This is a genomic window from Streptomyces sp. NPDC058985, from assembly GCF_042740985.1.
GTDB lineage: Bacteria > Actinomycetota > Actinomycetes > Streptomycetales > Streptomycetaceae > Streptomyces.
In genome coordinates this window covers 1-113711 of record NZ_JBHYJX010000006.1, presented here as the reverse complement: position 1 = coordinate 113711, position 113711 = coordinate 1, and the positions used below count along the sequence as shown (strand labels likewise).

General features: G+C 71.9%; 99 protein-coding genes and 5 tRNA genes. 27 read left to right on the top strand and 77 right to left on the bottom strand.

Features of this window, described 5'->3' with window-relative positions:
* Positions 1-277: 277 nt before the first annotated feature.
* Positions 278-1486: a signal recognition particle-docking protein FtsY gene (ftsY, locus tag ACFW01_RS07405; RefSeq protein ID WP_234960195.1), complete on the bottom strand. Its 1209-nt coding sequence runs from the start codon at positions 1484-1486 to the stop codon at positions 278-280.
* A 176-nt stretch (positions 1487-1662) separates the two neighbouring features.
* Here ftsY and ACFW01_RS07400 point away from each other — a divergent pair, with 176 nt between their 5' ends.
* Positions 1663-3114, top strand: a complete 1452-nt coding sequence (locus ACFW01_RS07400; protein WP_234960196.1) for a cytosine permease — start codon at positions 1663-1665, stop codon at positions 3112-3114.
* 784 nt (positions 3115-3898) lie between these two features.
* Here ACFW01_RS07400 and ACFW01_RS07395 read toward each other — a convergent pair.
* The 4 genes from ACFW01_RS07395 to ACFW01_RS07380 all read right to left on the bottom strand — a co-directional run bounded on the left by ACFW01_RS07395 (position 3899) and on the right by ACFW01_RS07380 (position 10189).
* Positions 3899-5317 (bottom strand): sugar porter family MFS transporter, encoded by a 1419-nt coding sequence (locus tag ACFW01_RS07395; RefSeq protein ID WP_234960197.1) that lies wholly within the window; start codon positions 5315-5317, stop codon positions 3899-3901.
* Between the two features lie 184 nt (positions 5318-5501).
* On the bottom strand, positions 5502-9062 hold the full coding sequence (gene smc, locus ACFW01_RS07390) for a chromosome segregation protein SMC (RefSeq protein WP_234960198.1): 3561 nt from the start codon (positions 9060-9062) through the stop codon (positions 5502-5504).
* A 261-nt stretch (positions 9063-9323) separates the two neighbouring features.
* Positions 9324-9527 carry a hypothetical protein gene (locus tag ACFW01_RS07385; protein WP_125491684.1) on the bottom strand — a complete coding sequence of 68 codons (204 nt, stop codon included), beginning with the start codon at positions 9525-9527 and terminating at the stop codon, positions 9324-9326.
* 380 nt (positions 9528-9907) lie between these two features.
* On the bottom strand, positions 9908-10189 hold the full coding sequence (locus ACFW01_RS07380) for an acylphosphatase (RefSeq protein ID WP_125491686.1): 282 nt from the start codon (positions 10187-10189) through the stop codon (positions 9908-9910).
* A gap of 167 nt (positions 10190-10356) precedes the next feature.
* Between ACFW01_RS07380 and ACFW01_RS07375 the strand changes: the two genes are divergently transcribed.
* A complete protein-coding gene (locus ACFW01_RS07375; RefSeq protein ID WP_234960199.1) occupies positions 10357-11520 on the top strand; it encodes a CAP domain-containing protein in 1164 nt (387 codons plus the stop codon).
* On the opposite strand, the gene ACFW01_RS07370 is transcribed toward ACFW01_RS07375, so the two are convergent.
* On the bottom strand, positions 11514-11732 hold the full coding sequence (locus ACFW01_RS07370; RefSeq protein WP_234960200.1) for a hypothetical protein: 219 nt from the start codon (positions 11730-11732) through the stop codon (positions 11514-11516). The two genes, ACFW01_RS07375 and ACFW01_RS07370, sit on opposite strands and share 7 nt — an antisense overlap.
* A gap of 107 nt (positions 11733-11839) precedes the next feature.
* On the opposite strand from ACFW01_RS07370, the gene ACFW01_RS07365 reads away from it, so the two are divergent.
* Positions 11840-12244 carry a helix-turn-helix domain-containing protein gene (locus ACFW01_RS07365; protein ID WP_234960201.1) on the top strand — a complete coding sequence of 135 codons (405 nt, stop codon included), beginning with the start codon at positions 11840-11842 and terminating at the stop codon, positions 12242-12244.
* Here the strand turns inward: ACFW01_RS07365 and mutM are convergent.
* The 9 genes from mutM to ACFW01_RS07320 all read right to left on the bottom strand — a co-directional run bounded on the left by mutM (position 12234) and on the right by ACFW01_RS07320 (position 22480).
* Complete coding sequence (gene mutM / locus ACFW01_RS07360; protein ID WP_234960202.1) at positions 12234-13094, bottom strand: bifunctional DNA-formamidopyrimidine glycosylase/DNA-(apurinic or apyrimidinic site) lyase; 861 nt, start codon at positions 13092-13094, stop codon at positions 12234-12236. The two genes, ACFW01_RS07365 and mutM, sit on opposite strands and share 11 nt — an antisense overlap.
* 102 nt (positions 13095-13196) lie before the next feature.
* Positions 13197-14027, bottom strand: coding sequence for a ribonuclease III (gene rnc / locus ACFW01_RS07355; protein ID WP_051783480.1), 831 nt, complete (start codon positions 14025-14027; stop codon positions 13197-13199).
* Positions 14028-14034: 7 nt separating this feature from the next.
* Positions 14035-14208: a 50S ribosomal protein L32 gene (gene rpmF, locus ACFW01_RS07350; protein WP_003951102.1), complete on the bottom strand. Its 174-nt coding sequence runs from the start codon at positions 14206-14208 to the stop codon at positions 14035-14037.
* A 2-nt stretch (positions 14209-14210) separates the two neighbouring features.
* Positions 14211-14864 (bottom strand): YceD family protein, encoded by a 654-nt coding sequence (locus ACFW01_RS07345; RefSeq protein ID WP_234960203.1) that lies wholly within the window; start codon positions 14862-14864, stop codon positions 14211-14213.
* 149 nt (positions 14865-15013) lie between these two features.
* Positions 15014-16135 carry an ATP synthase F0 subunit B gene (locus ACFW01_RS07340; protein WP_234960204.1) on the bottom strand — a complete coding sequence of 374 codons (1122 nt, stop codon included), beginning with the start codon at positions 16133-16135 and terminating at the stop codon, positions 15014-15016.
* Between the two features lie 121 nt (positions 16136-16256).
* Positions 16257-16736, bottom strand: coding sequence for a pantetheine-phosphate adenylyltransferase (gene coaD, locus ACFW01_RS07335; protein WP_125491692.1), 480 nt, complete (start codon positions 16734-16736; stop codon positions 16257-16259).
* A 26-nt stretch (positions 16737-16762) separates the two neighbouring features.
* Positions 16763-17350 carry a 16S rRNA (guanine(966)-N(2))-methyltransferase RsmD gene (rsmD, locus tag ACFW01_RS07330; protein WP_234960205.1) on the bottom strand — a complete coding sequence of 196 codons (588 nt, stop codon included), beginning with the start codon at positions 17348-17350 and terminating at the stop codon, positions 16763-16765.
* A 112-nt stretch (positions 17351-17462) separates the two neighbouring features.
* Positions 17463-20699, bottom strand: a complete 3237-nt coding sequence (locus ACFW01_RS07325; protein ID WP_234960206.1) for a helicase-related protein — start codon at positions 20697-20699, stop codon at positions 17463-17465.
* A 41-nt stretch (positions 20700-20740) separates the two neighbouring features.
* Positions 20741-22480: a DAK2 domain-containing protein gene (locus ACFW01_RS07320; RefSeq protein WP_384502596.1), complete on the bottom strand. Its 1740-nt coding sequence runs from the start codon at positions 22478-22480 to the stop codon at positions 20741-20743.
* A 263-nt stretch (positions 22481-22743) separates the two neighbouring features.
* On the opposite strand from ACFW01_RS07320, the gene rpmB reads away from it, so the two are divergent.
* Positions 22744-22929 carry a 50S ribosomal protein L28 gene (rpmB, locus tag ACFW01_RS07315; RefSeq protein WP_003993230.1) on the top strand — a complete coding sequence of 62 codons (186 nt, stop codon included), beginning with the start codon at positions 22744-22746 and terminating at the stop codon, positions 22927-22929.
* 148 nt (positions 22930-23077) lie between these two features.
* Here rpmB and thiD read toward each other — a convergent pair whose 3' ends face one another.
* On the bottom strand, positions 23078-23875 hold the full coding sequence (gene thiD, locus ACFW01_RS07310; protein ID WP_234960208.1) for a bifunctional hydroxymethylpyrimidine kinase/phosphomethylpyrimidine kinase: 798 nt from the start codon (positions 23873-23875) through the stop codon (positions 23078-23080).
* A complete protein-coding gene (locus ACFW01_RS07305) occupies positions 23872-24840 on the bottom strand; it encodes a thiamine-phosphate kinase (RefSeq protein ID WP_064730013.1) in 969 nt (322 codons plus the stop codon). Before ACFW01_RS07305 ends, thiD begins: the two co-directional genes overlap by 4 nt.
* Before the next feature lie 227 nt (positions 24841-25067).
* Between ACFW01_RS07305 and ACFW01_RS07300 the strand changes: the two genes are divergently transcribed.
* On the top strand, positions 25068-25301 hold the full coding sequence (locus tag ACFW01_RS07300; protein ID WP_122617661.1) for an Lrp/AsnC ligand binding domain-containing protein: 234 nt from the start codon (positions 25068-25070) through the stop codon (positions 25299-25301).
* Between the two features lie 226 nt (positions 25302-25527).
* Here ACFW01_RS07300 and ACFW01_RS07295 read toward each other — a convergent pair whose 3' ends face one another.
* From ACFW01_RS07295 to ACFW01_RS07285, 3 genes are all read right to left on the bottom strand, one after another.
* Positions 25528-26685 carry a D-alanine--D-alanine ligase family protein gene (locus ACFW01_RS07295; protein WP_234960209.1) on the bottom strand — a complete coding sequence of 386 codons (1158 nt, stop codon included), beginning with the start codon at positions 26683-26685 and terminating at the stop codon, positions 25528-25530.
* Between the two features lie 92 nt (positions 26686-26777).
* Positions 26778-27788 carry an NAD(P)H-dependent glycerol-3-phosphate dehydrogenase gene (locus ACFW01_RS07290; protein WP_234960210.1) on the bottom strand — a complete coding sequence of 337 codons (1011 nt, stop codon included), beginning with the start codon at positions 27786-27788 and terminating at the stop codon, positions 26778-26780.
* Positions 27785-28588, bottom strand: a complete 804-nt coding sequence (locus ACFW01_RS07285) for a lysophospholipid acyltransferase family protein (protein ID WP_234960211.1) — start codon at positions 28586-28588, stop codon at positions 27785-27787. Before ACFW01_RS07285 ends, ACFW01_RS07290 begins: the two co-directional genes overlap by 4 nt.
* A 143-nt stretch (positions 28589-28731) precedes the next feature.
* Between ACFW01_RS07285 and cofC the strand changes: the two genes are divergently transcribed.
* On the top strand, positions 28732-29370 hold the full coding sequence (cofC, locus tag ACFW01_RS07280; RefSeq protein WP_234960212.1) for a 2-phospho-L-lactate guanylyltransferase: 639 nt from the start codon (positions 28732-28734) through the stop codon (positions 29368-29370).
* A 9-nt stretch (positions 29371-29379) separates the two neighbouring features.
* Positions 29380-29583: a hypothetical protein gene (locus ACFW01_RS07275; RefSeq protein ID WP_122617656.1), complete on the top strand. Its 204-nt coding sequence runs from the start codon at positions 29380-29382 to the stop codon at positions 29581-29583.
* A 96-nt stretch (positions 29584-29679) separates the two neighbouring features.
* Here the strand turns inward: ACFW01_RS07275 and ACFW01_RS07270 are convergent, their stop codons facing one another.
* The 4 genes from ACFW01_RS07270 to leuC all read right to left on the bottom strand — a co-directional run bounded on the left by ACFW01_RS07270 (position 29680) and on the right by leuC (position 32998).
* Positions 29680-30327: an HU family DNA-binding protein gene (locus ACFW01_RS07270; protein ID WP_234960213.1), complete on the bottom strand. Its 648-nt coding sequence runs from the start codon at positions 30325-30327 to the stop codon at positions 29680-29682.
* 137 nt (positions 30328-30464) lie between these two features.
* On the bottom strand, positions 30465-30695 hold the full coding sequence (locus tag ACFW01_RS07265) for a hypothetical protein (RefSeq protein WP_122617654.1): 231 nt from the start codon (positions 30693-30695) through the stop codon (positions 30465-30467).
* Between the two features lie 273 nt (positions 30696-30968).
* Positions 30969-31562 (bottom strand): 3-isopropylmalate dehydratase small subunit, encoded by a 594-nt coding sequence (gene leuD / locus ACFW01_RS07260; RefSeq protein ID WP_234960214.1) that lies wholly within the window; start codon positions 31560-31562, stop codon positions 30969-30971.
* A 5-nt stretch (positions 31563-31567) separates the two neighbouring features.
* Complete coding sequence (leuC, locus tag ACFW01_RS07255) at positions 31568-32998, bottom strand: 3-isopropylmalate dehydratase large subunit (protein WP_234960215.1); 1431 nt, start codon at positions 32996-32998, stop codon at positions 31568-31570.
* 198 nt (positions 32999-33196) lie between these two features.
* Here leuC and ndgR point away from each other — a divergent pair, with 198 nt between their 5' ends.
* Positions 33197-33913, top strand: coding sequence for an IclR family transcriptional regulator NdgR (ndgR, locus tag ACFW01_RS07250; protein ID WP_234960216.1), 717 nt, complete (start codon positions 33197-33199; stop codon positions 33911-33913).
* A gap of 167 nt (positions 33914-34080) precedes the next feature.
* Here ndgR and ACFW01_RS07245 read toward each other — a convergent pair.
* The 9 genes from ACFW01_RS07245 to ACFW01_RS07205 form a co-directional block, all read right to left on the bottom strand.
* Positions 34081-34153: transfer RNA gene (locus ACFW01_RS07245), tRNA-Glu, on the bottom strand.
* 44 nt (positions 34154-34197) lie between these two features.
* Positions 34198-34269, bottom strand: a tRNA-Gln gene (locus ACFW01_RS07240).
* A 20-nt stretch (positions 34270-34289) separates the two neighbouring features.
* Positions 34290-34362, bottom strand: a tRNA-Glu gene (locus ACFW01_RS07235).
* Between the two features lie 29 nt (positions 34363-34391).
* A tRNA-Glu gene (locus tag ACFW01_RS07230) sits at positions 34392-34464 on the bottom strand.
* Positions 34465-34486: 22 nt separating this feature from the next.
* Positions 34487-34558 (bottom strand) — tRNA-Gln (locus ACFW01_RS07225).
* Positions 34559-34651: 93 nt separating this feature from the next.
* Positions 34652-35386, bottom strand: a complete 735-nt coding sequence (locus ACFW01_RS07220) for an HAD family hydrolase (RefSeq protein ID WP_234960217.1) — start codon at positions 35384-35386, stop codon at positions 34652-34654.
* A gap of 106 nt (positions 35387-35492) precedes the next feature.
* On the bottom strand, positions 35493-36977 hold the full coding sequence (gltX, locus tag ACFW01_RS07215) for a glutamate--tRNA ligase (RefSeq protein WP_234960218.1): 1485 nt from the start codon (positions 36975-36977) through the stop codon (positions 35493-35495).
* Positions 36970-37755 (bottom strand): fumarylacetoacetate hydrolase family protein, encoded by a 786-nt coding sequence (locus tag ACFW01_RS07210; protein ID WP_234960219.1) that lies wholly within the window; start codon positions 37753-37755, stop codon positions 36970-36972. Before ACFW01_RS07210 ends, gltX begins: the two co-directional genes overlap by 8 nt.
* A gap of 137 nt (positions 37756-37892) precedes the next feature.
* A complete protein-coding gene (locus ACFW01_RS07205) occupies positions 37893-38081 on the bottom strand; it encodes a hypothetical protein (RefSeq protein WP_064730001.1) in 189 nt (62 codons plus the stop codon).
* A 602-nt stretch (positions 38082-38683) separates the two neighbouring features.
* Here ACFW01_RS07205 and ACFW01_RS07200 point away from each other — a divergent pair.
* The 8 genes from ACFW01_RS07200 (at position 38684) to ACFW01_RS07165 (ending at position 49443) form a co-directional block, all read left to right on the top strand.
* Positions 38684-42604, top strand: a complete 3921-nt coding sequence (locus ACFW01_RS07200; RefSeq protein WP_384502595.1) for a nitrate- and nitrite sensing domain-containing protein — start codon at positions 38684-38686, stop codon at positions 42602-42604.
* A 9-nt stretch (positions 42605-42613) separates the two neighbouring features.
* Complete coding sequence (locus tag ACFW01_RS07195; protein ID WP_005479910.1) at positions 42614-43027, top strand: roadblock/LC7 domain-containing protein; 414 nt, start codon at positions 42614-42616, stop codon at positions 43025-43027.
* Between the two features lie 111 nt (positions 43028-43138).
* A complete protein-coding gene (locus tag ACFW01_RS07190; RefSeq protein WP_003973454.1) occupies positions 43139-43537 on the top strand; it encodes a DUF742 domain-containing protein in 399 nt (132 codons plus the stop codon).
* On the top strand, positions 43518-44093 hold the full coding sequence (locus ACFW01_RS07185) for an ATP/GTP-binding protein (RefSeq protein ID WP_003973455.1): 576 nt from the start codon (positions 43518-43520) through the stop codon (positions 44091-44093). The genes ACFW01_RS07190 and ACFW01_RS07185 overlap by 20 nt, the downstream gene beginning before the upstream one ends.
* Before the next feature lie 421 nt (positions 44094-44514).
* On the top strand, positions 44515-47790 hold the full coding sequence (locus tag ACFW01_RS07180; RefSeq protein ID WP_384502594.1) for a nitrate- and nitrite sensing domain-containing protein: 3276 nt from the start codon (positions 44515-44517) through the stop codon (positions 47788-47790).
* Positions 47791-47800: 10 nt separating this feature from the next.
* Positions 47801-48214: a roadblock/LC7 domain-containing protein gene (locus ACFW01_RS07175; RefSeq protein ID WP_004983065.1), complete on the top strand. Its 414-nt coding sequence runs from the start codon at positions 47801-47803 to the stop codon at positions 48212-48214.
* A gap of 94 nt (positions 48215-48308) precedes the next feature.
* Positions 48309-48881, top strand: a complete 573-nt coding sequence (locus ACFW01_RS07170) for a DUF742 domain-containing protein (RefSeq protein ID WP_125491978.1) — start codon at positions 48309-48311, stop codon at positions 48879-48881.
* A complete protein-coding gene (locus tag ACFW01_RS07165) occupies positions 48862-49443 on the top strand; it encodes an ATP/GTP-binding protein (protein WP_009314218.1) in 582 nt (193 codons plus the stop codon). Before ACFW01_RS07170 ends, ACFW01_RS07165 begins: the two co-directional genes overlap by 20 nt.
* Before the next feature lie 298 nt (positions 49444-49741).
* Here the strand turns inward: ACFW01_RS07165 and ACFW01_RS07160 are convergent, their stop codons facing one another.
* From ACFW01_RS07160 to ACFW01_RS07150, 3 genes are all read right to left on the bottom strand, one after another.
* Entirely contained in the window at positions 49742-49939 is a 198-nt protein-coding gene (locus tag ACFW01_RS07160) for an acyl-CoA carboxylase epsilon subunit (RefSeq protein WP_064729996.1), read from the bottom strand.
* Positions 49940-49956: 17 nt separating this feature from the next.
* Positions 49957-51540, bottom strand: coding sequence for an acyl-CoA carboxylase subunit beta (locus ACFW01_RS07155; RefSeq protein ID WP_234960222.1), 1584 nt, complete (start codon positions 51538-51540; stop codon positions 49957-49959).
* 154 nt (positions 51541-51694) lie between these two features.
* The gene (locus tag ACFW01_RS07150) at positions 51695-54049 is read right to left on the bottom strand and encodes a polysaccharide lyase 8 family protein (RefSeq protein WP_384502640.1); all 2355 of its coding nucleotides are present in this window, start codon (positions 54047-54049) and stop codon (positions 51695-51697) included.
* Between the two features lie 174 nt (positions 54050-54223).
* Here ACFW01_RS07150 and ACFW01_RS07145 point away from each other — a divergent pair, with 174 nt between their 5' ends.
* Complete coding sequence (locus ACFW01_RS07145) at positions 54224-54781, top strand: YceI family protein (protein WP_125491980.1); 558 nt, start codon at positions 54224-54226, stop codon at positions 54779-54781.
* Here the strand turns inward: ACFW01_RS07145 and ACFW01_RS07140 are convergent.
* The gene (locus tag ACFW01_RS07140) at positions 54768-55319 is read right to left on the bottom strand and encodes a cysteine hydrolase family protein (RefSeq protein ID WP_234960223.1); all 552 of its coding nucleotides are present in this window, start codon (positions 55317-55319) and stop codon (positions 54768-54770) included. The genes ACFW01_RS07145 and ACFW01_RS07140 overlap by 14 nt on opposite strands.
* 4 nt (positions 55320-55323) lie before the next feature.
* On the bottom strand, positions 55324-55944 hold the full coding sequence (locus ACFW01_RS07135; protein ID WP_234960224.1) for a TetR/AcrR family transcriptional regulator: 621 nt from the start codon (positions 55942-55944) through the stop codon (positions 55324-55326).
* An 88-nt stretch (positions 55945-56032) separates the two neighbouring features.
* Between ACFW01_RS07135 and ACFW01_RS07130 the strand changes: the two genes are divergently transcribed.
* Positions 56033-56989 (top strand): DMT family transporter, encoded by a 957-nt coding sequence (locus tag ACFW01_RS07130; protein ID WP_384502593.1) that lies wholly within the window; start codon positions 56033-56035, stop codon positions 56987-56989.
* A gap of 14 nt (positions 56990-57003) precedes the next feature.
* On the opposite strand, the gene ACFW01_RS07125 is transcribed toward ACFW01_RS07130, so the two are convergent.
* The 6 genes from ACFW01_RS07125 to ureA all read right to left on the bottom strand — a co-directional run bounded on the left by ACFW01_RS07125 (position 57004) and on the right by ureA (position 64422).
* Entirely contained in the window at positions 57004-58347 is a 1344-nt protein-coding gene (locus ACFW01_RS07125) for a hypothetical protein (protein WP_234960226.1), read from the bottom strand.
* Positions 58348-58419: 72 nt separating this feature from the next.
* Complete coding sequence (gene cimA / locus ACFW01_RS07120; RefSeq protein WP_234960227.1) at positions 58420-60024, bottom strand: citramalate synthase; 1605 nt, start codon at positions 60022-60024, stop codon at positions 58420-58422.
* A 305-nt stretch (positions 60025-60329) separates the two neighbouring features.
* Entirely contained in the window at positions 60330-60938 is a 609-nt protein-coding gene (locus ACFW01_RS07115) for a TetR/AcrR family transcriptional regulator (RefSeq protein WP_234960228.1), read from the bottom strand.
* 9 nt (positions 60939-60947) lie between these two features.
* On the bottom strand, positions 60948-61982 hold the full coding sequence (locus ACFW01_RS07110; protein WP_234960229.1) for an agmatine deiminase family protein: 1035 nt from the start codon (positions 61980-61982) through the stop codon (positions 60948-60950).
* Between the two features lie 11 nt (positions 61983-61993).
* Complete coding sequence (locus ACFW01_RS07105) at positions 61994-63709, bottom strand: urease subunit alpha (protein WP_384502592.1); 1716 nt, start codon at positions 63707-63709, stop codon at positions 61994-61996.
* Positions 63706-64422, bottom strand: a complete 717-nt coding sequence (gene ureA / locus ACFW01_RS07100) for an urease subunit gamma (RefSeq protein ID WP_384502591.1) — start codon at positions 64420-64422, stop codon at positions 63706-63708. Before ureA ends, ACFW01_RS07105 begins: the two co-directional genes overlap by 4 nt.
* A gap of 145 nt (positions 64423-64567) precedes the next feature.
* On the opposite strand from ureA, the gene ACFW01_RS07095 reads away from it, so the two are divergent.
* Positions 64568-66022: a cytosine permease gene (locus tag ACFW01_RS07095; RefSeq protein WP_384502590.1), complete on the top strand. Its 1455-nt coding sequence runs from the start codon at positions 64568-64570 to the stop codon at positions 66020-66022.
* A 57-nt stretch (positions 66023-66079) separates the two neighbouring features.
* On the opposite strand, the gene ACFW01_RS07090 is transcribed toward ACFW01_RS07095, so the two are convergent.
* From ACFW01_RS07090 to ACFW01_RS07070, 5 genes are all read right to left on the bottom strand, one after another.
* A complete protein-coding gene (locus tag ACFW01_RS07090) occupies positions 66080-67168 on the bottom strand; it encodes a branched-chain amino acid aminotransferase (protein ID WP_384502589.1) in 1089 nt (362 codons plus the stop codon).
* A gap of 260 nt (positions 67169-67428) precedes the next feature.
* Positions 67429-68481, bottom strand: coding sequence for a 3-isopropylmalate dehydrogenase (locus ACFW01_RS07085; protein WP_234960234.1), 1053 nt, complete (start codon positions 68479-68481; stop codon positions 67429-67431).
* A 73-nt stretch (positions 68482-68554) separates the two neighbouring features.
* Positions 68555-68686 carry a hypothetical protein gene (locus ACFW01_RS07080; protein WP_376359099.1) on the bottom strand — a complete coding sequence of 44 codons (132 nt, stop codon included), beginning with the start codon at positions 68684-68686 and terminating at the stop codon, positions 68555-68557.
* A gap of 304 nt (positions 68687-68990) precedes the next feature.
* Entirely contained in the window at positions 68991-70631 is a 1641-nt protein-coding gene (gene pruA / locus ACFW01_RS07075; RefSeq protein ID WP_234960235.1) for an L-glutamate gamma-semialdehyde dehydrogenase, read from the bottom strand.
* A 180-nt stretch (positions 70632-70811) separates the two neighbouring features.
* Positions 70812-71738, bottom strand: coding sequence for a proline dehydrogenase family protein (locus tag ACFW01_RS07070; RefSeq protein WP_234960236.1), 927 nt, complete (start codon positions 71736-71738; stop codon positions 70812-70814).
* Between the two features lie 164 nt (positions 71739-71902).
* On the opposite strand from ACFW01_RS07070, the gene ACFW01_RS07065 reads away from it, so the two are divergent.
* Positions 71903-73093 (top strand): helix-turn-helix domain-containing protein, encoded by a 1191-nt coding sequence (locus tag ACFW01_RS07065; RefSeq protein WP_234960237.1) that lies wholly within the window; start codon positions 71903-71905, stop codon positions 73091-73093.
* Positions 73094-73245: 152 nt separating this feature from the next.
* On the opposite strand, the gene serA is transcribed toward ACFW01_RS07065, so the two are convergent.
* From serA to ACFW01_RS07035, 6 genes are all read right to left on the bottom strand, one after another.
* Positions 73246-74835 (bottom strand): phosphoglycerate dehydrogenase, encoded by a 1590-nt coding sequence (serA, locus tag ACFW01_RS07060; RefSeq protein ID WP_384502588.1) that lies wholly within the window; start codon positions 74833-74835, stop codon positions 73246-73248.
* 261 nt (positions 74836-75096) lie between these two features.
* Positions 75097-76095, bottom strand: coding sequence for a ketol-acid reductoisomerase (gene ilvC / locus ACFW01_RS07055; RefSeq protein WP_384502587.1), 999 nt, complete (start codon positions 76093-76095; stop codon positions 75097-75099).
* Between the two features lie 118 nt (positions 76096-76213).
* Positions 76214-76738: an acetolactate synthase small subunit gene (gene ilvN, locus ACFW01_RS07050; protein ID WP_122617626.1), complete on the bottom strand. Its 525-nt coding sequence runs from the start codon at positions 76736-76738 to the stop codon at positions 76214-76216.
* Positions 76739-76772: 34 nt separating this feature from the next.
* The gene (locus ACFW01_RS07045; protein WP_234961189.1) at positions 76773-78620 is read right to left on the bottom strand and encodes an acetolactate synthase large subunit; all 1848 of its coding nucleotides are present in this window, start codon (positions 78618-78620) and stop codon (positions 76773-76775) included.
* Positions 78621-78863: 243 nt separating this feature from the next.
* Positions 78864-81926 (bottom strand): EAL domain-containing protein, encoded by a 3063-nt coding sequence (locus tag ACFW01_RS07040; RefSeq protein WP_234961247.1) that lies wholly within the window; start codon positions 81924-81926, stop codon positions 78864-78866.
* A gap of 338 nt (positions 81927-82264) precedes the next feature.
* Positions 82265-83206 carry a 2-hydroxyacid dehydrogenase gene (locus ACFW01_RS07035; protein WP_234961190.1) on the bottom strand — a complete coding sequence of 314 codons (942 nt, stop codon included), beginning with the start codon at positions 83204-83206 and terminating at the stop codon, positions 82265-82267.
* Positions 83207-83282: 76 nt separating this feature from the next.
* On the opposite strand from ACFW01_RS07035, the gene ACFW01_RS07030 reads away from it, so the two are divergent.
* Positions 83283-84281 (top strand): aldo/keto reductase, encoded by a 999-nt coding sequence (locus ACFW01_RS07030; protein ID WP_384502586.1) that lies wholly within the window; start codon positions 83283-83285, stop codon positions 84279-84281.
* 241 nt (positions 84282-84522) lie between these two features.
* Positions 84523-85692 (top strand): PQQ-dependent sugar dehydrogenase, encoded by a 1170-nt coding sequence (locus ACFW01_RS07025; RefSeq protein WP_234961192.1) that lies wholly within the window; start codon positions 84523-84525, stop codon positions 85690-85692.
* 9 nt (positions 85693-85701) lie between these two features.
* Here the strand turns inward: ACFW01_RS07025 and ACFW01_RS07020 are convergent, their stop codons facing one another.
* The 15 genes from ACFW01_RS07020 to ACFW01_RS06950 form a co-directional block, all read right to left on the bottom strand.
* Positions 85702-85902 (bottom strand): DUF6191 domain-containing protein, encoded by a 201-nt coding sequence (locus tag ACFW01_RS07020; protein ID WP_234961193.1) that lies wholly within the window; start codon positions 85900-85902, stop codon positions 85702-85704.
* Between the two features lie 39 nt (positions 85903-85941).
* On the bottom strand, positions 85942-89034 hold the full coding sequence (locus ACFW01_RS07015; RefSeq protein WP_384502585.1) for an AAA family ATPase: 3093 nt from the start codon (positions 89032-89034) through the stop codon (positions 85942-85944).
* A 104-nt stretch (positions 89035-89138) separates the two neighbouring features.
* Complete coding sequence (locus tag ACFW01_RS07010) at positions 89139-89324, bottom strand: hypothetical protein (protein WP_384502584.1); 186 nt, start codon at positions 89322-89324, stop codon at positions 89139-89141.
* A 199-nt stretch (positions 89325-89523) separates the two neighbouring features.
* Positions 89524-90093 (bottom strand): hypothetical protein, encoded by a 570-nt coding sequence (locus ACFW01_RS07005; RefSeq protein ID WP_384502583.1) that lies wholly within the window; start codon positions 90091-90093, stop codon positions 89524-89526.
* A 35-nt stretch (positions 90094-90128) separates the two neighbouring features.
* A complete protein-coding gene (locus tag ACFW01_RS07000) occupies positions 90129-90704 on the bottom strand; it encodes a GNAT family N-acetyltransferase (RefSeq protein ID WP_234961197.1) in 576 nt (191 codons plus the stop codon).
* A complete protein-coding gene (locus tag ACFW01_RS06995; protein ID WP_384502582.1) occupies positions 90682-92928 on the bottom strand; it encodes an MMPL family transporter in 2247 nt (748 codons plus the stop codon). The genes ACFW01_RS07000 and ACFW01_RS06995 overlap by 23 nt, the downstream gene beginning before the upstream one ends.
* A 216-nt stretch (positions 92929-93144) precedes the next feature.
* On the bottom strand, positions 93145-94659 hold the full coding sequence (gatB, locus tag ACFW01_RS06990) for an Asp-tRNA(Asn)/Glu-tRNA(Gln) amidotransferase subunit GatB (RefSeq protein WP_234961199.1): 1515 nt from the start codon (positions 94657-94659) through the stop codon (positions 93145-93147).
* Between the two features lie 15 nt (positions 94660-94674).
* Positions 94675-94914 (bottom strand): hypothetical protein, encoded by a 240-nt coding sequence (locus ACFW01_RS06985; RefSeq protein WP_055421828.1) that lies wholly within the window; start codon positions 94912-94914, stop codon positions 94675-94677.
* Positions 94911-96404: an Asp-tRNA(Asn)/Glu-tRNA(Gln) amidotransferase subunit GatA gene (gatA, locus tag ACFW01_RS06980; RefSeq protein WP_234961200.1), complete on the bottom strand. Its 1494-nt coding sequence runs from the start codon at positions 96402-96404 to the stop codon at positions 94911-94913. The genes ACFW01_RS06985 and gatA overlap by 4 nt, the downstream gene beginning before the upstream one ends.
* A 4-nt stretch (positions 96405-96408) precedes the next feature.
* Positions 96409-96705 (bottom strand): Asp-tRNA(Asn)/Glu-tRNA(Gln) amidotransferase subunit GatC, encoded by a 297-nt coding sequence (gene gatC, locus ACFW01_RS06975; protein ID WP_003973500.1) that lies wholly within the window; start codon positions 96703-96705, stop codon positions 96409-96411.
* A 194-nt stretch (positions 96706-96899) separates the two neighbouring features.
* Positions 96900-99137, bottom strand: a complete 2238-nt coding sequence (locus tag ACFW01_RS06970) for a bifunctional diguanylate cyclase/phosphodiesterase (protein WP_234961201.1) — start codon at positions 99135-99137, stop codon at positions 96900-96902.
* Between the two features lie 257 nt (positions 99138-99394).
* Positions 99395-101599 carry an NAD-dependent DNA ligase LigA gene (gene ligA, locus ACFW01_RS06965; RefSeq protein ID WP_384502581.1) on the bottom strand — a complete coding sequence of 735 codons (2205 nt, stop codon included), beginning with the start codon at positions 101597-101599 and terminating at the stop codon, positions 99395-99397.
* Between the two features lie 9 nt (positions 101600-101608).
* Positions 101609-102616, bottom strand: coding sequence for a methionine synthase (locus ACFW01_RS06960; protein ID WP_384502580.1), 1008 nt, complete (start codon positions 102614-102616; stop codon positions 101609-101611).
* A gap of 30 nt (positions 102617-102646) precedes the next feature.
* Positions 102647-103345: an SDR family oxidoreductase gene (locus ACFW01_RS06955; RefSeq protein WP_384502579.1), complete on the bottom strand. Its 699-nt coding sequence runs from the start codon at positions 103343-103345 to the stop codon at positions 102647-102649.
* Positions 103346-103362: 17 nt separating this feature from the next.
* Entirely contained in the window at positions 103363-103902 is a 540-nt protein-coding gene (locus tag ACFW01_RS06950; protein ID WP_384502578.1) for a TIGR00730 family Rossman fold protein, read from the bottom strand.
* Between the two features lie 90 nt (positions 103903-103992).
* Here ACFW01_RS06950 and ACFW01_RS06945 point away from each other — a divergent pair, with 90 nt between their 5' ends.
* Positions 103993-104316 carry a DUF427 domain-containing protein gene (locus tag ACFW01_RS06945; protein WP_234961206.1) on the top strand — a complete coding sequence of 108 codons (324 nt, stop codon included), beginning with the start codon at positions 103993-103995 and terminating at the stop codon, positions 104314-104316.
* 53 nt (positions 104317-104369) lie between these two features.
* Positions 104370-105149, top strand: coding sequence for an alpha/beta fold hydrolase (locus ACFW01_RS06940; RefSeq protein ID WP_234961207.1), 780 nt, complete (start codon positions 104370-104372; stop codon positions 105147-105149).
* 315 nt (positions 105150-105464) lie between these two features.
* Here ACFW01_RS06940 and mnmA read toward each other — a convergent pair whose 3' ends face one another.
* Complete coding sequence (mnmA, locus tag ACFW01_RS06935; RefSeq protein WP_234961208.1) at positions 105465-106595, bottom strand: tRNA 2-thiouridine(34) synthase MnmA; 1131 nt, start codon at positions 106593-106595, stop codon at positions 105465-105467.
* Positions 106596-106656: 61 nt separating this feature from the next.
* On the opposite strand from mnmA, the gene ACFW01_RS06930 reads away from it, so the two are divergent.
* Positions 106657-107373, top strand: a complete 717-nt coding sequence (locus ACFW01_RS06930; protein ID WP_234961209.1) for an N-acetylmuramoyl-L-alanine amidase — start codon at positions 106657-106659, stop codon at positions 107371-107373.
* An 18-nt stretch (positions 107374-107391) separates the two neighbouring features.
* Here ACFW01_RS06930 and ACFW01_RS06925 read toward each other — a convergent pair whose 3' ends face one another.
* From ACFW01_RS06925 to ACFW01_RS06915, 3 genes are read right to left on the bottom strand one after another with little or no spacing between them, the layout of a single operon-like run.
* Positions 107392-108561 carry a cysteine desulfurase family protein gene (locus tag ACFW01_RS06925; protein ID WP_234961210.1) on the bottom strand — a complete coding sequence of 390 codons (1170 nt, stop codon included), beginning with the start codon at positions 108559-108561 and terminating at the stop codon, positions 107392-107394.
* Between the two features lie 56 nt (positions 108562-108617).
* Positions 108618-108893 (bottom strand): DUF4190 domain-containing protein, encoded by a 276-nt coding sequence (locus ACFW01_RS06920; protein ID WP_122617603.1) that lies wholly within the window; start codon positions 108891-108893, stop codon positions 108618-108620.
* A gap of 20 nt (positions 108894-108913) precedes the next feature.
* Positions 108914-109081, bottom strand: a complete 168-nt coding sequence (locus ACFW01_RS06915; RefSeq protein ID WP_122617602.1) for a hypothetical protein — start codon at positions 109079-109081, stop codon at positions 108914-108916.
* Positions 109082-109196: 115 nt separating this feature from the next.
* Here ACFW01_RS06915 and ACFW01_RS06910 point away from each other — a divergent pair, with 115 nt between their 5' ends.
* Positions 109197-109823, top strand: coding sequence for a TetR family transcriptional regulator (locus tag ACFW01_RS06910; protein WP_234961211.1), 627 nt, complete (start codon positions 109197-109199; stop codon positions 109821-109823).
* Positions 109824-109868: 45 nt separating this feature from the next.
* Here ACFW01_RS06910 and ACFW01_RS06905 read toward each other — a convergent pair whose 3' ends face one another.
* Both ACFW01_RS06905 and ACFW01_RS06900 read right to left on the bottom strand, forming a co-directional pair.
* Positions 109869-110729: a thioesterase family protein gene (locus ACFW01_RS06905; protein WP_234961212.1), complete on the bottom strand. Its 861-nt coding sequence runs from the start codon at positions 110727-110729 to the stop codon at positions 109869-109871.
* Positions 110730-110833: 104 nt separating this feature from the next.
* A complete protein-coding gene (locus ACFW01_RS06900) occupies positions 110834-111607 on the bottom strand; it encodes a TioE family transcriptional regulator (protein WP_234961213.1) in 774 nt (257 codons plus the stop codon).
* Positions 111608-111677: 70 nt separating this feature from the next.
* On the opposite strand from ACFW01_RS06900, the gene ACFW01_RS06895 reads away from it, so the two are divergent.
* A complete protein-coding gene (locus ACFW01_RS06895; RefSeq protein ID WP_384502639.1) occupies positions 111678-112928 on the top strand; it encodes an erythromycin esterase family protein in 1251 nt (416 codons plus the stop codon).
* Between the two features lie 4 nt (positions 112929-112932).
* Here the strand turns inward: ACFW01_RS06895 and ACFW01_RS06890 are convergent, their stop codons facing one another.
* Complete coding sequence (locus tag ACFW01_RS06890) at positions 112933-113592, bottom strand: trimeric intracellular cation channel family protein (protein ID WP_234961215.1); 660 nt, start codon at positions 113590-113592, stop codon at positions 112933-112935.
* Positions 113593-113711 lie beyond the last annotated feature (119 nt).

Genomic DNA, 113711 nt, shown 5'->3' with positions numbered 1-113711 from the left:
GGCCGTGCGGTCACCCTGTGCGAAGGCCTGTGCGGCCGCATCGCGCGAAGGCCCGTACCGCACCCCTGCGTGAAGGCCCGTACGGCGACGCGTACGGCGACGCGACCGGCCGGCCGCCCGCCACGACGCGCCCGGCCCGCCTACGACGGCGCGAGCGCGCGTCCTGCCGCGACGAGCCCCAGCCCGATACGCCGAAGCGCCCGCTCCCGGAATGATCCCGGGGGCGGGCGCTCACGTGCGTCCGAGTCCGCTCTGGTTCGTCGCGTCGCGCGGGAGGTCACTCTCCGATGAGGGCGTCCACGAAGGCCGCGGGCTCGAACGGCGCCAGGTCGTCCGCGCCCTCGCCGAGCCCGATCAGCTTGACCGGCACGCCCAGCTCGCGCTGCACGGCGACCACGATGCCGCCCTTGGCCGTGCCGTCCAGCTTGGTGAGCACGATGCCGGTGATGTCGACGACCTCGGCGAAGACCCGGGCCTGGATCAGACCGTTCTGCCCGGTGGTGGCGTCGAGCACGAGCAGCACCTCGTCCAGCGGGGCGTGCTTCTCCACGACGCGCTTGACCTTGCCCAGCTCGTCCATGAGGCCGGTCTTGGTGTGCAGGCGGCCGGCGGTGTCGATGAGCACGACGTCCGAGCCCATCTCCTTGCCCTCCTTGACCGCGTCGAAGGCGACGGAGGCCGGGTCGCCGGCCTCCGGGCCGCGCACGGTGTGCGCGCCGACCCGCTCGCCCCAGGTCTGGAGCTGGTCCGCGGCGGCGGCACGGAAGGTGTCGGCGGCGCCGAGGACGACGGTGCGCCCGTCGGCGACCAGGACGCGGGCGAGCTTGCCGGTGGTGGTGGTCTTGCCGGTGCCGTTGACGCCGACGACCATCACGATGCCGGGCTTGCTGTTCGGCGGCTCGGTCTTGACCTCGCGGTCCATGTCGGGGCCGACGAGGTTGATCAGCTCCTCGCGCAGCAGGGCGCGCAGCTCGTCGGGGGTGCGGGTGCCGAGCACCCGCACCCGCTCGCGCAGCCGCTCGACCAGCTCCTGGGTGGGCTGCACGCCCACGTCGGCGGTGAGCAGGGTGTCCTCGATCTCCTCCCAGGTGTCGTCGTCGAGGTGCTCCCGCGAGAGCAGGGTGAGCAGGCCCTTGCCGAGGGCGTTCTGCGAGCGGGAGAGGCGGGCACGGAGCCGGACCAGTCGGCCGGCGGTGGGCTCGGGGACCTCGATCTGCGGGATCTCGAGCTCTTCGACGGCGGGCGGCTCCTCGACGGTGGCGGTGCCGCCGTCCGGGAGGTCGACCTCCTCTATCGTCCGGCGCGTTTCGTCGCGCGGCGTCTCGGCCTCGTCGCCGACGTGCGGCTCGGCCGGAGGGGCGGTGATGTCGGGGGTGGTGGGCGGCGCCGGAGGCAGCTGCTTCTTGCGGCGCGAGCCCACGAGCAGCCCGCCGAGCGCGCCGATCACGACCACGGCGATGACTACAGCAAGGATGACGATTTCCATAACGCGTCCAGTATCAGTCATGGACCCCGGGGACACCCCACTCGTCGCTTCCTCCAAAGGACAAAGGCCCCTGGAGGGCAGGAGTCGGATCAAAGTACGATGGAGGAGGCTGCGTCAACGCGCGTAGAGTCCCGACCGCCCCCTCTTCTCCCACGATCGAGGCACGGACCCCCCACATGAGCAAGACCGCCGAGAACGAAGGCGCCCTGGAAACCCGTGGCATCGAGCAGGTGCCCGACCACGAGCGCACCGCCCGGACCCGTGAGCTGTTCCCGACCTGGGTCGGCGCCAACATCAGCGTGCTGCTGCTCACGATGGGCGCGAGCCTCGTCGTGGCGTACCGGCTCAACTTCTGGCAGGCCCTGGTCGTCGCGGCCGCCGCGCCGGTCGTGTCGTACGGCCTGGTCGGGCTGATCGGCATCGCCGGGAAGCGCGGCGGAGCTCCGGGGATGGCGCTGTCGCGGGCCGTGTTCGGCCAGCGGGGCAATCTGCTGCCGGGTTCGCTGATCTGGGTCGCCCGCTGGGGCTGGGAGACGATCAACGCGGTGACCGGGGCGTACGCGGTGCTCACCGTGCTGGACATCGTGTTCGGCGTGCGGGCCAACAGCGTGCTGGACATGGTGACGCTGCTCGCCTTCGTCGTGGCGACGTTCGCGATCTCGGGGCTGGGAATCAACGCGGTCCAGAAGTGCAACAAGTACGCGACGTACCTCTTCGGCGCCTTCTCGGTGCTGGTCCTCGGCTACCTGGTCGTCGACACCGACTGGTCCGCGGTCTTCGACCGGTCCGCCGGTTCGGTGGCCGCGATGATCACCGGCGTCGGTCTGATCGCGGCCGGCGGCGTCAGCTGGATCCCGTCCGCCCCGGACTTCACGCGCTACCTGCCGCGCACGGCGTCCTCGAAGGGGATCGTGGGCGTGACCATCGGCGGTGCCGGCATCGTCGTCCTGCCCATGGTGCTGATGGGCATGATCATGGCCGTCTCCACGCCGGACCTGGCATCGGCCGCCGACCCGGTCTCCTTCCTCGGCGAGATCCTGCCGACCTGGATCGCGGTGCCGTACCTGATCATCGCGCTGATCGGCATGCTGCTGATCAACTCGATGTCCATGTACTCGGCCGGCTTCACGGCCCAGACCCTGGGCTTCACCGTCCCGCGTCATTGGGCGGTCTCCGTCAACGCGGTGATCTCGCTGATCTTCGGCGGTGTGCTGATGCTGGTGGCGACCAGCTTCATGGGCTCCTTCATCGCCTTCCTGTCGCTGCTCGCGGTCGCCTTCTCCGCGTGGGTCGGCGTCTTCGGCGCGGACATGCTGCGCCGCAAGGAGTACGACGGCGAGGCCCTGGCCGACACCGGCCGGACCAGCGCCTACTGGTACCGCGGCGGCTTCTCCCCCGCGGCCGTCGCCGCGTGGGCGGTGGGCCTGGCCGCGGGCCTGATGTTCACCACCTCCGACTGGTTCACCGGCCCCCTCGCCGCGAACAACGTCATCGGCGAGTACGGCCTGGGCTGGGTCGCCACGGTCGTCATCTCCGGCCTGCTGTACGTCGTGCTGCCGAAGCCGGCGGTGGTCGTCCCGGGGAAGGCGGCGGCCCGGACCGAGCAGCCGGAGTCCGTGACCGTCTGACACCCCGTCCCACCCGTGGACGAGCCCGCGCCCCCTGCACCCCGTGGTGGAGGGGGCGCTGCCGTCCCCGTGGCGGAGGGGGCGCTGCCGTCCCCGCCGCGCATGCCGATGGCCGCCCCGCCCAGGCCGGGCCGCCACGCCGCCCGGGCCGGAGGGTGCAGGGACCGCCGGCGCCTGCGCCGCCGGTAAGGCAGCCGCCCGACCAGGAGAACCCGCGCTAGGCAGCCGCACCCGTACCGCACGGACGGGACCGCCGCACACACCGCCGACACCCGGCCACCGCTTCACCCACAGACCTCGTGGGCCCGGTGCCACTCGACGCGGACCGCACACCACAGACCCGGCCACCCGCCCCCGCGCCCAGGCTGCCGGCAGACCCGGCCCCCGACCGGCCACGGACACGACAGACCGCCGCCCCGGAACACCGGCGCCTGCGCTGCCGGTAGGGCAGCCGCCCGACCAGGGGAACCCGCGGTAGGCAGCCGCACCCGTACGGCACGGAGGGGACCGCCGCACACCACCGCCGCTGCCCAGCCACCGCTTCACCCACAGACCCTCGTGCGCCCGGTCGCCACTCCACACGAACCGCACACCACAGACCCGGCCACCCGCCCCCGCCCCCAGGCCGCCGGCGGACCCGCTCCCCCCCCCGACCGGCCACGGACACGGCAGACCGCCGCCCCCGGTCCGGGCGGGATGCGCGGGCCGGGGGCGGCGGACAGTACGGGGAGAGGGGCAGCGGGGACTTGGCCCTTCTCCCCGGGTTCGGGGCGGGGCGGGGCGGTCAGCCCATCTCCTCCAGGGCCTTGCCCTTCGTCTCCTTCACGAACTTCAGGACGAACGGGATGGAGAGCGCGGCGAAGATCGTGTAGATCACGTACGTGCCGGACAGGTTCCAGTCGGCCAGCGACGGGAAGCTCGCCGTGATGGCCCAGTTGGCGATCCACTGCGCGGAGGCGGCCACGCCCAGCGCGGCGGCGCGGATGCGGTTGGGGAACATCTCGCCGAGGAAGACCCAGACGACCACACCCCAGGACAGGGCGAAGAAGAGCACGAACAGGTGGGCGGCGATCAGGGCGATCCAGCCCTGGGTGGCCGGGAGCGTGCCGTCGACGAGGTCGGAGGAGAAGGCCCAGGCCTCCAGCGCCAGCGCGATCACCATGCCGACCGAGCCGATGAGGGCGAGCGGCTTGCGGCCGACGCGGTCCACGAAGATCATCGCGATCACGGTGCCGACGATGTTGATGATCGAGGTCGTGAACGAGTAGAAGAACGACTGCGTCGGGTCGACGCCGACCGACTGCCACAGCGTCGACGAGTAGTAGAAGGCGACGTTGATGCCGACGAACTGCTGGAAGACCGACAGGCCGATACCGATCCAGACGATCGGCTTGAAGAAGAAGCTCCCGCCGAGCAGGTCCTTGAAGGAGGACTTCTCCTCACGGTGCATCGCGTGCTCGATCTCGGCGACGCGGGCATCGAAGTCCACGTCCTTGCCCTCGACCTCCCGGAGGATCTCCTTGGCGCGCTCGTGCTTGCCGACGGAGACCAGGAACCGCGGGGACTCCGGGATGGCAAAGGAGAGCAGGCCGTAGACGATCGCCGGGACGACCATGATGCCGAGCATGACCTGCCAGGCCTCCAGGCCCATCAGCTCACCGCGCTGGTCGCCGCCTGCGGCGTTCAGCAGACCCCAGTTGACCAGCTGCGAGACCGCGATGCCGAAGACGATGGCGGCCTGCTGGAAGGAGGCGAGCCGGCCGCGGTAGGCGGGCGGGGAGACCTCGGCGATGTAGGCGGGGCCGATCACGGAGGCCATGCCGATGGCGAAGCCGCCGATGACGCGCCACATGGCGAGGTCCCACAGCGCGAAGGGCAGCGCGGAGCCGACGGCACTGACGGTGAAGAGGACCGCCGCGATCTGCATGCAGCGGATACGGCCGATCCGGTCCGCGATCCGGCCGGCCGTGGCGGCGCCGATGGCACAGCCGATCAGCGCGACGGCGATGACCTGGGCCAGTACCGCGGATCCGACGTCGTAACGGTCGCGGATGGCCTCGACGGCACCGTTGATCACGGAACTGTCGTAGCCGAAGAGGAAACCGCCCATCGCGGCCGCCGCCGTGATGAAGACGACCCGCCCGAGATGCTCGGGATGAGCCCTCCTGGCTTCTGAACTGGCTGCCTGCGCTGTGCGGGACACGTGTACTCCTCGGGCTACCGGCAACGCCGCCGGGGTGGATCGCCTTCGGCACCCTGAAAGGAACCTGAAGGTAAAAGCAACGTTGCAGAGACTATGCCTTCAAGTATCGAAGTCAATAGGTCGAGTGCTGTGAGTTTCTAGATGCCTCAAGGACCTATGTGTTCAAGAGTTGAAGCAATTGAGGTCAGGACTGGCGCAGTCGCTGGCTGATGACCTTCGACACACCATCGCCTTGCATGGACACGCCATACAGCGCGTCGGCGACCTCCATCGTCCGCTTCTGGTGCGTGATGACGATCAGCTGCGAGGCCTCCTGCAGCTCCTGCATGATCCGGATCAGCCGCTGGAGGTTGGTGTCGTCGAGCGCCGCCTCGACCTCGTCCATGACGTAGAACGGGCTGGGCCGCGCCTTGAAGATCGACACCAGCATCGCCACCGCCGTCAGCGAACGCTCCCCGCCGGAGAGCAGCGAGAGCCGCTTGACCTTCTTCCCCGGCGGCCGGGCCTCGACGTCCACTCCCGTGGTCAGCATGTTGTCGGGGTCGGTGAGGATCAACCGCCCGTCACCGCCCGGGAAGAGCCTGCTGAAGACGCCCTCGAACTCCCGGGCCGTGTCCCGGAACGCCTCGGTGAAGACCTGTTCGACGCGTTCGTCGACCTCCTTGACGACCTGGAGCAGGTCGGCGCGGGTCTTCTTCAGGTCTTCCAGTTGCTCGCTGAGGAACTGGTGCCGCTCCTCCAGCGCCGCGAACTCCTCCAGGGCCAGCGGGTTGACCTTGCCCAGCTGCTGGTAGGCGCGCTCGGCGGCCCGCAGGCGCTTCTCCTGCTCGGAACGGACGAAGGGGCGCGGGCGGTTGCGCGGATGCCCGGGGTCCTCCGGCAGTTCCTCGCCCTCGGCGGGGGGCGAGGGCGGCACCTGCTGATGGGGGCCGTACTCGGCCGCCAGCCCCGCCGGTTCCACACCGAGTTCCTCCAGCGCCTTGGTCTCCAGCTGCTCGATGCGCAGCCGCTTCTCGGCGCCGAGTACCTCCCCGCGGTGCACCGAATCCGTCAACTTGTCCAGCTCCGCCTTGAGGTCGCGTCCCGCGGTGCGCTCGGCGGTCAGTTCCTGCTCGCGCCGGGCCTTGGCCGCCTCGGCGGCGGTGCGCTCCTCGCCGGCGCGGGTCAGCGAGACCTCGACGTGGGCGAGGAGTTGCCGGGCGCCGGCGGCGACCGCCTCGGCGACCGCCGCCTCGTGCCGCAGCCGGGCCCGGCGCTGTTCGGCACGGGCGCGTGCCTCGCGTTCGGCGCGGGCCGCCCGGTCCAGGGAGTCGGCCCGTCCGGCGAGGCCCTTGACCCGCTCCTCGTGGGTGCGGACCTGGAGGCGGGCCTCCATCTCGGTCTGACGGGCGTTGGCGCCGTCGGCGGCGAGCCGGTCGCGCGCGGAGGTGTCGGGCTCCTCCTCGGCCGGCATCTCCTCGGCCACCGCAAGCCTCTCGGCCAGCTCCTCAGCCTCCATCAGCGCCTTGTCCAGCGCCTCCTGCGCCCGCGCCGCCGCCGCGGTGGACCGTTCCGCCTCACCGGCGGCGCCGCGCGCCTGGCCCGCGAGCCGGCCCAACTGCTGCGCGACGGACGACTTCTCCCGGTCGGCCGCCCGGCGCCGCTCCCCCAGCTCCTCGACGAGCCCCGCGCACTCCCGGCGCCGGGCGACGGCCGCCTCCTGGGCCCCGGCCAGCTCCTCGCACCGCACGGCCAGCTCCTCCAGCTCGGCGGCGGCCCGGTCGACGGACGCCTGCACCTCCAGGAGGCTGGGCGCCCCGGCCGACCCGCCCTGCGCGAAGTGCGCGCCGAGCAGGTCGCCGTCGGCCGTCACGGCGGTCAGCCCGGGGCGGGCGTAGACGAGGTCCTCGGCGTCCTCCAGGGTGGCGACGACGACGATCCCCCGCAGCAGCCGCCGCACCGCGGGCATCAGGTCCGACGGGCCCCGGACGAGGTCGGCGGCGTACGGTGCCCCGTCGGCGCGCGGTTCGTCCGGTACGTCGTCGGGGCCGCCGGCGAGCAGCAGGGCGGCCCGGCCGGCGTCCTGCTTGCGCAGCAGGCGGATGGCATCGGCGGCGGCCGCCGGGGAGGTGACCGCGAGGGCGTCGGCGGCGACGCCGAAGGCGGCGGCCAGGGCCACCTCGTGACCGGGCGTCACGGTGAGCAGCTCGGCGGCCGGGCCCAGCAGGCCGGTGAGCCGGTCCTTGGCGGCGAGCACCGCACCGGTGCCGTCCTTGCGGCGCAGCCCGAGGGCCAGGGCCTCGTGGCGGGCCCGCGTGGCCGCGCGCTCGCGCTCCGCCACGGTGGCCGCCTCACGGGCGGCACCGAGCGCGGCCTCCGCCTCGGCCAGCCCGCGCCCCGCGGCATCGTGCCGCTCGGCGAGTTCCTGGTCGTCGGCGTCGAGGCCGTCGACCTCGGCCTGGAGCGTCTCGTACTCCTCCTGGGCGGCGGCGGCGCGTTCCCGGGACTCGTCCCTGGCCTCGGCCAGCCGCTCGATCTCGGCCTGCGCCGAGGCGGCGCGCGAACGTGCGGCGCCGACCTGACCGCTGAGCCGGGCCAGCCCCTCACGGCGGTCGGCGATCGCCCGCGCGGCGTCCTTGAGGCGGCGCTCCTCCTGGGCCAGCTCGCGTTCGAGGTCCGCGCGGTGGGCGACGGTGTCCTCCAGGGCGTGCTCGGCCGCCTCCAGGGCCGCCTCGAGTTCCGCCTCCTGCTCGCGGACGCGGGCGGCCTCGCGCTCCAGTTCCTCGGGGTCGCGGCCGCGGCGCTCCTCGGGAGGTGCGGAGGTGGCGCTCTTCACCCGCGCCTCGGCCAGCGAGACGGTGCCGCGCACCCGCTCGGCGAGCTGCGACAGCTCGTACCAGGTCTGCTGGGCGCGCTGGAGGCGCGGGGTCAGCCGGCGGACCTCGTCCTCCAGGTCGGCCTCGCGGCGCAGCGCCTTGCCCAGTTCCCGTTCGGCGGCCTCCTTGCGCTCCTTGAGCGCGGCCTCGTCGGCGATCTCGGCCTGGAGCGCCTCGCGCAGGCGTACCAGGTCGTCGGCGAGCAGCCTGAGGCGCGCGTCCCGCAGGTCGGCCTGGATGACGGCGGCCCGCCGTGCCACCGCGGCCTGCCGGCCCAGCGGCTTGAGCTGGCGCCGCAGCTCGTCGGTGAGGTCCTGCACGCGCGCGAGGTTGGCCTGCATCGCGTCCAGTTTCCTGAGCGCCTTCTCCTTGCGCTTGCGGTGCTTGAGGACGCCCGCGGCCTCCTCGATGAACGCGCGGCGGCCCATGGGGTCGGCGTGCAGGACGGAGTCGAGCTGGCCCTGACCGACGATGACGTGCATCTCCCGGCCGATGCCGGAGTCGGACAGGAGTTCCTGGATGTCCAGGAGGCGGCAGGTGTCGCCGTTGATCTGGTACTCGCTGCCGCCGTTGCGGAACATGATCCGCGTGATGGTGACCTCGGCGTACTCGATGGGCAGCGCACCGTCGGAGTTGTCGATGGTCAGCGACACCTCGGCCCGGCCGAGCGGCGGGCGGCCGGTGGTGCCGGCGAAGATGACGTCCTCCATCTTGCCGCCGCGCAGCGACTTGGCGCCCTGTTCGCCCATGACCCAGCTGAGCGCGTCCACGACGTTGGACTTGCCCGAGCCGTTCGGTCCGACGACGCAGGTGATGCCGGGCTCGAACCGGAGCGTGGTCGCCGAGGCGAACGATTTGAACCCGCGCAGGGTCAGGGCCTTCAGGTGCACGCCGCCGGACTCTACCTTTCGGGGGTGTCTCACTCCATGAACCGGTGAACCCCCGCGGTTTCGCCCGTGAACGTGCAGGGCACATCAGACGTTGAAGAGGGTGAAAGGATGCGCGGGGCAGGGAAGTCCGGTCGGACGCGGCGCTGGGACGGGGGCAGGAAAGAAAGAAGGGACGCCGAAGCGTCCCTTGCAGACTCTGACACCTAGCGGTTGTACGGGCGGGCCCGACCACTGCGTGCCGTGCGTGGAGCGATGCAGTGATCAGGTGAGCGCAGGCTCCGCCTGGTGTGCGTCAACGCTCTCCATGATCCTGTCGTGAGAAGCGGCAGCCGCCAGCATGTCGTTCTCCGCCTGGATTCGTCCGAGCTCGGATTCCAGGTCCTGGACGCGCTGCTGGAGCCGTCGCATCTCAGCGAGGAGTCGAGGGTCGGAGCCGCCGACGTAACCGAGAAGCGCCTTTGCCATGATGGATGGTCCTCCACAATGAGTGACCGACCGAAGCGGTGTGGGTCGTGAGGGATTCGCACCCGCGGTGCTTGGCACTTTGGAGTTTTTACTGCCGTTCAACCATGCCAAACAGCTAAGGTGCGCGGGGCTTTCAGCGTCTCACCAAAAAGTTTGACGGTCAACACGATCACGCCCCGTATCGACGGGCGTCCGGGGGCATGCGGCCGGGAAGCGGCGACGCTGCGACTCCTGCGGACCCCTCGGGGCGTGGCGATCTTTCTGGTTGCGGAGCCTCCCACGACGGGCCGTCCCTTGGCAACCACCTGCCCGTTTTCGCTCCGGCCACCCCTGCGGGGAGGGCCGGAGCGGGCATCGGGGAGATCTCGGACGGCGCGGTGTCAGCGGATGGCGAAGCCGTCGTAGCCGCCGCGAGGTGTGTCCCAGATCTCGGTGACGCCGTCCACGCGTCCGGGCGTGTCGTCGCCGTGCAGCCAGTCGAGGAGCCCTTCGCAGCGCTCCCGCGGGCCCTCGGCGACGACCTGGACGCGCCCGTCGGCCAGATTGAGAGCAAAACCACTCATGCCGCCGAGTTCCAGCGCCCGGGCCCGCGTGAACCAGCGGAAACCGACGCCCTGGACCTGTCCGCGCACCCACGCGACCAGTCGTACATCCTCGCTCATGACTGCAACCTAACCAGTCAATGTCCCGCCGGACACTTCACCCCCTCGCGCCATGCGGTACCGTCCCGGTCCAATGAATCTCATCTGAAACTCACCCGAAGGTGTGAGTTCGGTGTTGATCGTGAGGACGCGTCGCCCGGGACGACGGGGACGAGGAAGGCCAGGACATGGGACGCCACCGACGCTCCGCCGCCGGCCGCGCCGCCACGGGCCGCGCCACGGGGGACCATCAGCCGGACGGTACGGCGGGACGCGACGCGCGGACGCCGGACGCGGGCGACCGCCCGACCATGGGGATCGCGCCCTACCTGAACCCCGAGGCGTACGCCGAGGTCCGCGCCAGGAGCGACGCCTACCTGTACGCGGACGACCCCGACGGCGAGGGCCCGCGGGCCGCCCGCACGGTCGCCTTCCCCAGTGACGGATACGCCCCCGAGGACGGCCCGCAGCCCGCGGGAGGCCACCGCAGACGCCGGAAGAAGGCCGCCACCCCGGTCCGCACCGGGCTGCTCGGTGTCTCCGCCGCGGTCGCCATCGGCACCGTGGCGGTGGCCACGGGCGCGGTGCCGGGCCTCGACAACTACCGGATCGGCGGGGGCAGCGGCGGGGGCGACCGGGTGCAGGCCCGGGACACCCCGACGAACGGCCCGAGCGAGCAGGGCGGCACCTCCGGCAGCGCCGACACCGGCCGCGGCGGCGACGGCTCCACGAGCCGCGGCGCCGACCGGTCCTCGTCGCCGTCGTCGCCGTCCGGCTCCGCGTCGTCCAAGGACACCCCGTCCCCCGCGCCGTCCACGGCCTCCCCCTCGGCCTCGAAGCCGGCGGCCCCGGCCGAGACCCCGTCGAAGACGAAGAAGCCGGAGACGACCCCGAGCGCCGAGCCGAAGCCCACGCCCTCGCGCCCGGCCGCCGAGGAGCCCGCGCCGCCCAGCGCGCCGGCCGCCGTGTCGGAGGAGACCCTCGCCCAGGCCCAGGTGCTCAAGCTGGTCAACGACGAGCGGGCCAAGGCCGGCTGCAGCCCGGTGGCCGCGAACAGCGCCCTGCGCGAACTGGCCGAGGGTTTCAGCAAGGCCATGGCCACGGAGGGCTTCTTCGACCACACCGACCCCGGCGGCGCGACCCCGTGGGACCGGGCGGCGGCGGCGGGCATCAGCAACCTCGGCGGCGAGAACATAGCCCGCGGCCAGACCGACCCACAGGCCGTGATGGACGCCTGGATGGACAGCCCCGGCCACCGCGCCAACATACTGAACTGCGACTTCCAGACCCTCGGCGTCGGAGTCCACTTCGGCTCCGGCGGACCGTGGTGGACGCAGAACTTCGGCTACTGATCGCCGACGTTCCGTTTCGCCCGGAGACGTTGGACCCCCAGGGCGGTCCACACCGGCGCGGAGGCGCCGGCGCAGACCGCGAGTACCAGCGAGCCACCTGAGTCCGGGCGGTTGACCAGCCACAGGACGGCTGTCGCAGCCCACAGCGCAGCGATCACGAATGCCGCCGTCGGACTGCGGTGCGGCCAGGCCAGGAGTCTGCGCCGGTCCATGATGCCTCCTCCGTGTCGAAGGGCTTCTACCCCGCTGTGCACGATCCTCGCTGTGCACGACGCAGCGCACTCTGCGGGACAGCGCTGTGCTCACGTACGCTTGGTGCATGTCGACCACGCAGGAGCGCACGGCTGAGCAGGAGCCGGCGTACGACGTGTTCGCCCGGGGCTGTCCCTCGCGCGGCACGCTGGAGCACGTCACCGGGCGCTGGGGGGCGCTGACGCTCGGCGCGCTGTACGAGGGTTCCTTCCGGTTCAACGAGCTGCGCCGCCGTGTCGACGGCGTGAGCGAGAAGATGCTGGCCCAGACCCTGCACGCGCTGGAGCGCGACGGTCTGGTGCACCGCGAGGCGCAGCACACCAACCCGCCCCGCGTGGACTACGACCTCACGGCCTCGGGCCGCGAGGTGGCGCAGCGGCTGATCGCGCTCATCCAGTGCCTGGAGGGACGGATGGACGAGGTGCTGGCGTCGCGCCAGCGCTACGACACGCAGCGGATGCCTACGGCGTGACCCGGGGCGGGCGCTGGCACTTCGGGCAGAAGTAGCTGGAGCGGTTCATCCAGGGACGGCGGCGCATGGGTGTGGCGCAGCGGCGGCAGGGCAGGCCCTCGCGGCCGTACGCGTCGAGCGAGCGGTCGAAGTAGCCGGACTCGCCGTTGACGTTGACGTACAGGCTGTCGAAGCTGGTGCCGCCCACGGCGAGGGCCGCGTTCATCACGTCCCGGACGTGACCGAGGAGTTCCGTGGTGCGGGGGCGGGTGAAGGTGGCCGTGGGGCGTTCGTAGTGCAGGCGGGAGCGCCACAGCGCCTCGTCGGCGTAGATGTTGCCGACGCCGCTGATCAGGGACTGGTCGAGCAGGGCCCGCTTGACCGTGGTGCGCTTGCGGCGCAGGGCGAGGTGGAAGGCCTCGTCGTCGAAGAGGGGGTCCAGCGGGTCGCGGGCGATGTGCGCGATGACGTCGGGCAGGCCGTCGGGGGACGTGTCGTGCAGCGACAGGCCGCCGAAGGTGCGCTGGTCGACGAAGCGGAGTTCGGTGGAGAGGTCGTCGGCGAAGCGGACGCGGATGCGCAGGTGCTTCTCGGCCGGTGCCTCGTGCGGCTGGACCAGCAGCTGGCCGCTCATGCCGAGGTGGGCCAGGACCGCCTGGCCGGTGTCCGCCAGCGGCAGCCACAGGTACTTGCCGCGCCGGGCGGCGGTGCCGAAGCGGTGCCCCTTCAGCCGGTCGGCGAAGTCGTCGGGCCCGGCGATGTGCCGGCGTACGGCGCGCGGGTGCAGTACCTCGGCGTCGGCGACGGTGCGGTGGGCGACCCAGCGCTCCAGGCCGCGCCGGACGACCTCCACCTCGGGCAACTCGGGCATGGCATCCCCTCGGGCGGGCCGGCGGGCCGGGCCGGTGGTCGGACGACGAGCCGAACGCCCGCCCCGGAGGCGGGGCGGGCGTTCGGGCCGTGCGGTGGTTGGTCAGGCGGAGGCGGACGCCTCGTCGGGGTCCACGTCGACGGCGTTCGCCGTCGCCTTGGCACGCTCGTCCGCCGCGGCCCGGATGGACCGCCACGCGGATTCCGCGGCCTGCTGCTCCGCCTCCTTCTTGCTGCGGCCGGTGCCGGTGCCGTACGAGACGCCTCCGACGCGGGCGGCAGCAGTGAAGGTCTTCTCGTGGTCCGGGCCGGTCTCCGTGACCAGGTACTCGGGGACACCGAGTCCTTCGGTCGCGGTGAGTTCCTGGAGGCTGGTCTTCCAGTCCAGGCCGGCACCGAGGTTGGAGGACTTCTCGATCAGCGGGTCGAACAGGCGGTGCACCAGTTCGGAGGCCGCGTCGAGGCCCTGGTCGAGATAGACCGCGCCGATCACCGCTTCGAGGGTGTCGGCGAGGATGGACGCCTTGTCCCGGCCGCCCGTGCCCTCTTCACCGCGGCCGAGCCGGATGAAGGAGCCCAGTTCGAGCCCGCGGCCCACCTCCGCCAGCGCACGCGAGTTGACCACCGCGGCCCGCAACTTGGCCAGCTGGCCTTCGGGCAGGTCGGGGTGGGTGCGGTACAGCGTGTCCGTGACGACGAGGCCGAGGACGGAGTCACCGAGGAACTCCAGCCGCTCGTTCGTCGGCAGACCGCCGTTCTCGTACGCGTAGGAACGGTGGGTCAGTGCACGCACCAGAAGGGCGGACTCGAGCTGGTAGCCGAGCCGCCCTTCCAGAAGCGTGTGGGACGAGGCCTGGGTGTCCGCCTTCTTCTTGGCGGGTGGGTCCGCCTTGGCGTCTTCCGCCTTCTTGGGGACTGACACAGTGCCTCTCACCAGCCGCTCAGACCTCGAGGACCTGGCGCTTGTTGTAAGTGCCGCAAGACGGGCACGCGATGTGCTGCTGCTTGGGCTCGTGGCAGCGCTCGCACGCAACCAGGGTGGGGACCGCAGCCTTCCACTGCGACCGGCGGTGGCGCGTGTTGCTGCGCGACATCTTCCGCTTCGGAACAGCCACGGCTACTTCTCCTGCTTCTCGGCGGCGTCCGCGGAATCTGGCCCGTCGCCGCTCATCTCGTCCTTCTCGCCGTCTCCGAGTGAACCGGCGAGTCCCTGCAAAGCCGCCCAACGAATGTCGACGGCGTCGTGGTGGTGGTCCGGGTCGTCCGCCAGGCGTGCTCCGCACTCGGAGCACAGACCCGGGCAGTCCTCCCGGCACACCGGCTGCATCGGCAGTGCGAGCACCACCGCGTCGCGCAGCACGGGTTCGAGGCCGATCAGACCGTCCTCGACGAAGAGCCTGTCCTCGTCGTCCTCGGCGTCGTCGCCCGGTTCCGCCGCAGGGCGGCCCCGGTCGTCGGCGTCAGGGTACGAGAACAACTCCTGGAAGTCCGCTGCGAGCTGCTGCTCAAGCGGCTCCAGACACCTTACGCACTCCCCCTCGGCCGTGGCACGGGCGGTGCCTGTGACGAGCACCCCTTCCATGACCGACTCGAGTCGGAGATCGAGTTCCACCGGAGCGCCTTCCGGCACTCCGATGACTCCCTGGACACCGAAGTCCTTGGGAGCGTCGACCGTGCGGGTCAGGCGCTGGAGCGCACCGGGCCGCCGTCCCAGCTCGTGTGTGTCGAACACGAGAGGGTCGCGGTGGTCGAGGCGCGCGTTCAGAACCATTCCTGCTTTCGGTCTTCGTAGCTCGGGGATGCCGCCCTCCGGTGTTTCCAGGGCAGCAGCGATCGCGGACGTACGCGCGACCGAAGAGCCAGGATACTGGACCATTCGCTCACGGCCCAATCCGGACCTGTGGGGCCCGTGGGACGGCCCTAGACTCCGCGGCCCTGCTCGTAGGCCCGCAGCTGTTCGGCGCTGATCATGCTGGTGTCGAAGAGGCTGGTCTCGTCGAGCGCCTGCGGCTGGACCTGCGGGGGCTGCTGGGGCTGCTGCGGTTGCTGGGGCTGGGCGTAGCCGTGCTGAGGGTCGTAGGCCTGCTGCTGGGCGTCGTAGCCCTGGTAGGCGTACGGGTCGCCGGGCTGCTGCTGGTAGCCGTACGCGTCCTGACCGGCGCCGTAGGCCTGCTGGTAGGCGGCGTACGGATCGGGCTGCTGCTGCGCGTAGCCGTAGGCCGGCTCCTGCGTGGGCATGTCCGGCACGGCCTGGTCCGGGACCTGGGCCGCAGCAGGCCGCGGCTCGCCGTACCCGGGCTGCCGGGGCTGCTCGGCGGGGGCGTCCGAGAGGGCCGCGAGGCCGGCCAGGTAGTCGGCGTCGCTGGAGTGCTGGACGGTGGTGGAGTCGTCGGCGAGGGCACCGAGGTCGTCGGTGGCGATCCGGCCGTGCAGCTTCTGGCGGCCCCGGCCGACCGCGTCCAGGGTCTTGGCCAGCACCGCCTCGAAGGCGCCGAGCTTGGTGTCGACGTAGGCGTCGGCGTCGCGGCGCAGGGTCTCCGGGTCGTGGCTGCGCTCGGGGGCGTCCTCGTCCTCGTAGCCGTTCTCGTCGAGGCCGGGTCCGGTGCCGAGCAACTTCTCGCGGCCGCGGCCCACCGAGCCGAGGGTCTTGGTGAGGACGACCTCGAAGTTGGCGAGCTTGGAGTCGACGTAGTCGTCGGCCTCCGCGCGGACCTCCTCGGCCTCCTGGCGGGCCTCGGTGAGGATCCGGTCGGCCTCGGCCTGGGAGCGGCGGGCGACCTCGGTGTCGGCGATCAGGGAGCCCCGCTCGGCGTGCGCGGTCTCGATGATCCGGTCGGCCTCCTGGCGGGCCTGCGCGACCATCTGCTCCCGGCCGCCGAGCAGTTCCTGGGCCTGGGCGAGCGAGCCGGGCAGCTCGGCGCGCAGCTCCTCCAGCGTGGCGAGCAGTTCCGCGCGGTTGACCACGCACGAGGCCGACATGGGCATGGCGCGGGCCCCGGAGACCATCGCGGTGATCTCGTCGAGCTTCTTCTGGACGTCCACCGTGTGCTCGCCACTCTCTACAGCTGTGTTGGAGACGGACGGGACGACTGTACGACCCTGGGGTGTCCGGGGGACACCGGGTGACGGATTGTCAGTCTCCGGAGGCGGTACGGCCGGCGGTTCAGTGCTTCTTCAGGCGCTCGGAAAGGACGTCGAGGACCAGTGGCGGCACCAGGTGGGACACGTCGCCGCCCCAGGTCGCGACCTCCTTGACCAGGGAGGACGACAGGAAGCTGTAGGTGGGGTTGGTGGGGATGAAGAGGGTCTCCACGCCCGAGAGGCCGTTGTTCATCTGGGCCATCTGCAGTTCGTAGTCGAAGTCGCTGACCGCGCGCAGGCCCTTGACGATGGCCGGGATGTCGCGCTGCTTGCAGAAGTCGACGAGGAGGCCGTGGAAGGACTCCACGCGCACGTTGCCGTACTCGGCGGTGACCTGGCGGATGAGGTCGATGCGCTCCTCGATCTCGAACAGGCCCTTCTTCGCCTGGTTGATCATCACGGCGACGTAGACCTCGTCGTAGAGGCTGGAGGCCCGGCCGATGATGTCGAGGTGCCCGTTGGTGATCGGGTCGAACGACCCGGGACAGACGGCACGGCGCACTTGAATTCCCTCGCTCTCCGGTCCGGTCATCGTGCGTCTTCGCACGTAGAGGCGGCGCGACCGTACCAAAACGTTCCCTCGCCGTAGCGGCGGGCACGGATCGCCTCGAAGCCGTCCGGCCAGCCGAATTCCCCGCCTCTGGTGCTGCGCTCCACGGTGACGAGCGCTTCCCCGGCGAGCCAGCCTTCCGAACGGAGTGTGAGCAGGATCTCCCGAAGATCGTCGTCGGAGACGGCGTACGGCGGGTCCAGGAAGACGATGTCGTACGGCTCCCCGGGGGCGGGGGTGCGGATGGTCTGCTCCGCCTTGCCCGCCCGGACCTCGGCGCCGGGCAGGCCGAGCGTCTTGACGTTCTCCCGGACGGTGCGGGCGGCGCGGGCGTCGGCCTCGACGAGCAGGACGTGTCCCGCGCCCCGGGACAGCGCCTCCAGGCCGACGGCGCCGGAACCGGCGTACAGGTCGAGGACGCGCTCGCCGTCCAGCGGGCCGCCGAGCAGGGACTGCCACGTGGAGAAGAGTCCCTCGCGCGCGCGGTCGGAGGTGGGGCGGGTGCCGGTTCCCCGCGGGACGGCCAGGCGGCGTCCGCCGGCTTTGCCGGCGATCACTCGGGTCATCTGAGGTCCTCTGTCGTAGACGGCTTCCCCTTCAGTGTGGCTGGTCGCGCCCACGCGGCGGAGCCGCGCATCGGCACGGCCCCGCGTCCCTGGGTGGGTGGTGCCGTGGTGCTCAGCCCTTTTCCAGGTACTGCTCCCTCTGCTCGTCCAAGAGTGCCTCCAAGGCCGTCTTCAGTCCGGGCAGGCCGGTCAGCTCCGGGTCGGTGGCCACCAGGGCCGCGGCCTCCTGCCGTGCCTCCGCGATGATCTCCTCGTCCTCGATGACGGCGAGGACCCGCAGGGAGGTGCGGGCACCGGACTGGGCCTGGCCGAGGACGTCTCCCTCGCGGCGCTGTTCGAGGTCGATGTGGGAGAGCTCGAAGCCGTCGAGGGTGCCCGCGACCGCGTTCAGCCGCTGGCGGGCCGCGCTCGCCTCGGGCATCTCGGTGACCAGCAGGCACAGACCGGCGGCGGAGCCGCGGCCGACCCGGCCGCGCAGCTGGTGCAGCTGGGAGACGCCGAAGCGGTCCGCGTCCATGATCACCATGGCGGTGGCGTTGGGGACGTTGACGCCGACCTCGATGACGGTCGTGGCGACCAGGACGTCGGTCTCCCCGGCGGCGAAGCGGCGCATGACCGCGTCCTTGTCGTCGGGCTGCATACGGCCGTGCAGGATCTCGACCCTGAGGCCCTGCAGGGCGCCCTTCGCCAGCTGCTCGGCGATGTCGAGGACGGCGAGCGGGGGCCGCTTCTCGGCGTCGCCCTCCGGCGGCTTCCGAGGGGCGCCCTTCTTGCCGGGGTCGTCCTCCTCGTCGCCGATGCGCGGGCAGACGACGTACGCCTGGTGGCCGTTGGACACCTCCTCCCGGACCCTTTCCCAGGCCCGGGAGAGGAAGTGGGGCTTGTCGGCGGCCGGGACGACGTGGCTGGCGATCGGGGACCGGCCGGCCGGGAGCTGGTCCAGGACCGAGGTCTCCAGGTCGCCGAAGACGGTCATGGCGACCGTGCGCGGGATCGGGGTGGCGGTCATGACGAGCAGGTGCGGGGGCTGTTTTCCCTTGCCGCGCAGGGCGTCGCGCTGCTCGACGCCGAAGCGGTGCTGTTCGTCGACGACGACCAGGCCGAGGTCGTGGAAGCGCACCTTGTCCTCGATCAGCGCGTGCGTGCCGATGACGATGCCGGCCTCGCCGGTGGCCAGGTCGAGCAGGGCGTGCCGCCGGGCGGCGGCGCCCATGGACCCGGTGAGCAGCACCACCTTGGTGGCATGCTCGGCACCGCCCAGCATGCCCCCCTCGGCCAGCTCCCCCATCATCTCGACGACCGACCGGTGATGCTGCTGCGCGAGCACCTCGGTGGGCGCGAGCATCACGGCCTGCCCGCCCGCGTCGACGACGGCGAGCATGGCGCGCAGGGCCACCATGGTGTTGTGGGTGACCGTGAAATGGTCGGTCACGTACGCGTGACTCGGGTGGGCCACGCTGATGCACTGGACGGGCTTGCGCCCCACGTACTCGACTGCGCGGATCCCCCGCCGGAAGGTGTTGTACTTCGGCCGGGTACGCACACGCTCCGCCTTGCGGGTCAGCCTGAACGGGACGTACTCCTCGGGCAACGCCACCGACACGTTGAAGGCGTCCTTCTTCGGCAGTACTCGCGCGCGACCGCCCAGAGAACGCACGAGCCAGGCGACATCGTCCGCCAGTCGCCGGGAAGCGGAGCAGAGCGACATGCTCATGCCGTCCGCGTGGATGGTGCCGTCCGTGTCCAGGAGCCCTTGCAGCAGAGCGAGGCGGTTCTTGACCGACGTGTTCTTGAACATGTCGGGAACGAACTTCCCGTGCGACGTCTCGCCCCACAGACCCAAGTCCCGCAGGGCCTGGATCACAGGATTCCGGACGCCTCCCGCACGCTGGGCGAGCTGGATCGTGTAGTCGCAGCGGGATCCCTTCACCGGCGTCAGCAGGCATCCGGGCGCCACGGAAAGCGCAACGGCGTCCCGGATTTCGTCGTCGATGGTGGACAGGCGCAGGTTGTGCCGGAAGGAGCCGTCTCCCAGGAGGAGGCCGAAGAGGTACGGGTCCAGGGGCAGCGAATGGTCGCCGCCGAGGTCCACCGGGGTCGCGGCAGGGAGGTACCACTTCGAGGATCCGTCGGCCTTGTAGGTGTCCAGACGAATCTCCCGGGTCGTCATGACCTTGGGTGCCTGACCGCGGTGCCAGCCGCAACTCGTGCCGACGATCCACAGGTGCTCGTCGTCACACTCGACGGAGCTTCCGTCCGACAGCACGAGGCGCCAGACATCGCGCTCTCCCTGGGGGAAGACGCCGTCGATCAAAGCGATCTCCCCGTCCGGTACCACCACCTCGTCACCGGTCCGCAGGTCCCCCATCCGGCGAAATCCCGACGGTGTCAGGACCAGGGAGTCCAGAGGCTGAGCCTTCCCCGACCCCACCTCCCCCTGGAGCAGTCGGTGCATCGGGTGGTCGGTGGCGAGGTCGTCGAAGATCTCGCGGGAGACCTTCTGCTGGCCGTCGGTGAGCGTGAAGGGGAGGCGGTCGTCGAAGGCGGTGAGCAGGCCGTCCGGGACGGGTTTGCGGGGAACGGCGGGGAGTTGGTTCTCGGCGTGCCGACGGCGGGCCAGGGCGACCTGGAGGACGAAGGCCTCGTCCCACTTCAGGCGGGCGCGGGCGTCCTCGATGTCGGCCTTGGTGTGCGGGCGGTGGATCTTGAGGAGGGCCTCGGGCAGGGAGACCAGGCCCCGGCCCTCGCGCAGGGAGCCGGGGAGGGGGTCGACGGCCTCCTGGGCGCTCGGCAGCACCGTCTGGATCGCCTTGCCGATCTTCCAGGACTCCAGTTTGGCGGTGGCCGGGTAGAGGGGGATGAGGGCGCCGGCCCAGGACTCGACGCTCTCGCCCGCTTCGTCGTCACCGTCGGCGCGCAGCAACTCGTACGCCGGATGGGCCAGTTGCAGGCGGCGGTTGAAGACGGAGACCTTGCCCGCGAACATCGCGCGGGTGCCCGGCAGGAGTTCCTTGTGGGGCTTGTGGACGCCGTTGCCGAAGAAGACCAGTTGGAGGCGGCCGCTGCCGTCCGTGATGGTCACCTCCAGGCGCTGTCCCTTGCCGCGCGGGGCCCTGGACGAGGCGAAGGTGTGCAGCCGGGCGTCGGCGACCTGGGCCACCACCGTGACGTGCTCGTCCATGGGCAGGTCGGCGAGGTGGGTGAGCTGGCCGCGCTCCTCGTATCTGCGGGGGTAGTGGTGGAGGAGGTCGCCGACGGTGTGCAGGCCGAGGTGCTCGGCCATCACCTTCGCGGTGGCGGGGCCGAGGACCTTCTTCAGGGGTTCTCGCAGTGCGGGCACGAGATCCATTGCACACCACGCCACTGACAACGGTCGCGGGGAGCGCCGTACTACTCCACGCCGACCAGCAGCAGCGCCCCCTGCCGGCCGCCCCGGTGGACCACGGTGTCGACCGCGAGGTACGCCTCGCGGACCCGGGCCTCCAGGTGTTCGGCGACGGTCCCGGGCGCCTCGTCGCCGAGGACGAGGGTGACCAGCTCGCCGCCGGCCGAGAGCATCCGGTCCAGGACGGTCGCCGCGACCTCCGTGACGTCCGCGCCGATGACCGCCACGTCGCCGTCGATGAGGCCGAGCACGTCACCGGCCTGGCAGATGCCCGCCGTGGTCCAGGACCGGTGTTCGGCGACGGTGACCTCGGCGTAGCGGGTGGCTCCGGCCGCCGAGGTCATCGCCACCACGTCCTCGTCGAAGCGCCGCTCGGGCTCGTGCACGGCGAGCGCGGCGATGCCCTGGACCGCGGAGCGGGTGGGGATGAGGGCGACCCTGACGCCTTCGGCACGGGCCTGCTCGGCCGCCGCGGCGGCGGTGTGGCGCAGCTCGGCGTCGTTGGGCAGCAGGACGACCTCGTGCGCGTGCGCCCGCCGTACGGCCTGGACCAGCTCCCCGCTGGCGGGCGGCTCCCCGGGGCGGGCGAGCAGGGTGGTCGCGCCGGCCTCGGCGTACAGCCCGGCCAGCCCCTCCCCCGGTACGACGGCCACCACGGCGCGGCGGCTCCGCTCCCGGGGCGGGCGGCCGGTCCCGCCGGTGTGCGCGTCGCCGTGCTCGAAGTGGGTGATGCGGATCCGGTGGGGCCGCCCGGCCTCGACGCCCGCCTCGACGGCGGCGCCCGCGTCGTCGACGTGCACGTGGACGTTCCACAGTCCGTCGCCGCCGACCACGACGAGCGAGTCCCCGAGCGCGTCGAGCCGCTGCCGCAGCCGCGTGACGGCCGCGTCCTCGGCATCCAGGAGGTAGATCACCTCGAAGGCGGGGCCGGCGCCGGGGTCGGCCTCCGCGGCCGCGCACCCGCCCGCGAGGGCCGCGTCGCCCGGCGCCGGGGGCGCCCCCGGCGCGACGCCCTCGTGCGGCTCCACGCGCGCGTGGAGGACGGTGGCCGCTCCCGGGCCGGGCGCCCGCCCGGTGAACGTCTCCACCAGGGCCCCGAGGACCGTCACGAGCCCGTGTCCGCCGGCGTCGACCACTCCGGCGCGCTCCAGGACCGGCAGCTGGGCCGGGGTGGCGGCGAGCGCCGCGCGGGCGCCCTCGTAGGCCGCGCGGGCCACCACCGCGCAGTCGCCCTCCGCGTCGTCGGCGGCGGAGGCCGCGTCGGCGGCGGCTGCGGCGACGGTCAGGACGGTGCCCTCGACCGGGTGGGCCACGGCCTGGCGGGCGGACTCGGCCGCGTTCCGCAGGGCCAGCCGCAGACCGGGGCCCCCGGTGTGCGCGGACTCACTCCGCGCGGTGAGCACCTGGGCCATGCCGCGCAGCAGCTGCGCGAGGATCGTCCCGGAGTTGCCCCGCGCGCCGATCAGCGCTCCGTGCGCCATGGCGCCGACGGCCTCCGCCAGCGTGGGGCCGTCGGCGGCCCCCGGCGCCCCGTCGTCCAGCTCGTGCGCCGCGAACACGGCCTCCACGGCGGCGACGGCCGATTCGACGGTCAGATAGAGGTTCGTGCCGGTGTCCCCGTCCGCGACGGGATAGACGTTGATCGCGTCGATCTCCTCGCGCGCCCGTCCCAGCGCGCGCAGCGACAGACCGCACCAGGTACGCACCGCCAGAGCGTCGAAGAACCTCTGCGGCACCTGCGCCACCTGTGCCTCCCTGAGCTGCCGGCCGTGGCTGGCAGCGTAGACCTTGGGCGGGTGCCCGGCCGAAGAGGGCCGGGGCGGACCCCTGAGCTGCCGTGGTAGTTTCGTTGTACGGGAGCAGCCGTTGTATGCTGCTCCGGTTGCCCGATCCCGATCGGGCCATCCCCCTGGCACCGCCACTCAGATCCCGGACCGTCGAGTCCGGGAACTTGATCCCGGCATGCCGGGATCAACCGTAAGTGCATCTGAAGTCTTTGGAGTGACCCGTGGCTGCCAACTGCGACGTCTGCGGCAAGGGGCCGGGCTTCGGCAACAACATCTCGCACTCGCACCGCCGTACGTCCCGTCGCTGGAACCCGAACATCCAGCGCGTGCGTACCGTGGTCGGCGGGACGCCGAAGCGCGTGAACGCTTGCACCTCGTGCATCAAGGCCGGCAAGGTCTCGCGCTGACGCGTCATCCCCCACTCTCGACTTCGCTCGAGCGGGGGGACCCCCATCCGCGCGCGGCCACTGCCTGGTCCGCTGTAGGGAGCCGGTCCACCTCGGGTGGACCGGCTTTTTGCCGTACCGGCAAGTCGGACAGGACACTCTCAGACGCTCAGACAGCCCCCCGCCCGAGCGCCCACCCGTGATCCACCGGCCCGATCCCGTCGCCGAGCGCGAACCCGGCCCCGATCGCCCCGGTGACGTACTCCTTCGCCTCGGTCACCGCCTCCGGCACCGGCCGCCCCTTCGCCAGGCCGCACGCGATGGCCGACGCGAGAGTGCAGCCCGTGCCGTGCGTGTGCCGGTTGTCGAGGCGCGGGGCGCGCAGCCAGTGCTCCTCGGAGCCGTCGGTGAGCAGGTCCACGGCCTCGCCGCGCAGATGGCCGCCCTTGATCAGCGCCCAGCGCGGCCCGTACTCCAGCAGGGCGGCGGCCGCCCTGCGCAGGTCGCTCTCCGACTCGACGCGTACGCCGGTCAGTTGCGCGACCTCGTCGAGGTTCGGGGTGGCGACGGTGGCCACCGGCAGCAGCTTGGTGCGGACCGATTCCAGGGCGGAGGCGGCGAGCAGCGCGTCCCCGTGCTTGGAGACGCCGACCGGGTCGACGACGGCGGGGGCGTCCGTGGAGCCGAGCAATTCGGCGACCGTCTCGACCAGTTCCGCGGAGGCGAGCATCCCGGTCTTGACCGCCTGGACGCCGATGTCGTCGACGACGCTGCGGTACTGGGCCCGTACCGCCTCCACGGGCAGCTCCCAGGCGCCCTGCACGCCGAGGGAGTTCTGCGCGGTGACCGCGGTGAGCACGCTCATGCCGTGCGTGCCGAGGGCGAGCATGGTCTTCAGGTCGGCCTGGACGCCGGCGCCGCCGCCGGAGTCGGAGCCGGCCACGGTGAGCACCAGGGGCGGCCTCATGCCTCGACCTCCCCGCCGAAGTGGTCCCAGCCGCCCTTGCTGGTCCAGGGCGCACCGTCCACGGTCACCTGGGGCAGCGCGGAGGGGTTGAGGACCTCGCCGATGACCTTCCAGCGGGCGGGCAGCTTCACGTCCGGCGGGAAGGTCGCCACGATCGCGTGGTCCTCTCCCCCGGTGAGCACCCACTGCATGGGGTCGACGCCGACGGCCTGCCCGATGTCGTTCATCTGGGACGGGATGTCGATCTGGCCGGAGCGGACGTCGATCCTGACCTTGCTGGCCTCGGCGATGTGCCCCAGGTCGGCGATGAGCCCGTCGCTCACGTCGCACATGGCGGTGGCGCCGAGCCCGGCCGCGGCCGGACCCGCGTGGTACGGGGGCTCGGGGCGCCGGTGGGCCTCGACGAAGGCGCGCGGCGAGCGGAAGCCGCGGGACAGCACGGCGAAGCCGGCGGCGGACCAGCCCAGCCAGCCGGTCACCGCGACGAGGTCGCCGGGCTGGGCGCCGCCCCGGGTGACGGGCTCCTGGTTGCGCAGGTCGCCCAGCGCGGTGATGGAGACGGTGATGGTGTCGCCGCGCACCACGTCGCCGCCGACCACGGAGGCGCCGGCCACCTGGCACTCGTCGCGCAGTCCGTCCATCAGCTCGGTCGGCCAGGTCACCGGCAGTTCGGCGGGGACGACCAGGCCGAGCAGCAGCGCGGTCGGCACCGCGCCCATGGCGGCGATGTCCGCCAGGTTCTGTGCCGCCGCCTTGCGGCCCACGTCGTACGCGGTGGACCAGTCCCGGCGGAAGTGCCGCCCCTCCACGAGAATGTCGGTGCTGGCCACCACCCGGCGGTCGGGCGCGGCCACCACCGCGGCGTCGTCGCCGGGGCCCACACGGACCGCCGGGGTGGTGGTGAGACGGGAGGTGAGCTCCCTGATGAGCCCGAACTCCCCCAGCTCACCAACAGTGCCCTTCATCGCCTTGGCTCCCCTTCTGTCCCTGTCCGTGCCCGGTCGCGCGTCATCTCTGTCCTCGTTACGGTCGAAATGACCGTCACCACGGTCGGCGTGATCGTCAACTCGTGTCGTTCCGGCACCCCGGCGCGCGGGGCCCGCGGCCCACGGGTCTCCCCGCGGAGAGCGGCTACGCGATACCGTGGCGTTCCTTTTCCCCACATGATCCTCGTGGCCGCTCTGGAGGTTCCGTGGTACAGGCGTACATCCTGATCCAGACGGAGGTCGGCAAGGCGTCGACCGTCGCCGAGACGATCAGCAAGATCCCCGGGGTGATCACGGCCGAGGACGTGACAGGACCCTACGACGTCATCGTGCGCGCCCAGTCCGACACCGTGGACGAACTCGGTCGCATGGTGGTCGCCAAGGTCCAGCAGGTGGACGGCATCACACGCACGCTGACCTGCCCCGTGGTTCATCTCTGACCCCCTTCCGCCCGCTCGCTCTCGTACTGTTGATCGCCGCCGTCGGCTGCTCCTCAGCAGACGACAGCGGGTCGGCGGCGGTTCCCGGCCCGGGCCCCGGTCACGAAGCTGTGGCGGAACCCGGACACCACACCGCCGCCCGCGGGCCGGGGAAACCCGCTGATCATACTGCGAGAAGGCGACCCCCGAGGGGGTCGCCTTCTCGGCGTGCGCGGGGCGGCAGACGTCAGCGCAGCCCCGTCGGGCGCCGCAGCGCCGCCTGGACCAGCCGGTCCACTAGCTCCGGGTAGGCGACCCCGCTCGCCTGCCACATCTGCGGGTACATGGAGATCGGGGTGAATCCGGGCATGGTGTTGATCTCGTTGATCACGAACTCGCCGTCCTCGGTGAGGAAGAAGTCCGCGCGCACCAGCCCCTCGCAGGAGGCCGCGTCGAACGCCGCGACGGCCAGGCGCCGGACCTCGGCGGTCTCCTCGGGCGTCAGCGGGGCGGGCACGATGCCGGGGGTGGAGTCGATGTACTTGGCCTCGAAGTCGTAGTACGCGTGCTCCGAGGGCGGCGGGATCTCCGCGGGGACGGAGGCCCGGGGGCCGTCCTCGAACTCCAGCACCCCGCACTCGATCTCCCGGCCGCGCAGGGTCGCCTCGACCAGGATCTTCGGGTCGTGGCGCCGGGCCTCCTCGATCGCCTCGTCGAGTCCGGCGAGGCCGTCGACCTTGGTGATGCCGATCGAGGAACCCGCGCGCGCGGGCTTCACGAACAGCGGCCAGCCGTGCTCGCCGGCGAAGTCGACGATCTTCTTGCGGGCGCCGGAACGGTCCTGCTCCCACTCGCGGGGCCGGATCACCGCGTACGGGCCGACCTTCAGCCCGTAGGAGGCGAACACCGCCTTCATGTACTCCTTGTCCTGGCCGACGGCCGAGGCGAGCACGCCCGCACCGACGTACGGCACACCGGACAGCTCCAGGAGCCCCTGGAGGGTGCCGTCCTCGCCGTACGGGCCGTGCAGCACGGGGAAGACGACGTCGACCTCGCCCAGCGCCTTGGGCACCGCGCCGGGTTCGCTGTAGACGACTTCGCGGTTGGCGGGGTCGACGGGCAGCACCACGGCGCCCTCGGCCGACTCGGCCAGTTCCTCGACGTCGGGCGTACGGCGCTCGGTGATCGCCATGCGTTCCGGTTCGTCGGCGGTGAGGGCCCAGCGGCCGTCCCGGGTGATGCCGATCGGCAGGACGTCGTACTTGGTCCGGTCGATGGCCGCGAGGACGGCGCCGGCGGTGACCACGGAGATCCCGTGTTCGGAGCTGCGCCCGCCGAACACGACGGCCACACGCGGCTTGCGAGGCGGCTGCTCGGGGCTCTGGGGGAGGTTCTCGGTGCTCATATCGCGTTGAGAGTACCCGCCCGTAGGGCCACGAGACAGCGTCGGCGGGGCCGCGTGGCGCGGGTGGCGCCCGGGGTGCCGTCCGGTGTCGCTCAGCGTCGTTCGGGCTTCGCGCTGCGCGACATCAGCTCCTTGACCGCGACCACCGGGGGCTTGCCCTCGTGCACGATGGCGACCACGGTCTCGGTGATCGGCATGTCGACGCCGTGCCTGCGCGCCAGATCCAGCACCGACTCGCAGGACTTGACGCCCTCGGCGGTCTGCTTGGTGACCGCGATGGTCTCCTGGAGGGTCATGCCCTTGCCCAGGTTGGTGCCGAAGGTGTGGTTGCGGGACAGCGGGGACGAGCAGGTCGCCACCAGGTCGCCGAGCCCGGCCAGTCCGGAGAAGGTCAGCGGGTCGGCGCCGAGGGCGACCCCGAGGCGGGTGGTCTCGGCGAGGCCGCGGGTGATCAGGGAGCCCTTGGCGTTGTCGCCCAGGCCCATGCCGTCCGCGATGCCGACGGCCAGCCCGATCACGTTCTTCACGGCGCCGCCCAGTTCGCAGCCGACGACGTCCGTGTTGGTGTACGGGCGGAAGTACGGGGTGTGGCAGGCGGTCTGGAGGCGCTGGGCGACGGATTCGTCGGGGCAGGCGACCACCGCGGCGGCCGGCATCCGGGCGGCGATCTCGCGGGCCAGGTTCGGCCCGGTGACCACGGCGATGCGCTCGGCGCCGACCTTGGCGACGTCCTCGATGACCTCGCTCATCCGCATCGCGGAGCCGAGTTCGACGCCCTTCATCAGCGACACCAGGACCGTGCCGGGAGCCAGCAGTGGCGTCCAGTCGGCGAGGCCCGCGCGCAGCGTCTGGGAGGGGACGGCGAGGACCGTGAAGTCGGCGTCGCGCGCGGCCTCGGCGGCGTCGGTGGTGGCCCGCAGACCGGCGGGGAGTTCCACGCCGGGCAGGTAGTCCGGGTTGGTCCGGGTGGAGTTGACGGCGTCCGCGAGTTCGGCGCGGCGCCCCCACAGGGTGACGTCGCACCCCGCGTCGGCGAGGACCGTGCCGAAGGCGGTGCCCCAGGATCCGGTGCCGAAGACGGCCGCCTTGACCGGCTTGCTCACGTGCTCTGCCCTTCTGCCTGCGTTCCCCGCGGCCGTGCCGGCGCCGGCTGCGACTGCGACGGTGTCTGCGACTGCGTACGGCGCCGCTGCTCGATCCGCTCGCGGCGCGGGTCGTAGGGGGTCCGGGGGGCCTGCTCGCCCCGGATCTCCTCCAGGTGGCCGGTGACGGCGGCCATGATGACCTCGGTGGCCTCCTTCAGCAGCTCCGCGGTCATCTCCCGGTCGTAGAACCGCGAGAGGTCGACCGGCGGCCCCGCCAGCACGCGGTGGGTCTTGCGCGGGAGGAGGTGCGGTTTCTTGGTGTAGGGCGGCAGCAGTTCGTTGCAGCCCCACTGGGCGACCGGGATCACCGGGCACTTGGTCTGCAGGGCGACGCGCGCGGCGCCGGTCTTGGCGGTCATCGGCCAGCCGTCCGGGTCGCGGGTGAGGGTGCCCTCGGGGTAGAAGGCGACGCACTCGCCGCGCTCCACGGCCTCGATCGCGGCCCGGAAGGCGCTGAGGGCGTCCGTGCTCTCGCGGTAGACGGGGATCTGTCCGGTGCCCCGCATCGCGGCACCGACGAAGCCCTTCTTGAAAAGGCCGCTCTTCGCCAGGAATCGGGGGACGCGCCCGGTGTTGTACTGGTAGTGCGCGTACGCGAAGGGGTCCACGTGCGAATTGTGGTTCACGGCGGTGATAAATCCGCCGTCGGCCGGAATGTTCTCCATTCCCCGCCAGTCCCGCTTGATCAGAACCATGAGCGGCGGTTTGCAGATCACCGCGGCCAGGCGGTACCAGAAGCCGATTCTGCGGCGGGGCACGCTGACACCTTTCCTCCAGGGCCTGGGGCCGGACAAGTGTCGCCCCGGGCCGCCCGTCTGTCGAGAACACCGTACGCCCCGGCGAGTGAACCGCCAGGTCTCCCAGGTGACAATGACGGCGACGAGAGAAGGACGGAACGCTCGTGCAGTGGACCTTGGTCGTACCCGTGAAGCCCCTCGCCCGGGCCAAGAGCAGGCTGTCGGACACCGCGGACGACGGGGTCCGGCCGGATCTCGCGCTGGCGTTCGCCCAGGACGCCGTGGCAGCCGCGCTGGCCTGCCCGGCGGTCGCGGATGTGGCAGTCGTCACGGACGACGCACGGGCTGGGCGGGAGCTGGCGGCGCTCGGTGCGGCCCTCGTCACGGAAGAGCCCCGCGGCGGTCTGAACGCGGCGCTGGCGCACGGCGCCGCGGCGGTACGCGCGGCACGTCCCGGAACTCCGGTGGCCGCACTCAACGCCGATCTCCCCGCGCTGCGGCCGGCGGAATTGGCGCGGGTCCTGGCGGCGGCCGGGCAATTCCCGCGCGCTTTTCTCCCGGACGCGGCCGGAATCGGCACGACCTTGCTGACCGCGGCACCGGGCGTCGAATTGTCCCCGGCATTCGGTCCGGATTCCCGGGTCCGCCACCGTGCGTCCGGCGCGGTGGAACTGTCCCTCGGCGCGGTGGATTCCGTACGGCAGGACGTCGACACCGGCGGTGATCTGCGCTCCGCCCTGGCACTGGGGGTGGGGCCCCGGACGGCGGCGGTGGCTGCGCGGTTGCTGATCGCCGGGCAGTAGGCTGCCGCCATGCAGGCGACCGCGTACACGTACGACCCTGAAAGCCGCAGCGGGCAGGTGCTGCTCGACGACGGCACCCCGGTGCCCTTCGACGCGGCGGCGTTCGACGCGGGGGGCCTGCGGCTGCTGCGGCCGGGGCAGCGGGTGCGGATCGAGACGGAGGGGGCGGGCGAGGACCGCCGGATCACGCTGGTGACGCTCCAGACGCTCTGACACACCTCGGAAAACGCCGCGGGCCGGACTCCGAGAGGGAGTCCGGCCCGGCGCGTGAGAGCCCTGTTCGCCTGCCGCCGCCGCTGCCGCCGGCTGCTACTTCTTGCGGGCGGTGGCCTTCTTGGCGGTGGTCTTGCGGGCGGTCGACTTCTTGGCCGGGGCCTTCTTGGCGGTCGCCTTCTTGGCGGGAGCCTTCTTCGCCGCGGTCTTCTTCGCCGCCGCCGTGGTCTTGGCGGCGGACTTCTTGGCGGTGGTCTTCTTCGCCGTCGTCTTCTTCGCCGCTCCGGTGGCCTTCTTGGCCGCGGTCTTCTTCGCCGCGGTGGCCTTCTTGGCCGCGCCCGTGGCCTTCTTCGCCGCGGTCTTCTTGGCGGCGGCCTTCTTGCCCGCGGCCTTGGAGATCGTGGCCGACGGACCGGACAGGCTGCCCTTGGGGGCCTTCTTGACCGCGATGTCGTTCTTCGGGAGCTTCTTCGAGCCGCTCACCAGGTCCTTGAAGCCCTGACCCGCGCGGAAGCGCGGCACCGAGGTCTTCTTGACCCGAACCCGCTCGCCCGTCTGGGGGTTGCGGGCGTAACGGGCGGGACGGTCGACCTTCTCGAAGGAACCGAAGCCGGTGACCGAGACCCGGTCGCCCGAGACCACGGCACGGACGAGGGCGTCCAGGACCGCGTCGACGGCGTCGGCGGCCTGCTGCCTGCCGCCCACCTTGTCGGCAATCGCTTCTACGAGCTGCGCCTTGTTCACGTCTTCCCCTTCGGAGACATCGCCAGAACGAATGTGTTCAAGCTTTTTCGCACGTTAGGCAGATATATACCGCAAATCAAACACGAAACGGGCTAATCACCCTTGTGCCGCAACGGACTCGGGCCGCCCCGGCCTGTTCAGCCGTCCTCTTCGGGGAATCGACCCTCGTCGAGGTCGGCGGTGAACCGATCCAGGCGCCTTGCCGCACCGGCGAGATCGTGTTTGGCCGCGGCCGTAATGACCAGCAGCTTCCGGGTCAGCGCCATCCGTACGCCCTCCGGGACTTGCAGTGCGCGCACTCTTGTGTGCGCTTCCTTGAGCCGGACCGCCACCGCCGCATAGAGCTCGAGTTGGCCGTCGTGGTCCATGCACAGATTGTGCCATCTGGGGCGAGTTGTCGCCTGCGCAGGGGGCAACTGCCGCCCCGAACGGCCTTCCGGGCACTCCCGGAACCCGCGCCTCCAGGACGTCTGTACCCCGGCAACCATGCCTCTAACGTGGGAAGTTGTGTGCCTCACCGCTGACGGGCGCCCACCACCCGACCCGAAAACGGCCGTACCCCCGATCGGGGTGATCGGGGGTACGGCGGGGGTGTTGGGTGGCCGAAACTCGACCTTGCCGGAGCCTCTGCGGGTCCGAGGTCAGACCTGGACGGTCTGCGGCTTGTGCGAAGGGCGCTTCGCCTCGTACGTGGCGATGTCCGCCTCGTTCTGGAGGGTGATCGAGATGTCGTCCAGCCCGTTCAGCAGCCGCCAGCGGGAGTTCTCGTCCAGCTCGAAGGAGGCCGTGACGCCCTCCGCCCGGACCTCGCGGGCCTCCAGGTCGACGGTGATCTCCGCCTGCGGGTCCTGCTCCGTGAGCGCCCACAGCGCGTCCACGGTCTCCTGGTCGAGGACCACGGTGAGCAGGCCGTTCTTCAGCGAGTTGCCCCGGAAGATGTCGGCGAAGCGGGAGGAGATCACGGCCTTGAAGCCGTAATTCTGCAGCGCCCAGACGGCGTGCTCACGGGAGGAGCCGGTGCCGAAGTCGGGGCCGGCCACCAGGACCGTGGCGCCCTGGCGCTCGGGCTGGTTGAGGACGAAGGACCCGTCCTTGCGCCAGGCCTCGAACAGCCCGTCCTCGAACCCGTCCCGGGTCACCTTCTTGAGCCAGTGGGCGGGGATGATCTGGTCGGTGTCGACGTTGCTGCGGCGCAGCGGGACGGCCCGGCCGGTGTGCGTGGTGAATGCTTCCATGACTCTCAGACTCCAGCGGGCGTGGGAACGTCGGCGGCGGACAGGTCGGCCGGGGAGGCCAGGTGGCCCAGGACCGCCGTCGCGGCCGCGACCTGCGGCGACACCAGGTGGGTACGGCCGCCCTTGCCCTGCCGCCCCTCGAAGTTGCGGTTGGACGTGGACGCGGAGCGCTCGCCCGGGGCCAGCTGGTCCGGGTTCATGCCCAGGCACATCGAGCAGCCCGCGTGCCGCCATTCGGCGCCGGCCTCCTTGAAGACCACGTCCAGGCCCTCGGAGACGGCCTGGAGGCCCACCCGCGCCGAGCCCGGGACGACCAGCATCCGTACGCCGTCGGCGACTTTGCGGTCCTTGACGATCTCGGCGGCCGCGCGCAGGTCCTCGATGCGGCCGTTGGTGCAGGAACCTACGAAGACGGTGTCCACGTTGATGGAGCGCAGCGGCTGACCGGCCTCCAACCCCATGTACTCCAGGGCCTTTTCGGCGGCGAAGCGCTCCGAAGCGTCTTCGTACGAAGCCGGGTCGGGGACGGCGGCGGAAAGCGGCGCGCCCTGCCCCGGGTTGGTGCCCCAGGTGACGAACGGCGACAGCTCCGCGGCCTCGATGACGACCTCGGCGTCGAACTCGGCGTCGTCGTCGGTGCGCAGCGTCTTCCAGTACTCGACCGCCGCGTCCCAGTCCGCGCCCTCGGGGGCGTGCGGGCGGCCCTGGAGGTAGTCGAAGGTGGTGGCGTCGGGGGCGATCATGCCCGCGCGGGCGCCGGCCTCGATCGACATGTTGCAGATGGTCATGCGGGCCTCCATCGAGAGCTTCTCGATGGCCTCGCCCCGGTACTCCAGGACGTAGCCCTGGCCGCCGCCGGTGCCGATCTTCGCGATGATCGCGAGGATCAGGTCCTTGGCGGTGACGCCGTCGGGCAGTTCGCCGTTGACCGTGATGGCCATGGTCTTCGGACGGGCCAGCGGCAGCGTCTGGGTGGCCAGCACGTGCTCGACCTGGGAGGTGCCGATGCCGAAGGCCAGCGCGCCGAAGGCGCCGTGCGTCGAGGTGTGCGAGTCGCCGCAGACCACGGTGGTGCCGGGCTGGGTCAGGCCCAGCTGCGGGCCGACCACGTGTACGACGCCCTGCTCGACGTCGCCCAGCGGGTGCAGGCGGACGCCGAACTCCGCGCAGTTCTTGCGGAGCGTCTCCAGCTGGGCCCGGGAGACCGGGTCCGCGATGGGCTTGTCGATGTCGAGTGTCGGGGTGTTGTGGTCCTCGGTGGCGATGGTCAGGTCGAGCCGCCGCACCGGGCGGCCGCTCTTGCGGAGGCCGTCGAAGGCCTGCGGGCTGGTCACCTCGTGCAGCAGGTGCAGATCGATGAAGAGGAGGTCGGGCTCGCCCTCGGCGCGCCGGACGACGTGGTCGTCCCAGACCTTCTCCGCGAGTGTCCTACCCATCGCTTTCCCTCCGGCCGGCGACGAAGCGTCGGCCCAACTAGAGATCTTTGGGGAAGCGGCGCCCGCACCCCTGTGTTTCCGGGCAACCGCCACCAGGCCCTTACGTCACGGGCCGTTGTGACTTCGTGCCATCCAGGGTGGCGCGTTCCATGGAAAATTGAACTTGCGTTTCACAGAGTGAGACGGGAGTATCGTTTCATGGACAACAGTAGCGGCGTCGGCGTTCTGGACAAGGCGGCCGTCGTCCTGAGCGCTCTGGAGTCCGGCCCGGCCACCCTCGCGGGATTGGTCGCTGCGACCGGACTGGCACGACCCACGGCCCACCGCCTGGCCGTGGCACTGGAACACCACCGCATGGTGGCGCGCGACATGCAGGGCCGTTTCATTCTCGGCCCGCGCCTGGCCGAGCTGGCCGCGGCGGCCGGTGAGGACCGGCTGCTGGCCACCGCGGGCCCGGTGCTCACCCATCTCCGCGACGTCACGGGCGAGAGCGCTCAGCTCTACCGCCGCCAGGGCGACATGCGCATCTGCGTGGCCGCGGCCGAGCGTCTGTCGGGCCTGAGGGACACGGTCCCGGTCGGCTCCACGCTCACCATGAAGGCCGGCTCCTCGGCGCAGATCCTGATGGCCTGGGAGGAGCCCGAGCGCCTGCACCGCGGCCTCCAGGGCGCCCGCTTCACGGCGACGGCGCTGTCCGGCGTGCGGCGGCGCGGCTGGGCCCAGTCCATCGGCGAGCGGGAGCCGGGCGTGGCGTCCGTGTCGGCGCCGGTGCGCGGTCCCTCCAACCGCGTGGTGGCAGCCGTGTCCGTCTCCGGCCCCATCGAGCGCCTGACGCGCCACCCGGGCCGGATGCACGCCCAGGCGATCATCGACGCCGCCGGCCGCCTCTCGGAGGCGCTGCGCCGCACGGGCTGACCGGCATCTTCCCCTGCGTGGCCAGGGAAGGGCCCGCCTCAACGCCGCGGCGGGCCTTCCCCTGCTCAGGACCACGTCCGCGCCCCGGACGCCGAACCGGCGTGGACGTACGGGGACTTGGGAACGCGAAAAGGCCCCCCGCCGAAGCGGAGGGCCTTGTGATCTTGTACCCCCGACCGGATTCGAACCGGCGCTACCGCCTTGAGAGGGCGGCGTGCTAGGCCGCTACACAACGGGGGCGTGGATCTTGCGGGCGTTTCATTCTCCATCGCCGCAGATCCGAGCTGGTCTACCAGGACTCGAACCTAGACTAACTGAACCAGAATCAGTCGTGCTGCCAATTACACCATAGACCAATGTGGTTTAGACCAGTTCGTACCCCCGACCGGATTCGAACCGGCGCTACCGCCTTGAGAGGGCGGCGTGCTAGGCCGCTACACAACGGGGGCCCTAGCGATCATCTCCTGAGAGATCACCGTACCCCCGACCGGATTCGAACCGGCGCTACCGCCTTGAGAGGGCGGCGTGCTAGGCCGCTACACAACGGGGGCATTGCAGATATAGCTCTGCGAGCTGGCCTACCTGGACTCGAACCAAGACTAAGTGAACCAGAATCACTCGTGCTGCCAATTACACCATAGGCCACTGGAACGCAAGCCCCTGGTGGGGTTTGGCTCTAGCGTCGCGCTTCCGGTTCCCGGCCCTTTCGGCCCGCTCCTCGGCGGCGCAGGAAGAACATTACCCGAAGGTGGACGGGGCTCCAAAACGGGTATCGGCGCCGAGCAGCGCGGGGAGTTCGGAGAGGGAGGCGATACGGCGCGGCCCCTCCGGCGGGTCCACCGTCGCGTAGACGCCGCCCCGGTCGATCCACACGGAGAGCAGCCCGGCGTCGGCCGCGCCCCGTCCGTCGATCTCCGGGTGGTCGCCGACGTAGGCGACCTCGGACGGGCGGAGAGCCAGGGCGTCGCAGGCCGCGAGGAAGGCGGCGGGCTCGGGCTTGGAGACGCCCAGCTCGGCGGCGCACAGGATGGTCTCGAAGCGGTCGTGCACACCGAGGACGCGCAGCTTGCGGTCCTGGACGGTGAGGCTGGAGTTGGAGAGCACCGCGTGCCGGTGGCTGCCGGCGAGGGCGTCGAGGACGGGCAGCACGTCCGGGAAGAGGGACCAGGCGGCCTCGTAGTGCGTGACGTAGCGCTGGAACCACGCGTCGGCCTCGGCCTCGGTCAGCTCCGGCCGGCCCAGGAACTCGCGGATGCGGTCGCGCCGCTGTGTGACGAAGTCCACCTCACCGGCCGAGAAGCGCGCCCACTGCCGGTCGGTGATCTGCCGCCAGCGCACGAGGGCCTCCTCGGCCGACCCGTACCCGGCGAGGAGCCCTTCGGCCACCAGGTGGGCCCGCATGCCCTCGCGGTCGGCGGTGGTGTAGTCGAAGAGGGTGTCGTCGACGTCCCAGACCACGGCTCGGATGCTCATGATCCGACCGTAACGCCGCGGGACGGGCCGCGTCCGCCCGATCCGGGGAACGGCGAAGGGGCGGCGCCCGGTGGTCCGGATGCCGCCCCTTCGGCGCGTACGGGCGTCAGGCCGCGAGCCGGGCCAGCGCGGCGTCGATCCTGGCCAGTGCCTTCTCCTTGCCCAGGACCTCCAGGGACTCGAAGAGGGGCAGGCCGACGGTGCGGCCGGTGACGGCGACGCGGACCGGGGCCTGGGCCTTGCCGAGCTTGAGGCCGTGCGCCTCGCCGGCGGCCAGGACGGCCTCCTTGAGGGACTCGGGGGACGTCCAGTCGGCCGCGTCCAGCTTCTCGCGGGCGGTGGCGAGCAGGGCGTCCGAGCCCTCCTTCATCGCCTTCGTCCAGCTCGCCTCGTCGAGGACCGGCTCCGGCAGGAACAGGAAGTCGACGTTGTCCGTGATCTCGGAGAGGACCTTGAGGCGGGTCTGCGCGTGCGGCGCGACGGCCTGCCACTTGGCCTCGTCGAAGTCCTCGGGCGCCCAGGGGGCGACCGGGGCCTTCAGCCACGGGCGGCAGCGCTCGGTGAAGTCCTTCACCGGCAGCAGCCGGATGTGGTCGCCGTTGATCGCCTCGCACTTCTTGAGGTCGAAGCGCGCCGGGTTGGGCTGCACGTCGGAGACGTCGAAGGCCGCCACCATCTCGTCGATCGTGAAGATGTCCTGGTCGGCGGAGAGCGACCAGCCGAGCAGGGAGAGGTAGTTGAGCAGGCCCTCGGGGAGGAAGCCGCGCTCGCGGTAGAGGTTCAGGCTCGACTGGGGGTCGCGCTTGGAGAGCTTCTTGTTGCCCTCGCCCATGACGTACGGGAGGTGGCCGAAGGCCGGGATCTCTTTGGCGATGCCCAGCTCGGTCAGCGCCTTGTACAGGGCGATCTGGCGCGGGGTGGAGGAGAGCAGGTCCTCGCCGCGCAGGACGTGGGTGATCTCCATCAGGGCGTCGTCGACCGGGTTGACCAGCGTGTAGAGGGGGGCGCCGTTGGCGCGGACGATGCCGTAGTCCGGGACGTTCTCGGGGAGGTAGGTGATCTCGCCGCGGACCAGGTCCGTGAAGGTGATCGCCTCGTCGGGCATCCGGAAGCGGACGATGGGCGCGCGGCCCTCGGCCTGGTATCCCTCGACCTCGGCGTCGCTCAGGTCGCGGCAGTGTCCGTCATACCCGGAGGGCCGGCCGGCCGCGCGGGCGGCCTCGCGGCGGCTGTCCAGCTCCTCCTGGGAGCAGTAGCAGCGGTAGGCGTGGCCGGCGGCGAGCAGCTTCTCGGCGACGTCCTGGTAGATGTCCATGCGCTGCGACTGGCGGTACGGCGCGTGCGGGCCGCCGACCTCGGGGCCCTCGTCCCAGTCGAAGCCCAGCCAGCGCATCGCGTCGAGCAGCTGGGTGTACGACTCCTCGGAGTCGCGGGCCGCGTCGGTGTCCTCGATGCGGAAGACCAGCGTGCCCTGGTGGTGCCGGGCGAACGCCCAGTTGAACAGGGCGGTGCGCACCAGACCCACGTGGGGGTTGCCGGTGGGGGACGGACAGAAACGTACGCGTACGGGTGAGCCGGGTGCGCTAGCCACGCTTGACAACCTTGTTGGTGAGAGTGCCGATGCCTTCGATGGTGACGGCGACCTCGTCGCCGACGTTGAGGGGGCCGACGCCGGCCGGGGTCCCCGTGAGGATCACGTCGCCGGGGAGCAGCGTCATGGCCTCGGAGATGTTGACGATCAGGTCCTCGATGGAGTGGATCATCTCGCTGGTGCGGCCGAGCTGCCGCTGGGCGCCGTTGACCGTGAGCTGGATGGTCAGGTCGGCCGCGGCGGCGAGGCTGATGTCCGTCTCCACCCAGGGCCCCAGCGGGCAGGCGGAGTCGAAGCCCTTCGCCCGGGCCCACTGCTTCTCGCGGCGCTGCACGTCGCGAGCGGTGACGTCGTTGGCGCAGGTGTAGCCGAAGATCACGTCCTGCACGCGGTCGCGCGGGACCTCGCGGCACATGCGGCCGATGACGACGGCGAGTTCGGCCTCGTGGTGCAGTTCCTCGGAGAAGGAGGGGTACTGGATGGCGTCGCCGGGGCCGATCACCGAGGTGGACGGCTTGAAGAAGGCGAACGGGGCGTCGGGCACCTCGTTGCCGAGTTCGCGGGCGTGTTCGGCGTAGTTGCGGCCGAAGGCGACGACCTTGTTCGGGAGCACCGGCGGCAGCAGCCGCACCTTGCTCAGGGGCACCTTGGTGCCGGAGAGCTCGTAGTCCCCGAACGGGATGCCCTTGATGATGTCGAGGACGAGCTGGTCCGGCTGGTCGCCCTCGACCGCGCCGAAGGCGACGTTCCCGTCGATGGAGAACCTGGCGATGCGCACGGGTTGCTTGGCCCCTTGACTGAGCTGGCTGGAGTCTGACGCCCCAGGCTAACGCGGCGCGCCCGCCCGGCATGATCCGCCGGACGGGCGCTTGGTGCTCTCGGGGCCGCCTGAACGGGCGGCGCCGGGGTGACGTACTACTCTGCGACGGCGGCCCCGACCGGTACCTCCATGAGGACGGTGCGCCGGGGGTTGGCGGTCTGGGCGGGGAGCTCGACGGCGTGCTCCGGCTGCTCCTGCGTGCGCAGGTCGTCGGCGTCGTCGAGGTGCGCCAGCGTCGTGCGCCGCGGGTTGGCGATCTGGTGGAACATCATCGTCGTCTTCACGGTCGTGGGAGGCCCTGTCGTGTCCGGGCGCCCGAGGGGCTGCGATGACCCCTGCGAGGGCGCGGGTTGTCGGTTTTGCCTTCTCTGTAAAGCGTCAGGCTAAACATGCAATGCCCCGGCAACTCAGGGAGGGCCCGCGATCCGCGTGTGAGTTTGCTCACTTATCAACGGTCAAACCGGTCAATTGCGACTCCAGCGACACCGGGACCAATGGGACATTGCACCGCTGAAGCCCGCATTCCGCTGCTGATCATGGCGACTGGGACACTCACCAGGCCTCGACAACTCGCGGGCATACGTCCCTTTTGCGGGTGATCATCTTCTACGTCTGGTGACTCGGCCCTCACGTGCTGTCACGTATCTCACGGCGTACCCCACGGGCCTTGTTGGAGATCCTGCACTGTGCTGGAATTCCACGGACCGCCGCAGGATCGAGCCGGCGCGCAGGGGGCGCACAGCAGCGCCGGGCGGCGGCGAGAAGGGGGAACCAGCGCCGGTTACTCACGACCACCACGGGGGCGTATTCAGGGCGCCCCCATGACGCCGACACCGTGTCCCGCCGTTCACGCGGAGGGGCGCCTGGTCCAGAGGTTGCGACGCTAGTGCAGGGACGTTTCAAGAGGGATGGCAGCGCTTCGGCGGAGCCGGAGCCGCACGGCGGGACCGGCCCCAAGGCCGTCGGCTCCTCGCCCCAGCACGCCCAGAACCAGGGCCAGACCCCGTCCGGCGACAGTGGAGAGCGCGCCGGTCAGACGGCCGGTTCGGCCGCCCCCGGCCAGCAGCCGTCCGCCAAGCCGGCCAAGGGCGCGCCGAGCGGCCCCGGCCCGCGAATAGCCCTGCGCAACTGGCGGATCTCCACCCGTCTGGTGTCGCTGCTCGCGCTCCCGGTGGTCGCGGCCACCTCGCTGGGCGCGATGCGCATCAGCCAGTCGATGGACGACATCCAGCAGCTCGACAACATGAAGCTGCTGACCGAGATGACCAAGCAGGCCACCGAACTGGCCGCCGCGCTCCAGGAGGAGCGCGACCAGTCCGCCGGCCCCCTGGCGCACGGCTCGGCGTCCAGCGCCATCGCCGTCAAGGGCGACCGCGAGCAGACCGACCGGGCCCTCAAGAACTTCCTCGACAACTCCGAGGAGATCGACGCCGCCAGCAAGGACGGCAACCTCGTCGGTGTCCGCGACAGCCTCGTCGGCCTCGCCAGCGACCTGAACGACCTGAACAAGATCCGCAGCACGGCGTACCAGGCCAAGCAGAACTCGACCCAGACCGTCGAGGCCTACCACCGCCTGATCAACCACCTGCTCGACCTCTCGCAGGACATGGCGGAGGCAACCAGCAACCCCGACATGATTCAGCGCACGCGCGCCCTGTCGGCCTTCTCCTCGGCCAAGGAGTACGCGTCCATCCAGCGCGCGGTCCTGGCGGCGGCGCTCCCCGCGAACAACACCAGCAAGGGCAAGCTCTCCGAGAACGACCGGCTCTACGCCCAGTCGGCGCTGCAGAGCCAGACGTCCGAGATCCGCAGCTTCAGCAGCATCTACGGCGACGGCGCCGAGGAACTCCTCAAGCCGATCTCCGAGGGCAACCCGGTCATCGAGGCGTCCGACCAGTACGCCGGCCGCGCCCTCAGCGGCGTCAACGGCCTGGGCGAACTCAAGCCCCGGTCGTACCAGGACTGGCTGGACGACAGCTCCACCAAGATCCAGCAGATGAAGAACATCGAGCTGAAGCTGCTGGAGGACATGGAGCAGCAGGCCCGCGAGCTGCGCAACGAGTCCGAGCGCGAGGCCATCATCTCCGGTGTGCTGATCCTGCTCGTGCTCGGCGTCTCGCTGGTCGGCGCCTTCGTCGTGGCGCGGTCCATGATCCGCTCGCTGCGCCGCCTGGAGGACACCGCGACCAAGGTCGCCCAGGACCGCCTGCCCGAGCTGGTCAAGCAGCTCTCCGAGACCGACCCGCAGGACGTCGACACCTCGGTGGAGTCGGTCGGTGTGCACTCCCGGGACGAGATCGGCCGAGTGGCCGCGGCCTTCGACGACGTGCACCGCGAGGCGGTCCGCCTCGCCGCCGAGCAGGCCCTGCTGCGGGGCAACGTCAACGCGATGTTCACCAACCTCTCGCGCCGCTCACAGGGCCTCATCCAGCGTCAGCTCTCGCTCATCTCCGAACTGGAGTCCCGCGAGGCCGACCCCGACCAGCTGTCCTCGCTGTTCAAGCTCGACCACCTCGCGACGCGCATGCGCCGTAACGGTGAGAACCTCCTCGTCCTCGCCGGTGAGGAGCCCGGCCGACGCTGGACCCGCCCGGTCCCGCTGGTCGACGTGCTCCGTGCCGCCGCCTCCGAGGTGGAGCAGTACGAGCGCATCGAACTGGCCTCCGTGCCGACCACCGAGGTCGCCGGCCGCGTGGTCAACGACCTCGTCCACCTGCTCGCCGAGCTGCTGGAGAACGCGACCTCGTTCTCCTCGCCGCAGACCAAGGTCAAGGTCACCGGTCACGCGCTGCCCGACGGGCGGGTGCTGATCGAGATCCACGACACCGGCATCGGCCTCTCCCCCGAGGACCTCGCCGCGATCAACGAGCGGCTCGCCTCGCCGCCCACCGTGGACGTCTCCGTCTCCCGCCGCATGGGTCTGTTCGTGGTCGGCCGCCTCTCGCAGCGCCACGGCATCCGCATCCAGCTGCGGCCGTCCGACTCCGGTGGCACGACCGCGCTGGTCATGCTGCCCGTGGACGTCGCCCAGGGCGGTCGCAAGCCGCAGCCGAAGCCGGGGCAGTCCGCCTCCGGCAACGGCGGCCCGGCGGCCGCGCAGGCCGCCGCTGGTGTCGCCGCGGCCCGCCGTGGCGGCCAGGGCGGCGGCGCCCTCGCCGGAGGTGCCTTCGGCGGCGGTGGCGCGCTCGGTGGTGGCGGTGGCGGTGCTCCGGGCGGCCGGCTCGGTGCCGCCCAGGGTCCGCTGGCCGCGCTCCCCGGACGGGACACGGACGGCCGCCCGGGCGCGCCCGGCGGTCCGCGCGGTCCCCAGTCCCCGGCCGGTCCCGGCCAGCAGAACCGCCCGGCCCCGGCCGGCGCGGGAGCCGGTGCCGGTCAGGCGCCCGGTGCCCCGCAGGGTCTGCAGGCCGCGGGCATGAACGCGCCGCAGGGCAACGCCCCGCAGGGCCAGGACGTCTTCGGCGGTGGCCGCGGTCCCGCCGCGCCCCCGCAGCGCGGCAAGCGCGGGAACAACGGCGACGCCGGACAGGGCCGTCGTCCGCAGCTGCCGCCGCGCGGTGGTCCGCGGGCCGAGCTGCCCGGCGGCAACCCGCAGCCCCGCACGCCCAGCTGGAGCGACGAGAACGCGCAGCCGCCCGTGGAGCGCCCCTCGGTGGACGCCCCGCGCGGCCACGAGGAGCCGGAGGGCTCCCGCGCCCGCCGCACGCCGGACTTCGACGACCGGCAGGGCCCGGGCTCCACGACGGAGATGCCGGCCGTGCCGCGCCTCGGCCAGCCCCAGTCCCCCGCCGCCACGGCCGAGTTCGCCCGCCCCGACTTCGACGCCCCGGCCCCTCGCCAGGACGCCCCGCAGAACACGGGCCAGTTCACGCGGCCGGACCAGAACCAGAACCAGTACGACCAGGGCGCGTACCCGCAGAACCAGTACGGCCGGGACCAGTACGGTCAGGGCGGCTCCTCGGACACCCCGCGCGACGACCAGTTCGCGCGGCCCGAGCAGACCGGCCCGCAGCAGGGCAACGGCGCCTTCGTCCGCTCGGACGTCTTCGGCGGGCAGCCCCGTCAGACCGGCCCGAACGGGCCCGCCCAGGCCGACCGGTTCGCCGGCGCCCAGGGCCCCCAGGGGTACGACAACGGTTCCACCGGGCAGCACGGCCTGCCGAGCCGCGCGAACCAGGCCGCCCCCGGCCCGTTCGAGCGCCCGCAGGTCAACGGCGCGCAGGGCGGCAACGACTTCGGCGCACCGCGCCCGCCGGCCCCGCAGCGTCCCGTCCACCAGGATCCCGCGGGCGGCAACACCAACGGGACCCCCACGCAGCAGCGGCCCCAGGACGGCTGGGCCCTGCCCCCGGCCTCCGGCCCCGGTGACGGGCGCACGCCGCTGTACGACACGCTGGAGACCAACTGGTTCCACGGCGACCGCGAGGCGAGGGCGCAGCACCAGGCCCAGCCCGCCGCCCCGGAGCCGCAGGCCGCCCAGCCCCAGACCCCGGCGGCCCCGCAGCGGCCCGCCACCTCCGCCTGGCGCAGTTCGCCCAACGACGACCTCGTCCGGCAGGCGGAACGCGTACGACAGCCGGCGGCGGGCGGGGTCACCACCTCCGGCCTCCCGCGCCGGGTCCCCCGGGCCAACCTCGTCCCGGGGACGGCTCAGCAGCAGTCGCACCAGAACGGTCCGCAGATCTCGCGCGCGCCGGACGACGTGCGCGGCCGGCTGACCAATCTCCGTCGGGGAATCGCACAGGGCCGTCAGGCCGGTACCAACCAGACCGGCAGCTACCCGCGGCCCACTCACCAGCAGGAGCGTTAGTTGAGCCCGATGAGCCAGGCGGCACAGAACCTCAACTGGTTGATCACGAATTTCGTGGACAACACCCCAGGGGTGTCCCACACCGTCGTCGTGTCCGCCGACGGACTCCTTCTGGCGATGTCGGAAGGATTCCCTCGCGACCGCGCCGACCAGCTCGCGGCGGTCGCCTCGGGGCTGACCTCGCTGACGGCCGGGGCGTCCCGGATCTTCGAGGGCGGCGACGTGGCCCAGACGGTCGTGGAGATGGAACGCGGGTTCCTCTTCCTCATGTCCGTCTCCGACGGCTCGTCGCTGGCCGTCCTCGCCCACCCGGAGTGCGACATCGGCCTCGTCGGCTACGAGATGGCACTCCTGGTCGACCGCGCGGGTGCGGTCCTCACACCCGATCTGCGCGCTGAACTACAAGGAAGTTTGCTCCACTGATCCGCCCCGGCACCACCCGTGTTACCAAATCACCGTCCGGCCGCCACAATCCCCCCACCGGCCACATCAGACGGCTTGACTGACCGACTTGCTGTCCCGCCCGGAGGATTCATGACCCCGCCCACCGCCTCTCATGATCCGTACGCGGAGCCGTACGAGGACGAGGGCGACCAGCCGCTGGTACGCCCTTACGCGATGACCGGTGGCCGGACCAGGCCGCGCTACCAGCTCGCCATCGAGGCGCTGATCAGCACGACGGCCGACCCGGCAGCGCTCATGGGGCTGCTCCCGGAGCACCAGCGGATCTGCCATCTGTGCCGCGAGGTGAAATCGGTGGCCGAGGTGTCGGCCCTGCTGGCGATGCCGCTCGGCGTGGCCAGGATCCTCGTCGCCGACCTGGCGGAGGCGGGACTGGTCGCCATCCACCAGCCCGGCGGGGACGAGAACAACGGCGGTGCACCGGACGTGACACTGCTCGAAAGGGTGCTCAGTGGACTTCGAAAGCTCTGACGGAGGCCGGGCGACCACCTCCGCGAAGATCGTGGTCGCCGGCGGCTTCGGCGTCGGCAAGACCACGTTCGTGGGCGCCGTCTCCGAGATCAACCCGCTGCGCACCGAGGCCGTGATGACCTCTGCCAGCGCCGGTATCGACGACCTCACGCACGCCGGTGACAAGACGACCACCACGGTCGCGATGGACTTCGGCCGCATCACGCTCGACCAGGACCTGATCCTGTACCTCTTCGGTACGCCTGGCCAGGACCGGTTCTGGTTCATGTGGGACGACCTGGTGCGCGGCGCCATCGGCGCGGTCGTGCTCTGCGACACCCGCCGGCTGGCCGACTGCTTCCCGGCCGTCGACTACTTCGAGAACAGCGGCCTGCCGTTCGTCGTCGCGCTCAACGGCTTCGACGGCCAGCAGCCGTACTCCCCGGACGAGGTGCGTGAGGCGCTCCAGATCGGTCCGGACACCCCGATCATCACGACGGACGCCCGGCACCGCGCCGATGCCAAGTCGGCCCTGATCACGCTGGTGGAACACGCGCTGATGGCACGCCTGCGGTAGGGCCGGCCGGGCCTGCGGGTGATCGCAGCCAAGTCGGCAGGGTCCTACGGCACTTGCCGTAGACGAGACGGAGCCGGCTGTGTCCTTTGACACGGTCGGCCCGGCTGTTCATAACGTTTCGGCAGAGGAATCGGGTGGTACCGACACGCGACGCGGTCAACTGCTCTCGCTGCGCGCACGAACGCCCCGTCTTTTGACGGGCCTCGCTCTTTATGACCGTTTTACGCGGGGCTTACATCACGTGTAACCCCCGCGTTCCACTGTTTGGAAGAGCGCTGGTCGCCGTGCTGGAATGCCAGAACTGCCCAAGGGTCAATCACGCACGAGACGTACTCAGCAGTAGCACGTACTCGTCGACGGACCGGGCTCTGAGACACAGCGGCACGACGTAGGTGCCGACCGCCGAGAGGTTGTTGGTCGAGTGAGGCGAAGCAAGAACAGTCCCGAGCCATCGGCCCGGGGCAACTTCACCCCGCCGCCGCGCACAGCGGCGCCCGCCCCCGCGTCTGCTGCGGAACCCCAGGACGAGCCCGCCCCCGCCGGTGGCCGTTTCTCGCCGCGCAACTGGCGGGTGACCACCCGGCTGAACGCGATCCTGCTCATACCCGTGCTGGTCGGCCTGGTCATGGGCGGCTTCCAGGTGAAGAGCTCCATCGACACCTGGGGCGACGCCGAGGACGCCGAGAGCACCGCGCGTCTGGTGCAGGCCTCCCTCGGGTATGCCAACGCCCTCTACAACGAACGCGACATCACGGCCGCCCCGCTGCTGCAGGGCAAGGGCGAGAAGGACGCGACCGTCGCCAAGGCCCGCCAGGCGACCGACGACGCCGCCGACACCTTCGACGAGGCCGCGGCCGGCATGCCCGCCAAGGCGGGTCTGGAGCGCCGGCTGAAGGTCTTCCGCGAGCAGGAGCCCAAGCTCCAGACGCTGCGGGCGGCCGCGTACACCACCAAGCTCAAGGGCGTGGAGACCGAGGAGGGCTACACCGGTGTGGCCCACCCCCTGATGGAGTTCGCCAACGAACTCGGTCTGGGCACCGGCAACATCACCTCCTACGGCCGTACCGTCTACGCGATCTCCCTGACCAAGGCGGCGCTCTCCCTGGAGCGCTCCATCGGCATGCACATGCTGGTCAAGCCCGGTCCTGACCCCAGCCACCTCGCCAGCCAGCGGGTCGCCCTCTCCTCGTACGCCTACCTGGAGCGCATCGCGATCGAGGAGTACATCGGCGGCGGTACCGAGGCGGACGCGCAGAAGCTCGAGGACGCCGAGGCGAAGGTCAAGACGGACGGCGCGGCCATGGCCAAGGAGGCCAGGGCCAAGGACCCGGACTACGTGCCGCCGCCCTCCAACCCGACCACGATGATCTCGGAGCTGGCCCGGCTGGACTCCACGGACACCGGTGCGCGGGCGGAGCTGGCCCAGCAGGGCATCACGCCGGAAAACTGGTGGGCGGTCAACACCCTCAAGTTCGACGCGTACCAGAAGATCGAGTCGGATCTGGCCGACAAGGCGGTCTCCGAGGCGTCCACGATCGCCGACGACGCCGAGCGCGACGCCTACATCACGGGTGCCGCGGTCGTGATCGCGCTGCTCGCCGCCTTCATCCTGGCCGGCATGGTGGCGCGCCAGATGAGCCGCTCCATGCGCCAGCTGCGCAACGCCGCCTTCGGCATCGCCGAGCAGCGCCTGCCGATGCTGGTCGACCAGCTCTCCCGCACCGACCCCGGCCGGGTCGACACCCGGGTCCAGCCGATCCCGATCACCTCGACCGACGAGATCGGCGAAGTCGCCCGCGCCTTCGACCAGGTGCACCGCGAGGCGGTCCGGCTCGCCTCCGAGCAGGCCCTGCTGCGGGGCAACATCAACGCGATCTTCACCAACCTGTCGCGCCGCAACCAGTCGCTGATCGAGGGCCAGCTGAGCCTGATCACCGACCTGGAGAACAACGAGGCCGACCCCGACCAGCTGGAGAACCTCTTCCGGCTGGACCACCTCGCCACCCGTATGCGCCGCAACGGCGAGAACCTCCTGGTCCTCGCCGGCGAGGAGCCCGGCCGCCGCTGGGACCAGCCGGTCCCGCTGGTCGACGTGTTGCGCGCCGCCTCCTCCGAGGTGGAGCAGTACGAGCGCATCGAACTGTCCGGCGTGCCGGAGGCCGAGATCCACGGCCGCGCCGTGACCGACCTCGTGCACCTGCTCGCCGAGCTGCTCGAGAACGCGACCACGTTCTCCTCCCCGCAGACCAAGGTCCGCGTCACCGCGACCCGGCTGCCCGACGGCCGCGTGATGGTGGAGATCCACGACAAGGGCATCGGCCTGACCGCCGAGGACTTCGCGGACATCAACCACAAGCTGGCCAACCCGCCGACCGTGGACGCCGCGATCTCGCAGCGCATGGGCCTGTTCGTGGTCGGGCGGCTGTCCGACCGGCACGGCATCCGGGTCCAGCTGCGCCCCTCCGGCGAGCAGGCCGGCACCACCTCGCTGGTCATGCTCCCGGACGCCATCACCCACGGTGGCGGCGGCGACCAGCAGCGCACCGAGTTCACCGTCTCGCAGATCATCCCGGAGCAGAACTTCCAGGGCGAGAACTTCTCCCAGGCCGGTCAGCCCATGCGCACCGCCGCAGAACTGGGCTTCGACGACAGCCGGTACTCCGAGGTCCCCGACGACATACGGGAGCTGGACCCCGTCGGCCGCTCGCTGATGCGCGAGGAGCGCAGGGCGGCCCTGGAGGCCCAGTCGCACCCCGAGCTGCCCGGCCCGGCGGGCCCCGACGGCGCCGCGAACGGCGGTGCGCCCGGGTTCCAGGACCAGTTCACCGGTCAGCAGCCCCAGCAGCCGGGTTATGACGACGGCCGCGAGGCTTACGCGGACCAGCACAACGGCGCCTACGACCAGCAGCAGGCCTACGCCGACCAGCAGCAGTACCAGGAGCCTCGGCAGACGTCGTACGACGAGCGGTACTACGCGCCGAACGGCGGACTGCAGCAGGGCGAGGGCTATCCGCAGGGAGGCGGCTACGGCGACCCGTCGTCGTACGCCGAGCAGGGCCACGGCGGGCAGCAGCAGGCCGGCGCCCCGGACGCGTTCGCGCCGTTCGAGCAGCGGCGCGCCCAGGACGACTGGCCGCAGCAGGACGACTACCGGGGTGGCTACCCCGAGCAGTACTCCACGGGTGCTCCCGAAGCACAATCCGTGCAGGCCGCTGACGTGGACCAGCCGGACCGCGTAGGCTTCGACCGTCCGGGCCCGGCCTCCTCCGCCGCCCACGAGATGACCAACGCCGGTCTTCCCCGCCGCGGATCCACCGCGAGCGGCGCGGGCGATGCGGGGCACGTGGGCCACGAGACGCCGGCCGCCGCCGACGGGGCGAACGGCCGGGACAACTGGCGGTCGGCCAACGACGACCGCTGGCAGCAGGCTTCCTCGCTGCGCAAGCCCAAGGCGGGCGGGGTGACCTCATCGGGCCTGCCGCGGCGGGTACCCAAGGCCAACCTGGTCGAGGGCGCCGCCGAAACCACTCCACAGGGAGGCCCCCAGGTCTCCCGCGCCCCGGAGGACGTCCGGGGCAGGCTGAGCAACCTGCGGCGCGGTGTCGAGCGAGGCCGCAACGCAGGCAGTGAAACGAACGGCCAGGACACAGGGAATGAACACCGTGGTCCTGACAGCACCTACAACCAGGAGCGTTAGTGTGAGCCCGATGAGCCAGGCGGCGCAGAACCTCAACTGGTTGATCACCAACTTCGTGGACAACACCCCGGGGGTGTCCCACACGGTGGTGGTCTCCGCCGACGGACTCCTTCTGGCGATGTCCGAGGGGTTCCCGCGCGACCGTGCCGACCAGCTCGCGGCCGTCGCCTCCGGTCTGACCTCGCTGACCGCCGGTGCCTCGCGCATCTTCGAGGGCGGCAGCGTGAACCAGACGGTTGTGGAGATGGAGCGGGGATTCCTGTTCATCATGTCCATCTCCGACGGCTCGTCCCTCGCCGTTCTCGCACACCCCGAGGCGGACATCGGCCTCATTGGGTACGAGATGGCCCTTCTGGTGGACCGTGCGGGCACGGTTCTGACGCCCGATCTGCGGGCTGAGCTCCAAGGCAGCCTTCTCAACTAAAGGACAGACGGTGCGTTTTGGCGTCCCGTGGCCGTAAAGTTTCGGGACGCGGCTCCACAGCGATGGATGCCAGGCACAGTCGGAGGAGGAAAAAGTGGCAACACCCCCAGGCGGTCCGTCTTCGGGCAACTGGTCGTACGGCCCTGGTCAGGGCCCGAGCGACGGCTCGGCGAACGGATACGGCTACCCCTCCGTGCCGAGCCACCGGCAGCCGTACGCGCCGCAGGGCCCCGGCCCTTCGCCGTACGACCAGCCGCACGCTCCGCGCATCCAGCCCGTGCAGCCGCAGCGCCGCACCCCTGAGCCGGCGCCCGCGGGGGCGTCGAACAACCCCCTGGTGCGCCCGTACGCCATGACGGGCGGCCGCACCAGGCCGCGCTACCAGCTCGCCATCGAGGCACTGGTGCACACCACCGCGCAGCCGCACCAGATGCAGGGCCAGCTGCCCGAGCATCAGCGGATCTGCAACCTCTGCCGGGAGATCAAGTCGGTGGCCGAGATCTCGGCCCTCCTGACGATCCCTCTCGGCGTGGCCAGGATCCTCGTCGCCGACTTGGCGGAGGCGGGACTGGTCGCCATCCATCAGCCCGGCGGCGACGAGAACGCCGGCGGCCAGCCAGACGTGACACTGCTCGAAAGGGTGCTCAGTGGACTTCGCAAGCTCTAGCGGCGGTCCTTCCCGCTCCACCACTTCCGCGAAGATCGTGGTGGCGGGCGGCTTCGGCGTGGGCAAGACCACGTTCGTCGGCGCCGTCTCGGAGATCAACCCGCTGCGCACCGAGGCCGTCATGACATCCGCTTCGGCGGGCATCGACGACCTCACCCACACGGGGGACAAGACGACCACGACGGTCGCCATGGACTTCGGCCGTATCACGCTCGACCAGGACCTGATCCTGTACCTCTTCGGTACGCCTGGCCAGGACCGGTTCTGGTTCATGTGGGACGACCTGGTGCGCGGTGCCATCGGTGCGATCGTGCTGGTCGACACGAGGCGGCTCGCCGACTGCTTCCCCGCCGTCGACTACTTCGAGAACTCGGGGCTGCCGTTCGTCATCGCGCTGAACGGGTTCGACGGGCAGCAGCCGTACAACCCGGACGAGGTCCGGGAGGCGTTGCAGATCGGGCCCGACACGCCGATCATCACGACGGACGCGCGGCATCGCGCCGACGCGAAGTCCGCGCTCATCACCCTCGTGGAGCACGCGCTGATGGCGCGCCTTCGCTGAACCACGCCGAGCCTGCGGGCATGCGTGCCGCCTGGGGCGGCACGGGTGGGCGCTGGGGGTACCTCCCAGGCCGTTCAGGCACTGGGGGAGGCACCCCGCTGCGCCGGGTTGCGACACGCCCCCTGCGGCCACTGGGCTGCCGGGGGCGGTTTCGTTGCCGGTTGCGAGTAGTTCGTGGCTGGTCGCGCAGTTCCCCGCGCCCCTGGGGGGCACTTCCCCGGCCTGCATCATGAGAGCCCGCCGAGACATGCGTAGAGGCCCCCTCCTGAGTGGAGGGGGCCTCTACGTGTGTCTCGGGTCAGCGCCAGCTGTGCGGGGCGCGGAAGCCCGGCTCGCGCTCCAGGCGGCGCCAGCCCGCGCGGACGCGGCCGCCGCCGTGGGTCGGGGGGATCTCGGCGGGGCGGGCCGCGGCGCGGGCGAGGAGGAGGGCCGTGATGGCGGCGACCTCCTCGGGCTCGGCGTGGCCCTTCTCGACGCGGATGTCGGGAGTGGACATGGGGGTGGCTCCTCGGATCACTGCGGCGGGTTGCCGTGCTTGCGGGAGGGCAGGTCGGCGTGCTTGCTGTGGAGCATCGCCAGGGACCGGACGAGCACCTCGCGGGTCTCGGCGGGGTCGATGACGTCGTCGACCAGACCGCGCTCGGCCGCGTAGTAGGGGTGCATCAGCTCGGCCTTGTACTCCTTGACCATGCGGGCCCGCATGGCCTCGGGGTCCTCGGCACCGGCGATCTGACGGCGGAAGATGACGCCGGCGGCACCCTCCGCGCCCATGACGGCGATCTCGTTGGTCGGCCAGGCGAAGGTGAGGTCGGCGCCGATGGACTGCGAGTCCATGACGATGTAAGCACCTCCGTACGCCTTGCGCAGGATGAGCGAGATCCGGGGCACGGTCGCGTTGCAGTACGCGTAGAGCAGCTTGGCGCCGTGGCGGATGATGCCGCCGTGCTCCTGGTCGACGCCGGGCAGGAAGCCGGGTACGTCCAGAAGGGTGACGATCGGGATGTTGAAGGCGTCGCACATCTGGACGAAGCGGGCCGCCTTCTCGGAGGCCTCGATGTCCAGGACGCCGGCCAGCGCCTGCGGCTGGTTGGCGACGATGCCCACGACCTGGCCGTCGAGGCGGGCCAGCGCGCAGATGATGTTGCGGGCCCAGCGCTCGTGGACCTCCAGGTACTCGCCGTCGTCGACGATCTCCTCGATGACCTTGGTCATGTCGTACGGACGGTTGCCGTCCGCCGGGACCAGGTCGAGCAGCACGTCCGAGCGGCGGTCCACCGGGTCCGAGGAGTCGTGGCGCGGCGGGTTCTCGCGGTTGTTCTGCGGGAGGAGGGAGAGGAGGTAGCGGACCTCGCCCAGGCACGTCTCCTCGTCGTCGTAGGCGAAGTGGGCCACGCCGCTGGTCTCGGCGTGCACGTCCGCGCCGCCCAGGCCGTTCTGCGTGATCTCCTCGCCGGTGACGGCCTTGACCACGTCCGGGCCGGTGATGAACATCTGCGAGGTGTCGCGGACCATGAACACGAAGTCGGTCAGGGCGGGGCTGTAGGCCGCGCCGCCCGCGCACGGGCCGAGCATCACGCTGATCTGCGGGATGACGCCGGACGCCTTGGTGTTGCGCTGGAAGATGCCCCCGTACCCGGCGAGCGCGGACACGCCCTCCTGGATGCGGGCGCCGGCGCCGTCGTTGAGGGAGACCAGCGGGGCACCGGCCGCGATGGCCATGTCCATGATCTTGTGGATCTTCGTGGCGTGGGCCTCGCCCAGCGCGCCGCCGAAGATGCGGAAGTCGTGGGCGTAGACGAAGACCGTGCGGCCCTCCACCGTGCCCCAGCCGGTGACGACACCGTCGGTGTACGGCTTCTTCTCCTCCAGCCCGAAACCCGTCGCCCGGTGCCGGCGCAGCTGCTCGACCTCGCGGAAGGAGTCGGGGTCCAGGAGCAGCTCGATGCGCTCACGGGCCGTCAGCTTGCCCTTGGCGTGCTGCGCCGCCGTAGCCTTCTCGCTCGGTCCGGCCAGCGCCTGCGCACGGATCTCGTGCAGTTCGGCCACTCGCCCACGCGCGTCCGTCGGCTCACCCGGCGCCTCATCCAAAACGGTCATGTAGCGACTCTACGAAGCCGACCGGCGAATGCGAGCCGTCGACTCCGTACAGTCTCCGGCGTGTTTTCCTGGTAGCACCGAACAGAACCCCTGCACCATGCAGCCGTTTCGACTGCTCAGAGGGCCTCTCCCTTGTAGGGGTCGTACAAACCCGTCAGCTGAGAGCCACCTCACATTCATGGGTGGTACATACCACCCCTGGAGTGACGCGGAGGCGCAGACGGCGGCCGGTGGACAGGATCTCGACCGTCTCGTCGGACCGCACCGCGGCCCGTACCGGGTGGTCCCAGACGATCTCCAGGGGCTCCCCGGAGCGCGGCGGTTCGCTCACGCAGAGGGTAGCGGTACGGCCCCTGCGGCGGACCAGCACACTCGCCCCTGCCGTCGCGGTGAGCGGGCCCACCGTGCCGGCCCGCCAGAAGTTCGCCGCGGTGAGGCCGAGCGAGGGGACGGCGACCGCCTGCTGCCGGTCGTCGTTGGCGAGGACCCGCACCCCGCGGCGGTCGGCGGCGCGGCGGGCGACGGCACTCCGGGAGGCGCCGGGCATGAGGACGTAGACGTAGTCGGCGTCGGTGGGGTCGGTGCCGTGGTCCAGCCAGAGGGTCTGCCAGCGGCGGGTGCGGCGCTCGGTGGTGCTGGTGGTGTTGATGTCGGACCAGGCGCCGGTGCGGTCCTCGCGCAGGGTCCGCAGGCCGCCCCCGGGCACGATCCAGCCGCCGTGGTCCTCCAGATGGGCCCAGTCCCGGCCCCGCACGAGGGCCTGGGTGCCGCCCTCGCCGAGGTTCCGGTTGTCGACGACCGTCTCGACCGGGACCCCGTCCGTACAGGTGATGCCGGCGCCGAGGCAGACCACCTCGTCGTCGAGGAAGAACCAGGACTTGCGGGCCTCCAGGGTCGAGCCGAGCCCCTTGAGGTGCTGGCCCACGGCCGCGTACTCGCCGTCGGTGGTCCCCCCGACCCAGCGCACGCCGGGCTTGGGGGCGCCCCACTCGCCGCCCGCCCGGTCGGCCAGGCGCTTGGTGGAGACGGTGGTGCCGGGCAGCCGGTACCAGTCGACGGTGGGCCAGAACCAGTCCGTGTACTGGTCGGACCGGGTCCCGCCCGCCCACCAGGCGAGCATGCCCGCGCCGGTGTGCCAGCCGCGCGGGTTCTCGCCGTTGCCGCACTCGTAGTACGCGATGCGGTCGCTCGCCATCGCGAGGCCCGCGGTGAAGGCGGGGCGGCGGTGGACGGCGCGGTCCATGGCGGCGAAGAGCCGGTGCCCGGTGGGCTCGGGCGCGGCCTCGACGGGGGCGGCGGCGATCGCGTGCAGCCGGGCCAGGTCGGCGACGGGGAACTGGGGGGCCGTGAGGACGGGCGTGACGGTGTCCCGTTCGATCCAGCCCTTGATCCGCGCGTGCCAGCGGTCGCGCTCGGTCCCGCTCGCGCCGCCCGCGAGGACGGCCATGGCGGCGATGATCTGCTGGCCGTGGAAGTGGTCGCTGCGCATCACGTGCAGGTCGTCGCCGGCCAGGTAACCCCGGCTGATGGCACGGCCGTTGACGGCGTCCATCACCAGTCCGTCGTGGATGAGGGGGGCGTAGGCGTGCTCGACGCTGTCGAGGACGATCTGCTTGCCGGGGTCGGTCACCTCCCACCGCGAGCCGGCGAGCAGGGTGAACAGCCGGCCGAGGCCGTCCAGCATGACCTGGCCGTACGTACCCGAGTAGGCGACCCAGGTGTGCTGCACGAACGAGCCGTCGGCGTAGAGGCCGTCGCCCTCGGTGACGTGGGGGAAGACCGGCGAGAGGGCGTCGCGGGCCAGGGCGATCCTGTCGGGCGCGCGGCCCAGGATGCCGCGCAGGGCGACGGAGCGGCAGAGGTCGACGCGGTTGGCGCCGGTGGAGGTGCCGGAGTAGTCGCGGAGCATCGCGTCGGGGATGAAGTGGTCCACGGCCGCGCAGGCGGCGGCGACCCGGTCGGCGCCCAGGTGGTCGTAGAGGGCGGCCGTGATGTCCGTCAGGAGGCGCGGGCTGCCGATCTGCCACTCCCACCAGTTGCCGTAGCGGGTGGTGCCGGGGTGGTAGACGGTGGCCGACAGGTGGTCGAGGCCGCGCAGGATGTCGGCGAGGAGCGCGGGGTCGCCGGTGGAGCCGGTGCCCTGCTGCACGTACGCCTCGGTCATCGTCCACAGGCGGCCGTAGGCGAACGTGATGCCGGCGGGCGGGTCGAAGGGGTGGCCGGGCCACAGCGAGGTGGGCGTCGGCGCCATGGTGGCGCGGTGGTCGCGGGCGCGTTCGCCGGTCTCCGCGAGGCGGGTCGCGTACGGCTCGGCGGCCGGGTCGTAGCCGGTGCCGAGGGCGATGTCGAGCCAGCGTCGGCGGAGGGTGTCGTAGGGGTCCGCGTCGGCCGCGGCGGGCGTTGCGCCGAGGGTGGGGGGCAGGGCGGCGGCCGCGGCGGCCGTCAGGAGGAGGGAGCGTCGGGTCGGTCCGGCGCCGGTCCGGGGGACGTGCGGCCACGTGGAGGTCATGCTCATGACCCTTCCCCGCCGCCCGGGGCGCTACGTCCCTCGCGGCCGTCCGGGTGAATCCGCCACGCCACGCCGCGCACATCCGTTGAATGTTCAATGGAATAGGTCTACAGTCGTCACCGTTGAATTGGTTGAACATTCAACATCGAGTGTTCAGACCCCCCGGAGGACATCATGACCAGCACCCCCGACCTCGCCACCCTGACCGGCGAGTACACGATCGACCCCGCGCACACCACGATCGGCTTCACCGCGCGCCACGCGATGGTCACCAACGTCAAGGGCAAGTTTCTCGACTTCAGCGGCACGCTACACCTGGACGGCGGCGACCCGAGCCGCTCCACGGCGTCCCTGGACGTCACGATGGACAGCATCGACACGGGGTCCCCGGACCGCGACGGCCACCTGAAGAGCTCGGACTTCTTCAAGACGGACGAGTTCCCGACGATGACCTTCCGCTCCACCGGCGCGGAGTCCCTCGGCGGCGACGACTACCGCATCACCGGCGACCTCACGATCCTCGGCACCACCAAGCCGCTCGCCATCGACCTGGAGTTCAACGGCGCGGCCAAGGACCCCTTCGGCAACGAGCGCGTCGGCTTCGAGGGCAAGGCCGAGATCAAGCGCTCGGAGTGGGGGCTCACCTGGAACGCGGCCCTGGAGACGGGTGGCGTCCTGGTCTCCGACAAGATCAAGCTGAACTTCGACATCTCGGCGATCAAGCAGGGCTGAGGTCCACGTCCGCGGCGGCCCGGAGGCGGACACGCCTGCCGGGCCAGCCGATCGTCCGGTAGAGCGCGTTGTACTGGGCGACGGAACGGTCCGCCGGCATGAGATCACCGTCGTCCTCGGGGCCCCGGACCGACGTGGTGTGCCCGTCGGCGACGACGACCAGGTCGTACCCCCGGCTCAGGGCCTGTCGTGCCGTGGTGTCCACGCAGACCTCGGTGGCGAACCCGGTCACGATCACCTCGGTGACGCCGAGTTCCCCCAGGAGTGCGTCGAGGCCGGTGTCCAGGAAGCTGTCCGGCGTGGTCTTGTCGACGACCGGCTCCCCCTCCCGGGGCGCCAGCTCGGGCACGACCTGCCAGCCCTCGGTGCCGAAGACCATGCCCTCGTCCCGCTGCCGGACCGTCACCACCGGCACCCCGGCGGCGCGGGCGCGTTCACTCAGCCCCGCGATCGCGGCGACCGTCTCGGCGCCCCGGTGCGCCATGGCGACCGTGGCGTTCTGCATGTCGATGACGAGGAGTGCGCTGCGGGCCGGCATGGGCTCACCGTAGCGGCGCGGGGCCGTCGGCCGCCTCCGCGTTTCCCAGCAGCTCCCGCACCCGGTCGAGGGCGTGGCCGAACGGGTCCGGGAAGACCCCCACGCCGTGTGCGACCAGCGCGCCCTCGTGCAGCAGCATCAGCGTGCGCGCCAGCCGGTCCGCCCCGGCCGCGTCGATCTCCCGCGCGAGGCCGGTGAAGAGGTCCAGCATCCACCGCTTCTGCCCGATGATGACCGGATACGCCGGATGGGCCGGGTCGCTGATCTCGGCGTGCGCGTTGATCATGCTGCACCCCTTGGCGCCATACTCCCCCGCCCACGCGCGCGACGCCTCGAAGACCGCCAGGACCCGTACGTCCGCCCCCTGTCCCGCGACCGCTTCGAGGCGGCCGGCGAGGAGTTCCCGCCAGCGCTCGTCACGACCGGCGAGGTACTCCACGACGATCTGCTCCTTCGAGCCGAACCGGTCGTAGAGCGTCTTCTTGGTGACCCCCGCCTCGGCGGCGACGAGGTCCACGCCCACGGCGTGGATGCCGCGCTCGTAGAACAACCGCTCGGCCGCCTCCAGGACACGTCGCGCACCGGGCGTCATGCGGACGCGGTGCGGCTTCTGAACAGGCTCCATGACGGGAAGTATACAGATCTGTATAGTGGGCACCCAAGACGAGTAAACCGATCTGTCTACTCATCGAGATGGGAAGGTGGGGTTCCCCGTGAACGCCCTGCTCTCGGTCGCGTTCGTCCTGTGCTGGAGCTCCGGTTTCATCGGCGCCAAGCTCGGCGCCGGGACCGCGGACCCGACGACGCTCCTGATGTGGCGCTTCGTGCCGCTCGCCCTGGTCCTGATCGCCGTCGCGGCCGTCTCACGCGAGGCGTGGCGCGGGCTGACGCGCCGGGAGGCCGGCCGGCAGGTCGCGATCGGCGCCCTGTCGCAGAGCGGCTACCTGCTCAGCGTCTACTACGCCATCCACCTCGGTGTCTCCAGCGGCACCACCGCCCTGATCGACGGCGTGCAGCCGCTGGTCGCCGGCGCGCTCGCCGGTCCCCTGCTGCGGCAGTACGTCTCGCGCCGGCAGTGGCTCGGACTCTGGCTGGGGCTGGCCGGCGTCGCCACGGTCACGACGGCCGATGCCGCCGCGGCCGGTGCGGACGTGCCGTGGTGGGCGTACTCCGTGCCCTTCCTCGGCATGCTGTCGCTGGTGGCGGCCACCTTCCTCGAGGGCCGTTCGCGGGCCGCGGTCGCACCCCGGGCCGCACTGACGATCCACTGCGTGACCAGCGCCGTCCTCTTCTCGGGCCTGGCCTTCGGCGTCGGGGCCGCCGCGCCGCCCGCCGACTCGTCCTTCTGGCTGGCGACGGCCTGGCTCGTGGTGCTGCCGACGTTCGGCGGCTACGGGCTGTACTGGCTGATCATGCGCCGGTCCGGTGTCACCGAGGTGAACACCCTGATGTTCCTCATGGCACCGGTGACCGCCGTGTGGGGCGCCCTGATGTTCGGCGAGCACTTCGGGCCGCAGACGGCCGTGGGTCTCGCGGTCGGCCTCGCGGCGGTGGCCGTCGTGCGGCGCGGGGCGAAGCCCTCACGGACGGCGGTGGCGGAACGCGGCGAGGAGACCGACGGGACCCGACGGGACGCGGACCGCGCAACCGTGCCGGTGTCCTCCCGGTGACCGCGGCCCGCCGCTCAGAAGCCGCCGCCGAAGTCCCCGCCGCCGAATCCGCCGCCTCCGCCGAAGTCGCCGAACCCGCCCCCGAAGTCACCGGAGTCGAAGTCGCCACCGGAGACGTCGCCGCCCTCGTGGCCGCCGAAGTCGCCGTAGCCCTCGCCGTAACCGGCGCCGTAGGCCGGGCCGGCCATCATGCTGCCGAGCAGGGTGCCGACCAGCAGGCCGGGCAGGATGCCGGCGCCGAAGTAGCCGCCCGCCCAGGGGCCGTAGGCCGGGCCCGCGTCCCAGTAGGGGCGGCGGCCCTGGTCGGTGTCCACCTCGCGGACCATCGGGTCCAGGCCGTCGGACAACCGGGCCTGGTCGGCCGCGCAGACCGGCACCTCGCGGGTGGCGCCGCCCGGCGGGGTCCAGGTGGCGTCGGCGACGGACGGGCCGTGGCGCGGGTCGAAGAAGCAGGGCGGCCGGCGGTCGGGCAGCGGCCGTCCCTCACGGCGGGCGGCGAGCCGCGCGAGCGAGAAGCGGCCGTCCTCCAGCGACTGGGTGACCGCCCGCACGTCCTCCGGCCTGCGGGCGTTGCCCATGAACGTCTTGGCCTGCTCGTACGCGTCGAGGCCGTGTTCGTAGTCCGTGCGCATCGCGTCGTCGGCGCCCGGTTCCCCGGGGTGGAAGTCCAGGCGGTCCAGCTCCTCGCCGAACGCCGTGATGTCCTCGTCCACCACCACCCGCAGCCGCTCCAGCGCCTGTCGCTGCTCCTCCTCGCGGCGCAGCCGGTTGCGCCGGGCGATCGCGTAGGCGCCGGCACCGGCGGCCGCGACGACCGCGCCCGCGGTGATCAGGGCGCCGGTCGGTGCGGTGGCGCCGCCGGAGTCCCAGGAGGAGGGGGCCGAGCCGCGCACGCTGCGCAGCGCGTCGTCGACGAAGTCGTTGAGCTGGGCCTTGGTGTCGCCCGCCCCCTGCGCCGCGGTGACCAGGTTGTTCACGCCCTGGCGGCTCAGCACGCTGCTGTCGGCGCGGGCGTCGAACTCGTCACCGAGGCGGATGCCGTACAGACCGGTGATGCCGGTCTCGGTGCGCAGGTTCTGGAAGAGGTTGTCCGTCGGGTAACCGGCCGGGAGGACCGCCACGAAGACCGGTTCGCCCGCGTCCTCGATCTTGTCGGCGAGCGCGTCGGCGTCCGCGTCGGAGAGCAGGTCGGAGGCGGCCGGATCGACGTACACGGGACTCTCGCGCAGGGCCGCCCCGATCTCGGTGACGTCGGTGGCGGCCTGCGCGCCGGGCGCACCGGCCATCAGCACCGCCAGCGCGGCGATGACCGGCGCGATCAGGAGGCGTATGAGGACTTGAGCGCGGACGTCCTTCATACCTTCGAAAGTACCCGAACACACCTCAATCAGACATAAGTGCGGGCAGGGGATTCGCCGCGGGCGGCCGGGTCACGCCGCGGGCGTCACTCCCGCCCGCAGCAGCCCGTACGTGTACGCGTCCTCCAGGGCCTGCCAGGAGGCCGCGATGACGTTCTCGGCGACACCCACCGTGGCCCACTCCCCCGTGCCGTCGCTGGTGGAGATGAGGACCCTGGTCGTGGACTGGGTGCCGTGCACGCCCTCCAGGATGCGGACCTTGTAGTCGACCAGGTCCAGCTTGGCCAGCTCCGGGTAGAGCTTCTCCAGCGCCACGCGCAGGGACCGGTCCAGGGCGTTGACCGGGCCGTTGCCCTCGGCGGTGGCGACGATGCGCTCGCCCTTGGCCCAGAGCTTGACCGTGGCCTCGTTGGCGTGGCTGCCGTCGGGGCGGTCCTCGGTGATCGCGCGCCAGGACTCGACCTCGAAGTACTTGAGCGGCCTGCCCTCGGCCTCGGCGCGCAGCAGCAGCTCGAAGCTGGCGTCGGCGGCCTCGTAGGTGTAGCCGGCCAGCTCGCGCTCCTTGACCCGCTCGACGACCCGGCCGACCAGTTCGCGGTCGCCGCCGAGGTCGACGCCGAGTTCCTTGCCCTTCAGCTCGATGGAGGCGCGGCCGGCCATGTCGGAGACCAGCATCCGCATGGTGTTGCCAACCAGCTCTGGGTCGATGTGCTGGTAGAGGTCGGGATCGACCTTGATCGCGGAGGCGTGCAGGCCGGCCTTGTGCGCGAAGGCGGAGACCCCGACGTAGGGCTGGTGGGTGGAGGGGGTGAGGTTCACGACCTCGGCGATGGCGTGCGAGATCCGCGTCATCTCGCGCAGCCGGCCCTCGGGCAGCACCTGCTTGCCGTACTTCAGCTCCAGCGCGGCCACGACCGGGAACAGGTTGGCGTTGCCGACGCGCTCGCCGTAGCCGTTGGCCGTGCACTGCACGTGGGTCGCGCCCGCGTCGACGGCGGCCAGGGTGTTGGCGACCGCGCAGCCGGTGTCGTCCTGGGCGTGGATGCCGAGCCGGGCGCCGGTGTCGGCCAGCACCGTGGCGACCACGGCCTGGATCTGCGCCGGGAGCATGCCGCCGTTGGTGTCGCAGAGGATGACGACGTCGGCGCCCGCCTCGGAGGCGGTGCGGACGACCGCCTTCGCGTACTCGGGGTTGGCGCGGTAGCCGTCGAAGAAGTGCTCGCAGTCGACGAAGACCCGGCGGCCCTGGGCCTTCAGGTGCGAGACCGTGTCCGCCACCATCGCCAGGTTCTCGTCCAGCGTGGTGCGCAGGGCCAGCTCGACGTGCCGGTCATGGGACTTGGCGACCAGGGTGATCACCTCGGCGCCGGACTCCAGGAGCGCCCTGACCTGGTGGTCCTCGGCGGCGGTCGCGCCCGGGCGGCGGGTGGCGCCGAAGGCGACCAACTGGGCGTGCCGGAAGTCGATCTCCTGCTGGGCGCGGGCGAAGAACTCGGTGTCGCGCGGGTTGGCGCCGGGCCAGCCGCCCTCGATGAAGCCCACACCGAAGTCGTCCAGGTGCCGTGCGATGGCCAGCTTGTCCGCGACCGTGAGGTTGATGCCCTCGCGCTGCGCGCCGTCGCGCAGGGTGGTGTCGAAGACGTGGAACGAATCGTCGAGTTCGCTGGTTGCGGTCATGATCTGAAGGCTCCTGTAGGGGATCTCGGTCTACCGGAATGACCGGTTCCACCGTCCGTCTATGATCCCTCGCGCTCTCTTCCCGGCTTGGGGTGGGCCAGGAAAACGAAAAACCCCTCGCGGGTGCGAGAGGTCTGCGCGCGGGTCGAGGACGACGGTGTCCGCCCGTACCTGGTCGTACGTGGCGGTCACTGCGGACCGGCGCGCCTGCTGCCAATAATCATGGCGAACGAGAGCACGGGGGCAGTCTGGCACATTCCGTCCCTCGGCTCACCGGGCGTCTCAGGATGCGAGCGCCGCCCTGGTCAGACGTCCGTGAAGAGGCAGTCCGCCAGGAACTCCCGCGCGTGGCCGAGCACCTGCGCTCGGTCCGTCCCCCGCAGGCCGATCGCCACGTGGATGGCGAGGCCGTCGAGGAGGGCCCGCAGCCGGGCGGCGAACCGGTCGGGGTCGACGGGGCGGAACTCGCCGCGCGAGACGCCCTCGGCGAGCAGGGCGACCAGGTCGCGGTGCCAGGCTCCCTCGATCGCGGCCTGCCGGTCGCGGGCGTCGGACTCGTCGGCGGCGCCCTGCGAGCGGTTCCACACCTCCAGCCACAGCGTCCAGTGCGGGTCGCGGTGGCCGTCGGGGACGTAGAGGTCGACGTACTCCTGGAGGCGTTCGCGGGCGGTGCCGGGCCGGGTGAGCAGCCGCCCGCGTTCCACGCCCAGGCGGCCCTCGCTCCACTCCAGGGTGCGCAGCAGCAGCTCGTCCTTGGAGTGGAAGTAGTACAGGAGGTGGCCGCTGCTCATCCCGACCTCGCGCCCGAGCGCCGCCATGGTCAGCTTCTCCAGGCCGCGCTCGGCGATCATCTCCATGGCGGCGGCGAGCACGTCCTCACGCGGCGGCGCCTGTCTGCGCCCACCACCGGCCATGTCCCGCTCCTAGATCCTCGGCTGCTGCTGCGTGATGCAGTGGATGCCCCCGCCCCCCGCGAAGATCGTACGCGCGTCCACCAGGGTCACCGTCCGCCGAGGGTGCAGGCGGCGGAAGATGCCGGCCGCGATCTCGTCGCGCGGGTCGTCGAAGGCGCACAGGACGACGCCGCCGTTGCAGAGGTAGTGGTTGATGTAGGAGTAGTCGGCCCAGTGTCCGTCGGCCTCCAGGACGGTCGGGGCGGGCACCTCGACGACCTCCAGGCGGCGGCCCCGGGCGTCGGTGGCGGCGCGCAGGACGCCGATGGCCTCCTTGGTCACCTCGTGGTCGGGGTGGGCCGGGTCGGGCTGGTGGTGGGCGACGACGACGCCCGGCGCGGCGAAGGCGGCGACGATGTCGACGTGGCCGAGGGTGCCGAAACCGTTCGGCGGGTAGTCGCCGGTGAGGCCGCGCGGCAGCCAGATCGCCTTGCTGGTGCCGAGGTGGGCGTGCACCTCCGCCTCCACCCGCTCCTTCGTCCAGCCCGGGTTGCGTTCGGGCCCGAGCTGCACGGTCTCGGTGAGCAGCACGGTGCCCTCGCCGTCGACGTGGATGCCGCCGCCCTCGTTGACGAGCGGCGAGGTGTACGTCCGGGCGCCCGCCAGGTCGGCGACGTGCGCGCCGATCTTCGCGTCGTGCTCCCAGCGGGCCCACTCCTGCGCGCCCCAGCCGTTGAAGGTCCAGTCGACGGCGGCCAGCCCGTCCGGGCCGGTGAGGAAGGTGGGGCCGATGTCCCGCATCCAGGCGTCGTCCAGCTCCCGTTCGACGGTGTCGATGCCGTCGCCGAGGAGCGCCCGCGCCTCGGCGGACCTGCCCGGGCCGCACACCACGGTCACCGGTTCGAAGCGGCGCACGGCGCGGGCGACACCGGCCCAGGCGATATGCGCGGCGGCCAGGTCCCCGGGGTCCTCGAAGGTGGGGTTGGGGCCCGGCCACGCCATCCAGGTGCGTTCGTGCGGGGCCCACTCGGCGGGCATGCGGAAGCCGTCGGCGGCAGGGGTCATGGCGGGCACCTTCACAGGAAGTAGAGGCGGTTGAGGGACACGGACTCGGCGGGTTCGGAGCGCAGCGGGTCGCCGTCCAGGGTGACCAGGCCGGTGCGCCGGTCGACGTCGACCTGTCCGGTACGGGAGTTCAGGCGCAGGTCGGCCGGTCCGATGGAGCGGGTGCCGCGCACGGCGACCCGGCGGCGGCGGGTGGGCATCGTGTCGTGCCCCTGGTCCACGGCGGCCTGCGCGACGAAGGCGACGGAGATCTCGGCGGGGGTGGCGCCGTGCGCGCCGAACTGCGGCCCGAGGACGAGGGGTTCACAGGTGTCGGTCGCCGCGTTCGGGTCGCCGACCACCCCGTACGCCGGGAAGCCCGACTTGAGGACGAGCTGCGGCTTGGCGCCGAAGTACTCCGGGCGCCACAGCACGATGTCGGCGAGCTTGCCGGCCTCGATGGAGCCGACCTCGTGCGCGAGGCCGTGGGCGATGGCGGGGTTGACGGTCAGCTTCGCCATGTAGCGCAGGACGCGCTCGTTGTCGTTGTCGTCGTCGGGGGCGCCGAACTCGGACTTCATCTTGCCGGCCATCGCGAAGGTGCGGCGGACCGTCTCGCCGGCCCGGCCCATGCCCTGGGCGTCGGAGGAGGTGATGCCGATAGCTCCCAGGTCGTGCAGCACGTCCTCGGCGCCCATGGTCCCTTCGCGGATGCGGTCGCGGGCCATGGCGGCGTCGCCCGGCAGCTCGGTCTTGAGGTCGTGGACGGAGACGATCATGCCGTAGTGCTCGGCCACCGCGTCCCGGCCGAACGGCAGGGTGGGGTTGGTGGAGGAGCCGATGACGTTGGGGACGCCGGCCATCTTCAGCACGTTGGGGACGTGTCCGCCGCCGCAGCCCTCGATGTGGAAGGCGTGGATGGTGCGGCCCTCCAGGACGCGGAGGGTGTCCTCCACCGACAGGCACTCGTTGAGGCCGTCGCTGTGCAGGGCGACCTGGACGTCGTGCTCCTCGGCGACGCGCAGGGCGGTGTCGAGGGCGCGGGTGTGGGCGCCCATGTCCTCGTGCACCTTGAAGCCGGACGCGCCGCCCTCGGCCAGCGCCTCGACCAGCGGTGCCTCGTGGGACGACGAACCCCGGCCCAGGAACCCGATGTTGACCGGCCAGGCGTCGAAGGCGGAGAACGCGTGCTTCAGCGCCCAGGGCGAGTTGACGCCGACGCCCCAGACCGGCCCGAACTCCTGGCCGATGATCGTGGTCACGCCGGAGGCGAGCGACGCCTCCATGATGCGCGGGGAGAGCAGGTGGACGTGGGTGTCGACGGCTCCGGCGGTCGCGATCAGGCCCTCGCCGGAGACGATGGACGTGCCGGTGCCGACGACCACGTCGACGCCGTCGAGGGTGTCGGGGTTGCCGGCCCGGCCGATGGCGTGGATGCGGCCCTCGCGGATGCCGATCGACACCTTGCGGATGCCCTGGACCGCGTCGATGACGACGACGTTGCTGATCACGACGTCGCAGGTCTCGCGCACCGCGGCGGCCTTGAGGTGCAGCCCGTCACGGGCGGTCTTGCCGAACCCGGCCAGGAACTCGTCGCCCTGGAGCTGGGCGTCGGACTCGACGCGGATCACCAGCCCCGAGTCGCCGAGGCGCAGCCGGTCGCCCGCACGGGGGCCGTGGGTGGCGGCGTAGGCGTACGGGTCGATGTGGATCGACTCGCTGATCTCACGTCCCTTGGAGCGGCTCATCGCACGCCTCCTTCCGGTGATCCGTCTGCTACGGGGGTGACGCCCAGATATCCGCAGGCCGCCGCCCGCCGCAGGGCCTCCTCCTTGGCGCCCGGCGCGTCCAGCGGCCCGTCGACCAGCCCGGCGAACCCGATCGCGATCCGCCGCCCACCGATGGGCACCAGGCCGACCTCGGCGCTCTCGCCCGGCCCGAAGCGGACCGAGGACCCGGCGGGGACCGCGAGACGCATGCCGTAGGCCCGCTCGCGGTCGAAGTCCAGGCGCGGGTTGGCCTCGAAGAAGTGGAAGTGGGAGGTCACGGAGACCGGCACGGTCGCGGTGTTGGTCACCGGCAGCCGGAGCGCGGCCTCGGGTTCGGCGTGGTCGGGCCCCGGCAGCAGGGCCCCCGGGCCGGCCGGGCCCAGTCCCCCGCCGCCGATCGGGCCGGAGACGACCGCGAGCCGGGAGCCGTCGTCGAAGACGGCCTCCACGTGGACCTCGGTGACCACGTCCGCGACGCCGGGCAGCACGTCGTCCGGGCCGAGCACGGACCGGGCCCGCTCGATCGCCTCGGCGAGACGGGCACCGTCGCGAGCGGCCTCGCACACGGTGTCCGCGATCAGCGCGGTCGCCTCCGGCACGTTCAGCCGCAGCCCGCGGTTCCGGCGGGCCCGGGCCAGCTCGGCCGCCCCGAAGAGCAGCAGCCGGTCACGTTCCGTGGGGGTCAGTCTCACGACGCGGCACCTCCTTGCCATCCCGACGTTAGAACACCACTCTAAACAGAGCATCCCTCGAACGGAACCATTGACGGGCAGCACACGCAGCCGTCACATTGAACGTCGCTCAAAACCATCAGGCGGCCGTCGAAGGAGACCAGCCATGCCGATCGAACAGCGCGGAGTCGACACCATCCCCGAGGAGGAACGCACCAGCGGGCCCAGGGATCTCGTCTCGATCCTGCTGGGCTCCAACCTCTGCCTCGGCGTGATCGTCTTCGGCTGGCTGCCGCCGTCCTTCGGCCTGGGCTGGTGGGCGTCGGTCGGCGCGGTGGTGGCGGGCACGGTCGTCGGCACGCTGTTCACGGCTCCGCTCGCGCTGGTCTCGCTGCGCACCGGCACCAACCTGTCCACGTCGTCCGGCGCCCAGTTCGGCGTGCGCGGGCGGCTGGTGGGTTCGGTGGTCGGGCTGCTGCTGGCCCTCGGCTACACCGCGCTGACCGTGTGGATCGGCGGGGACGTGATGATGGGCGTGCTCGGCCGGCTCTTCGGACTCCCGCAGGGCGGTGCCGCGTACGCCGTCGTCTACGGCCTGCTCGCCGCGGCGACCGTCGCGGGCGCCGTCTACGGCTACCGGGTGCTGCTCGCCATGTCCAAGGTGCTGGCCTACGGCATGACGGCCCTGCTGGTCCTGGGCGTGATCGCCTACGCCCCCGACTTCACCACCGCCGCGCTCCCGGAGGCCGGCGGCTACCTGCTGGGCGGCTTCTGGCCGACCTGGCTGCTCGCCGCCGTGGCCGCGGGACTGTCCGGGCCGATCGCCTTCATCACGCTGCTCGGCGACTACACCCGCTACATCTCACCGGCCCGCTTCTCCTCGCGCCGGGTGCTGCACGCGACCTGGCTGGGGCTGATGCTGGGGCTGCTCGTGCCGCAGCTCTTCGGCACCTTCACGGCGTACGCCGCCCGCGCCGCGCTCGACTACGCGGGGCCGCTGGTCGACGCCGCCCCCGCCTGGTACCTGGTCCCGCTGCTGCTCGCCGCCTCGGCCGGGTCGGTGGGCAACGCCGGGCTGATGCTCTACTCGATGGGCCTGGACCTGGACGCCATCCTGCCGCGCGCCTCCCGCGCCCGCGCCACCTGCGCCGTCGCCGTCGTCGCGACGGCCTGCGTCTTCGCCGGGCACTACGCCTGGGACGCGCAGTCGGCGATGACGTCGTTCGTGCTGCTGCTCACGGCGATCGGCACGCCGTGGGCGGTCATCACGATGATCGGCGCGGTCCGCTGCGGCGGGGTGTACGACGCCGACGCGCTCCAGGTCTTCAACCGCCGCGCGCGGGGCGGGATCTACTGGTACCGCTCCGGCTGGAACGTCCCCGCGACGGCCGCCTGGGCGGTGGGCGCGACGGTCGGCGTCCTGGCCGTGTCCCTGCCGTCGTACGAGGGGCCCCTGCTGTCCCTGACCGGCGGGGTGGACTGCAGCTTCCTGCTGTCGGGGCTGGTGGGCGGGGTGGTGTACGTGATCGCGGTGCCGGGTGCCGCCGTGCCCGCGGCGAGTGGGACGGAGCCGGCGACGGCTGCCTCTTCTCCGACCGAGTCGGGTGGGGGGCGGGCCTAGGCCGGGGGTGGTCCGGGGGCGGAGCCCCCGGCAGGGCCCGCCCCCACGCGGGGTGCCTCAGGCCAGCCGGTGCATCCAGCCGTGCTTGTCCTCGGCCTTGCCCCGCTGGATGTCCAGCAGCGCCGTACGCAGCCGCTGCGTCACCTCACCCGGCTCGCCCCCGCTCTGCTGCCACTGCGCCCCGGCCCGCTTCACCGTGCCGACCGGAGTGATCACCGCGGCGGTGCCGCAGGCGAAGACCTCGGTGAGGGTGCCGTTCTCCGAGTCGCGCTGCCACTGCTCGACCGAGACGCGGCCCTCCTCCGCCTCGTACCCGAGGTCACGGGCGACGGTGAGCAGGGAGTCGCGGGTGACGCCCTCCAGGATGGAACCGGTGAGGGACGGCGTGATGATCTTGTCGCCGTACACGAAGTACAGGTTCATGCCGCCCAGCTCCTCGACCCACTGGTGCTCGACCGCGTCGAGGTAGCAGACCTGGTCGCAGCCCTTGGCCGCCGCCTCCGCCTGCGCGAGCAGCGACGCGGCGTAGTTGCCGCCGGTCTTGGCGTCGCCCATGCCGCCGGGGACGGCGCGGACGCGGTCCTCGGAGACCCAGATGGAGACCGGCTTGACGCCGCCCGGGAAGTAGGCGCCGGCCGGGGAGGCGATGACCAGGAAGAGGTACTCGCCGGCCGGCTTGACGCCCAGGCCGACCTCGGTGGCGATCATGAACGGGCGCAGGTAGAGGGATTCCTCGCCGCCGTGCGCCGGGACCCAGTCCTGGTCCTGGCGGACCAGCGCGTCGCACGCCTCGATGAACGTCTCCACCGGCAGCTCGGGCATGCCGAGGCGGCGCGAGGACGCCTGGAAGCGGCGGCCGTTCTTCTCCGGCCGGAAGGTGGCGACGCTCCCGTCGGGCCGGCGGTAGGCCTTCAGGCCCTCGAAGATCTCCTGCGCGTAGTGCAGGACCATGGTGGCCGGGTCGAGCGAGAGCGGGGCGTACGGGACGAGCTGACCGTCGTGCCAGCCGCGGCCCTCGGTCCACTTGATCGTCACCATGTGGTCGGTGAAGTGGCGGCCGAACCCGGGGTTGGCCAGAATCGCCTGCCGCTCCGTGTCGGAGAGCGGGTTGGCGGAGGGCTTGAGCTCGATCGTGGGCGTCGTCATGGGTTGATGTCCTTCACCGGTTTGATTGTGACGGGCCGCTGTCACGCCCGTACGGCCGGTGGCCGGTGCTAGGACGTCCGAGCATTCCCTCATGTCGCGGCTTCGCGTTCGATTATCGCGCGCGGCCGGTGACGGATGAAAACGGGGTGAATGCGGTCCAGGGTCTGATGGTCGCACCTGGCGGACGCAGGAGAAAGCCGCCGGGTGCCTTGTTTCTCGGACCCGGCGGCTTCGAAAGGTTGGATTTCGAGTGCGCCGGATCAGCCGGCTACTCGTACGGCGAGTGCGTCGCCGATCTCCGAGGTGCTCCGTGCGGGCAGGCCGCCGCGCTCTCCGAGGTCGGTGGAGACGGCCTCCTCGATCCGGGCCGCCTCGGCCTCGTGGCCGAGGTGGCGCAGGAGCAGGGCGACGGACAGGACCGTGGCGGTCGGGTCGGCCTTGCCCTGGCCGGCGATGTCGGGCGCGGAGCCGTGCACCGGCTCGAACATCGAGGGGAAGTCGCCGGACGGGTTGATGTTCCCGCTGGCGGCGACGCCGATGCCGCCGGAGACGGCCGCGGCGAGGTCGGTGATGATGTCGCCGAAGAGGTTGTCGGTGACGATCACGTCGAAGCGCGCCGGATCGGTGACCAGGTAGATGGTCGCGGCGTCGACGTGGATGTAGTCGGTGGTGACCTCGGGGTACTCGGCGGCCACCTTGTTGAAGATGTCCGTCCACAGGTGGCCCGCGAAGGTCAGCACGTTGTTCTTGTGGACCAGCGTGAGCTTCTTGCGGGGGCGGGCCTGGGCGCGAGCGAAGGCGTCGCGGACGACGCGCTCGACACCGTAGGCCGTGTTCACGGAGACCTCGGTGGCGACCTCGTGCTCGGTGCCCTTGCGGATGGTGCCGCCGTTGCCGGTGTACGGGCCTTCGGTGCCCTCGCGGACGACGACGAAGTCGATCTCCGGCTGTCCGGCGAGCGGGGTGGCGACACCCGGCAGCAGCTTGGACGGCCGCAGGTTGACGTGGTGGTCGAAGGCGAAGCGGAGCTTGAGCAGGAAGCCGCGCTCCAGGACGCCGGACGGCACCGTCGGGTCGCCGATGGCGCCGAGCAGGATGGCGTCGTGGCCCTTGAGGGCGTCGAGGTCGGCGTCGGTGAGGGTCTCACCGGTGGCGTGGTAGCGCCGGGCGCCGAAGTCGAACTCCTTGGTCTCCAGCTTCACATCCTGCGGAAGGACGGCGGAGAGCACCTTCAGGCCTTCGGCCACGACCTCCTGGCCGATGCCGTCACCGGGGATCACTGCGAGATTGAGGCTGCGAGAACTTGCCGACATGTGCGGCACCCTACTCCTCGTCCCACGGGATGACATGAGGCGTCCGGCATGCGGACGCCTCACTGCCCGGGGCTCAGTGCCCGGTGGCGCCGCCGTTGTCCCGGCGGTCGAGGGCGCGCTGGAGGGCGGCCGCGGCGTTCTTGCGGTCGGAGTCGGCGCTGCGGGAGAGGTGGCGGACTCGGCGGCGGACGGTCGTCTCGGCCATGGGAATCGACTCCTTCGGCACTAAGGGAGCGCGGAGAGCGAGCGGTACGGGGAGACGCCGGAAGGGGCGGGGAGCGCGGTGCCGCAGGGGTTGCCTGCGCGGGGCCCGGCTCACGACCGCCATCCGCTCGATCGAGCGGGACGTTCGGCTCCTACAAAGCTAAGGGAGTGCGGAGCGTCTGTCTCCACAATTACTCGGACTTCCTACTATCTGAGACGGCGTCTTCGGTCACACGCCCCCGAACTGCGAAAACGCCCGGGGGCCAGGTCGGTCGACCTGGCCCCCGGGCGTCACTCACTGGGCGTCAGCCCATGTGCGGGTACGTGTAGTCGGTCGGTGCGACCAGCGTCTCCTTGATGGCGCGGGTCAGCGTCCAGCGCATCAGGTTCTGCGGGGCGCCGGCCTTGTCGTTGGTGCCGGAGGCGCGGCCGCCGCCGAAGGGCTGCTGGCCGACCACGGCGCCGGTCGACTTGTCGTTGATGTAGAAGTTGCCGGCCGCGTAGCGCAGCTTCTCCATCGTGTACGCCGCCGCGGCGCGGTCGTTGGAGACGACCGAGCCGGTGAGGGCGTAGTCGGAGACGGACTCCATCTGGGTGAGCATCTCGTCGTACGCGTCGGCCTTGCTGTCGTCGTAGACGTGCACGGCGAGGAACGGGCCGAAGTACTCGGTGCGGAAGACCTCGTTCTCCGGGTCGGTGCACTCGACGACGGTCGGGCGGACGAAGTAGCCGACCGAGTCGTCGTAGGAGCCGCCCGCGACGATCGTGCAGGTCTCGTCCTCCTTGGCCCGGTCGATGGCGGCCTTGTTCTTGGCGAAGGACCGCGCGTCGATGACCGCGCCGACGAAGTTCGACAGGTCGGTGACGTCACCCATGGTGAGGTAGTCGACCTCGGCGGCGAACTCCTCCTTGAAGCCGTCGTTCCAGATGGACGCCGGGATGTACGCGCGGGAGGTGGCGCTGCACTTCTGGCCCTGGTACTCGAAGGCACCGCGGGTCAGCGCGGTCTTGAGCACCGCGCGGTCGGCGCTCGGGTGGGCGACGAGGAAGTCCTTGCCGCCGGTCTCGCCGACCAGGCGCGGGTAGGTGCGGTACTTCTCGATGTTGTTGCCGACCGTCTTCCACAGGTGCTGGAAGGTCTTGGTCGAGCCGGTGAAGTGGATGCCCGCGAGGTCCCGGTGCTCCAGGGCGACCTCGGAGACCGCGATGCCGTCGCCGGTGACCAGGTTGATGACGCCCTTGGGCAGCCCGGCCTCCTCCAGGAGCCGCATCAGCAGCACGGCGGCGTGGGTCTGCGTCGGGGACGGCTTCCAGACCACCACGTTGCCCATGAGGGCCGGGGCGGTGGGCAGGTTGGCCGCGATCGCGCTGAAGTTGAAGGGCGTGATCGCGTAGACGAAGCCCTCCAGCGGGCGGTGGTCCATGCGGTTCCACACGCCCTGGGAGTTGGCCGGGGGCTGCTCGGCCAGGATGTTGCGGGCGTAGTGGACGTTGAAGCGCCAGAAGTCGATCAGCTCGCAGGGGCTGTCGATCTCGGCCTGCTGGGCCGTCTTGGACTGGCCGAGCATCGTGGAGGCGGCGATGGTCTCGCGCCAGGGGCCGGACAGCAGCTCGGCGGCGCGCAGGATGATCGCCGCGCGGTCGTCGAAGGACATCGCGCGCCACGCGGGGGCCGCGGCCAGGGCGGCGTCGATCGCGTCCTGGGCGTCCTGCTGGGTGGCGTTGGCGTAGGTGCCCAGGCGGGACTTGTGGTTGTGCGGCTGCACGACGTCGAAGCGCTCACCGCCGCCCATCCGCTTGACGCCGCCGATGGTGCAGGGCAGGTCGACCGGATTGTCGGCCAGCTCCTTGAGCTTGACCTCCAGTCGGGCACGCTCGGGCGAGCCGGGGGCGTAGCCGTGCACCGGCTCGTTGACGGGGGTGGGGACCTGGGTCACAGCGTCCATGGTTGCCGTTACTCCTTACTGAGCGGGTGTTGCGAGCGGTGGTGGGCTCAGCCCTTGCTGACCATCGAGCGGGCGAAGAACCGGAGGTTCGCCGGCTTCTCCGCCAGACGGCGCATGCTGTGCTTTCCCGGGGGGCGACCCCCGGACCCCCGGCAGTAGCCGCGGCACAGCCCGGTCGAATCAGCCACGGCCGATCACGCTCCGCGCGAAGAACCGGAGGTTCGCCGGCTTCTCCGCCAGACGGCGCATGAAGTAGCCGTACCAGTCGGTGCCGTAGGCGGTGTAGACGCGCATGCGGTGGCCCTCGGCGGCCAGCCGCAGGTGCTCGTCGCCGCGGATGCCGTACAGCATCTGGAACTCGTACTCGTCGAGCTTGCGCCCGGCGGTGCGGGCCAGCTCCTGGGCGATGGAGATCAGGCGCGGGTCGTGCGACCCGATCATCGGGTAGCCCTCGCCCTCCATCAGGGTGCGCAGGATGCGGACGTACGCCTTGTCGATCTCGTGGCGCTGCTGGTACGCGACCTCTGCGGGCTCCTTGTAGGCGCCCTTCACCAACCGTACGCGAGAGCCGCTGTCGGCGAGGCGGCGCGCGTCGGCCTCGGTGCGGAAGAGGTAGGACTGGATGACGCAGCCGGTCTGCGGGACGTCCTTCCGCAACTCCTCGTGGATGGCGAACATCGAGTCGAGGGTGGTGTGGTCCTCGGCGTCGAGGGTGACCGTGGTGCCGATCTCGGCGGCGGCCTCGACGACCGGGCGGACGTTCTTCAGGGCCAGCTCGTGGCCGCCGTCCAGCGCCTGGCCGAACATGGACAGCTTGACCGACATCTCGGCGCGGGTGCCGAGGCCGAGCGGCTTCAGCCGGTCGATCAGCTCCAGGTAGGCGTCGCGGGCGGCCTCGGCCTGCCCCGGGTTCGTGATGTCCTCGCCGACGACGTCCATCGTCAGTTCCAGGCCCTGGTCCGTGAGGTCCCGGATGATCGGCACGATCTCGTCGACCGTCTCGCCGGGGATGAACCGGTCGACGACCGGCTTGGTCACGGGCGCGGCCGACACCAGCCGGCGCATCCGGTCGCTGCGCGACGCGGCGAGAATCACGGGACCCAGCACGGGGCACCTCCACTTACCAACCAACACGAGGCCGTAGCCCGACGGACGGGCGACGGCACGGAGAACCACCGTGAAATCTAAGGATCCCCCCGATCGTCGGCCATCGACAGCTGTCACGCATCCGTGCCGCAGATCTCAGACATGTGTATGAAAGCGGCGGGCAAATGCGGCAGAATGCCCGGGTGACGACGGATTCCAAGGGTGACTACCAGGAGCTGGTCGACGAGATCTCCGAGCTGCTGGGCGCCCCGGCGACCCTGGAGAACCGCGACTTCGAGCTGATCGCCTTCGGCGCCTACGACAGCGAGGGCGACCTCGACCCCTCCGCCCTGGACCCGGTGCGCACCCGCTCGATCCTGACCCGGCGCTCCACCGCGGCCGTCCGGGCCTGGTTCGAGGGCTTCGGCATCACCCGCGCCACCGGCCCGGTCCGCATCCCGCCGACCCCGGAGGCGGGGGTCTACCGGGGACGCACCTGTCTGCCGGTACGCCACCGGGGCGTGGTCCTCGGCTATGTGTGGCTCCTGGACACCGACCCCGGTCCGACGGAGCGGCAGCTGACCGCGGCCATGGCGGTGACCGTCCGGATCGGCGCGCTGCTCGCGGACGAGGCGCAGCACGGCGCGGACCTGAGCCGGGAGCTGCGGGCGGTGCTGACCGCGGAGCGGGACTGGCAGCGGGACATGGCGGTGGCGGAGCTGCGCACCGCGCTGGGTGCCCGCGCGGACGCCCTGCACGCGGTGGTCTGCGTGGCGCCCTGGCCGTCGGCCGATCCCGAGGACGCGCCCTCGGTCCGCACGGTGCCGGCGGCGACGGCGCTGTGCACGGTGCCGTGGGGCACCGCGGGCGAGTCGCTGGCCTTGCTGGTGCGGCTGCGCTCGGCAGAGGTACTGACCCCGGCGACCTCGGCGGCGGGCCGGCTCCTCGAGCGGGCCCGTGACGGCGGGATCGCGGCCGGGGTCTCCGCGCCGCGCTCGGGACTGGCGGAGCTGGGGGCGGCCTGGTGGGAGGCGTCGGCGGCGGCGCGGGCAGCCCGCGCGGAGTCCCGCTTCGGTCCGGTCGCGGAGTGGACGTCCATCGGGGCGTTCCGCCTGCTGACCGCGCTGCCCCCGCGGTCCGCGCACGACCCCGCCCTCCGGGTGCTGCTCTCCCCCGCCCACCGGGAGCTGGTCCGCACCGCCGAGATCTACCTCGACTGCGCGGGCCAGGCCGGCCGCGCCGCCGCCGAGCTGGGCATCCACCGCCAGACCCTGTACTACCGCCTCTCCCGCGTCGAGCAGCTCACCGGCCTGGACCTGGACGACGGGGAGGACCGGCTGCTGCTGCACATGGCGCTCAAGGCGCACCGCCTGTAGCGGCGTCCATCACCCGACGCAGGCCGGCGGCCGGCGAGCCGGTCGCCGGGGACGACGGACTCAGGCACATCAGGGTGCGTCCGGAAGCGCCCACGGAAAACGCCGGACGGGCTGACCGATTCAGCCCGTCCGGCGCTTGAGAACGCGGTCGCTCAGACCAGGTTCACCGACCGGGCCGACGTCGCGCCGATCTCCGCCGCGACCTCCGCCAGCACCCCGGAGGGCACCGTGTCGTCGACGGTCAGCACGGCCAGCGCCTCGCCGCCGACCGTCGCACGGGCGACCTGCATGCCGGCGATGTTGATACCGGCCTCGCCGATGACGCGGCCGACGGTGCCGACGACGCCGGGACGGTCCTCGTAGCGCAGGACGACCATGTGGTCGGCGAGGGCCAGGTCCACGTCGTACTCGCCGACGGCGACGATCTTCTGGAGGTGCTTCGGGCCGGCCAGCGTGCCGGAGACCGACACCTCCTCGCCGTCCGCGAGGGTGCCGCGCACGGTCACCACATTGCGGTGCTCCGGGGACTCCGAGCTGGTGGTCAGCCGGACCTCGACGCCGCGCTCCTGGGCGAACAGCGGGGCGTTGACGTACGACACCGTCTCGTCGACGACGTCCTCGAAGACACCCTTGAGCGCGGACAGCTCCAGCACCTTCACGTCGTGCTGGGTGATCTCGCCGTAGACCTCGACGTCGAGGCGGACGGCGACCTCGCCGGCGAGCGCGGTGAAGATCCGGCCGAGGCGCTCGGCGAGCGGCAGACCCGGCTTGACGTCCTCGGCGATGACACCGCCCTGGACGTTGACCGCGTCCGGGACCAGCTCACCGGCGAGGGCGAGACGCACCGACTTGGCGACCGCGATGCCGGCCTTCTCCTGGGCCTCGTCGGTGGAGGCGCCGAGGTGCGGGGTGGCGACGACCTGGTCGAACTCGAACAGCGGCGAGTCGGTGCACGGCTCCTTGGCGTACACGTCCAGGCCGGCTCCCGCGACGCGGCCCTCCTTGAGCGCCGAGTACAGCGCCGCCTCGTCGACGATGCCGCCGCGCGCGGCGTTGACGATGCGGACGCTCGGCTTGACCCTGCGCAGCGCCTCGTCGCCGATCAGGCCGAGGGTCTCGGGGGTCTTGGGCAGGTGGACGGTGATGAAGTCGGAGACCTCGAGCAGCTCGTCCAGCGACAGCACCTTGACGCCCATCTGCGCGGCCCGCGCGGGCTGCACGTAGGGGTCGTAGGCGACGACCTTCATGCCGAACGCCGACATGCGCTGCGCGACGAGGGCGCCGATGCGGCCGAGGCCGACGACACCGAGGGTCTTCTCGGCCAGCTCGACGCCGGTGTACTTGCTGCGCTTCCACTCGCCGTTCTTCAGCGCGGCGTTGGCCTGCGGGATGTTGCGGGCGGTGGCCACGATCAGGCCGCAGGCCAGCTCGGCGGCGGTCACGATGTTGGAGGTCGGCGCGTTGACGACCATCACGCCGGCCTTGGTGGCGGCGGAGACGTCGACGTTGTCCAGGCCGACCCCGGCCCGGGCGACGACCTTGAGCTTCTTGGCGGCGGCGACGGCCTCGGCGTCGACCTTGGTGGCGGAGCGGACCAGGATCGCGTCCACGTCGGCGATGGCGGGGAGCAGTTCGGCCCGGTCCGCGCCGTTGCACTGGCGGATCTCGAAGTCGGGGCCGAGCGCGTCCACGGTCGCGGGCGACAGCTCTTCGGCGATGAGTACGACAGGTTTCGAGCTCACGTGAGTCCTCACAAGTCCAATGCGGACGGCCGTCCCGACGGCCGCATTCGGTGTCGCTAAGCCGCGTGGAAGACGCACGACGCTGTGGGCCTGACGCGTATGTGTTCAGCAGTCTAGTGGCGTGGCGGACGTCGTCCCGCGCCTCTGCGGAAGGATCACCCGTCCGTGGCTGGACGGGATGGACAACGCCGTGGGCCCGACGTTACCCCGGGTTCGCCGAAGGGGCCGGAGCGGCGTCGCTCCGGCCCCCGGCGATGAGGTTTACGCCTCTTCGTCGACCCAGCTCATGAGCTTGCGCAGCTCCTTGCCGGTGGTCTCCAGCAGGTGCTCGGAGTCCTGCTTCTTGTACTCGTTGTACTTCTTCAGACCGCCGTGGTACTCGTCCATCCACTGCTGGGCGAAGGTGCCGTCCTGGATCTCGGCGAGGACCTTCTTCATCTCGGCCTTGGTGGCGTCGGTGATGATCCGCGGGCCCGTGACGTAGTCGCCCCACTCGGCGGTCTCGGAGATCGACCAGCGCATCTTCTCCAGGCCGCCCTCGTACATGAGGTCCACGATCAGCTTCAGCTCGTGCAGGCACTCGAAGTAGGCGATCTCCGGCTGGTAGCCGGCCTCGGTCAGGGTCTCGAAGCCCGCCTTGACCAGCGCGGCCGTGCCACCGCAGAGGACGGCCTGCTCGCCGAAGAGGTCGGTCTCGGTCTCCTCGGTGAACGTCGTCTTGATGACGCCGGCGCGGGTGCCGCCGATGCCCTTCGCGTACGACAGGGCCAGCGCGAAGGCGTTGCCGGAGGCGTCCTGCTCGACGGCGGCGATGCACGGAACGCCGCGGCCCTCCTCGTACTGACGGCGCACCAGGTGGCCCGGGCCCTTGGGGGCGACCATGCAGACGTCCACGCCGGCCGGGGGCTTGATGAAGCCGTAGCGGATGTTGAGGCCGTGACCGAAGAACAGCGCGTCGCCGTCCTTCAGGTTGTCCTTGATGTGCTCCTCGTAGACCTGGGCCTGGATCGGGTCCGGGACCAGGATCATGATGACGTCGCCCTCGGCGGCGGCCTCGGACGGGCTCACCACGCGCAGGCCCTGCTCCTCGGCCTTGGCCTTGGACTTGGAGCCCTCGTGCAGACCGACGCGCACGTCGACGCCGGAGTCGCGCAGCGACAGGGCGTGGGCGTGGCCCTGGCTGCCGTACCCGATGACCGCGACCTTGCGGCCCTGGATGATGGACAGGTCGGCGTCGGCGTCGTAGAACAGCTCGGCCACTGGGTTCTCTCCTTGTGTGCAGGTGTTGCGTCCCACCGTATGCCGGTGGGGGGAAGGGAAGTTTCGGGGTCTCGGCATACGGGCGGCCGGTCGTCGCGCCGGCCGCCCGTCGCCGTCGTTATGCGGACCGGTCGAGTGCGCGCAGCGAGCGGTCCGTGATCGAACGGGCGCCGCGGCCGATGGCGATCGTGCCGGACTGGACGAGTTCCTTGATGCCGTACGGTTCCAGCATCCTGAGCATGGCGGACAGCTTGTCGCTGCTGCCGGTGGCCTCGATGGTGACGGCCTCCGGGGAGACGTCGACGGTCTTGGCGCGGAACAGCTGGACGATCTCGACGATCTGGGAGCGCGTCTCGTTGTCGGAGCGCACCTTCACCAGAACGAGTTCACGCTGGACGGCCTGGGCGGGCTCCAGCTCGACGATCTTGAGCACGTTGACGAGCTTGTTGAGCTGCTTCGTCACCTGCTCCAGCGGGAAGTCCTCGACGCTCACCACGATGGTGATGCGGGAGATGTCGGCGTGCTCGGTGACGCCGACGGCGAGGGAGTCGATGTTGAAGCCGCGGCGGGAGAAGAGGGCGGTGATCCGGGCGAGGACGCCGGGGGTGTTCTCCACCAGGACGGAGAGCGTGTGCTTGGACATGGTCTGCTTCCTCTGCTTGAAGTCCTGACGGCTCTCAGTCGTCTTCGTTGTCGCCGAAGTCCGGGCGGACGTCCCGGGCGGCCATGATCTCGTCGTTGGAGGTGCCGGCGGCGACCATCGGCCAGACCATCGCGTCCTCGTGGACGATGAAGTCCACGACGACGGGCCGGTCGTTGATGGAGTTCGCCTCCTCGATGACCTTGTCGAGGTCGGCGGGGTCCTCGCAGCGGATGGCGTAGCAGCCCATGGCCTCCGACAGCTTCACGAAGTCGGGGACGCGGGTGCCGCGGGCGTCCGGGTTGACGTCCTCGGGGCCGGAGTGGAGCACGGTGTTGGAGTACCGCTGGTTGTAGAAGAGGGTCTGCCACTGGCGGACCATCCCGAGGGCGCCGTTGTTGATGACGGCGACCTTGATCGGGATGTTGTTCAGGGCGCAGGTGGTCAGTTCCTGGTTGGTCATCTGGAAGCAGCCGTCGCCGTCGATCGCCCAGACCGCGTTGCCGGGCATGCCGGCCTTGGCGCCCATGGCGGCCGGGACCGCGTACCCCATGGTTCCGGCGCCGCCGGAGTTGAGCCAGGTGGCGGGCTTCTCGTACTGGACGAAGTGCGCGGCCCACATCTGGTGCTGGCCGACGCCGGCCGCGAAGATCGTGCCCTCGGGCGCCAGCTGACCGATGCGCTCGATGACCTGCTGCGGGGAGAGCGATCCGTCCTCGGGCTGGTCGTAGCCGAGGGGGTAGGTCTCGCGCCAGCGGGTCAGGTCCTTCCACCATGCGGTGTAGTCGCCCCGGTTGCCCTCGTCGTGCTCCTTCTGGACGGCCTGCACGAGGTCGGCGATGACCTCGCGGGCGTCGCCGACGATCGGGACGTCCGCGGCGCGGTTCTTGCCGATCTCGGCCGGGTCGATGTCGGCGTGGACGATCTTGGCGTACGGGGCGAAGCTGTCCAGCTTGCCGGTGACGCGGTCGTCGAAGCGGGCTCCGAGGGCGACGATCAGGTCGGCCTTCTGCAGCGCGGTGACGGCGGTGACCGCACCGTGCATGCCCGGCATTCCCACGTGCAGCGGGTGGCTGTCGGGGAACGCGCCGAGCGCCATCAGGGTGGTGGTGACGGGCGCCCCGGTGAGTTCGGCGAGGACCTTCAGCTCGGCGGTGGCCTGCGCCTTGAGCACGCCTCCGCCGACGTAGAGCACGGGGCGCTTCGCGGCGGAGATGAGCTTGGCGGCCTCGCGGATCTGCTTGGCGTGCGGCTTGGTGACCGGGCGGTAGCCGGGCAGGTCGGTGGCCGGCGGCCAGGAGAAGGTCGTCCGCGTCTGCAGCACGTCCTTCGGGATGTCGACGAGGACCGGTCCCGGACGGCCGGTCGAGGCGATGTGGAACGCCTCGGCGATCGTCTTCGGGATGTCCTCGGCCTTGGTGACCAGGAAGCTGTGCTTGGTGATCGGCATCGTGATGCCGACGATGTCCGCCTCCTGGAAGGCGTCGGTGCCGATCGCCTTGGAGACGACCTGGCCGGTGATCGCGACCAGCGGCACCGAGTCCATGTTGGCGTCCGCGATCGGTGTCACCAGGTTGGTGGCACCGGGACCGGAGGTCGCCATGCAGACGCCGACCTTGCCGGTGGCCTGCGCGTAGCCGGTGGCCGCGTGGCCCGCGCCCTGCTCGTGACGGACGAGCACGTGGCGCACCCTGCTGGAGTCCATCATCGGGTCGTAGGCGGGGAGGATCGTGCCACCGGGAATGCCGAATACGGTGTCGACCCCGACCTCCTCAAGGGAGCGGATGAGGGACTTCGCACCCGTGACGGACTCGGGGGCGGACTGCTGTCCTCCGGAACGGGGCCGCGGCTGCGGGTGATGGGCCCCGGTGGCCTGCTCGGTCATCGGCATTCTCTTCTCGATGCTGAGGGTTTTTGCGAGGATTCGTGCGGTCTGCGGCTGCTGCTCGGCGGGTGCCTGTGCAACAAAAAACCCCTCGTGCCATAAGGCAAGCGAGGGGAGCGCGTCGGGTGTGGGTCGCCGGGAGTCCGGGTGGTCCGGACATCACCAGCTTCAGCCGACGCGCTTTCCAAGTACGAGAATTCGGGTGCGCATGGCACTGACCCTCCCCCCGGCGCGCACCCACTGTCAAGTGGGTGGGACGGGAGTCTCATTATGTGAGCGCAGTGCCGTACCACCACCGAGGACGGCCGGCAGTCCCGACGGGAGACCGCCGGGAACCTGGCCGGTGGCGGTGGTGCCGACGCTCTTGGCGTACACCCCCTTGGCGCCGCCCGCGAAGGCCGGTTCGGCCGGTCCGTGCGGCACGGGGTAGTGGCCGGTGCCCAGCGCTCTGCGCAGCCGGTACTCGTCCAGCGGTCCGGAGAACGCCATGCCCTGTCCGTGCGTGCAGCCCATCGCGCGCAGGGCGACGATCTGCTCGGGCAGGTCCACCCCGTCGGCCACGGACTTCAGCCCGAGGTCGGTGGCGATGCGCAGCAGACCGCTGGTGATCTTGTGCAGCCGCGCCGACTCCACGACGCCCTCCACCAGCCCGCGGTCGAGCTTGAGGACGTCGACGGGCAGGCGCCGCAGCGCGGTGATCGCCGCGTAGCCGCTGCCGAAGCCGTCCAGCGCGATCCGGACACCCACCCTGCGCAGCGCGTTCAGCCGGCGGTCCAGTTCGTCCAGGCCGACCCGTGGATCGATGTCCGACAGCTCGATCAGGAGAGAACCCGGCGGGAGCCCGTGCCGGGTCAGCTGGGCCTCCACGGAACCCAGCGGCATCGAGCGGTCCAGCAGGCGGCGGGCCCCGATGCGTATGGCCACGGTGACCGGCAGCCCGGTCGCCGCCCGTTCGGCGGCCTGCTCGACGGCCTCCTGGAGCACCCAGCGGTCCAGTTCGGCGGTCTTGTCGGCGTCCTCGGCGACCCGCAGGAACTCGGCGGGGGTGAAGAGCACGCCCTGCGAGGAGCGCCAGCGCGCCTGGGCGCAGACCGATGTGATCCGGCCGTCCGTCAGGGAGACCACGGGCTGGTGCAGCAGTGCGAACTCGCCGTCGTGCAGCGCGACCCGCAGCCGGGTGGCCAGCTCGGCCTTGCGCACGACGTCCTGCTGCATCTGCGGCCGGTACAGCTCGACACGGCCCTTGCCGCTCGCCTTGGCCCGGTACATCGCGAGGTCGGCGTTGCGCAGCAACTCGCCCGCGCCGAGGCCCGGTTCGGCGAAGGCGACGCCGATGGAGGCGTTGACACGGACATCGTTGCCGTCGATGAGGTAGGGCTGGGAGAGGGTCATCCGCAGGCGGTCGGCGAGTTCCCTGATGTGGCCCTCGCGGGCGGCCCGGTCCCGGGCCCCGTCCCCGACGATCAGGGCCGCGAACTCGTCGCCGCCCAGTCTGGCGGCGGTGTCCCCCTTGCGGACGGCCTCGTGGAGTCTGCGGGCGGCCTGCACCAGCAGTTCGTCCCCGGCCTGGTGGCCGATGGTGTCGTTGACGCCCTTGAAGCCGTCGAGGTCGATGAAGAGCACCGCCGTACCCCGCAGGGCGGCACCGCGGTCCAGGGCGCGGCGGCCGGAGAGGGCCTGCTGGACGCGCCGGGTGAACAGGGCGCGGTTGGGCAGGTCGGTGAGCGGGTCGTGTTCGGCGTTGTGCTGGAGCTGGGCCTGGAGGCGCACGCGCTCGGTGACGTCCCGGCTGTTGAAGATGAGGCCGCCGTGGTGGCGGTTGACGGTGGACTCGACGTTGAGCCAGCCGCCGTCCCCGGAGCGGAAGCGGCACTCGATGCGCGCGGTCGGTTCCTCGACGGGGCTGGCGGCGAGGAAGCGGCGCACCTCGTGCATCACGCAGCCGAGGTCCTCCGGGTGGATGAGCCCGGCCAGTTCGCTGCCGACCAGCTCCTCCGCGGGGCGGCCGTAGACACCGGCGGCGGCCGGGGAGACGTAGCGGAGGACGCCGGTGGGCGCGGCGATCATGATGACGTCGCTGGAGCCCTGCACCAGGGAGCGGAAGTGGTTCTCCTTCTGGGCCAGTTCCTGGGTGAGGACGATGTTGTCGAGCAGCATGATGCCCTGCCGGACGACGAGTGCGAGCACCACGGTGCCGCCGGTCAGCAGCACCACGCGGTCGACGCTGCGGCCGTTGAGCACGTTGTAGAGGATGCCCAGGGTGCAGACCGCGGCGGCGAGGTACGGGGTGAGCGCGGCCAGGGATCCCGCGATGGGCCGGGCGGCCGGATAGCGTCCCCGCTCACCGCCCGGCACGGGCCCGGGCGGTGGCGCCTGCGGGTGTCCGGAGCCGCGCTGTCCGGGCATGTGCTCGCGCACCACGCGCGTGTGCCCGCCGGCGCCCTCCCCGTCCGGGGCCCGTCCGCTCCGGGTCGCGGCCCAGGGGGCGTAGGCGAGCAGCAGGGAGCCGGCGAACCAGCCCGCGTCGAGCAACTGGCCGGAGCGGTAGCTGTTGTGGAACAGCGGCGAGGTGAAGAGGGCGTCGCACATCACCGTCAGGGCGAGCGCGCCGATGGCGGTGTTGACGGCCGAACGGCAGACGGGCGAGCGCCTGAAGTGCAGCGCCAGCACCATGCTGACCAGCGCGATGTCGAGCAGCGGGTACGCCACGGAGAGCGCGGAGTGCGCCACGCTGGACCCGCCCTCGGCCTTGGCCGCCTGGGCGAGCGCGAGACTCCAGGCCAGCGTCAGCAGCGAGCCGCCGATCAGCCAGGCGTCCAGGCCCAGGCAGATCCAGCCGGCCTTGGTGACCGGCCGTTTGGCCAGGACGAGCAGCCCCACGATGGCGGGCGGCGCGAAGCACAGGAAGAACAGGTCGGCGTAGCTGGGACTGGGCACGGGCACCCGCAGGACGACCTCGTACCACCCCCAGACCAGGTTGCCCAGGGACGCCATGGCCGAGGAGAGGGCGAAGAGCAGCCACGCCGGCCGGAAACGGACGCGGCGTCCGCGGGCGTAGAGGAGACAGGAGACGGCGGCGGCGCCCGCGGCGGCGCTCAGCCCGAAGTCGCCCATGATCTTGGCGGCGTACTCCGAACCCCAGCCGAGCGCGGACCCGACGGCGTAGCCCGCGCAGACCAGGGCCAGCACGAGCTGGCGGACGAAGGTGGGGCCGCGGGAGGCGGCCGAGGGCCGGGGCAGCAGCGGTCCGGGGGCCGGCTGTGCGCGCAGCGTCCCGTCCAGCGTGGGCACGGGCGGCGGGCTCACCGGGGCCTCCCGCGGCCGCCCGGCCGGCGGCGGTGAGGGCCGCACTGGGCGTGCCGGCTGGGCCGGCCCCGTCCGCGCGCGGTCGTGGTCGTGCGCCAGGGTCGCCGGCGGCGGCTCCGCCGCGTCGGGTCGTTCGTCCATAGGCCGTGCATCGCCCGTCGCCCCCCTCACAGTCTGAGATGTCCATCCCCGGCGCCGTACGGTGCGCGGCGCGTCCCCTGTCGGACGATACACCAGGATCGTCACTCAGGGACATAGGTTCTCTACGCTCCGTGACGACCAGCGGATATGCGCGCACCCACCGCATCCAGGGGGTTGCGGAGGGTGCCCGAAACGGATTACGCGCCCGTCGTCAGGATCACGTTGCGCAGTGGTTCCTGGTTCACGAAACGGTTCAACTGGTCCACCAGCAGCCGCTTGGCGCGCGGCAGGAAGGCGGAGGTCGGCCCGCCGGCGTGCGGGCTGACGACTATGCCGGGAGCATGCCACAGCGGGTGGCCCGGCGGCAGCGGTTCGGGGTCGGTCACGTCGAGGGCGGCTGTGAGGCGTCCGCTCTCCAGTTCGGCGAGCAACGCCTTCGTGTCGACGACCGGCCCGCGCGCGACGTTGACGAGCAGGGCGCCGTTCTTCATCCGGGCGAGGAACTCCGCGTCGACGAGATGGCGGGTGGCCTCGGTGAGCGGGGTGGAGAGGATCACGACGTCCGCCTCCGGGAGCAGGGCGGGCAGTTCGGTGAGCGGGTGCACCGGACCGCGCGCCGTGGTGCGTGCGGAGCGCGCGACGCGCACGACCGGCGCGACCTCGAAGGGCACGAGCCGGTCCTCGATCGCGGCGCCGATCGATCCGTACCCGACGACGATCACCTTCCGGTCGGCGAGCGCCGGCCGGAACCCGCCGAGCCACTCGCCCCGGTCCTGGGCCCGCACGAAGTCCGGGATACCGCGCAGCGACGCCAGGATCAGGGCGAGGGTCAGCTCCGCGGTGCTGGCCTCGTGCACCCCGCGGGCGTTGCACAGCCGGACGCCCGGGGGCAGGTACCGGAGTCCGGGCTCCACGTGGTCGATGCCCGCGGAGAGGGTCTGGACGACCTGGACGGAACGCATACCGGGCAGCGGGCGGGTACCGATCCCGCTGGGCTTCATGTAGGGGACGACGTAGTACGCGCAGTCGCCCGGGTCGGCGGGAAAGGTCTCCTCGCCGTTCCAGTGGCGGTACACGGGGCCCTCGGGGAGGCCCTCGATCTCGTCCGGCGGGATGGGCAGCCACACCTCAGCAGTCATGGTCAGGAGGCTATGTCAGGGAGGCGGAGGGGCAGAGGTTAGGTTGGGTGGCCTGACGAGGGAGGGTCACGACCAGGTGGAGCGCAGGACGATCGGCGCGACGGCGCTCGCGGTGGGGGCCGTCGGACTGGGGTGCATGCCGATGAGCTGGGCGTACAGCACGTCACGGCAGCGGGGCGACGAGTCGGTCAGGGCGGTGCACCGGGCCCTCGACCTGGGCGCCACCCTGCTGGACACGGCGGACATGTACGGCCCCTTCACCAACGAGCTGCTGCTGGGGCGGGTGTTGCGGGAGCGGCGGTCCGACGCCTTCGTGTCGACCAAGGTCGGACTCCTCGTGGGCGAGCAGCACATCGTGGCCAACGGCCGCCCCGGCTACGTCCGGCGGGCCTGCGACGCCTCGCTGCGCCGGCTCCAGACGGACGTCATCGACCTCTACCAACTGCACCGGGCCGACCCCGAGATACCGGTCGAGGAGACCTGGGGCGCGATGGCCGACCTGGTGCGGGCGGGGAAGGTGCGGGCGCTCGGGCTCTGCGCGGTCGGCGCGCGGTCGGCCCGGCGGCCCGGGGCGCGGCTGCACGACGCGACGATCGGGCAGCTGGAGCGGGTGCAGCAGGTCTTCCCGGTGAGCGCGGTGCAGGCCGAACTGTCGGTGTGGTCGCCGGAGGCGCTGCGCACGCTGCTGCCGTGGTGCGTCTCCCGGGGCGTGGGCTTCCTCGCCGCGATGCCGCTGGGCAACGGCTATCTGACCGGCACGCTGACGCCCGGGCAGGGCTTCGAGCCGGAGGACCTGCGCGCCCGGCATCCCCGCTTCACCGCCGAGATGATGGCCGCCAACCAGCCGATCGTGGCCGGCCTGCGCCGGATCGCGGCCCGGCACGGCGACGACGTCACCCCGGCGCAGGTGGCGCTGGCGTGGGTGCTGGCCCAGGGACGGCACGTGGTGCCGGTGCCGGGCACCAAGCGGGAGCGCTGGGTGGGCGAGAACGTGGGCGCGGCCGGGCTGCGGCTGACCGAGCGGGACCTGGCGGAGGTGCGGGGGCTGCCGGCGGCGCGGGGCTCCTGGGACTGACCGGCGCGGGGGCGTGCACGGCGGCTCCGGGCGGGGAACGGCGACAAGGGCCGGTCCACGGGGCGAGCCGGGTCCGGTACGTCCAGCCGCGAGGCGGCGGGAGGGCGTCGACGCGCCGGCGGGCGGGGCATGGTCCGCCGGACGAGCGCGGGGTCCGTTCCGGGTTCGGGTTGCGGCGATCGGGAACTTGGAAGGCCCGTGCGGTGTATGACAGGGAAGAACCCGTCGCGTCGAAGGGACCATGATCGTGCAACGTCGAGCCGTGTCGGCCGTGTTGGCCGCCGCCGCCCTCCTGCTGACGGCCGGCTGCTCCTCCGGCGACGGGGACCCGTCGGACCCGGACGGCGGCGCCTCCTCCGCGACCACGACCGCGCGGTCCTCGCCGTCCGGAACGGCCGCCGAGGAGACGCCGCCGGCGAAGGGCTCCGTGAAGGTGCTCCGTACGGTCGCCACGGGACTCGACAGCCCCTGGGGGCTGGCCCCGCTGCCGGGCGGCGACCTGCTGGTCTCCTCCCGCGACGACGCCACGATCACGCGCGTCTCGGAGAAGAACGGCGACAAGACGGAGCTGGGCGAGGTGCCCGGGGTCTCCGCATCGGGCGAGGGCGGCCTCCTGGGCATCGCGCTCTCCCCCGACTACGCCTCGGACCACATGATCTACGCGTACTACACCTCCGCCTCGGACAACCGCATCGTGCGCATGCTGTACGACGAGAAGAAGCCGGCCGGTGAGCAGCTGGGGGCGCCCGACACCGTCTTCCGGGGCATTCCCAAGGGCGTGATCCACAACGGCGGCCGGATCGCGTTCGGCCCCGACAAGATGCTCTACGCGGGCACCGGCGAGAGCGGTGACACGGGGCTGTCGCAGGACAAGGACTCCCTCGGCGGCAAGATCCTCCGGATGACGCCGGACGGCGAACCGGCGCCCGGCAACCCCTTCCCCGACTCCCCGGTGTACTCCTACGGCCACCGGAACGTGCAGGGGCTGGCCTGGGACGGCAAACAGCGCCTGTTCGCCTCGGAGTTCGGCCAGGACACCTGGGACGAGCTGAACGCGATCAAGCCGGGCGACAACTACGGCTGGCCACAGGCGGAGGGCGAGGGCGGCGGCTCCGGGTTCCACGACCCGGTGACCCAGTGGAGCACCGACGAGGCCTCCCCCAGTGGCATCGCGTACGCGGCGGGCTCGGTGTGGATGGCGGGGCTGCGCGGCGAGCGGCTGTGGCGGATCCCGCTGAAGGGCACGGAGACCTCGGCCGACCCGCAGGCGTTCCTGGAGGGCGAGTACGGCCGGCTGCGCACGGTCGCACCGGCGGGCGGCGACAAGCTGTGGCTGGTCACCAGCAACACCGATGGCCGGGGCGACGCGAAGGACGGCGACGACCGGATCCTGGAGGTGGAGGTGAGCTAGGCCCGACCGTCACTCCTCCTCGGGGGTCGCAGGCTTCGCGGCCTCCTCGGGGTGGGGCGGGTGGACGACGACCCGCCCCGAGCCGAGGTCTATCGGGCCCCGGCCGGGGTCGCCGTCGCCGACGTCCTCGCGGGTCAGCTCCAGGCGGTTCTGCTCGTCGCGGGTGTGCTTGCGGCCGGGGGAGAACAGTTCGTCGAATGCGTTGAACACGCGTGCCTCCGTCGTTCGGCGTCCTTTACAGCGTAAGCGTCACTCCGTCGAACCGGACGTGAGCCGTTCGGCGGGAAATAGCGCCAGCCGGTGGGCCAGTGCCGCCGCCTCGCCGCGGCCGGAGACGCCGAGCTTCGCCAGGATGTTGGAGACGTGCACGCTGGCCGTCTTGGGCGAGATGAACAGCTCCTCGGCTATCTGGCGGTTGGTGCGGCCGTCCGAGACCAGGCGCAGCACGTCGCGCTCGCGGCCGGTGAGGCCCAGGGCCTCGGCCGGATCGGCGGGTGCGGTGGCGGTGGCGGGGCCCCTGGAGTGGCCGAGGGTGAGGCGGGCACGCTGGGCGAGCACGGCGACGGCCTCGGCCAGTGGGCGCGCGCCGAGGTGTTCGGCGACGGTGCCGGCCAGGCGGAGCAGCTCCGTGGCGCGGGCGCGCTCGTCCTCGCCGCCGGTGGCCAGGAGGGCGCCGGCCAGCCGGTGGCGGACGCGGGCGAGATCGTAGGGCCGCTCCAGGCGCTCGAAGGCGGTGACCGCCTCCGACCAGGTCTGCGGGGTGTCCTGGTCCCAGGCCCGGTGCAGTTCGGCGCGGACCCACTTCTCGTGGGCCTCCCAGACGGGGACGCCGGTGGTCAGGGACTTGGCGGCGGCCGCGATGCGGTCGAGGACCTCGGCCCGGCCCTCGTCGGCGGCCGGCACCGTGCGGGCGTCGGCCTCCGCCTCGGCGGCGGACAGCAGCAGCGGCCAGCCGTAGCGCTGGGTGCCGGGCGGGAAGCCCGCCTCCAGGATGCGGCCGAGTTCGGCGCGGGCGTCCGGGAGGCGGCCGTCGGCCGCGGCGATGCCGACGGCGAGGGCGGCCAGCGGCAGGTGGTGCTGCGGCATCGGGTCGTGGGTGCCGTAGGCGGCGCGGGCCTCGGCGAGCAGCCGGGCGGCCTCGGCGCGCTCGCCGCGGGCGAGGCTGACGACGGCCCGCTTGAGGGCGGCGCCGCCGCGAGGCGCGGGGCCCCGGCCGGGGGCTGCGGCCATGTCCGCGGCCCGCATCGCCTCGTCCCAGCGGCCCAGGGAGATCAGTGACTCGGCGAGATTGCCCCAGACCCAGGCCTCGGACTCCAGCAGTCCCATCCGGCGAGTGAGGTCGACGCCTTCCCGCAGGACGCCGATGGCCTCCTCGGACCGGCCCAGGCTCTCCAGCGTCGAGGGCAGGTTGACGTGGCTGCGGGCCACCGCGGGGGACCGCCCCTGCGCCACCACCAAGTCTCTGACCTGGAACATCTCCGCGAGTCCGGCCTCGATGTGCCCGGCGTCCACCATCAGGCCGCCGAGGGTGAGCCGGGCGTTCAGCTCGATGTCGTCGGCGCCGACCATGCGCGCGTACTCCACGGCCCGCTCGGCGGCGGTGACCGCGCCGGGGCCCGGGCTGTGCAGCATCTGCCAGTTGGCGGCCATGGCGAGGACCTCGGCGTGCACCTGGGAGGGCGGCAGGCCGCGGACCAGTTCCTGGGCGAGGCCCAGCTCGCGCCAGCCGTCGCCGCGGCCCTGGGCCTGGACCAGGAGGGAGCGCTGCGTCCAGAACCAGGCGGCGCGCTGCGGGTCCCGGCCGCTCGCGCCCGGCCCGGCCCCCGTGTCCGGCTCGTCCTCCAGGAGCCGCAGCGCCCGCTTGGTGATCTTCATCGCGCGTTCCCGCTCCCCGCACAGCCGCCCGGCGACGGCGGCCTCGGCCATCAGGTCCAGGTAGCGCAGGGGCGTGGTGGCGGGGTCGCAGCCGCAGGGAGGGTAGACCTCGGTGTAGTCGACGGGGCGCAGCGTGTCGCGTACGTCGTCGGGGGCGGAGTCCCACAGCTCCATGGCCCGCTCCAGCAGCCGGAGCTGTTCGGAGTAGGCGTGGCGGCGGCGGGCCTCCACGGAGGCGTCGAGGACGGCGGGCAGCGCCTTCGCGGCGTCGTGGGCGTGGTACCAGTAACTGGCCAGGCGCATCACGCGCTCCGTCGCGGGCACCAGGGTGGGCTCGGCGTCCAGGGCCTCGGCGTAGCGGCGGTTGAGACGGGACCGCTCGCCGGGCAGCAGGTCGTCGCCGACGGCCTCGCGGACCAGGGAGTGGCGGAAGCGGTAGCCGTCGCCGTCGGGCGCGGGGAGCAGGATGTTGGCGTTCACGGCGGACCGCAGTGCCTCGATGAGGTCGTCCTCGGCGAGCCGGGCTACCGCGGCGAGCAGCCGGTACTCGACGGTGGAGCCGCCCTCGGCGACGATCCGGGCCACCCGCTGGGCGCTCTCGGGGAGGGCCTCCACGCGGACCAGGAGCAGGTCGCGGAGGGAGTCGGTGAGGCCGGCGCAGCTGCCCTCGTGGGCGGCCACGGCGAGTTCCTCGACGAAGAACGCGTTGCCGTCGGAGCGTTCGAAGATCTCGTCGACCTGGAGCGGGTCGGGTTCCCGGGCGAGGATGCCGGCGATCTGGCGGCCCACCTCGTCGCGGGTGAAGCGGCCCAGTTCGAGGCGGCGGACCGTGCGCAGCCGGTCGAGTTCGGCGAGCAGCGGGCGCAGTGGGTGGCGGCGGTGGATGTCGTCGGAGCGGTAGGTGGCCAGGACCACCAGGCGGCCGGTGCGCAGGGTGCGGAAGAGGTAGGCGATCAGGTGGCGGGTGGACGCGTCGGCCCAGTGCAGGTCCTCCAGGACGAGGAGGACGGTGTGCCGGGCGGCGACGCGCTCCAGCAGGCGGGCGGTGAGTTCGAAGAGGCGGGCCATGCTCTCCTCGTCGTGCCGGCCGCCGGTGCCCGGGGTGGCCTCGCCCAGTTCGGGCAGCAGCCGGGCCAGCTCCTCCTCCTGTCCGGCGGCCCCCGCGGCCAGCTCCGTGGGCAGGTGGCGGCGCAGGGCGCGCAGCGCGGTGGAGAAGGGCGCGAAGGGCAGCCCGTCGGCGCCGATCTCGACGCAGCCGCCCAGCGCGACGACGGCGCCCCGCCGGCCGGCGGCGGCGGCGAACTCCTCGACGAGGCGGGTCTTGCCGACGCCCGCCTCGCCGCCGAGCAGCAGGGCCTGCGGTTCGGCGGCGTCGGCGCGCCCGAGCGCGTCCTTCAAGGTGTCCAGTTCACCGGCGCGGCCGACGAACACGGGACTCACGGACCTGGTCTCCACGGACCAGAGCATCGCACGCGGGTCCGACAGTGGAGCATCGGTTTTCGGCGACGGGACGGCCACGGAGACGACGGCGGGGAGGGAGGCCGTGCGGCCTCCCTCCCCGGTCCCCCCGTTCACGCGACCCGGGCGAACCGGTGCCGGCGCTGTCGCGGCCTATGGCTCTCCGTCTCGGCGGCGGCGTGCCGGGCCCGGCGGCGCTCGGCGCGACGGGCCTGGACGACATCGCGGGCCAGCCGGGCCTCGTCGGCGCGGCGGACGAGTTCGGCGTGACGGGTCCGGTGGATCTCGTACTCGAACATGGTGTGTCCCTTTTCCCTGGTGTGACGCCGGTTTCGGCTTCGCTTCCTGCGATGCCTCAACCTTCGTCTCCCAGGGGGGTCCGCCACATCGGGTAAGTGCCGCATCTTCGGCGCCGGGCGGGGCCTTAGACGTGCGTGAGGGGCCTTAGGAACGGCGCCGGGTGCGCGCCTGTGTCCTAAGACCCCTCAGAGGGCCCGGTCAGCCGACGGACGGCGGGCCGAGAAGGATGTCCGTGTACTTCAGGACGGCCAGCAGCAGGCCGATGACGCCGAGGGCGACGCCCGCCCAGGCGACCGACTTGATCCACGGGGCCTGCGGCCGGCCGGGCGCGCCGAACGCGGGGCGGGCCAGCACGACGACGCCGACGATCAGGGCGACCAGGGCGAAGACGCCGCCCCACATCGCGGTGGCCTGCCAGGGGTTGCCGTAGCCCCTCTCGATCAGCGCGCCGACGTCGGAGGACGACGTCGAATGGATTTGGCCGATCAGCGACTCGCGCGCGGAGGCCACGGTGCCGACCCAGCTGCCGGTCAGGGAGACAATGCCCAGTCCGGCGGAGACGACGGCGCCCGCGCCCTGGCCGACACCGGTGGGGCCCTCGTTCTCGGCGGCACCGGTGACGGCGTCGTCCTTCAGGAGGTCATCCTCCACTGCCTCGTCGTGCACGGCGTCGGCGGTCCCGGCCTCCGCGTTCTCGGGCGCCTCGGCCACCGCGTCCGTCTTGTCCTCGGTCTTCACGCCGGTCTCGTCCACTGTCTTCGTTCCCATGCCTCGCACCGTACGGACGCTGTCTGAGAGGTCCCTTAATGATCCTTGTGAGCGGCACGCGCGCGTGCTTCACGCCACTCGGGCGCGAGCACCGCCCACACCTCCATGTCCTGGCGGGCACCCCGGTAGGGGAAGCTCTCGCGCAGCACGCCCTCTCGCATCATGCCGAGTCGCCGCGCGGCGTTGACGCTCGGGGTGTTCGCCGAGGAGGCGTGCCACTCCACGCGGTGCATGCCGCGCTCGTCGAAGGCCCAGTCGATCAGGACGCGGGCGCCGCGGGTGACCAGGCCGCGGCCGGTTCCGGCGGGCTCCAGCCAGCAGCCGATCTCGCAGACGCCGGTGGCGGCGTCGAAGACCCGGTAGAGCAGGCCGCCCACGAGCTTGCCGTCCAGCCACAGCCCGTGCAGGAAGCCGCTGTCGGCTGCGTGCCGGTCGGCGTAGGACTGGAGCACCTCGCGCGCGGAGTCGACGTCGGTGGCCTTCGCCCCGAAGGGAATGTGCTCGGTGATGAAGTCCCGGCCCCGGTCGAGATGGGCCAGGAACTCCTCGGCGTGCCAGGTCTCCAGTGGGCGCAGTTCGGCGCCGTCGTCACCCAGTGATATCGCGTACATCCCGCTGCCGCTCCTCCTCCGCGAGAACGTCCGCCACCTCGGCGTCCGTCGCAGCGGCCAGCCTCTCATGGGCGGCCCGGCACTCGGGCGGCTCGATGCTGATGCGCGGCAGTACGGCGTCCAGGCGGCGGGGCAGCCACCAGTTGGCGCGGCCCAGGAGGTGCATCAGGGCGGGCACCAGCAGCGTGCGCAGGACGAAGGCGTCGAGGGCGACGGCGGCGGCGAGCGCGATGCCGAACATGGCGATCACCCGGTCGCCGCTGAGCACGAAGGCCAGGAAGACAGAGATCATGATGACGGCGGCGGAGTTGATCACACGGCCGGTCTCGGCGAGCCCGACCCGGACCGCACGGCGGTTGTCGCCGGTCTCCAGCCACTCCTCGTACATCCGGCTGACCAAGAACACCTGGTAGTCCATGGAGAGCCCGAAGAGCACCGAGACCATGATCACGGGCAGGAAGGGCTCGATCGGTCCCGCGCTGCCGAGGCCGAGCAGTTCGCTCCCCCAGCCCCACTGGAAGATCGTCACGACGACGCCGAAGGCGGCGGCCACGGCGGCCACGTTCATGACGGCGGCCTTGACGGGGATGCCGACGGAGCGGAAGGCGAGCAGGAGCAGCAGGCAGCCCAGGCCGACGACGACGCCGACGAAGAGGGGCAGCTTGCCGACGATGACCTCGGCGAAGTCGTCGTATCCGGCCGTCACGCCGCCCACGTGCACGTCGAGCGCGGTGCCTGCCTCGGCACGCGGCAGCACCTCGGAGCGCAGCCGCTCGACGAGGTCGCTGGTGTCCCGGGACTGCGGGGCGGACTCGGGTACGACGGTGAGGTACGCGGCGTCGCCGGCCGAGTTGTACATCACCGGGGTCACCGAGGAGACGCCCTCGGTGGTGCGCAGGGTGGCGTCGAGGCTGTCCAGTGCGAGGCGGTCCTCGGCGCCGCGAACCTCGGTGACCAGGGTGAGCGGGCCGTTGACGCCGGGGCCGAAGCCGTCGGCGAGGAGGTCGTAGGCCTGGCGGGTGGTCGTGGAGCGGGGGTCGTTGCCCTGGTCGGAGGTGCCGAGGCGCAGATCGAGGGTGGGCAGCGCGAGCACGGTGATGACGACGAGGGCGACGGCGCCGAGCAGCTTGGGGCGCCGCTCGACGAAGGCCGACCAGCGTGCGGCGAACCCGGTCGGCACCTCGGGTTCGGGCCCGTGCTCGGCGAGGCGGCGCCGCTCGCGCCGGCTCAGCGCCCGCGGGCCGATGTACGACAGCAGGGCCGGCAGCAGGGTCACGGAGGCCGCGACGGTGAGGAGCACGGTCAGCGAGGCGGCGACGGCGACGCCGTTGAGGAAGCTGAGCCGGAGGATCAGCATGCCCAGCAGCGCGATGCAAACGGTCGCACCCGCGAAGACGACGGCGCGTCCCGTGGTCGCCACGGCACTGGCGGCGGCCTCGGTCACGGACAGGCCGCGCTTCAGTCCGCGCCGGTGTCTGGTGACGATGAACAGGGCGTAGTCGATCCCCACGCCGAGTCCGATGAGGGTGCCCAGCATGGGCGCGAAGTCGGCGACGGTCATGAAGTGGCCGAGGAGCGTGATGCCGGCGAAGGCGGTGCCGACGGAGACCAGCGCGGTGGCGATGGGCAGCAGGGCCGCGGCCACGGAGCCGAAGGCGAGGAACAGCACGACCGCGGCCACGGCCACGCCGACCGCCTCGGCGAGGTGACTGCCGGCCGACTCGGTGAGTCCGACGGCGCCGCCGCCCAGTTCGACGCGGAGACCGTCGGCCCGGGCCGCCTCGGCGGTGTCCACCACGGCACGCGCCTCGGCCGCGTCGATGTCCCCCGAGGCGTCCTCGAAGGTCACCGTGGCGTAGGCGGTACGGGCGTTCTCGCTGATCTGGGGCGAGTCGGGGTCGTCGTAGGGGTTGGTCACCGTGGCCACCCCGGGCAGCTCCGCGATGTGCTGGAGGGTGCCGGACATGGCCTGTTCGACGGCGGGGTCCCGGACGGTGCCGTCCTCGGTGTGCCAGACGACGGTGTCGCTGTCGCCGTCGAGGCCGGGGAATCCGGAGGCGAGCAGCCGGGAGGCGCGGTCGGAGTCCGTGCCGGGGATCGCGTAGTCGTTGGAGTAGGCGGAGCCCGTGACGGCGGCGGCCGTGGCCACGCCGCCGAGGGCGAGAAGCCACAGCAGGACGGCGATGAGCCGACGTCGAACACACCAGCGTGCGAGGGCTGCCACGAACGTGCTCCCAGGTGTCTGATTGTGGATCTTTGACCGGGGGCAGTCGTCCATGGTGTGAACGGCCCGCAAAGAACGCATGAGCAATGCGGAATCACTCTTGCAGGCGGAATTGATCGTTTGCGGACTTAGTGGGCTTATTCACAACAACGGCCCTGGGGGACGCGCCGTGGCCGGCGCGTCCCCCAGGGCTCGCGTGCTGCGGTGCTGCGGTGCTCAGCCCTCGGCCACGCCCAGCTTCTCCAGGATCAGCTCCTTGACGCGGGCCGCGTCCGCCTGGCCCCGGGTCGCCTTCATGACCGCGCCGACCAGGGCGCCGGCCGCGGCCACCTTGCCGCCGCGGATCTTGTCCGCGACGCCCGGGTTGCCGGCGATGGCCTCGTCGACGGCGGCGGTCAGCGCGCCCTCGTCGGAGACGACCTTCAGACCGCGCTTGTCGACGACCTCGTCCGGCGTGCCCTCACCGGCGAGGACGCCCAGGATGACCTGGCGGGCCAGCTTGTCGTTCAGGTCGCCCTTCGTCACCAGTTCGGCGACGCGGGCGACCTGGACCGGCGTGATCGCCAGCTCGTCGAGCGCCTTGCCCGACTCGTTGGCGCTGCGGGCCAGCTCGCCCATCCACCACTTGCGGGCGGAGGTCGCGTCGGCGCCGGCGTCGATGGTGGCGACGATCGGGTCCAGCGCTCCGGCGTTGAGGATGGACTGCATGTCGTTGCCGGAGATGCCCCACTCCTCGCGGAGCCGGTTGCGGCGCACCAGCGGCAGCTCGGGCAGGGCGGACCGGATCTCCTCGACCCACGCGCGGGTGGGGGCCACCGGCACCAGGTCGGGCTCCGGGAAGTACCGGTAGTCCTCGGCCTCCTCCTTCACGCGGCCCGAGGTGGTGGACCCCGTGTCCTCGTGGAAGTGGCGGGTCTCCTGGACGATGGTGCCGCCGTCGTTCAGCACGGCGGCGTGCCGCTGGATCTCGAAGCGGGCCGCGCGCTCCACGGAACGCAGCGAGTTGACGTTCTTGGTCTCGCTGCGGGTGCCGAACTTCTCCCGGCCGTGCGGGCGCAGCGACAGGTTGACGTCGCAGCGCATCTGGCCCATCTCCATGCGGGCCTCGGACACGCCGAGGGCACGGATCAGCTCGCGCAGCTCACGGACGTAGGCCCGGGCGACCTCGGGGGCGCGCTCGCCCGCTCCCTCGATCGGCTTGGTGACGATCTCGATGAGCGGGATGCCGGCGCGGTTGTAGTCGAGCAGGGAGTGCGAGGCGCCGTGGATGCGGCCCGTCGCGCCACCGACGTGCGTCGACTTGCCGGTGTCCTCCTCCATGTGGGCGCGCTCGATCTGGACGCGGAAGGTCTCGCCGTCCTCCAGCTGCACGTCGAGGTAGCCGTCGAAGGCGATCGGCTCGTCGTACTGGGAGGTCTGGAAGTTCTTCGGCATGTCCGGATAGAAGTAGTTCTTCCGGGCGAAGCGGCACCACTCGGCGATCTCGCAGTTCAGCGCGAGACCGATCCGGATCGCCGACTCGACGCCGGTCGCGTTGACGACCGGGAGGGCGCCGGGCATGCCGAGGCAGACGGGGCAGGTCTGGGTGTTCGGGTCGGCGCCGAGCGCCGTCGAACAGCCGCAGAACATCTTGGTCTTGGTGCCGAGTTCGACATGGACCTCGAGGCCCATGACGGGGTCGTACGACGCGAGTGCGTCCTCGTACGACACCAGGTCGGTCGTGGTGGTCACGGTGAAACTTCCCTCTCAGCCCAGCAGGACGTCGTCGTCGCCGAGCCGCTTCAGCTCGCGGTAGAGGATGGCGAGGTTGGTGACGACCGCGGCGCCCGTGACGACGGCGTCGAGCAGCCGCAGCGTGTCGTTGTCACCACGGGCCTTCTTGATCTGCTTGTAGACCCCGACGGCGCCGAACGCCGACGTGGCCATCGAGACGTACAGGCCGGACCGGGACTTCTTGAAGCCCTTTGCCTTGGTCAGTGCGCTCACAGCGACGGTGCCTCCTCGATCAGCGGGTGGCCCCACTGTTCCACGAAGGCGGCCTCTACGGCGGCGCCGACCTTGTACAGCCGGTCGTCCTTCATGGCGGGGGCGATGATCTGCAGACCCACCGGCAGGTTGTCCTCGGGGGCGAGGCCGCAGGGCAGCGACATGGCCGCATTGCCCGCCAGGTTGGTGGGGATGGTGCACAGGTCGGCCAGGTACATCGCCATCGGGTCGTCGGCGCGCTCGCCGATCGGGAAGGCGGTGGTCGGGGTCGTCGGGGAGACGATCACGTCGACCTGCTCGAAGGCCCGCTCGAACTCCTGCTTGATGAGGGTGCGGACCTTCTGCGCGCTGCCGTAGTAGGCGTCGTAGTACCCGCTCGACAGGGCGTACGTGCCGAGCATGATGCGGCGCTTGACCTCGGGGCCGAAGCCGGCCTCGCGGGTCAGGGAGGTGACCTCCTCGGCGGAGTGCGTGCCGTCGTCGCCGGTCCTGAGGCCGTAGCGCAGGCCGTCGAAGCGGGCGAGGTTGGACGAGCACTCGGACGGCGCGATCAGGTAGTACGCCGACAGCGCCAGGTCGAAGGAGGGGCAGTCCAGCTCGACGACCTCGGCGCCCAGCGACTTCAGCAGCTCGACGGACTCGTCGAAGCGCTGGATGACGCCGGCCTGGTAGCCCTCGCCGCGGAACTGCTTGACGACGCCGACGCGCATGCCCTCGACGCTGCCGTTCCGGGCGGCCTCGACGACCGCGGGGACCGGGGCGTCGACGGAGGTGGAGTCCATCGGGTCGTGCCCGGCGATCACCTCGTGCAGCAGGGCCGCGTCCAGGACCGTGCGGGCGCAGGGGCCGCCCTGGTCGAGGGAGGAGGAGAAGGCCACCATGCCGTAGCGGGAGACGCCGCCGTAGGTCGGCTTGACGCCGACCGTGCCGGTGACGGCCGCGGGCTGGCGGATGGAGCCGCCGGTGTCGGTGCCGATGGCGAGCGGGGCCTGGAAGGCGGCGAGGGCGGCGGAGGAACCGCCTCCGGAACCGCCGGGGATCTTGGTGAGGTCCCAGGGGTTGCCGGTGGGGCCGTAGGCGCTGTTCTCGGTGGAGGACCCCATGGCGAACTCGTCCATGTTGGTCTTGCCGAGGATGACGACGTCGGCGGCCTTGAGGCGCTTGGTGACGGTCGCGTCGTACGGCGGGATCCAGCCTTCGAGGATCTTCGAGCCGACGGTGGTCGGGATGCCCTCGGTGGTGAAGATGTCCTTCAGCGCGAGGGGGACGCCGGCCAGCGGGCCGAGCTTCTCGCCGCGCTCGCGCTTGGCGTCGACCTCGCGGGCCTGGGCCAGCGCGCCCTCGCGGTCCACGTGCAGGAAGGCGTGCACCTTCTCGTCGACGGCCTCGATGCGGGCCAGGTGGGCCTCGGTGACCTGGACGGCGGTCAGCTCGCCGGCGGCGATCTTCGCGGCGATCTCGGCCGCGGTGAGCCTGATGATGTCGCTCATGGCGTTACTCCTCCCCCAGGATCTGCGGCACCTTGAAACGCTGCTGCTCCTGGGCCGGGGCGCCGGAGAGCGCCTGCTCGGGCGTGAGCGACGGACGGACCTCGTCCGGCCGCATGACGTTCGTCAGCGGGAGCGGGTGCGAGGTCGGCGGTACGTCTTGGTCGGCGACCTCGCTGACGCGGGCGACCGCGCCGATGATGTCGTCGAGCTGTCCCGCGAAGTGCTCTAGCTCTTCGGGCTTCAGCTCCAGACGCGCCAGCCGGGCGAGGTGGGCGACCTCCTCGCGCGTGATGCCAGGCATGCAGCGTTCCTCTGGGGTGAGTGTGTTTCTTCGGGCAAGTCGGTTTGGCCCAATCCTATGGGGCGGGACCGGGTGCACGTTAAACGGTTTCCCCGAGCGCCCCGGATACGGCGCGGGAGCGCCGCACAGGGGCGCGGGAAACTGCGCGACCAGCCACGACGAGGCCGCAGACGGTCGGCGGCCGTACGTGACACCTACCCGACCCGCCCCTGGTCCTCCCCGGCGGCAGCCGGCAGCGCCGGCGCCGGCCGCTGCCACCCCCGCGACCCCCGCGCCCGCAGCCACGCCGTCGTCTCCTCGGGCGGCATCGCCGCCGCGACCAGCCACCCCTGTACGGCGTCGCAGCCCAGGTCGCGCAGGCCCTCCCAGGTCTCGTCGTCCTCGACGCCCTCGGCGACGACGAGCAGGCCGAGCGAGTGGGCGAGGTCGACGGTGCAGCGCACGATGGCCGCGTCCTCGGCGTCGACGGCCAGCCGGGCCACGAACGAGCGGTCGATCTTCAGCTCGCTGACCGGGAGCCTGCGCAGGTGGACGAGGGAGGAGTAGCCGGTGCCGAAGTCGTCCAGGGACATCTTCACGCCGTGCCCGGTCAGCGCGTTGAGGGTGTCGGCGGCGCGCTGCGGGTCCTCGAGGAGGACGTGCTCGGTGATCTCCAGTTGGAGCGCTCCCGCGGGGACTCCGTGCCGGGCCAGCCGGGCGGCCACGGAGCCCGCGAAGCCGGGGGTGTGGACGTCGCGCGGGGAGACGTTGACCGCGACCGGCACGAAGAGTCCCTGCGAGCGCCACTGGGCGACCTGTTCGAGCGCCGTCTCCAGCACGTACTCGGTGAGGTGGGGCATCAGCCCGGAGGACTCGGCGATCGCGATGAACTCGTCCGGCGGGACCTTGCCGCGCTCGGGGTGCACCCACCGGACCAGGGCCTCCAGGCCGGCGACCTGTCCGTCGAACCGCACCTTGGGCTGGTAGTGGAGCTGGACCTCGTGGGCGTCCAGGGCCCGGCGCAGGTCGCCCAGCAGGCCGAGGCGGTCCGGGGTGTTGGAGTCCCGCTTGGACTCGTAGACCTCCACGCCCGTACGGTCCCGCTTGGCCTGGTACATCGCCACGTCGGCGCGGCGCAGCAGTCCTTCGGCGTCCAGCGCGTGGTCGGGGAAGACGGCGACCCCGGCGCTGGCCTCCAGGACGAGGGTGAGTCCGTCCAGGTCCATCGGGGAGCTGAGCCCGGCCACGAGTCCCCGGGCGATCCGGGTCGCCGACGTGGTGGAGTCGGCGACGGGGAGTAAGACGGCGAACTCGTCACCGCCGAGCCGGGCGGCCTCCGCCCCGCGCGGCAGGGCCTGCCTCAGCCGGTCGGCGGTCTGGAGCAGCAGCCGGTCGCCGGCGAGGTGGCCCAGGGTGTCGTTGACCGAGCGGAAGCGGTCGAGGTCGATCAGCATCAGGGCGGAGCGGGCGCCGATGCGCTCGGCGTCGTCCAGCGCGGTCCAGGTCCGCTCCAGGAGCCACTGCCGGTTGGGCAGTCCGGTGAGGGGGTCGCGGAGCTGTTCCTCGGCGCGGGCGCGGGCGATCCACAGGGTGGAGTCGAGGGCGATCAGGGGGATGGCGAACAGCGGCAGCAGCAGCGGCTTGGCGACGGCGACGACGCAGATCAGCGGGGCTATGCCGAGCAGGGCGACGGCGACCAGGCCGTGTCTGACCAGGGCGGAGCGGGCGACGGTGGTCAGACCGGGGCGGGGCGTCTGGAGGTACCACAACAGGCCGCGGGTGACGGCGAGATAGGCGGCGGCGACGAGCACCACCTTGGGCGCCGCGTACACGCCCCAGGTGTGGGGGTCCCAGGGCTCCTCCACCGACGGTACGGAGCCGCAGACGCCCAGCAGCAGGGCACCCGCGGCGACGCCGAGGATGTCCACCGCGCCGTGCAGGACGCCCTGCCGCCAGCGGCCCCGGCGGGCTATGCCGACCAGGACGACGACGGTGAGGCTGACCATGCCGGCCGGAACCCAGCCGTACAGCAGCAGGACGGCGAGGGTGAGGGCGGCGCCGGAGCCGGTGCCGCCCCACCAGCGGGAGCGGCCGAGCATGACGAGGTGGCCGACGACGATGCCGGCCAGGACGGCGAGGGACCAGCCGGCGGTGCCGGCCGGGAAGAGGGCGTGGCCGCCGGTGAACGCCCGGTAGAACCCGGCGCCCAGCACGCAGGCGGCGGTCGCGACGACGGCCGCGGGCAACGCGGGCCAGGACGGGTGCCGTTCGCTCCCGGCGCCGGACGGGCCGGGGGCGTGGCCCGGGGCCGACGGCACCGACCCGCGGGCGCTCGCCGCGGGATGGGGGGCACCACCCGCGCGTAGCCCCACCCAACGGCCCGCGTGCCATGCGTCCGTCATGCGACGCAGGCGCAGCCGTGAGCCCGCGGCGGCGCTCTCGGTCGGTTCCATTCCCGTCCCTCTCACAGCCTGCGGTGCCCACGCCACGCGGTCCTCGCCTCGACCACCATCAACGGCTCCGCGTTGGAAGACCCTGCCCCTGTCCCTCGCGGCAGGGGGATGCCCCGACCGCGGCTGGGCACGGCAGGTGCACACCTCAACAGTAGGCCGCGGAAGGCTTCCAGGGGCACCGGTCGTCGACGGTTGCCCGAATGCGACCCGGCCACCCTTATGCATCTGATATGCGCCGATCGGATGGCCTTCAACCGCTATTCCTCAGCCGAAAGTGCGACGTCGGCCGCCGCTTCGGCTCCTTGTTCGAGCAGGACGGTGAAACCGTCCTCGTTCAGAACCGGCACCTTCAGCTGCATCGCCTTGTCGTACTTCGACCCGGGGTTGTCACCGACCACGACGAACGACGTCTTCTTGGACACCGATCCGGTCACCTTCGCGCCCCTGCTCTGGAGGGCCTCCTTGGCGCCGTCGCGGGTGAAGTTCTCCAGGGTGCCGGTGACGACGACGGTGAGCCCTTCGAGGGGGCGCGGGCCCTCGTCCTCGCCGCTCGACCGGTCCTCCAGGGGAACTCCGGCCGCCTTCCACTTGCGCACGATCTCGCGGTGCCACTCCTCGGCGAACCACTCCTTGAGGGCGGTGGCGATGATCGGGCCGACGCCGTCGGTGTTCGCCAACTCCGCCTCGGTGGCCTGCTCGATGCGGTCGAGCGAGCGGAACTCGCGGGCCAGGGCCTGCGCGGCGACGGGCCCGACGTGGCGGATGGAGAGACCGTTGAGGAAGCGGGCGAGGGGGCGGGTGGTCTTGGCCTCCTCGATGCGCTGGAGCAGCGCGAGGGTGTTCTTCTTCGGTTCGCCCTGCTTGTTGGCGAAGACCGTGACGATCTTCTCCTCGCCGGTCTTCGGGTCGCGCTTGGGCAGTCCGCTGTCCTGGTCGAGGACGTACGCCTTGATGGGCAGCAGTTGCTCGACGGTGAGGTCGAAGAGGTCCCCCTCGTCCACCAGCGGCGGCTCGGCGGGTTCCAGCGGCCCGGTGAGCGCGGCCGCCACGACGCCGCCGAAGTGATCGATGTCCAGGCACTCCCGGCCCGCGAGGTAGGCGACGCGCTCACGCAACTGGGCCGGGCACGTGCGGGCGTTGGGGCACCGCAGGTCGATGTCGCCCTCCTTCATCGCCTTCAGCGGCGTCCCGCACTCGGGGCACTTCGCCGGCATCACGAACTCCCGCTCGCTGCCGTCCCTGAGGTCGGCGACGGGCCCGAGGATCTCCGGGATGACGTCGCCGGCCTTGCGGAGCACCACGGTGTCGCCGATGAGCACGCCCTTGGCCTTGACGACCTCCTGGTTGTGCAGCGTGGCGAACTCGACCTCGCTGCCGGCCACGGTGACCGGCTCGACCTGCGCGTAGGGCGTGACCCGGCCGGTGCGGCCGACGCCGACCTTGATGTCGACGAGCTTGGTGTTGACCTCCTCCGGCGCGTACTTGTAGGCGATGGCCCAGCGGGGGGCGCGGGCGGTGGAGCCGAGCCGGCCCTGGAGGCGGATCTCGTCGAGCTTGACGACGACCCCGTCGATCTCGTGGGCCACGGAGTGGCGGTTCTCGCCGTAGTGGGCGATGAACTCGCGGACGCCCTCCAGGCCGTCGACCACCCTGTTGTGCGGGGAGGTGGGCAGGCCCCAGGTCTTCAGCAGGTCGTACGCCTGGGAGAGGCGGGTCATGCCCGAGTAGCCCTCCAGGACGCCGATGCCGTGGACCACCATGTGCAGCGGGCGGGTGGCGGTGACGCGCGGGTCCTTCTGGCGCAGGGAACCGGCGGCCGCGTTGCGGGGGTTGGCGAAGGGCTTGTCCCCCGCCTCGTTCAACCGGGCGTTGAGTTCCTGGAACTTCTCCATGGGGAAGAAGACCTCGCCGCGGATCTCCACGCGGTCGGGGACCTTGTCGCCCCCCAGGCGCTCGGGGATCTCGGCGATGGTGCGGACGTTGGGCGTGATGTCCTCGCCGGTGCGGCCGTCGCCGCGGGTGGCCGCGCGGACGAGGCGGCCACGCTCGTAGGTGAGGTTGACGGCGAGCCCGTCGACCTTCAGCTCGCACAGGAAGTGGTACTCCTGCTCGCCCAGCTCCCTGGCGATGCGCTCGGTCCAGGCGGCCAGCTCCTCGTCGTTGAAGGTGTTGTCGAGGGAGAGCATGCGTGTGGGGTGCGCGACGGCCGTGAACTCGGTCTCGTAGGACCCGGCGACCTTCTGGGTCGGGGACTCGGGGGTGCGCAGCTCGGGGTGGCGCTCCTCCAGCTCCTCCAGGGTGCGCAGCAGCCGGTCGAAGTCCGCGTCGCTGACGACGGGCGCGTCCTTCACGTAGTACCGGAAGCGGTGCTCCTCGATCTGCTCAGCGAGTTGCGCGTGCTTCTCGCGCGCCTCGGCGGGCACGCTTGTCGTCTCCGCTTGCTTGTCGCCGGCCACCGGCATGTCCTCCCGTTACTCTGGGTTGTCCGCGAGGGATCTCGCCGCCCGGACGCAGTGGGCGAGGGCCCGGCGGGCGTACGCGGGGGAAGCGCCCGCGAGTCCGCACGACGGGGTGACGGTGACCGCCTCCGCGAGCAGCTCCGGCCGCAGCCCCAGCCTGCGCCACAGCGTCCTGACACCCATGACGCTACCGGCAGGGTCTGACAACGGGCCGTCGGTGCCGGGCACGACACCGGCGAAGAGCCGGGTGCCCGATTCGACCGCCTCGCCGAGCGCCTCGTCGTCACGCTCGGTGAGGAGCGAGAAGTCGAAGGAGACGCCCGCGACGCCCGCCCGGCGCAGCAGGGCGAAGGGGACGTCCGGCGCGCAGGAGTGGACGACGACGGGGTCGCCGCCGTGCGCCCCGGCGACCTCGCGCAGGGTGGCCTCGACGACCTGGCGGTCCACGGCGCGGTGGGTGCGGTAGCCGCTGGCGGTGCGTACCCGGCCGTGCAGTACGGCGGTGAGCGAGGGTTCGTCGAGCTGGAGCACGACACGGGCGCCGGGCACACGGCGCCGTACCTCCGCCAGGTGCAGGCGCAGGCCCTCGGCGAGCGAGGCGGCGAGGTCGCGGCAGGCGCCGGCGTCGGACAGGACCGCCTCGCCGCCCCGGAGTTCGAGGGCCGCGGCGAGCGTCCACGGGCCGACGGCCTGGACCTTCAGCGGCCCCTGGTAGCCCTGCGTGAACTCCTCCAGGGCGTCCAGGTCCTCCCCGAGCCAGGCGCGGGCCCGTTTGGTGTCCCGTCCGGGCCGGTCGCCCAGCCGCCAGCCGCTGGGCTCCACGCGCGCGTACAGCTCGACGAGCATCCCGGCGGTGCGGCCGATCATGTCGGCGCCGGGGCCGCGGGCGGGCAGTTCGGGGAGGAAGGGGAAGTCCTCGAAGGTGCCGGTGGCGGTCTTGACGGCCTCGCGGGCGTCGCCCCCCGGGAGGGAGCCGACGCCCGTGGCGGGACCGAACCTGGACTGGCTGTTTTCACTCACCGCAGCAGCCTACGGAACACCCCGCCGGCGTCACCTTCCCGGGCGGACCGTGAGGTCGTTGATCTCGGCGTCCCGCGGGAGGTCGAGGGCCGTGAGGATCGCCGTGGCGACCGACTCCGGGTCGATCCACTTCGACGGGTCGTACTCCTTGCCCTCCTGCTGGTGGACCTTGGCCTGCATCGGGCTGGCGGTGCGCCCCGGGTAGACGGAGGTGACGCGGACGCCGTTCGGGTGCTCCTCCTGGCGCAGGGCGTCGGCGAGCGCCTTGAGGCCGTGCTTGGAGGCGCCGTACGCCGACCAGCCGGCGTGGGCGTTGAGGCCGGAACCGGAGTTGACGAACAGCACCTGGCCCTGGGCGACGCGGAGCTGGGGCAGGAAGAGGCGGGTCAGCTCGGCGGGCGCGACGAGGTTGACGGCCAGCTGGTGGCGCCAGGTCTTCGGGGTCAGGTCGCCGACCGGTCCGAGGTCGACGACGCCGGCGATGTGCAGCAGCGAGTCCACGCGCTCCGGCAGCGTCTGGTGCGAGAAGGCCCAGGAGAGCTTCTCCGGGTCGGACAGGTCGCCGACCAGCGTCTTCGCACCGGGGTAGGCGGCCGCCAGTTCCTTGGCGCGGCCCGCGTCGCGCGCGTGCAGGACGACTTCGTCGCCGCGCTCGTGCAGGCGGCGGGTGACGGCCGCGCCGATGCCGGAGCCCGCTCCGGTGATCACATGTGTAGCCATGCCCGCCATGCTCGCACCACCGGGGGCTACTCGATGCCCTGGCTCTCCTCCAGGTAGGCCAGCGCGCCGACCGGCTCCTCGGCGAAGAAGACCAGCTCGGCCAGGGGGCGGGGCAGGAAGCCCTCGTCCTCCATGCGGCGGAACTGCTCCTTGAGGCCGTCGTAGAAGCCGGCCGTGTTGAGCAGGACGACCGGCTTGTCGGTGTGCCCGTGCTTCTTCAGCTCCAGGATCTCGGTCGCCTCGTCGAGGGTGCCGGTGCCGCCGACCATGATCACCACGGCGTCGGCCTTCTCCAGCAGCAGCCGCTTGCGCTCGGCGAGGTCCCCCGCGATCACCATCTCGTCGGCGCCCTCGCGCGCCTTGGCGGCCAGGAAGTCCACCGAGACGCCCAGCAGCCGCCCTCCGGACCCCTGCACGCCGTCCGCGACCACCTTCATCAGGCCGACGTCGGAGCCGCCCCAGACGAGGGTGTGGCCGCCCTTGCCGAGGAGTTCGGCGAACTGCTTCGCGGGGGCGGTGTAGCGCGCGTCGAGGTCGGCGGCGGAGAGGAAGACGCAGATGTTCATGGGGCAACGGTACGTTCGGCGCCCGGCGGGGAAGAACCCGGCTTCCGGACGCGCTGAAGTGACCGAACCCACTGTCCGAGGAGGACGATCGTGAGCAAGGGACACATCATCACCGTGGAGCCGAGCGAGCGGCACGTGCGCGCGGTGCACGGCGGCCAGGTCCTGGCGGAGAGCGACAAGGCGCTGGTCCTGCACGAGACGGGCTGTCCCGACCGCTTCTACATCCCGGCCGAGGACGTACGGCTCGACCTGCTGATGCCCTCCGGCACGCGGACGCACTGCCCCTTCAAGGGCGACGCGTCCTACTGGTCGCTGCCCGGGGCGGCCGACCTGGTCTGGGCGTACCCGGAGCCGAAGGCGGACGTGGCTCAGATCAAGGACCATCTCTGCTTCTACGACGTCGAGGTCTCCTGAGCCGTCCGTGTCCTGAGCGATTAATCGCGCGCTTTGGGGCACTCTGCACAGACATGGAGAAGAACACCCTGTCGCGCGACGGAACGCGCATCGCCTACGAACGCACCGGGCGGGGACCCGCGGTGGTCCTCGTCAGCGGCGCCATGTCGACGGGCGCCACGACCGCACCCCTGGCGGCGGAGCTGTCGGACCGCTTCGACGTCACCGTGTACGACCGCCGGGGCCGCGGCGGGAGCGGCGACACGGCGCCCTACGCGGTGGAGCGCGAGATCGAGGACCTGGCCGCCCTGATCGAGGCGGTGGGCGGCGAGGCGAGTCTCTACGGCATGTCGTCCGGCGGCGCGCTGGCGCTGCGCGCGGCGGCGAGCGGGCTGCCGGTGTCCCGGGTCGCCGTGTACGAGGTGCCGTACGCGATGGACGAGGCCGCGGCGCGGTCCGCCGCGGAGTACACCGAGGGGCTCGCCGAGGCGCTCGGCAAGGACCGGCGCGGGGACGCGGTGGAGCTGTTCCTGCGCCGGACCGGCCTGGGCGAGGACATGATCCGGGGCGCCCGGCAGTCGCCGATGTGGGCGGGCATGGAGTCGGTCGCGCCGAGTCTGGCGTACGACGACGCGGTGATGGGTGACAGCCGGGTCCCGGAGGCCCAGATCGCCTCGATCACCGCTCCCCTGCTGGCCCTCGCGGGCGGGGCGAGCGACGCGTGGTGGCACGATGCGGCACGCGCGGTGGCCGACGCGGCGCCGGACGGCACCTACGGAACCGTGGCGGGACAGGCCCACATGGTGGAGCCGGGGGTGCTGGCGCCGGTGCTGACGGAGTTCCTGGGTCGGTGAGCCCGGGCGGGCCCAAGGGGCCGGCGTCCGGTTCATGGCGCGTACGCGGGGGCCGACCGGCAGGGCGGCCGCGTCGGCACCGGTCGCCGGCTCCCGCGCGGGCGACCGCGCTCGCGCGCGGGGGTCCCCACCGCGTCGACGCTCTCCCCCTGGCCCCCGCCGGACCCGCTCGGCGGGCCGGCCGGTCGGGTCGGCTCCCCCGCCCCGGCACGCCGACGCCGCTCCGGCCTCCCGGCCGCACGCGCCGGGAGGCACTCACCGGTGCCGAGGTCACGTCGTTTCCCGTGGCTCCGGCCCGGACGACGGGCTCCGCGTTCAGGCAGCGCCGGCCCGCGCGCGCGTGGTGGACGCGATCGTCGCCGAGCCCACCACGCGGGTGCCGTCGTACAGGACGATCGCCTGGCCGGGGGCGACGCCGCGCACCGGCTCCGTGAAGGACACCTCCAGTGCGTCGTCGACCAGCTCGGCCCGCACCTCGGTCTCGCCGCCGTGGGCGCGCAGCTGGGCCGTGTAGGTGCCGGGGCCGACGGGGGCGGCGCCGCACCAGCGGGGCTTGATCGCGCGGAGGGCGTCGACGTCCAGCGCCGCGGCCGGGCCGACCGTCACCGTGTTGTCCACCGGCGAGATGTCCAGGACGTAGCGCGGCTTGCCGTCGGGGGCCGGGGTGCCGATCCGGAGCCCCTTGCGCTGGCCGATGGTGTAGCCATAGGCGCCCTCGTGGGTGCCGAGCCGGTTGCCCGCCTCGTCGACGATGTCGCCCTCGGCGCGGCCGAGGCGGTCGGCGAGGAAGCCCTGGGTGTCGCCGTCGGCGATGAAGCAGATGTCGTGCGAGTCGGGCTTCTTGGCCACCGCGAGGCCCCGGCGCTCGGCCTCCGTGCGGATCTCGTCCTTGGTGGTGAGCGTGTCGCCGAGCGGGAACATCGCGTGGGCGAGCTGCCGGTCGTCCAGCACGCCGAGGACGTAGCTCTGGTCCTTGGCCATGTCGGAGGCGCGGTGCAGTTCGCGGACGCCGTCCTCGCGCAGGATCACCTTGGCGTAGTGGCCGGTGCAGACGGCGTCGAAGCCGAGGGCCAGCGCCTTGTCGAGCAGCGCGGCGAACTTGATCTTCTCGTTGCAGCGCAGGCACGGGTTCGGGGTCCGGCCGGCCTCGTACTCGGCGACGAAGTCCTCGACCACGTCCTCGCGGAAGCGGTCGGCGAGGTCCCACACGTAGAACGGGATGCCGATGACGTCCGCCGCGCGGCGGGCGTCGCGCGAGTCCTCGATGGTGCAACAGCCCCGGGCGCCGGTGCGGAAGGACTGCGGGTTCGCGGAGAGCGCGAGGTGGACGCCGGTCACGTCGTGCCCCGCCTCGGCCGCGCGGGCGGCGGCGACGGCGGAGTCGACCCCGCCCGACATGGCGGCGAGGACGCGAAGGGGACGGGTGCGCTGCGGGGTGTCAGTCATAACCCCTCCAGAGTAAGGGGAGGGCGGGAACCGGAGCGCGCGAGTATGCGTTGAAGATCGCATGGGGGCGAAGCACGAATCCAGGAGTGGGTCCGCGGGCGGATCCGGCGACGCGGACCGGCGGATCGGCCGGCGTGCGCTGATCGTCGGCGGTGCCGCGGCGGCCGTGGGCACGGCCGTGCTGGCCCGCGACGAGCTGTCCCGGCTGTGGTGGCGGGTGCCGGGCGTCGAGCGGCCCCGCGAGGAGGGCGCGGTCGACTACTCCGGCGCGCGCTGGGTGGCGGCGGCGGACGCGAACTGGCGGCGGGCCGACCGGCCGGACGACTTCGGCGTCGACATGGTGATCGTGCATGTGACGCAGGGCAGTTTCGACAGCGCGGTCAAGGCGTTCCAGGACCCGGGGCACCAGGCGGCCACGCACTACATCGTCGGCCAGGACGGGGGCGTCACCCAGATGATCCGCGAGCTGGACGTGGCGTACCACGCGGGCAACCGCGACTACAACGAACGCAGTGTCGGCATCGAGCACGAGGGCTTCGTGGACCGCCCGCAGGACTTCACGGACGCGATGTACGCCGCCTCGGCGCGGCTGACGGCGGGCATCTGCGCGCGGTACGACATACCCCTGGACCGCGAGCACATCATCGGCCACGTGGAGGTGCCAGGCACCGACCACACCGACCCGGGTCCGCACTGGGACTGGGAGCGGTACATGAAGCTGGTGCGCCGGGCGGCGACGAGCACCCCGTCACCGGGTCCGTCCTCGTCCGGGGCGTAAGACGCCCCGCTCGCCGGGCTACGTCAGCCCGGCCGCCCGCGCCCGCTCCACCGCGGGGCCGATCGCCTTGCCCAGCGCCTCCACGTCGGCCTCCGTGGAGGTGTGGCCGAGGGAGAAGCGCAGGGTGCCGCGGGCCAGGTCGGGGTCGGTGCCGGTGGCCAGCAGGACATGGCTGGGCTGGGCGACGCCCGCCGTGCAGGCGGAGCCGGTGGAGCACTCGATGCCCTGGGCGTCCAGCAGGAGCAGCAGGGAGTCGCCCTCGCAGCCGGGGAAGGTGAAGTGGGCGTTGGCCGGCAGGCGCCCCTCCGGTGCCGGGTCGCCGCCGAGGATCGCGTCCGGAACCGCCGTACGGACGGCGTCGACCAGGTCGTCGCGCAGGGCGCCGATCTCGCGGGCGAACCACTCGCGCTGCTCGGCGGCGAGGCGTCCGGCGACCGCGAAGGAGGCGACGGCGGGGACGTCGAGGGTGCCGGAGCGGACGTGGCGCTCCTGGCCGCCGCCGTGCAGGACGGGCACCGGGGTGTACTCGCGGCCGAGGAGCAGCGCGCCGATGCCGTAGGGGCCGCCGATCTTGTGGCCGGAAACGGTCATCGCGGCGAGCCCGGAGGCGGCGAAGTCGACCGGGAGCTGGCCGACGGCCTGGACCGCGTCGGCATGCAGCGGTATGCCGAACTCGGCGGCCACGTCGGCGAGTTCACGGACCGGCAGGATGGTGCCGATCTCGTTGTTGGCCCACATGACGGTGGCGAGGGCGACGTCGTCGGGGTTGCGGGCGACGGCCTCGCGCAGGGTGTCGGGGTGCACGCGGCCGTGGGCGTCCACGGGCAGGTACTCGACCCGGGCCCCCTCGTGCTCGCCCAGCCAGTGCACCGCGTCGAGGACCGCGTGGTGTTCGACGGGGCTGGCCAGCACCCGGGTGCGGGCCGAATCGGCGTCGCGCCGGGCCCAGTACAGGCCCTTGACGGCGAGGTTGTCGGCCTCGGTGCCGCCGGAGGTGAACACCACCTCGCTGGGGCGGGCGCCGAGCGCTTCGGCGAGGGTCTCGCGGGCCTCCTCGACGGTGCGCCGCGCCCGGCGGCCGGACGCGTGGAGCGAGGAGGCGTTGCCGGTGACCCCCAGGTGGGCGGTGAGTGTCTCGACCGCCTCGGGAAGCATCGGGGTGGTCGCGGCGTGGTCGAGGTAAGCCATGGTGAGGCCGATTCTACGGGGCCCTTGTGCCCGGCCTCAGGGCAAGGCCGACCGCTTCACAGGCTCCACGACATCGTGTTGTCCGTGGCCATGAACGCCACCAGGACCAGCAGGTCGGCGACGCCCAGGCCGAGACCGAGGAGGGCCCGGCCGCGGCGGGCGGTGCCGCGCCACAGGGCGACCGAGGCCAGGGCGATGGCGATCGGGCCCAGGAAGACGTTGAGGACGAGCAGGCCGAGCAGGCCGAGGACGAAGGAGGCGACGGCCATGCCGTCGGTGTCCCGGATGCCGGTGGGGCGGGTGGAGCGGTTGGCCGGTGCGGTGAGCTGCATGAGGTTCTCCCTGCCGTGCGTCAGTGGGCGGAGGTGCTCCGTCGGCGGCCGTGCCGCTCGCGGATCGCGAAGACGCCGAGCCAGACGGCTATGACCAGGCCGACGGCGACGGAGAAGGTGAGCGGCGCGTGGGCGACGGTGCCCAGCACCACACCGAGGAGCAGCAGTGCGACAACGAGAAAGATCATGGTGCGCGGATCCCCCCAATCTCTGGCAATCTCTGGTTACAGTTGTTCACTGACTACCCAGACTAGCGCGGGACACCGCTTTCCAATTCCAGAGAACAGTTGTTAACTGCATGGTATGAGTCACACTCCCGGCGTTCGGCAGGCCCAGAAGCGCAAGACCCGGCAGGCACTCCTGGACGCGGCGCTCGGACTGCTGGAGGAGCAGAGCCTGAGCAGCCTGGGTCTGCGCGAGGTCACCCGCGCCGTGGGCGTCGCCCCGACCGCCTTCTACCGGCACTTCCGCTCCACGGCGGACCTGGGGGTGGCACTGGTCGAGGAGGCACTGGGCAGCCTGCACCCGATGATCCGGACGACGGTGTCTCCGGTGGAAGGCAGCGACGAACGCATCGCCCGCGCGGTCGAGTTGATCGCCGGACACGTGGCCGCGCACCCGGCGCACGTCCGGTTCATCGCCCGTGAGCGGCACGGCGGCGTGCAGCCGGTGCGCGAGGCGATACGGGAGCAACTGGCCCGGTTCGCCGAGGAGGTGCGGGCCGAGCTGGCCAAGGATACGGAGTCGACGGGCTGGAGCGAGGCGGACCTGCGGATGCTGGCGGGCCTCTACGTCGACCAGATGCTGATCACGGCCTCGCTGTTCCTGGAGACCCTGGACGCCCCCGAGGAGGAGCGCAGGCGCGCCACGGAGACGGCGACGCGCCAACTGCGGCTGATCAGCGTCGGCCGCCGGCACTGGCTGGACTGACCGAACCGCCGCGAACAGAGCGCCGGGCGGCCGACGTGGCGCGGGTCAGGCGAGCCGGACCCGGGCCAGCTGCCGGGACTGGGCGACCAGGCGGTCGGCGCTGTCCCAGACTTCGGCGTCCTCCTCCAGGAAGCCACCGGCGAGGTTGCGGGTGGTGATGGAGACCCGCAGCGGGCCCGGCGCCGGGCGGCACCGCACGTGCACGGTCAGCTCGACCGTGGGCACCCAGCCCTTCAGCCCCATCTCGAAGGCGGTCGGGGGCAGCGCGTCCACCGCGAGGAGCAGCGAGAGCGGGTCGGCGTCGCGGCCGTCGGCCAGCCCGAACCAAGCGCGCATCTCGCCCCGGCCGGAGGGCTGCCCGAGCGCCCAGCCCAGCGTGGCGGGGTCGAGCTTCAGCTTCAGCCGGTCGGCGATGGCGGAGCTGCCGTCGACGGGGGCGGGGCCGTCCTCCGGGCCGAAGCAGTGCTCGGCCGGCGGGATCGCGGGTGGCTTCGCGGAGGTGCGGACGTCGCCGGGCAGGGCGTCGAGGTCGCCGTAGGAGGCGAGGACGCGGATGCGCTCGACCTCGTTGCCCTCGTCGTCGTACTGGAAGAGGGACGCCTGCCCCGTGGAGAGGCCGCGTCCCGCGCGGACGGTCTCGGTGCGCACGACCGCGGGGCCCGGGTGGGAGGCGGTCAGGTAGTGCGCCGAGACCGTGAACGGGTCCGGGTGCGGGAGGGCGTCGCCCAGGGCGCGGCCCAGGACGGCCAGCAGGTAGCCGCCGTTGACCGCGTTGATGATCGTCCAGCCGGCGGAGAGGTCGATGTCGTAGACGCCGGGGGCGCGCCGCGTGACGTGGGTGTCCCGGTCGAACTCGCTGTCGCCGACGGTGGCCGGTACGGCCGGGGCGGAGGCTGCTTCTGGCATGGCTGCACGGTACATCAGGAAACTACTAAGCGGTAGCTTTTTCCCGCTCCATGCCTGCGGCTCGATGCCGGGGGCTCCATGCCCGCGGCTTCACGCCCGCGGCTTCACGCCCGCTGCTCCCGCGCCCGCAGGTACGCCTCCAGTTCCGCGGCCCCGGCCAGCAGTGCACGGCCGCGGGCGGAGAGGCGGTCGTGCCAGTCGCGCAGGGTGGCCTCCAGGGGTTCAAGACCGCCGGCCGACCGCACCTGCTCGATCACCGGCGCGATCCGGGCCAACGGGTAGCCGCCCCGCCTGAGCTGGTGGGCCAGCTTGGCGTCCCGCACGTCGGCCTCGCCGTAGACCCGGTAGCCGGTCAGCGGGTCGCGGCTCGGACGCACCAGCCCGGCACGCTCCCACTTGCGCAGGGTCGCGGGCCGGATGCCCAGCTCCCGGGCGAGCGCGCCGACGAACCTGCCCGCAGACGCGGACGCGGACGTCACGGTGGCGGTCGGGGTGGCGGTGGCAGCGGCGGTGACACCGGTCCCCGGCTGCCCGAGGTCCCGTAGCGCGCCCTCGACGGCCTCCAGGGTCCGCCGGTCGTCGAGCAACTGCGCGTGGCTCTCGTCGATCAGCCGGAACGCCTCGGCCGTCGCGCCCTCGTTCACCGCCCTCATCACCGAGGTCGCCGTCCGGTGGCCGTGGCCGGGCAGCAGGGCGAAGAAGGCGTCCAGCGCCCGCGCGTGCAGCGGCGTGTAGGTGCGGTAGCCGTGGGCCGTACGGTCGGCGGCCGGCAGGATGCCGGCCGCCTCGTAGTTCCTGACCGCCTGCGTGGACAGACCGTGCCCGCGGGCCAGATCGACGGGTCTGAGCTTTCCTCTGCTTTGAAGGTCGTGCGCCACACACCGGACGATATCGCGGCTAAGTTTCAACCGAAAGTTCAACGATACGGTTCAATGCATGGCTCAATCCATGGCTACTCGCATCAAGGACATCACGCTCCCCGTGGACGCCGCCGCCGTCCTGGGCATGCTCCCGGCGCGGCCAGGCGTCCTCGCCCTCGGCGAGCCCACCCACGGCGAGGACACCCTCCTCGGCGTGCGCAACGATCTCTTCCGGCAGCTCGTCGAGCAGGAGGGCTACCGGACCCTCGCGATCGAGAGCGACTGCCTGGCCGGACTGGTCGTGGACGACTACGTCACCTCGGGCACCGGCACGCTCGACGACACGATGGCGCACGGCTTCAGCCACGGCCTCGGCGCCTCGGACGCCAACCGTGAACTCGTGCGCTGGATGCGCGCGTACAACGACGGCCGGCCCCCGGCCGAGCGGGTGCGCTTCGCCGGTCTCGACGGCCCGCTGGAGATCACCGGTGCCGCGAGCCCCCGGCGTGCCGTCACCGCGCTCCACGCCCACCTGTCGGCCCGCGTCGACCCCGGCCTGCTCCCCTGCACCGCCGGGACGCTCGACCGCCTGCTCGGCGCCGACGACCGGTGGACCGAGCCCGCGGCGATGACGGACCCGGCGCGTTCGGTGGGGCGGTCGGCCGAGGCCGGGGAGTTGCGGGCGCTCGCCCACGACCTGGTGGCACTCCTCGACGAGCAGACGCCGCACCTGCTCGCGACGGCCTCGCGGGACGACTGGGACCGGGCGCGGCTGTACGGGCGTACCGCGACCGGACTGCTGGACTACCACCGGTGGATGGCCGACGCCTCCCCGGCCCGGATGAACCGGCTGCTCGGCGTGCGGGACCGGATGATGGCCGGCAACCTCCTGGCGCTCGCGGAGCGCGGCCGGGTGCTGGTCCACGCCCACAACTCCCACCTCCAGCGCGAGCGGAGCACGATGCGCATGTGGCAGGGGCGGGTGGCATGGTGGAGCGCCGGTGCGCTGGTGAGCGCCCGGCTCGGCGCGGAGTACGCCTTCGTGGCCACGGCCCTCGGCACGATCCGCCACCAGGGTGTGGACACTCCCCCGCCCGGCGCCCTCGAAGGCCGCCTGTACGCGCTGCCGGAGGACCGCTGCGTCGTGGACGCCGGACGGCTGGCCTCCGCCCTCGGCGACCCGCGGCCCGCGCCCCGGGTGTCCCCCTGGTTCGGCTACGCCCCGCTCGACCCCGCCCACCTGGACACCATCGACGGCGTCGTCTTCATCAAGGACATGCCGGACAGGGACATACCGGGCAGGGGCGTGCCGGACAGGGACATGCCGGACAGGCCCTGACGGCTCACTCCCCCTCCGTCACCGTCGACCGCCGGTTCCAGGCGCGGGGGGCCCGCCAGTGGAAGCGCAGCGCGAGCAGCCGCAGGACGAAGGCGGTGACGACCGCGAGTGCGCTGGTGAACGGGGTGAGGGCCTCGTAGCGGATGCACAGGGCGACCATCGCGGAGCCGACGATCGCCGGGACGGCGTACAGGTCGCGGTCCCAGCGCAGGAGTGAGGGCACCTCGTTGGCGAGCACGTCGCGCAGGACGCCGCCGCCCACCGCGGTGGCCAGGCCCAGGCAGGCGGATGCCGTCAAGCCGAGCCCGTAGTCGTACGCCTTGGTGGTGCCGGCGACGCAGAACAGGCCGAGGCCGGCCGCGTCGAAGATGTTCACGCCGGTCTGGAGGCGCTCCACGTGCGGGTGGAGGAAGAAGACCAGCACCGTGGCGAGCAGCGGGGTGATGAAGTACCCGAGGTCCGTGAAGGCCGCGGGCGGCACCGCCCCGATGACCAGGTCCCGGAACAGCCCGCCGCCCAGGGCGGTGACCTCGGCGAGGACGGCGATGCCGAACACGTCGAAGTTCTTGCGTACGGCCAGCAGCGCGCCGGAGATGGCGAAGACGAAGATGCCGATCAGGTCGAGTGTGTGCTGGACGGTGGGGCTGAAGAGTTCCTCGTACACCCGGCCATTCTCACCCGCCGAAGAGCCCCCGCCCTCACGCGTGAGGGCGGGGGGGGCGGTGGCATATAAAAAAAAACCAGCCCACCACAACTTTACAGAAGAGGTAATGCGGGATCTGG

Coding starts and splice junctions, on each gene's coding strand:
- ftsY (WP_234960195.1), bottom strand. CDS start 1,486: ATGGAAATCGTCATCCTTGCTGTAGTCATCGCCGTGGTCGTGATCGGC.
- leuD (WP_234960214.1), bottom strand. CDS start 31,562: ATGGAAGCATTCACCACGCACACCGGCCGGGCCGTCCCGCTGCGCCGC.
- gatC (WP_003973500.1), bottom strand. CDS start 96,705: ATGCCTGGCATCACGCGCGAGGAGGTCGCCCACCTCGCCCGGCTGGCG.
- ACFW01_RS07045 (WP_234961189.1), bottom strand. CDS start 78,620: ATGACCGAGCAGGCCACCGGGGCCCATCACCCGCAGCCGCGGCCCCGT.
- ACFW01_RS06895 (WP_384502639.1), top strand. CDS start 111,678: ATGGCTACTCGCATCAAGGACATCACGCTCCCCGTGGACGCCGCCGCC.
- ACFW01_RS06925 (WP_234961210.1), bottom strand. CDS start 108,561: ATGGCTTACCTCGACCACGCCGCGACCACCCCGATGCTTCCCGAGGCG.
- ACFW01_RS07155 (WP_234960222.1), bottom strand. CDS start 51,540: ATGACCGTTTTGGATGAGGCGCCGGGTGAGCCGACGGACGCGCGTGGG.
- ACFW01_RS07080 (WP_376359099.1), bottom strand. CDS start 68,686: ATGGCCGAGACGACCGTCCGCCGCCGAGTCCGCCACCTCTCCCGCAGC.
- ACFW01_RS07110 (WP_234960229.1), bottom strand. CDS start 61,982: ATGACCCCTGCCGCCGACGGCTTCCGCATGCCCGCCGAGTGGGCCCCG.
- ACFW01_RS07195 (WP_005479910.1), top strand. CDS start 42,614: ATGAGCCAGGCGGCACAGAACCTCAACTGGTTGATCACGAATTTCGTG.
- ACFW01_RS07385 (WP_125491684.1), bottom strand. CDS start 9,527: ATGGCAAAGGCGCTTCTCGGTTACGTCGGCGGCTCCGACCCTCGACTC.
- ilvN (WP_122617626.1), bottom strand. CDS start 76,738: ATGTCCAAGCACACGCTCTCCGTCCTGGTGGAGAACACCCCCGGCGTC.
- ACFW01_RS07295 (WP_234960209.1), bottom strand. CDS start 26,685: ATGAGCACCGAGAACCTCCCCCAGAGCCCCGAGCAGCCGCCTCGCAAG.
- ndgR (WP_234960216.1), top strand. CDS start 33,197: ATGGACAACAGTAGCGGCGTCGGCGTTCTGGACAAGGCGGCCGTCGTC.
- mnmA (WP_234961208.1), bottom strand. CDS start 106,595: ATGACTGACACCCCGCAGCGCACCCGTCCCCTTCGCGTCCTCGCCGCC.
- ACFW01_RS07375 (WP_234960199.1), top strand. CDS start 10,357: ATGGGACGCCACCGACGCTCCGCCGCCGGCCGCGCCGCCACGGGCCGC.
- cimA (WP_234960227.1), bottom strand. CDS start 60,024: ATGACCGCAACCAGCGAACTCGACGATTCGTTCCACGTCTTCGACACC.
- ACFW01_RS07305 (WP_064730013.1), bottom strand. CDS start 24,840: ATGAAGGGCACTGTTGGTGAGCTGGGGGAGTTCGGGCTCATCAGGGAG.
- ACFW01_RS07090 (WP_384502589.1), bottom strand. CDS start 67,168: ATGACGACGCCCACGATCGAGCTCAAGCCCTCCGCCAACCCGCTCTCC.
- ACFW01_RS07065 (WP_234960237.1), top strand. CDS start 71,903: ATGCGGCAGAATGCCCGGGTGACGACGGATTCCAAGGGTGACTACCAG.
- ACFW01_RS06915 (WP_122617602.1), bottom strand. CDS start 109,081: ATGATCTTTCTCGTTGTCGCACTGCTGCTCCTCGGTGTGGTGCTGGGC.
- ACFW01_RS07380 (WP_125491686.1), bottom strand. CDS start 10,189: ATGAGCGAGGATGTACGACTGGTCGCGTGGGTGCGCGGACAGGTCCAG.
- ligA (WP_384502581.1), bottom strand. CDS start 101,599: ATGCCGGTGGCCGGCGACAAGCAAGCGGAGACGACAAGCGTGCCCGCC.
- gatA (WP_234961200.1), bottom strand. CDS start 96,404: ATGAGCGACATCATCAGGCTCACCGCGGCCGAGATCGCCGCGAAGATC.
- ACFW01_RS07115 (WP_234960228.1), bottom strand. CDS start 60,938: ATGGCCGGTGGTGGGCGCAGACAGGCGCCGCCGCGTGAGGACGTGCTC.
- ACFW01_RS07175 (WP_004983065.1), top strand. CDS start 47,801: ATGAGCCAGGCGGCGCAGAACCTCAACTGGTTGATCACCAACTTCGTG.
- leuC (WP_234960215.1), bottom strand. CDS start 32,998: ATGGGTAGGACACTCGCGGAGAAGGTCTGGGACGACCACGTCGTCCGG.
- ACFW01_RS07015 (WP_384502585.1), bottom strand. CDS start 89,034: ATGCTCTGGTCCGTGGAGACCAGGTCCGTGAGTCCCGTGTTCGTCGGC.
- ACFW01_RS06970 (WP_234961201.1), bottom strand. CDS start 99,137: ATGGAACCGACCGAGAGCGCCGCCGCGGGCTCACGGCTGCGCCTGCGT.
- thiD (WP_234960208.1), bottom strand. CDS start 23,875: ATGAGGCCGCCCCTGGTGCTCACCGTGGCCGGCTCCGACTCCGGCGGC.
- ACFW01_RS07345 (WP_234960203.1), bottom strand. CDS start 14,864: ATGGTTCTGAACGCGCGCCTCGACCACCGCGACCCTCTCGTGTTCGAC.
- ACFW01_RS07365 (WP_234960201.1), top strand. CDS start 11,840: ATGTCGACCACGCAGGAGCGCACGGCTGAGCAGGAGCCGGCGTACGAC.
- ACFW01_RS06950 (WP_384502578.1), bottom strand. CDS start 103,902: ATGAACATCTGCGTCTTCCTCTCCGCCGCCGACCTCGACGCGCGCTAC.
- ACFW01_RS07135 (WP_234960224.1), bottom strand. CDS start 55,944: ATGGAGCCTGTTCAGAAGCCGCACCGCGTCCGCATGACGCCCGGTGCG.
- mutM (WP_234960202.1), bottom strand. CDS start 13,094: ATGCCCGAGTTGCCCGAGGTGGAGGTCGTCCGGCGCGGCCTGGAGCGC.
- ACFW01_RS07035 (WP_234961190.1), bottom strand. CDS start 83,206: ATGACTGCTGAGGTGTGGCTGCCCATCCCGCCGGACGAGATCGAGGGC.
- ACFW01_RS06910 (WP_234961211.1), top strand. CDS start 109,197: ATGAGTCACACTCCCGGCGTTCGGCAGGCCCAGAAGCGCAAGACCCGG.
- ACFW01_RS07160 (WP_064729996.1), bottom strand. CDS start 49,939: ATGTCCACTCCCGACATCCGCGTCGAGAAGGGCCACGCCGAGCCCGAG.
- ACFW01_RS07105 (WP_384502592.1), bottom strand. CDS start 63,709: ATGAGCCGCTCCAAGGGACGTGAGATCAGCGAGTCGATCCACATCGAC.
- ACFW01_RS06940 (WP_234961207.1), top strand. CDS start 104,370: ATGGAGAAGAACACCCTGTCGCGCGACGGAACGCGCATCGCCTACGAA.
- ACFW01_RS06955 (WP_384502579.1), bottom strand. CDS start 103,345: ATGGCGGGCATGGCTACACATGTGATCACCGGAGCGGGCTCCGGCATC.
- ACFW01_RS07220 (WP_234960217.1), bottom strand. CDS start 35,386: ATGAGCATCCGAGCCGTGGTCTGGGACGTCGACGACACCCTCTTCGAC.
- ACFW01_RS06920 (WP_122617603.1), bottom strand. CDS start 108,893: ATGCAGCTCACCGCACCGGCCAACCGCTCCACCCGCCCCACCGGCATC.
- rsmD (WP_234960205.1), bottom strand. CDS start 17,350: ATGACCCGAGTGATCGCCGGCAAAGCCGGCGGACGCCGCCTGGCCGTC.
- ACFW01_RS07325 (WP_234960206.1), bottom strand. CDS start 20,699: ATGGATCTCGTGCCCGCACTGCGAGAACCCCTGAAGAAGGTCCTCGGC.
- ACFW01_RS06930 (WP_234961209.1), top strand. CDS start 106,657: ATGGGGGCGAAGCACGAATCCAGGAGTGGGTCCGCGGGCGGATCCGGC.
- ACFW01_RS07005 (WP_384502583.1), bottom strand. CDS start 90,093: ATGGGAACGAAGACAGTGGACGAGACCGGCGTGAAGACCGAGGACAAG.
- ACFW01_RS07190 (WP_003973454.1), top strand. CDS start 43,139: ATGACCCCGCCCACCGCCTCTCATGATCCGTACGCGGAGCCGTACGAG.
- ACFW01_RS07370 (WP_234960200.1), bottom strand. CDS start 11,732: ATGGACCGGCGCAGACTCCTGGCCTGGCCGCACCGCAGTCCGACGGCG.
- ACFW01_RS07010 (WP_384502584.1), bottom strand. CDS start 89,324: ATGTTCGAGTACGAGATCCACCGGACCCGTCACGCCGAACTCGTCCGC.
- ACFW01_RS07140 (WP_234960223.1), bottom strand. CDS start 55,319: ATGCCGGCCCGCAGCGCACTCCTCGTCATCGACATGCAGAACGCCACG.
- pruA (WP_234960235.1), bottom strand. CDS start 70,631: ATGGACGCTGTGACCCAGGTCCCCACCCCCGTCAACGAGCCGGTGCAC.
- ACFW01_RS07400 (WP_234960196.1), top strand. CDS start 1,663: ATGAGCAAGACCGCCGAGAACGAAGGCGCCCTGGAAACCCGTGGCATC.
- ACFW01_RS07025 (WP_234961192.1), top strand. CDS start 84,523: ATGATCGTGCAACGTCGAGCCGTGTCGGCCGTGTTGGCCGCCGCCGCC.
- ACFW01_RS07095 (WP_384502590.1), top strand. CDS start 64,568: ATGCCGATCGAACAGCGCGGAGTCGACACCATCCCCGAGGAGGAACGC.
- ACFW01_RS07275 (WP_122617656.1), top strand. CDS start 29,380: ATGCAGGCGACCGCGTACACGTACGACCCTGAAAGCCGCAGCGGGCAG.
- ACFW01_RS07125 (WP_234960226.1), bottom strand. CDS start 58,347: ATGAAGGACGTCCGCGCTCAAGTCCTCATACGCCTCCTGATCGCGCCG.
- ACFW01_RS07145 (WP_125491980.1), top strand. CDS start 54,224: ATGACCAGCACCCCCGACCTCGCCACCCTGACCGGCGAGTACACGATC.
- ACFW01_RS07265 (WP_122617654.1), bottom strand. CDS start 30,695: ATGGACCACGACGGCCAACTCGAGCTCTATGCGGCGGTGGCGGTCCGG.
- ACFW01_RS07000 (WP_234961197.1), bottom strand. CDS start 90,704: ATGTACGCGATATCACTGGGTGACGACGGCGCCGAACTGCGCCCACTG.
- ACFW01_RS07085 (WP_234960234.1), bottom strand. CDS start 68,481: ATGTCGGCAAGTTCTCGCAGCCTCAATCTCGCAGTGATCCCCGGTGAC.
- ACFW01_RS06905 (WP_234961212.1), bottom strand. CDS start 110,729: ATGCCAGAAGCAGCCTCCGCCCCGGCCGTACCGGCCACCGTCGGCGAC.
- ACFW01_RS07150 (WP_384502640.1), bottom strand. CDS start 54,049: ATGACCTCCACGTGGCCGCACGTCCCCCGGACCGGCGCCGGACCGACC.